General features: G+C 60.3%; 107 protein-coding genes and 3 pseudogenes. 70 read left to right on the forward strand and 40 right to left on the reverse strand.

The features are described from left to right. Positions 1-173: 173 nt before the first annotated feature. Complete coding sequence (locus AC07OG_RS21130) at positions 174-1667, reverse strand: CoA-acylating methylmalonate-semialdehyde dehydrogenase (RefSeq protein WP_218425815.1); 1494 nt, start codon at positions 1665-1667, stop codon at positions 174-176. Positions 1668-1809: 142 nt separating this feature from the next. After that, a complete protein-coding gene (aptA, locus tag AC07OG_RS21135) occupies positions 1810-3159 on the reverse strand; it encodes an omega-aminotransferase AptA (RefSeq protein ID WP_060540545.1) in 1350 nt (449 codons plus the stop codon). A gap of 137 nt (positions 3160-3296) precedes the next feature. Between aptA and AC07OG_RS21140 the strand changes: the two genes are divergently transcribed. From AC07OG_RS21140 to AC07OG_RS21175, 8 genes are all read left to right on the forward strand, one after another. After that, positions 3297-4217 carry a LysR family transcriptional regulator gene (locus tag AC07OG_RS21140; RefSeq protein ID WP_033059482.1) on the forward strand — a complete coding sequence of 307 codons (921 nt, stop codon included), beginning with the start codon at positions 3297-3299 and terminating at the stop codon, positions 4215-4217. Between the two features lie 195 nt (positions 4218-4412). Next, positions 4413-5063, forward strand: coding sequence for a TetR/AcrR family transcriptional regulator (locus tag AC07OG_RS21145; protein ID WP_060540544.1), 651 nt, complete (start codon positions 4413-4415; stop codon positions 5061-5063). Positions 5064-5069: 6 nt separating this feature from the next. Next, positions 5070-5651: an IMPACT family protein gene (locus tag AC07OG_RS21150; protein ID WP_060540543.1), complete on the forward strand. Its 582-nt coding sequence runs from the start codon at positions 5070-5072 to the stop codon at positions 5649-5651. A gap of 570 nt (positions 5652-6221) precedes the next feature. Further along, on the forward strand, positions 6222-7784 hold the full coding sequence (locus AC07OG_RS21155; protein ID WP_495067998.1) for an ABC transporter ATP-binding protein: 1563 nt from the start codon (positions 6222-6224) through the stop codon (positions 7782-7784). A gap of 11 nt (positions 7785-7795) precedes the next feature. Next, positions 7796-8902, forward strand: coding sequence for an ABC transporter permease (locus AC07OG_RS21160; protein ID WP_495067999.1), 1107 nt, complete (start codon positions 7796-7798; stop codon positions 8900-8902). Beyond that, positions 8902-9828: an ABC transporter permease gene (locus AC07OG_RS21165; RefSeq protein ID WP_495068000.1), complete on the forward strand. Its 927-nt coding sequence runs from the start codon at positions 8902-8904 to the stop codon at positions 9826-9828. Before AC07OG_RS21160 ends, AC07OG_RS21165 begins: the two co-directional genes overlap by 1 nt. Positions 9829-9881: 53 nt before the next feature. Next, the gene (locus AC07OG_RS21170) at positions 9882-10571 is read left to right on the forward strand and encodes an SDR family oxidoreductase (RefSeq protein ID WP_495068001.1); all 690 of its coding nucleotides are present in this window, start codon (positions 9882-9884) and stop codon (positions 10569-10571) included. Between the two features lie 280 nt (positions 10572-10851). Beyond that, entirely contained in the window at positions 10852-12210 is a 1359-nt protein-coding gene (locus AC07OG_RS21175; protein ID WP_060540538.1) for an 8-oxoguanine deaminase, read from the forward strand. Between the two features lie 34 nt (positions 12211-12244). On the opposite strand, the gene AC07OG_RS21180 is transcribed toward AC07OG_RS21175, so the two are convergent. Further along, positions 12245-13333 (reverse strand): calcium:cation antiporter, encoded by a 1089-nt coding sequence (locus AC07OG_RS21180; RefSeq protein ID WP_495068002.1) that lies wholly within the window; start codon positions 13331-13333, stop codon positions 12245-12247. A gap of 317 nt (positions 13334-13650) precedes the next feature. Between AC07OG_RS21180 and AC07OG_RS21185 the strand changes: the two genes are divergently transcribed. The 3 genes from AC07OG_RS21185 to AC07OG_RS21195 all read left to right on the forward strand — a co-directional run bounded on the left by AC07OG_RS21185 (position 13651) and on the right by AC07OG_RS21195 (position 16891). Beyond that, the gene (locus AC07OG_RS21185; protein WP_060540536.1) at positions 13651-14733 is read left to right on the forward strand and encodes a BMP family ABC transporter substrate-binding protein; all 1083 of its coding nucleotides are present in this window, start codon (positions 13651-13653) and stop codon (positions 14731-14733) included. Positions 14734-14889: 156 nt separating this feature from the next. Next, positions 14890-15855, forward strand: a complete 966-nt coding sequence (locus AC07OG_RS21190) for a 2-oxoglutarate and iron-dependent oxygenase domain-containing protein (RefSeq protein WP_495068003.1) — start codon at positions 14890-14892, stop codon at positions 15853-15855. 82 nt (positions 15856-15937) lie between these two features. Further along, the gene (locus AC07OG_RS21195; protein ID WP_060540534.1) at positions 15938-16891 is read left to right on the forward strand and encodes an adenosine deaminase; all 954 of its coding nucleotides are present in this window, start codon (positions 15938-15940) and stop codon (positions 16889-16891) included. Positions 16892-16946: 55 nt separating this feature from the next. Here AC07OG_RS21195 and AC07OG_RS21200 read toward each other — a convergent pair whose 3' ends face one another. Beyond that, a complete protein-coding gene (locus AC07OG_RS21200) occupies positions 16947-17681 on the reverse strand; it encodes an ArsR/SmtB family transcription factor (protein WP_495068004.1) in 735 nt (244 codons plus the stop codon). 223 nt (positions 17682-17904) lie between these two features. Continuing rightward, positions 17905-18834, reverse strand: a complete 930-nt coding sequence (gene vimR / locus AC07OG_RS21205; protein WP_060540532.1) for a transcription regulator VimR — start codon at positions 18832-18834, stop codon at positions 17905-17907. A gap of 126 nt (positions 18835-18960) precedes the next feature. On the opposite strand from vimR, the gene AC07OG_RS21210 reads away from it, so the two are divergent. Beyond that, positions 18961-19974: a zinc-binding alcohol dehydrogenase family protein gene (locus tag AC07OG_RS21210; protein WP_495068005.1), complete on the forward strand. Its 1014-nt coding sequence runs from the start codon at positions 18961-18963 to the stop codon at positions 19972-19974. Between the two features lie 213 nt (positions 19975-20187). Next, entirely contained in the window at positions 20188-20361 is a 174-nt protein-coding gene (locus AC07OG_RS21215) for a hypothetical protein (protein ID WP_177336950.1), read from the forward strand. Between the two features lie 8 nt (positions 20362-20369). Here the strand turns inward: AC07OG_RS21215 and AC07OG_RS21220 are convergent, their stop codons facing one another. Both AC07OG_RS21220 and AC07OG_RS21225 read right to left on the reverse strand, forming a co-directional pair. Continuing rightward, the gene (locus tag AC07OG_RS21220) at positions 20370-21566 is read right to left on the reverse strand and encodes a multidrug effflux MFS transporter (protein WP_495068006.1); all 1197 of its coding nucleotides are present in this window, start codon (positions 21564-21566) and stop codon (positions 20370-20372) included. A gap of 91 nt (positions 21567-21657) precedes the next feature. Next, on the reverse strand, positions 21658-21855 hold the full coding sequence (locus AC07OG_RS21225) for a heavy-metal-associated domain-containing protein (protein ID WP_060540529.1): 198 nt from the start codon (positions 21853-21855) through the stop codon (positions 21658-21660). A gap of 148 nt (positions 21856-22003) precedes the next feature. Here AC07OG_RS21225 and AC07OG_RS21230 point away from each other — a divergent pair, with 148 nt between their 5' ends. The 3 genes from AC07OG_RS21230 (at position 22004) to cueR (ending at position 25319) form a co-directional block, all read left to right on the forward strand. Then, positions 22004-22387, forward strand: coding sequence for a hypothetical protein (locus tag AC07OG_RS21230; protein ID WP_060540528.1), 384 nt, complete (start codon positions 22004-22006; stop codon positions 22385-22387). A gap of 128 nt (positions 22388-22515) precedes the next feature. Further along, positions 22516-24909 (forward strand): heavy metal translocating P-type ATPase, encoded by a 2394-nt coding sequence (locus AC07OG_RS21235; protein WP_495068007.1) that lies wholly within the window; start codon positions 22516-22518, stop codon positions 24907-24909. Beyond that, complete coding sequence (cueR, locus tag AC07OG_RS21240; protein WP_060540526.1) at positions 24906-25319, forward strand: Cu(I)-responsive transcriptional regulator; 414 nt, start codon at positions 24906-24908, stop codon at positions 25317-25319. The genes AC07OG_RS21235 and cueR overlap by 4 nt, the downstream gene beginning before the upstream one ends. Positions 25320-25547: 228 nt before the next feature. Here cueR and AC07OG_RS21245 read toward each other — a convergent pair whose 3' ends face one another. Next, the gene (locus AC07OG_RS21245; protein ID WP_060540525.1) at positions 25548-26441 is read right to left on the reverse strand and encodes a PA4780 family RIO1-like protein kinase; all 894 of its coding nucleotides are present in this window, start codon (positions 26439-26441) and stop codon (positions 25548-25550) included. Between the two features lie 266 nt (positions 26442-26707). On the opposite strand from AC07OG_RS21245, the pseudogene AC07OG_RS21250 reads away from it, so the two are divergent. Continuing rightward, positions 26708-26954: pseudogene (locus AC07OG_RS21250) on the forward strand (methyl-accepting chemotaxis protein); the annotation flags it as partial. A 306-nt stretch (positions 26955-27260) separates the two neighbouring features. Here the strand turns inward: AC07OG_RS21250 and AC07OG_RS21255 are convergent. Beyond that, complete coding sequence (locus tag AC07OG_RS21255) at positions 27261-28538, reverse strand: acetyl-CoA C-acetyltransferase (protein ID WP_495068008.1); 1278 nt, start codon at positions 28536-28538, stop codon at positions 27261-27263. Positions 28539-28803: 265 nt separating this feature from the next. Between AC07OG_RS21255 and AC07OG_RS21260 the strand changes: the two genes are divergently transcribed. After that, on the forward strand, positions 28804-30156 hold the full coding sequence (locus AC07OG_RS21260; RefSeq protein WP_495068009.1) for a 3-oxoacyl-ACP reductase: 1353 nt from the start codon (positions 28804-28806) through the stop codon (positions 30154-30156). 2 nt (positions 30157-30158) lie between these two features. After that, the gene (locus AC07OG_RS21265; protein WP_495068010.1) at positions 30159-31013 is read left to right on the forward strand and encodes a MaoC family dehydratase; all 855 of its coding nucleotides are present in this window, start codon (positions 30159-30161) and stop codon (positions 31011-31013) included. Between the two features lie 22 nt (positions 31014-31035). On the opposite strand, the pseudogene AC07OG_RS21270 reads toward AC07OG_RS21265, so the two are convergent. From AC07OG_RS21270 to AC07OG_RS21290, 5 genes and pseudogenes are all read right to left on the reverse strand, one after another. Further along, a pseudogene (locus AC07OG_RS21270) lies at positions 31036-31137 on the reverse strand (response regulator); the annotation flags it as partial. Positions 31138-31595: 458 nt separating this feature from the next. Further along, a complete protein-coding gene (locus AC07OG_RS21275; RefSeq protein ID WP_218425800.1) occupies positions 31596-32153 on the reverse strand; it encodes a DUF4136 domain-containing protein in 558 nt (185 codons plus the stop codon). A gap of 53 nt (positions 32154-32206) precedes the next feature. After that, positions 32207-32827 carry a DUF4136 domain-containing protein gene (locus AC07OG_RS21280; RefSeq protein ID WP_060542835.1) on the reverse strand — a complete coding sequence of 207 codons (621 nt, stop codon included), beginning with the start codon at positions 32825-32827 and terminating at the stop codon, positions 32207-32209. Between the two features lie 12 nt (positions 32828-32839). Next, positions 32840-33589 (reverse strand): methyltransferase domain-containing protein, encoded by a 750-nt coding sequence (locus AC07OG_RS21285; protein WP_218425799.1) that lies wholly within the window; start codon positions 33587-33589, stop codon positions 32840-32842. Further along, the gene (locus tag AC07OG_RS21290; RefSeq protein ID WP_495068011.1) at positions 33589-33891 is read right to left on the reverse strand and encodes a MazG-like family protein; all 303 of its coding nucleotides are present in this window, start codon (positions 33889-33891) and stop codon (positions 33589-33591) included. Before AC07OG_RS21290 ends, AC07OG_RS21285 begins: the two co-directional genes overlap by 1 nt. Before the next feature lie 193 nt (positions 33892-34084). On the opposite strand from AC07OG_RS21290, the gene AC07OG_RS21295 reads away from it, so the two are divergent. Both AC07OG_RS21295 and AC07OG_RS21300 read left to right on the forward strand, forming a co-directional pair. Next, entirely contained in the window at positions 34085-34378 is a 294-nt protein-coding gene (locus AC07OG_RS21295) for a hypothetical protein (protein ID WP_218425798.1), read from the forward strand. A gap of 71 nt (positions 34379-34449) precedes the next feature. After that, positions 34450-35799, forward strand: a complete 1350-nt coding sequence (locus AC07OG_RS21300; RefSeq protein ID WP_495068012.1) for an MATE family efflux transporter — start codon at positions 34450-34452, stop codon at positions 35797-35799. Between the two features lie 29 nt (positions 35800-35828). On the opposite strand, the gene AC07OG_RS21305 is transcribed toward AC07OG_RS21300, so the two are convergent. The 6 genes from AC07OG_RS21305 to AC07OG_RS21330 form a co-directional block, all read right to left on the reverse strand. Next, positions 35829-36623 (reverse strand): DUF4123 domain-containing protein, encoded by a 795-nt coding sequence (locus tag AC07OG_RS21305; protein ID WP_060542830.1) that lies wholly within the window; start codon positions 36621-36623, stop codon positions 35829-35831. Further along, positions 36620-37939, reverse strand: coding sequence for a type VI secretion system Vgr family protein (locus AC07OG_RS21310; protein WP_495068013.1), 1320 nt, complete (start codon positions 37937-37939; stop codon positions 36620-36622). Before AC07OG_RS21310 ends, AC07OG_RS21305 begins: the two co-directional genes overlap by 4 nt. A 232-nt stretch (positions 37940-38171) precedes the next feature. Continuing rightward, the gene (gene speA, locus AC07OG_RS21315; RefSeq protein ID WP_060542828.1) at positions 38172-40085 is read right to left on the reverse strand and encodes an arginine decarboxylase; all 1914 of its coding nucleotides are present in this window, start codon (positions 40083-40085) and stop codon (positions 38172-38174) included. A 218-nt stretch (positions 40086-40303) separates the two neighbouring features. Then, on the reverse strand, positions 40304-40675 hold the full coding sequence (locus AC07OG_RS21320) for a translation initiation factor Sui1 (RefSeq protein WP_495068014.1): 372 nt from the start codon (positions 40673-40675) through the stop codon (positions 40304-40306). 210 nt (positions 40676-40885) lie between these two features. Further along, the gene (locus AC07OG_RS21325; protein WP_060542826.1) at positions 40886-41455 is read right to left on the reverse strand and encodes an NUDIX hydrolase; all 570 of its coding nucleotides are present in this window, start codon (positions 41453-41455) and stop codon (positions 40886-40888) included. Between the two features lie 3 nt (positions 41456-41458). After that, entirely contained in the window at positions 41459-42526 is a 1068-nt protein-coding gene (locus AC07OG_RS21330; protein WP_060542825.1) for a DUF2333 family protein, read from the reverse strand. Between the two features lie 459 nt (positions 42527-42985). Between AC07OG_RS21330 and AC07OG_RS21335 the strand changes: the two genes are divergently transcribed. From AC07OG_RS21335 to AC07OG_RS21400, 14 genes are all read left to right on the forward strand, one after another. After that, positions 42986-44656 (forward strand): response regulator, encoded by a 1671-nt coding sequence (locus AC07OG_RS21335; protein WP_218425794.1) that lies wholly within the window; start codon positions 42986-42988, stop codon positions 44654-44656. A 955-nt stretch (positions 44657-45611) separates the two neighbouring features. Further along, complete coding sequence (locus AC07OG_RS21340; protein WP_495068048.1) at positions 45612-46655, forward strand: methyl-accepting chemotaxis protein; 1044 nt, start codon at positions 45612-45614, stop codon at positions 46653-46655. 178 nt (positions 46656-46833) lie between these two features. Beyond that, positions 46834-48579 carry a protein-disulfide reductase DsbD gene (locus tag AC07OG_RS21345; RefSeq protein ID WP_495068015.1) on the forward strand — a complete coding sequence of 582 codons (1746 nt, stop codon included), beginning with the start codon at positions 46834-46836 and terminating at the stop codon, positions 48577-48579. A 132-nt stretch (positions 48580-48711) separates the two neighbouring features. Beyond that, positions 48712-49164: a type II 3-dehydroquinate dehydratase gene (gene aroQ / locus AC07OG_RS21350; protein ID WP_060542821.1), complete on the forward strand. Its 453-nt coding sequence runs from the start codon at positions 48712-48714 to the stop codon at positions 49162-49164. Positions 49165-49212: 48 nt separating this feature from the next. Next, entirely contained in the window at positions 49213-49674 is a 462-nt protein-coding gene (accB, locus tag AC07OG_RS21355; protein WP_495068016.1) for an acetyl-CoA carboxylase biotin carboxyl carrier protein, read from the forward strand. Positions 49675-49691: 17 nt separating this feature from the next. Further along, the gene (accC, locus tag AC07OG_RS21360; RefSeq protein ID WP_060542819.1) at positions 49692-51050 is read left to right on the forward strand and encodes an acetyl-CoA carboxylase biotin carboxylase subunit; all 1359 of its coding nucleotides are present in this window, start codon (positions 49692-49694) and stop codon (positions 51048-51050) included. 326 nt (positions 51051-51376) lie between these two features. Continuing rightward, positions 51377-52255, forward strand: coding sequence for a 50S ribosomal protein L11 methyltransferase (gene prmA, locus AC07OG_RS21365; RefSeq protein ID WP_060542818.1), 879 nt, complete (start codon positions 51377-51379; stop codon positions 52253-52255). A gap of 30 nt (positions 52256-52285) precedes the next feature. Continuing rightward, entirely contained in the window at positions 52286-53503 is a 1218-nt protein-coding gene (locus AC07OG_RS21370) for a DUF3426 domain-containing protein (protein ID WP_495068017.1), read from the forward strand. 184 nt (positions 53504-53687) lie between these two features. Then, complete coding sequence (gene dusB, locus AC07OG_RS21375) at positions 53688-54698, forward strand: tRNA dihydrouridine synthase DusB (RefSeq protein WP_060542816.1); 1011 nt, start codon at positions 53688-53690, stop codon at positions 54696-54698. Beyond that, entirely contained in the window at positions 54695-55015 is a 321-nt protein-coding gene (gene fis, locus AC07OG_RS21380) for a DNA-binding transcriptional regulator Fis (protein WP_007907419.1), read from the forward strand. Before dusB ends, fis begins: the two co-directional genes overlap by 4 nt. 82 nt (positions 55016-55097) lie before the next feature. Continuing rightward, the gene (gene purH, locus AC07OG_RS21385; protein WP_495068018.1) at positions 55098-56705 is read left to right on the forward strand and encodes a bifunctional phosphoribosylaminoimidazolecarboxamide formyltransferase/IMP cyclohydrolase; all 1608 of its coding nucleotides are present in this window, start codon (positions 55098-55100) and stop codon (positions 56703-56705) included. A 173-nt stretch (positions 56706-56878) separates the two neighbouring features. Then, the gene (gene purD, locus AC07OG_RS21390; RefSeq protein WP_495068019.1) at positions 56879-58174 is read left to right on the forward strand and encodes a phosphoribosylamine--glycine ligase; all 1296 of its coding nucleotides are present in this window, start codon (positions 56879-56881) and stop codon (positions 58172-58174) included. Between the two features lie 99 nt (positions 58175-58273). Further along, the gene (locus tag AC07OG_RS21395) at positions 58274-61051 is read left to right on the forward strand and encodes a hybrid sensor histidine kinase/response regulator (RefSeq protein ID WP_495068020.1); all 2778 of its coding nucleotides are present in this window, start codon (positions 58274-58276) and stop codon (positions 61049-61051) included. A 64-nt stretch (positions 61052-61115) separates the two neighbouring features. Next, positions 61116-61712, forward strand: a complete 597-nt coding sequence (locus tag AC07OG_RS21400) for a MarC family protein (RefSeq protein ID WP_060542812.1) — start codon at positions 61116-61118, stop codon at positions 61710-61712. Between the two features lie 90 nt (positions 61713-61802). On the opposite strand, the gene AC07OG_RS21405 is transcribed toward AC07OG_RS21400, so the two are convergent. The 6 genes from AC07OG_RS21405 to cobG all read right to left on the reverse strand — a co-directional run bounded on the left by AC07OG_RS21405 (position 61803) and on the right by cobG (position 67897). Next, positions 61803-62453 carry a hypothetical protein gene (locus AC07OG_RS21405; RefSeq protein ID WP_218425788.1) on the reverse strand — a complete coding sequence of 217 codons (651 nt, stop codon included), beginning with the start codon at positions 62451-62453 and terminating at the stop codon, positions 61803-61805. A 57-nt stretch (positions 62454-62510) separates the two neighbouring features. Then, positions 62511-63317: a hypothetical protein gene (locus AC07OG_RS21410; protein WP_495068021.1), complete on the reverse strand. Its 807-nt coding sequence runs from the start codon at positions 63315-63317 to the stop codon at positions 62511-62513. 204 nt (positions 63318-63521) lie between these two features. Further along, positions 63522-65225 carry a precorrin-3B C(17)-methyltransferase gene (gene cobJ, locus AC07OG_RS21415; protein ID WP_495068022.1) on the reverse strand — a complete coding sequence of 568 codons (1704 nt, stop codon included), beginning with the start codon at positions 65223-65225 and terminating at the stop codon, positions 63522-63524. Beyond that, positions 65225-65956: a precorrin-2 C(20)-methyltransferase gene (locus AC07OG_RS21420; RefSeq protein ID WP_495068023.1), complete on the reverse strand. Its 732-nt coding sequence runs from the start codon at positions 65954-65956 to the stop codon at positions 65225-65227. The genes cobJ and AC07OG_RS21420 overlap by 1 nt, the downstream gene beginning before the upstream one ends. Then, entirely contained in the window at positions 65956-66582 is a 627-nt protein-coding gene (locus AC07OG_RS21425; RefSeq protein ID WP_019650629.1) for a precorrin-8X methylmutase, read from the reverse strand. Before AC07OG_RS21425 ends, AC07OG_RS21420 begins: the two co-directional genes overlap by 1 nt. Then, positions 66575-67897, reverse strand: coding sequence for a precorrin-3B synthase (gene cobG / locus AC07OG_RS21430; RefSeq protein WP_495068024.1), 1323 nt, complete (start codon positions 67895-67897; stop codon positions 66575-66577). Before cobG ends, AC07OG_RS21425 begins: the two co-directional genes overlap by 8 nt. Before the next feature lie 168 nt (positions 67898-68065). On the opposite strand from cobG, the gene cbiE reads away from it, so the two are divergent. The 23 genes and pseudogenes from cbiE to AC07OG_RS21545 all read left to right on the forward strand — a co-directional run bounded on the left by cbiE (position 68066) and on the right by AC07OG_RS21545 (position 91196). After that, complete coding sequence (gene cbiE / locus AC07OG_RS21435) at positions 68066-69277, forward strand: precorrin-6y C5,15-methyltransferase (decarboxylating) subunit CbiE (protein WP_495068025.1); 1212 nt, start codon at positions 68066-68068, stop codon at positions 69275-69277. After that, positions 69270-70367, forward strand: a complete 1098-nt coding sequence (locus AC07OG_RS21440; RefSeq protein WP_495068026.1) for a cobalt-precorrin-5B (C(1))-methyltransferase — start codon at positions 69270-69272, stop codon at positions 70365-70367. Before cbiE ends, AC07OG_RS21440 begins: the two co-directional genes overlap by 8 nt. Beyond that, entirely contained in the window at positions 70364-71092 is a 729-nt protein-coding gene (locus AC07OG_RS21445; RefSeq protein WP_495068027.1) for a cobalt-precorrin-6A reductase, read from the forward strand. Before AC07OG_RS21440 ends, AC07OG_RS21445 begins: the two co-directional genes overlap by 4 nt. Positions 71093-71228: 136 nt before the next feature. Then, positions 71229-71333: pseudogene (locus tag AC07OG_RS21450) on the forward strand (helix-turn-helix domain-containing transcriptional regulator); the annotation flags it as partial. 97 nt (positions 71334-71430) lie between these two features. Next, a complete protein-coding gene (locus AC07OG_RS21455; RefSeq protein WP_060542804.1) occupies positions 71431-71829 on the forward strand; it encodes a DUF2946 domain-containing protein in 399 nt (132 codons plus the stop codon). 48 nt (positions 71830-71877) lie between these two features. After that, positions 71878-72357, forward strand: a complete 480-nt coding sequence (locus tag AC07OG_RS21460; protein WP_060542803.1) for a copper chaperone PCu(A)C — start codon at positions 71878-71880, stop codon at positions 72355-72357. Positions 72358-72378: 21 nt separating this feature from the next. Further along, a complete protein-coding gene (locus tag AC07OG_RS21465; protein WP_495068028.1) occupies positions 72379-72837 on the forward strand; it encodes a DUF2946 domain-containing protein in 459 nt (152 codons plus the stop codon). Between the two features lie 86 nt (positions 72838-72923). Next, on the forward strand, positions 72924-75041 hold the full coding sequence (locus AC07OG_RS21470; RefSeq protein ID WP_495068029.1) for a TonB-dependent copper receptor: 2118 nt from the start codon (positions 72924-72926) through the stop codon (positions 75039-75041). Positions 75042-75170: 129 nt separating this feature from the next. Then, complete coding sequence (locus AC07OG_RS21475) at positions 75171-76550, forward strand: PepSY-associated TM helix domain-containing protein (RefSeq protein WP_495068030.1); 1380 nt, start codon at positions 75171-75173, stop codon at positions 76548-76550. Positions 76551-76819: 269 nt separating this feature from the next. After that, positions 76820-78085 (forward strand): urea ABC transporter substrate-binding protein, encoded by a 1266-nt coding sequence (gene urtA / locus AC07OG_RS21480; RefSeq protein WP_060542799.1) that lies wholly within the window; start codon positions 76820-76822, stop codon positions 78083-78085. Between the two features lie 505 nt (positions 78086-78590). Next, entirely contained in the window at positions 78591-80093 is a 1503-nt protein-coding gene (gene urtB, locus AC07OG_RS21485; protein WP_495068031.1) for an urea ABC transporter permease subunit UrtB, read from the forward strand. Then, positions 80093-81172 carry an urea ABC transporter permease subunit UrtC gene (gene urtC / locus AC07OG_RS21490; RefSeq protein WP_060542797.1) on the forward strand — a complete coding sequence of 360 codons (1080 nt, stop codon included), beginning with the start codon at positions 80093-80095 and terminating at the stop codon, positions 81170-81172. The genes urtB and urtC overlap by 1 nt, the downstream gene beginning before the upstream one ends. Next, positions 81169-82038 carry an urea ABC transporter ATP-binding protein UrtD gene (gene urtD / locus AC07OG_RS21495; RefSeq protein ID WP_495068032.1) on the forward strand — a complete coding sequence of 290 codons (870 nt, stop codon included), beginning with the start codon at positions 81169-81171 and terminating at the stop codon, positions 82036-82038. Before urtC ends, urtD begins: the two co-directional genes overlap by 4 nt. A 130-nt stretch (positions 82039-82168) precedes the next feature. After that, complete coding sequence (gene urtE, locus AC07OG_RS21500; RefSeq protein WP_137807128.1) at positions 82169-82867, forward strand: urea ABC transporter ATP-binding subunit UrtE; 699 nt, start codon at positions 82169-82171, stop codon at positions 82865-82867. Between the two features lie 54 nt (positions 82868-82921). After that, positions 82922-83758 (forward strand): urease accessory protein UreD, encoded by an 837-nt coding sequence (locus AC07OG_RS21505; RefSeq protein WP_495068033.1) that lies wholly within the window; start codon positions 82922-82924, stop codon positions 83756-83758. A 210-nt stretch (positions 83759-83968) separates the two neighbouring features. Continuing rightward, the gene (ureA, locus tag AC07OG_RS21510) at positions 83969-84271 is read left to right on the forward strand and encodes an urease subunit gamma (RefSeq protein ID WP_007907366.1); all 303 of its coding nucleotides are present in this window, start codon (positions 83969-83971) and stop codon (positions 84269-84271) included. A gap of 9 nt (positions 84272-84280) precedes the next feature. Next, a complete protein-coding gene (locus AC07OG_RS21515; protein ID WP_218425775.1) occupies positions 84281-84814 on the forward strand; it encodes a GNAT family N-acetyltransferase in 534 nt (177 codons plus the stop codon). Positions 84815-84820: 6 nt separating this feature from the next. Continuing rightward, a complete protein-coding gene (locus AC07OG_RS21520) occupies positions 84821-85354 on the forward strand; it encodes a GNAT family N-acetyltransferase (protein WP_060542792.1) in 534 nt (177 codons plus the stop codon). Then, complete coding sequence (locus tag AC07OG_RS21525; protein ID WP_218425774.1) at positions 85354-85689, forward strand: urease subunit beta; 336 nt, start codon at positions 85354-85356, stop codon at positions 85687-85689. Before AC07OG_RS21520 ends, AC07OG_RS21525 begins: the two co-directional genes overlap by 1 nt. Further along, entirely contained in the window at positions 85686-87386 is a 1701-nt protein-coding gene (gene ureC / locus AC07OG_RS21530) for an urease subunit alpha (protein WP_495068034.1), read from the forward strand. Before AC07OG_RS21525 ends, ureC begins: the two co-directional genes overlap by 4 nt. A 232-nt stretch (positions 87387-87618) precedes the next feature. Further along, the gene (locus tag AC07OG_RS21535; protein WP_495068035.1) at positions 87619-88746 is read left to right on the forward strand and encodes a sensor histidine kinase; all 1128 of its coding nucleotides are present in this window, start codon (positions 87619-87621) and stop codon (positions 88744-88746) included. Between the two features lie 76 nt (positions 88747-88822). Beyond that, positions 88823-89926, forward strand: a complete 1104-nt coding sequence (locus AC07OG_RS21540) for an RHS repeat-associated core domain-containing protein (protein ID WP_495068036.1) — start codon at positions 88823-88825, stop codon at positions 89924-89926. Between the two features lie 232 nt (positions 89927-90158). Then, positions 90159-91196, forward strand: coding sequence for an RHS repeat-associated core domain-containing protein (locus AC07OG_RS21545; protein WP_495068037.1), 1038 nt, complete (start codon positions 90159-90161; stop codon positions 91194-91196). A gap of 80 nt (positions 91197-91276) precedes the next feature. Here AC07OG_RS21545 and AC07OG_RS21550 read toward each other — a convergent pair whose 3' ends face one another. Both AC07OG_RS21550 and AC07OG_RS21555 read right to left on the reverse strand, forming a co-directional pair. After that, entirely contained in the window at positions 91277-91582 is a 306-nt protein-coding gene (locus AC07OG_RS21550; RefSeq protein ID WP_060542788.1) for a chaperone modulator CbpM, read from the reverse strand. Positions 91583-91608: 26 nt separating this feature from the next. Then, entirely contained in the window at positions 91609-92556 is a 948-nt protein-coding gene (locus AC07OG_RS21555) for a DnaJ C-terminal domain-containing protein (RefSeq protein ID WP_060542787.1), read from the reverse strand. Between the two features lie 296 nt (positions 92557-92852). On the opposite strand from AC07OG_RS21555, the gene AC07OG_RS21560 reads away from it, so the two are divergent. Further along, the gene (locus AC07OG_RS21560; RefSeq protein WP_218425768.1) at positions 92853-94127 is read left to right on the forward strand and encodes an Hsp70 family protein; all 1275 of its coding nucleotides are present in this window, start codon (positions 92853-92855) and stop codon (positions 94125-94127) included. 158 nt (positions 94128-94285) lie between these two features. On the opposite strand, the gene AC07OG_RS21565 is transcribed toward AC07OG_RS21560, so the two are convergent. The 3 genes from AC07OG_RS21565 to AC07OG_RS21575 all read right to left on the reverse strand — a co-directional run bounded on the left by AC07OG_RS21565 (position 94286) and on the right by AC07OG_RS21575 (position 96609). Continuing rightward, positions 94286-95299 carry an AI-2E family transporter gene (locus tag AC07OG_RS21565; protein WP_060542785.1) on the reverse strand — a complete coding sequence of 338 codons (1014 nt, stop codon included), beginning with the start codon at positions 95297-95299 and terminating at the stop codon, positions 94286-94288. Between the two features lie 146 nt (positions 95300-95445). Further along, positions 95446-95751, reverse strand: a complete 306-nt coding sequence (locus AC07OG_RS21570; protein WP_060542784.1) for a PsiF family protein — start codon at positions 95749-95751, stop codon at positions 95446-95448. A gap of 63 nt (positions 95752-95814) precedes the next feature. Beyond that, complete coding sequence (locus AC07OG_RS21575; RefSeq protein ID WP_495068038.1) at positions 95815-96609, reverse strand: AraC family transcriptional regulator; 795 nt, start codon at positions 96607-96609, stop codon at positions 95815-95817. 96 nt (positions 96610-96705) lie between these two features. Between AC07OG_RS21575 and AC07OG_RS21580 the strand changes: the two genes are divergently transcribed. Beyond that, positions 96706-97599 (forward strand): DMT family transporter, encoded by an 894-nt coding sequence (locus AC07OG_RS21580; protein WP_495068039.1) that lies wholly within the window; start codon positions 96706-96708, stop codon positions 97597-97599. Between the two features lie 18 nt (positions 97600-97617). Here the strand turns inward: AC07OG_RS21580 and AC07OG_RS21585 are convergent, their stop codons facing one another. Continuing rightward, complete coding sequence (locus tag AC07OG_RS21585; RefSeq protein WP_495068040.1) at positions 97618-98508, reverse strand: esterase/lipase family protein; 891 nt, start codon at positions 98506-98508, stop codon at positions 97618-97620. Positions 98509-98810: 302 nt separating this feature from the next. Here AC07OG_RS21585 and AC07OG_RS21590 point away from each other — a divergent pair, with 302 nt between their 5' ends. The 3 genes from AC07OG_RS21590 (at position 98811) to AC07OG_RS21600 (ending at position 101064) form a co-directional block, all read left to right on the forward strand. Next, on the forward strand, positions 98811-99341 hold the full coding sequence (locus AC07OG_RS21590; RefSeq protein ID WP_495068041.1) for a ferritin-like domain-containing protein: 531 nt from the start codon (positions 98811-98813) through the stop codon (positions 99339-99341). A gap of 182 nt (positions 99342-99523) precedes the next feature. Beyond that, positions 99524-100288 (forward strand): hypothetical protein, encoded by a 765-nt coding sequence (locus AC07OG_RS21595; RefSeq protein ID WP_218425767.1) that lies wholly within the window; start codon positions 99524-99526, stop codon positions 100286-100288. Positions 100289-100368: 80 nt separating this feature from the next. Further along, positions 100369-101064, forward strand: a complete 696-nt coding sequence (locus AC07OG_RS21600) for a hypothetical protein (protein ID WP_495068042.1) — start codon at positions 100369-100371, stop codon at positions 101062-101064. A gap of 78 nt (positions 101065-101142) precedes the next feature. Here AC07OG_RS21600 and AC07OG_RS21605 read toward each other — a convergent pair whose 3' ends face one another. Continuing rightward, positions 101143-103212, reverse strand: coding sequence for an AsmA family protein (locus tag AC07OG_RS21605; protein ID WP_495068043.1), 2070 nt, complete (start codon positions 103210-103212; stop codon positions 101143-101145). Positions 103213-103590: 378 nt separating this feature from the next. Between AC07OG_RS21605 and AC07OG_RS21610 the strand changes: the two genes are divergently transcribed. From AC07OG_RS21610 to AC07OG_RS21640, 7 genes are all read left to right on the forward strand, one after another. Further along, on the forward strand, positions 103591-103935 hold the full coding sequence (locus tag AC07OG_RS21610; RefSeq protein WP_495068044.1) for a hypothetical protein: 345 nt from the start codon (positions 103591-103593) through the stop codon (positions 103933-103935). 153 nt (positions 103936-104088) lie between these two features. Then, the gene (locus AC07OG_RS21615) at positions 104089-104721 is read left to right on the forward strand and encodes a TetR family transcriptional regulator (RefSeq protein ID WP_060542775.1); all 633 of its coding nucleotides are present in this window, start codon (positions 104089-104091) and stop codon (positions 104719-104721) included. Positions 104722-104946: 225 nt separating this feature from the next. Beyond that, positions 104947-105447 (forward strand): urease accessory protein UreE, encoded by a 501-nt coding sequence (gene ureE, locus AC07OG_RS21620; RefSeq protein WP_060542774.1) that lies wholly within the window; start codon positions 104947-104949, stop codon positions 105445-105447. After that, entirely contained in the window at positions 105444-106118 is a 675-nt protein-coding gene (locus AC07OG_RS21625; protein WP_060542773.1) for an urease accessory protein UreF, read from the forward strand. The genes ureE and AC07OG_RS21625 overlap by 4 nt, the downstream gene beginning before the upstream one ends. 22 nt (positions 106119-106140) lie before the next feature. Continuing rightward, positions 106141-106755 carry an urease accessory protein UreG gene (ureG, locus tag AC07OG_RS21630; RefSeq protein WP_060542772.1) on the forward strand — a complete coding sequence of 205 codons (615 nt, stop codon included), beginning with the start codon at positions 106141-106143 and terminating at the stop codon, positions 106753-106755. Between the two features lie 29 nt (positions 106756-106784). Next, complete coding sequence (locus AC07OG_RS21635; RefSeq protein WP_495068045.1) at positions 106785-107357, forward strand: HupE/UreJ family protein; 573 nt, start codon at positions 106785-106787, stop codon at positions 107355-107357. Between the two features lie 198 nt (positions 107358-107555). Continuing rightward, positions 107556-108689, forward strand: a complete 1134-nt coding sequence (locus AC07OG_RS21640; RefSeq protein ID WP_060542770.1) for an AGE family epimerase/isomerase — start codon at positions 107556-107558, stop codon at positions 108687-108689. A 59-nt stretch (positions 108690-108748) separates the two neighbouring features. Here the strand turns inward: AC07OG_RS21640 and AC07OG_RS21645 are convergent, their stop codons facing one another. From AC07OG_RS21645 to AC07OG_RS21675, 7 genes are all read right to left on the reverse strand, one after another. Next, positions 108749-109654 carry a cation diffusion facilitator family transporter gene (locus AC07OG_RS21645; protein ID WP_060542769.1) on the reverse strand — a complete coding sequence of 302 codons (906 nt, stop codon included), beginning with the start codon at positions 109652-109654 and terminating at the stop codon, positions 108749-108751. A 128-nt stretch (positions 109655-109782) separates the two neighbouring features. Further along, positions 109783-110544: an SDR family oxidoreductase gene (locus AC07OG_RS21650; protein WP_060542768.1), complete on the reverse strand. Its 762-nt coding sequence runs from the start codon at positions 110542-110544 to the stop codon at positions 109783-109785. A gap of 72 nt (positions 110545-110616) precedes the next feature. Next, a complete protein-coding gene (locus tag AC07OG_RS21655) occupies positions 110617-111045 on the reverse strand; it encodes a hypothetical protein (protein ID WP_495068046.1) in 429 nt (142 codons plus the stop codon). A gap of 336 nt (positions 111046-111381) precedes the next feature. Continuing rightward, a complete protein-coding gene (locus AC07OG_RS21660; protein ID WP_060542767.1) occupies positions 111382-112098 on the reverse strand; it encodes an ABC transporter ATP-binding protein in 717 nt (238 codons plus the stop codon). Further along, positions 112095-112967, reverse strand: coding sequence for an ABC transporter ATP-binding protein (locus AC07OG_RS21665; RefSeq protein ID WP_060542766.1), 873 nt, complete (start codon positions 112965-112967; stop codon positions 112095-112097). Before AC07OG_RS21665 ends, AC07OG_RS21660 begins: the two co-directional genes overlap by 4 nt. Further along, positions 112964-114247, reverse strand: a complete 1284-nt coding sequence (livM, locus tag AC07OG_RS21670; protein WP_060542765.1) for a high-affinity branched-chain amino acid ABC transporter permease LivM — start codon at positions 114245-114247, stop codon at positions 112964-112966. The genes AC07OG_RS21665 and livM overlap by 4 nt, the downstream gene beginning before the upstream one ends. A gap of 3 nt (positions 114248-114250) precedes the next feature. Next, the gene (locus tag AC07OG_RS21675) at positions 114251-115165 is read right to left on the reverse strand and encodes an ABC transporter permease subunit (RefSeq protein ID WP_046819754.1); all 915 of its coding nucleotides are present in this window, start codon (positions 115163-115165) and stop codon (positions 114251-114253) included. Positions 115166-115343: the final 178 nt, after the last annotated feature.

Below are 115343 nucleotides of genomic sequence, written 5' to 3' on the forward strand. Positions count from 1 at the left end.
TGTTTACCAAGGAGTTTTCCGTTTCGACTGCGCCGGAAGTGGGGCGAATTATAGGCTTCCAGAATCTGCCGTCAACCGCTATTTTCATAAAACTGTCATATAAGTCAAAAAAACCCAGAAACACGAAGGCCGGCCCCCTTCATATAAGGAGGGCCGGCCTTCTTCCCTTCTACTTACAAGCTAGGGAATGCGAACTGCGACGCCTCATGGCTCGCACGCTGCGGCCAACGCTGGGTGATGGCCTTGCGACGGGTGTAGAAACGTACGCCGTCCGGACCGTAGGCATGCAGATCGCCAAACAGCGAGCGCTTCCAGCCACCGAAGCTGTGATAAGCCACTGGCACCGGCAAAGGTACGTTGACGCCAACCATACCGACTTCGATCTCGTCGCAGAAAAGGCGCGCAGCTTCACCGTCACGGGTGAAGATGCAGGTGCCGTTGCCATACTCGTGATCGTTGATCAGTTGCATGGCTTCTTCCAGGCTGTTGACCCGAACGACGCACAGCACCGGCCCGAAGATCTCTTCTTTATAGATGCGCATTTCAGGGGTGACGTTATCGAACAGGCAGCCACCCAGGAAGAAGCCTTCCTCGTGACCGGCCACGCTCAGGCCGCGACCGTCCACCACCAGCGTCGCGCCGGCAGCAACGCCGTCTTCCACATATCCGCTGACCTTGTCGCGAGCTTGACCGGTGACCAGCGGCCCCATGTCCAGGCCGCAGTTGGTACCGGCACCGATTTTCAACGCCTTGATCTGTGGTACCAGTTTGGCTACCAGCGCATCCGCCACCTGGTCGCCGACACACACCGCTACCGAGATCGCCATGCAACGCTCACCGCAGGAGCCGTAGGCGGCGCCCATCAATGCGCTGACAGCGTTATCCAGATCCGCGTCCGGCATCAGCACCGCATGGTTTTTCGCTCCGCCCAGCGCCTGGACGCGCTTGCCGCGCTTGGTGCCTTCGGCGTAAATGTATTCTGCAATCGGCGTCGAGCCTACAAAGCTCAGTGCCTTGACTTCCGGTGCTTCGATCAGGGCGTCCACCGCTGTCTTGTCGCCATGCACCACGCTCATCACGCCTTTCGGCAGACCGGCTTCCAACAGCAGCTGAGCGATCAGCAGAGTGGAGCTCGGATCACGCTCGGACGGTTTGAGGATGAAACAGTTGCCGCAGACGATCGCCAGCGGGTACATCCACAACGGCACCATCGCCGGGAAGTTGAACGGCGTAATGCCGGCCACCACGCCCAGTGGCTGGAAGTCCGACCAGGCATCAATGTTCGGGCCGACGTTACGGCTGTACTCGCCCTTGAGGATTTCCGGCGCCGCGCAAGCGAACTCGACGTTCTCGATGCCGCGTTTCAGTTCACCGGCGGCGTCTTCAAGGGTCTTGCCATGTTCTTCGCTGATCAACTGGGCGATACGCCCTTCGTTCTGCTCCAGCAATTGCTTGAAACGGAACATCACCTGGGCACGCTTGGCCGCAGGGGTGTTGCGCCAGGCCGGGAATGCAGCCTTGGCAGCATCGATAGCGCTCTGGATGGTTTCACGGGTGGCCAGCGGCAGTTTGTGAATGGCCTGGCCGGTGGACGGGTTGAACACATCAACCGCGCGACCGTTTTCGGTCACCAGTTCGCCATTGATCAAATGCGGAATAACGCTCATGGAAGCTCCTGAAAAGTTGTCCACAGGCGTCTTTCAAAGAACGCCTGCTATATAGATAGCTTTTGTGAGGGCCGGGTCTGAAACGATGGCGATCTTGAGGACGCTATCGCCAGCAAGCCGGCTCCTGCAGTGTGTCGGTGAATCAGTCGATCTTGCTTAGCACTTCGCCGACCGCATCGAACAGACGATCCAGGTCTTGCGGCTTGCTATTGAACGTTGGGCCGAACTGCAGGGTGTCGCCGCCGAAGCGTACGTAGAACCCTGCTTTCCACAGCGCCATGCCCGCTTCGAACGGACGCACGATGGCATCGCCATCACGCGGTGCGATCTGGATCGCACCGGCCAGGCCATAGTTACGAATGTCGATGATGTTCTTGGTGCCTTTGAGGCCGTGCAATGCATTTTCGAAATGCGGTGCGACTTCGGCCACGCTCTGCACCAGGTTTTCCTTTTGCAGCAGGTCGAGGGCTGCCAGGCCAGCGGCGCAAGCCACCGGGTGTGCCGAGTAGGTGTAGCCGTGGGGGAACTCCACCGCGTACTCAGGCGTGGCCTGGTTCATGAAGGTCTGATAGATCTCGGAGCTGGCAATTACCGCGCCCATCGGGATCGCGCCGTTGGTGACCTGTTTGGCGATGCACATCAGGTCCGGGGTCACGCCAAAGGTGTCGGCACCGAACATGTTGCCGGTGCGGCCGAAACCGGTGATTACTTCGTCGAATACCAACAGGATGTTGTGCTGATCGCAGATTTCGCGCAGACGCTTGAGGTAGCCCTTTGGCGGAACCAGCACACCGGCGGAACCGGCCAGAGGCTCGACGAATACCGCGGCGATGTTCGACGCGTCGTGAAGCTCGATCAGCTTCAGCAGTTCGTCAGCCAAGGCGATACCGCCCTGCTCCGGCATGCCACGGGAAAAAGCATTGCTCGCCAGCAGGGTGTGCGGAAGGTGGTCGACGTCCATCATGGCCTGGCCGAACAGTTTACGGTTGCCGTTGACGCCGCCCAGGCTGGTGCCGGCGATGTTCACGCCGTGGTAGCCACGGGCACGACCGATCATCTTGGTCTTGGTCGACTGGCCTTTGAGGCGCCAGTAGGCACGAACCATCTTCACCGCAGTGTCGGCACACTCGGAACCCGAGTCAGTGAAGAACACGTGGTTCAGGTTGCCCGGGGTCAGGTCGGTAATCTTTTCCGCCAACTGGAACGACAACGGGTGGCCGTATTGGAAGCCTGGCGAGTAATCGAGGGTGCCCAACTGTTTGGCCACCGCTTCCTGGATTTCCTTGCGGGTGTGCCCGGCGCCGCAGGTCCACAGACCGGACAGCGAGTCATAAACCTTGCGGCCTTTATCGTCGATCAGCCAGCTGCCTTCGGCACCAACGATCAGACGCGGGTCGCGCTGGAAGTTACGGTTGGCGGTGTAGGGCATCCAGTGAGCATCGAGCTTCAGCTGGCTGGCCAGGGAAGTCGGGGCGTTTTCAGGCAAGTTCATGAGCGAAACCTCGCAGGGCGATAAGCGGCGTGGAGTTGAAAGCGTTCTTGCAGCTAAATTGCCACGGCGATAAAGTCGGTGAAATGCAACACTTCTAACGTTCAGTCAGGCCCTCACTAAACTATCGAGTAACAAGCATGTCCAGCCGCCGTCCCGATCCGCTTGCACAAGTCAGCGACTTTGATATCCGCCTGTTGCGGATCTTTCGCAGTGTGGTCGAATGCGGCGGCTTCTCTGCGGCAGAAAGCGTGCTGGGCATCGGTCGCTCGGCCATCAGCCAGCAAATGAGCGACCTGGAGCAGCGGCTCGGCCTGCGCCTGTGCCAGCGTGGGCGTGCCGGTTTTTCCCTGACCGAAGAAGGCCGCGAGGTCTACCAGTCGGCCTTGCAATTGTTGAGCGCGCTGGAAAGTTTCCGCACCGAGGTCAATGGCCTGCACCAGCACTTGCGAGGCGAACTGACCATCGGCCTGACCGACAACCTGGTCACCCTGCCCCACATGCGCATCACCCACGCCCTCGCACAATTGAAGGAGCGCGGCCCGGACGTGCAGATCCAGATCCGCATGATCGCCCCCAATGAAGTCGAGCAAGGTGTGCTCGACGGTCGCCTGCATGTCGGCGTGGTGCCGCAGGCCAGTGCCCTCTCCGGGCTGGAATATCAACCGCTGTATAGCGAGCGTTCGCTGCTGTATTGCGCGGTTGGTCACCCCTTGTTTTATGTCGATGACAAACAACTGGACGACGAACGCCTCAACAGCCAGGACGCCATCGCGCCGACGTTCCGTTTGCCGGCGGAGATCCAGGCCCACTACCAGGCCCTCAATTGCACCGCCAGCGCCTCGGACCGTGAAGGCATGGCTTTCCTGATTCTGACCGGGCGCTACATCGGTTACCTGCCAGACCATTATGCGAGTCTGTGGGTGCAACAGGGCCGGCTGCGGGCGCTGAAACCCACGGTGCGTTTCTATGATTTGAGCCTGGCTTCGGTCACGCGCAAGGGTCGGCGCCCGCACCTGGTGCTGGAGAGTTTTCTCGAAAGCCTGGCCGCGACGCGCTGAACTTTGTAGGAGCAAGCCTGCTCGCGATGGGCGTCAACGATAACGCTGGGGGCCTGACACCCAGCGGTGCTCTGAGGTTCATCGCGAGCGGGCTCGCTCCTACAGGGGATTGTGGTGTTTTCGGATTTATTGCATGTTGCTAGAGGGTGCGTTATCAACGCATTGGCCGCCCCACCCACTTGCCCGGAAGTGCCCATGACCTTTGAAGTCCCAGCCCATGGCGGCAAACCTGCCAGCCGCATTCGTCAGAAAAACGAAGAGGCCATCATCAAAGCCGCCGAAGACGAGTTTGCCCGTCACGGGTTCAAAGGCACCAGCATGAACACCATCGCCCAGAATGCCGGCTTGCCCAAGGCGAACCTGCATTACTACTTCACCAACAAACTCGGTTTGTACGTGGCGGTGCTGAGCAACATCATCGAATTATGGGACAGCACCTTTAACACACTGACGGCCGAGGACGATCCTGCCGAGGCATTGACCCGCTACATCCGCGCGAAGATGGAATTTTCCCGACGCCAGCCACAAGCCTCGCGAATCTTCGCCATGGAAGTCATCAGCGGCGGCGAATGCCTGACCGAGTATTTCAACCAGGACTACCGCACCTGGTTCCAGGGTCGCGCCGGTGTGTTCCAGGCCTGGATCGATGCCGGTAAAATGGACCCGGTCGACCCGGTGCACCTGATCTTCCTGTTGTGGGGCAGCACCCAGCACTACGCCGACTTCGCCACGCAGATCTGCCGCGTCACCGGGCGCTCCAGGCTGACCAAACAAGACATGGAAGACGCCGGCAACAACCTGATCCACATCATTCTCAAGGGCTGCGGCCTGACACCTGCCATCTAAGTACCTATGCCCTTTACCCTCAGCGGTTTTTGCGAATACCGCGAAGAGATTCGCAAAAGCCGCTTCATCACCTTCGCGGCGCCCATCTCCAGCCCGGCCGAGGCCCAGGCGTTCATCGAGCAGCACAGCGACTTGAATGCCTCGCACAATTGCTGGGCGTGGAAGCTCGGCGATCAGTATCGCAGCACCGACGATGGCGAGCCTGGCGGTACGGCGGGCCGACCGATCCTGGCGGCGATCGACGCGCAGGATTGCGATCAGGTCGCGGTGCTGGTGATTCGCTGGTATGGCGGCATTCAACTGGGCACCGGCGGTCTGGCGCGGGCCTATGGAGGGGGCGCCAACAAATGCCTGCAAGCGGCGCCGAAGATCGAGCTGATCAGCCGGGTGGCGCTGCGCTGCGCCTGTGGATTTGCCGAGTTGGCACTGGTGAAGCTTCGGGTAGCAGAGGCTGACGGGCTGGTTGTAGAGGAAGCGTTTACCGCCAATGGTGTCGAGTTGCAGTTAGCGGTCGGCGAACAGCAGATAAAAAGGTTGCAGACGCATCTGGCGGATTTGAGCCGGGGGCGGATCGTTTTAGAGCGCTAGAAAATCAAACGATCGCAGCCGGCGGCCGCTCCAACAGGGTCGCGTTCTTTTGGGGCGCCGCGAATTTCCACATATTCCATATTTGCCCACATCTACTGTGCACCCGACTGTGGATAACCTGAGCACATTCCGCTGTAACCCTTCTGTCATGCGGCTTTGCGGGCTTTGTTCAATTTTCGTCCAACTGGCTGTCCGGCAACCAAAAGCCGCTTGAAAACAACTAGTTAGAGCGGTTTAGTTCCTTTAGAAGAAAGCCACTCAGTGCTTATGCCCGACATTTGAGCTTGCGCACAAATACTGTGGAGCAATCTGTGGATAACCCGTTCATGTCCCTCCCCGCGCCACAGCAGGCATGGGCTGCAATGATTTGTTCAATTTTTGATCATAAAACAATGGGCAAATCCGGAGCCTGATTAATGGCTCTGCCCTGATGTGGTGCCGACTTTGACCCGCCCCATGGCAAAGTTGTGGGCCCAAGGCCGTGGCTGGCCTACCTTGACCAATTTCCTGACCTAGTGGCCAGAAAATTGCTTTATCCACAGGCACAAGTCCAACCGCACCGAGCCTGTCATGCCCAATCCCGTTCCAACCGATCCGGTTCCGCGCCTGCAACTGCGCCGAATCAGCAAACGCTACCCCGGTTGCCTGGCCAACGATGCCATCGACCTGAGCATCGCTCCCGGCGAGATCCACGCCCTGCTCGGGGAAAACGGCGCCGGCAAAAGTACCCTGATGAAAATCATCTACGGCGTCACCCAGGCAGACTCGGGGGAAATGATCTGGCAAGGACAGCGGGTGTCCATGCGCAACCCGGCCCAGGCCCGGGGCATGGGAATCGGCATGGTGTTCCAGCATTTTTCGCTGTTCGAAACCCTGAGCGTGGCGCAGAACATCGCCCTGGCCATGGGCGCCGCCGCTGGTACGCCAGCGCAACTCGAGCCGAGGATCCGTGAAGTGTCCCGACGCTATGGCATGGCCGTTGAACCTGAACGACTTGTCCACAGCCTGTCCATCGGTGAACGACAACGGGTCGAGATCATTCGCTGCCTGATGCAGGACATTCGCCTGCTGATTCTCGATGAACCGACCTCGGTGCTGACCCCGCAAGAAGCCGACGAGTTATTCGTCACCTTGCGCCGGCTCGCTGCTGAGGGCTGCAGCATTTTGTTTATCAGTCACAAGCTCGGTGAGGTCCGCGCGTTGTGCCACGGTGCGACGGTGTTGCGCGGTGGTCGGGTGGCCGGGCATTGCGTGCCCGCCGAATGCTCGGATCAGCAATTGGCGCAGTTGATGGTCGGTGAAGCGGCGGCGTTGATCGCCGATTATCCGAAGGTCGCGGGCGCCAGCGCGTTTGTGCAGGTTCGCGGATTGTCTTGGAACAACCCGGACCCGTTCGGTTGCTCGCTCAAGGACGTCGACCTTGAAGTACGCAGCGGCGAAATCGTCGGTATCGCCGGGGTCGCGGGAAATGGCCAGGACGAATTGCTGGCCTTGCTCAGCGGCGAAGAACGCCTGCCCCGCGACAACGGCGCAACCATTAGCTTCGACGGCGAAGCGGTCGCCCATTTGCGTCCCGACGCACGCCGCAAGCTCGGGCTGGCCTTCGTTCCAGCTGACCGTCTTGGCCATGGCGCGGTACCGGAATTGAGCCTGGTGGATAACGCACTGCTCACGGCCTTTCAACAAGGTCTGGTCAGCTGCGGGCTGATCCGCAGGGCCAGAGTCGAGGCTCTTGCCGAGGACATTATCCGTCGCTTCGGCGTCAAGACGCCCGGCAGCCAAGCGCCGGCCCGCAGTCTGTCTGGCGGCAACTTGCAGAAGTTCATCCTTGGCCGGGAAATCCTCCAACAACCAAAACTGCTGGTCGCCGCGCACCCGACCTGGGGGGTGGATGTCGGTGCTGCCGCCACCATTCATCGAGCCTTGATCGCCTTGCGCGATGCTGGCGCGGCGATCCTGGTGATCTCCGAAGACCTCGACGAACTGTTCCAGATCAGTGATCGCCTCGGTGCGCTGTGCGGCGGGCGTCTGTCCGCGCTCCAGGCCACCGTCGATACCCGCCTGAGCGATGTCGGTGGCTGGATGGCCGGCCAGTTCGACGCATCCCAATCATCCGCATCCGCAATGCGCTAACGGAGTGTCACATGTTGCTTTCTCTTGAACCCCGTGGCCAACAATCGCGCCTGATGCTGTGGTGCTCGCCGTTGCTGGCGGCTGTCCTGACCCTGGCCTGTGGCTCGCTGCTGTTCATTGCCCTCGGGCATGATCCGCTGCTGACCTTGCATACCTTGCTGATCGCACCGGTCAGCGACCTGTATGGCGTCTCCGAATTGCTGGTCAAAGCCTTGCCGATCCTGCTCTGTGCCCTGGGCCTGGCCGTCGCTTACCAGGCGCGGATCTGGAACATCGGCGCCGAAGGCCAACTGCTGCTCGGCGCACTGGCCGGCAGCGCTTTGGCGGTGAATATCATCGGCCTGCAAAGCCGCTGGGCGCTGGTCATGATCCTGCTCACCGGCACCCTCGCCGGTGCCGCGTGGGGCGGGCTGACGGCCTGGTTGCGCACACGCTTCAATGCCAATGAAATCCTCACCAGCATCATGCTCAATTACATCGCGTTGAACCTGCTGCTGTACTGCGTGCATGGCCCGCTGAAAGACCCTGCCGGGTTCAACTTCCCCGAGTCGGCCATGTTCGGCGACGCCAGCCGCTTGCCCCTGTTGATGGAGGACGGTCGGGTGCACACGGGGGTGTATTTCGCCCTGCTCGCCCTGGTGGCGGTATGGGTACTGCTGCAGAAGAGTTTTGTCGGCTTCCAGATCAAAGTGCTCGGTCTGGACAAACGTGCCGCCGGCTTCGTCGGCTTTCGCGAGAAACGCCTGATCTGGCTGGCACTGTTGATCAGCGGCGGCCTGGCGGGCCTGGCCGGGGTCTGTGAAGTCACCGGCCCCATTGGCCAACTGGTGCCGCAGGTTTCGCCAGGCTATGGCTATGCGGCCATCACCGTGGCGTTTCTCGGGCGCCTCAATCCCATCGGTATTTTGTTTTCCAGCCTGTTGATGGCGCTGCTGTACATCGGCGGCGAGAGCTCGCAAATGACCCTGAACCTACCCCAGGCGATCACGCAATTGTTCCAGGGCATGATGCTGTTCTTCCTGCTCGCCAGTGACGTGCTGATTCTTTACCGACCACGTCTGAACCTGCGCTGGACCCGCCGCGCGCAAGCCACCGCCGTACATGCAGGAGCGCTGTGATGGATATCGATCTGCTAGGCAATATTTTCTTCGCCATGGTCCGTTGCGGTACGCCGTTGCTGCTGGTGGCGTTGGGCGAACTGATCTGCGAGAAAAGTGGCGTCCTCAACCTCGGCCAGGAGGGCATGATGCTGTTTGGCGCGGTAATTGGTTTTATCGTCGCCTTCAACAGCGGCAACCTGTGGCTCGGCGTGCTGCTGGCGATGCTGGCCGGAATGCTGTTGTCGGCATTGTTCGCCCTGGTGGCGTTGGTGTTCAACGCCAATCAGGTAGCCAGCGGATTGGCCCTGACGATTTTTGGCGTGGGTCTGTCGACCTTTGTCGGCGCGGCGTGGGTCGGTAAACCACTGGCCGGTTTCGAACCGCTGGCGATTCCGTATCTGAGCGGGATTCCGTTGCTGGGGCGAATGCTGTTTGCCCAGGACTTGCTGGTGTATCTGTCCTTCGCGTTGTTCGCGTTGGTGGCCTGGACGATTCTGAAGACTCGCGTCGGGCTGATCATCCAGGCCGTCGGCGAAAACCCGGATGCGGCCAGCGCCATGGGGCTTCCGGTTTTGACCGTGCGCACGCTGGCGGTACTGTTCGGTGGTGCGATGGCGGGCTTGGCCGGGGCCTATCTGTCCCTGGCCTATACACCGATGTGGGCCGAGAACATGAGCGCCGGACGTGGCTGGATCGCCCTGGCACTGGTGGTGTTTGCCAGCTGGCGGGTGTGGCGACTGCTGCTTGGGGCTTACCTGTTCGGGCTGGCCAGCATCCTGCATCTGGTAGCGCAGGGACTGGGGCTGGCAATCCCGTCGAGCCTGCTGGCGATGCTGCCGTATATCGCGACCATCGTGGTGCTGGTGCTGCTGTCCCGGGATGCGCTGCGAACGCGGCTGTACGCGCCGGTGTCGTTGGGGCAGCCGTGGCAGGCGGGGCATTAGTCGGCAACTATAATGGCCTCTTGCACGAGTCTCAACACTCAAGGAGGCCACTCATGTCCACAACAAAAACCGCCCTCATCATCGGCGCCTCCCGCGGGCTGGGCCTGGGTCTGGTGAAAACCTTGCTGGCCGACGGCTGGCAAGTCACCGCCACCGTGCGCAACCCGCAGAACGCCGAAGCCTTGAAGGACCTGGGCAAGGTACAGATCGAGAAGCTCGACATGGACGATCAGCGAGCAGTGCTGGAACTGAGCCAGCAGCTCAAGGGAGATGTATTTGACCTGTTGTTCGTCAACGCCGGGGTCAAAGGCCCGCAGGTTCAGACACCCAATGGCGGCGCGACCATCGCCGACGTCGGTCAGCTGTTTTTCACCAACGCGGTGGCCCCGATCAATCTGGCTGAACGTTTTATCGGGCAGATCCGGCCGGACACCGGCGTGCTGGCGTTCATGAGTTCGGTACTGGGCAGCGTGACCATGCCCGACTCACCCGATCTTGCCCTGTACAAGGCCAGTAAGGCGGCGCTGAACTCCATGACCAGCAGCTTCGTCGCGCAGTTGGGCGAAACCGGGCTCACCGTGCTGTCGCTGCACCCGGGCTGGGTGAAGACCGACATGGGGGGTGAAGGTGCCGATATCGATGTGCAAACCAGTACACGTGGTTTGGTCGATCAGGTGAATGCGTACGTCGGCAAGGGTGGGCATCACTTCATCAATTACAAAGGCGAAACCATTCCCTGGTAACACCACCGCCCCCCTTGTAGGAGCGAGCGTGCTCCGGGCGGCGTTCCGACGATGAACCCGAGAACACCGCGGGGTGTCAGGCTCCCAGCGTTATCGTTGACGTCCATCGCGAGCATGCTCGCTCCTACAGGGGGATTGCGCCACCCGGTCGGGCCGGGCTTGCCCGCCGGGGCGTTTTGATCGAAACTGCGCGCCTCGCCTCCCCGGCGAACCTGGATCAGCAGACAGGGCAACACTGAGCTGGCAACCCTGAACCCAACTTTCAGAGGAGCCGGCCAACATGCCTGCGACCCGTACCTGGTTAAAAAACCCCCTCGCCATTTTCACGGCCAACGGTCTCGATGCCCGTGGCGGTCTGGTGCTGCAAGACGGATTGATCGTCGAAGTGCTCAGCGCCGGACAGCAACCTTCTGCACCTTGCACTGAAGTCTTCGATGCCCGCGAGCATGTGATCCTGCCGGGGCTGATCAACACCCACCACCACTTCTATCAGACCCTGACCCGCGCCTGGGCGCCGGTGGTTAACCAACCATTGTTCCCTTGGCTGAAAACCCTGTACCCGGTCTGGGCACGCCTGACTCCGCAAAAGCTCGCCCTCGCTACCAAGGTCGCACTGGCCGAGTTGCTGCTGTCCGGTTGCACCACGGCGGCCGATCACCATTACCTGTTTCCTGAAGGCCTGGAAAATGCAATCGACGTGCAAGTCGAAAGCGTTCGCGAACTGGGCATGCGCGCCATGCTCACCCGCGGCTCCATGAGCCTGGGCGAGAAGGACGGTGGCCTGCCGCCGCAACAGACGGTGCAGGAAGGCGAAGTCATTCTCGCCGACAGCCAGCGCTTGATCGCCGAATACCACGAACGCGGTGACGGCGCGCAAATCCAGATCGCACTGGCGCCCTGCTCGCCGTTCTCGGTGACACCGGAAATCATGTCGGCCAGCGCCGAGCTGGCGAACAAACTCGATGTACGCCTGCATACCCATCTGGCGGAAACCCTCGACGAAGAAGACTTCTGCCTGCAACGCTTCGGCCTGCGTACCGTGGATTATCTGGACAGCGTCGGCTGGCTCGGCCCGCGCACCTGGCTAGCCCATGGTATTCACTTCAACCCGGATGAAATCGCCCGTCTCGGCGCAGCCGGCACCGGTATCTGCCATTGCCCGAGTTCGAACATGCGCCTGGCTTCCGGTATCTGCCCAAGCATCGATTTGACCGATGCCGGCGCCCTGCTTGGCCTGGGTGTGGACGGCTCGGCTTCCAACGATGCCTCGAACATGATGCTCGAAACCCGTCAGGCCCTGTACATCCAGCGCCTGCGTTATGGCGCCGAGAAAATCACCCCGGAACGCGTACTGGGTTGGGCCACCAAAGGTTCGGCCAGTCTGCTGGGGCGTACCGATATCGGTGAGATCGCGGTGGGCAAACAGGCTGACCTGGCCCTGTTCAAACTCGACGAACTGCGTTTCTCCGGCAGCCACGATCCAGTGTCGGCACTCTTGCTGTGCGGCGCCGACCGCGCGGATCGGGTGATGGTCGGTGGCAAGTGGCGGGTGATCGACGGTCAGGTCGAGGGGCTGGATCTGAAAGGGTTGATTGCCGATCACAGCCAGGCGGCTCGCCAGCTTATTGCCGGGGTCTGACCAACCACCGCTCCCACAAGCGTCTTGCGGATTTTTAGAGGCCCAGCAGCGACAACATGATAAATGTCGCAAACAGCACAAAATGGGTCATGCCTTCGATGGCGTTGGTTTCGCCATCGTTGAGGTTGATGGCGCTGACGATCAGGGTGATGAAGATCATCACGGTCTGCACCGGGGTCATGGCCATCTGGAATGGCTGGCCGGTGTAGAGCGCCATCGCTTCCATTACCGGCACCGTCAGGATCACCGTCGACAACGACGCGCCCATGGCGATGTTGACCACCGACTGCATGCGATTGGCCAGCGCCGCCCGCAGTGCCGTCAGAATTTCCGGTGCCGCCGAGATCGCCGCCACCAGGATCGCCGTGATCACCGGCGGCGCACCCGTACCTTCCAGGCCCAGATCGAGAGTCTTGGACATCACCTCGGCCAGCGCACCAATCACCACCACGCCGAACACCAGGGTCGCAATGCTCAGCGCCAGATTGATCGGCTGCGGCTCTTCTCCGGGCTCCTTCCTGCGGCGTTTTTCCGGGTAGCTGTAGCTGAAAAAATAGCTGTGCGGCCCGACCTGCATGCGCAGGAACAAGGCATAAAGCACCACCATCGCGCCGATGGTAAAGGCCGAATAGATCTTCCAGTTGGCTTCGGGAATGAACTCCGGCACCACCATCGACACGCCCATGGCGGTGAGGATCATCACGCTGTAGCTGCGGGCCGAATCGTCGTTGTAGGACTGCTCGCCGTGTTTGAGCCCGCCCATCAGCGCGGCGAGTCCGAGGATGCCATTGATGTCGAGCATCACCGCCGAGTAAATCGTGTCGCGCACCAGTGTCGCTGACGCTTCATTGCTCATCATGATCGCCAGGATCACCACCTCCACCAGCACTGCGGCCAGAGTCAGGATCATCGTGCCATAGGGGTCACCGACTTTTTCCGCCAGCAGTTCGGCTTGATGGGCTACGCGCATGGAGGCGGCAACGATGAACGCGATCAGCACCAGGCCGCTGATCAGCGCAACGAGCTGCCCGCTGTGCAGCATCCAGTGCTCCAGCGCGAAGGCAACGACGGCAGCGATCAGCGCCAGTAGCAGAAAGGTTTCTTGCTTGAGCACGGTAAGCATGGCGGGCCTTTTGCCGAGGGGGGCGGATGACTTAACTGACTGCACGATGGCGCTAATGGTTCGTTACACCTTAGTGCACCACGGGCAGGCAGGAAGATGCATCGGCGCACCGAAGTACGCCATCGCTGGCAAGCCAGCGCCTACAAGGTGAACGGCGATCCGGCTTTTGCAGGAGCCGGCTTGCCGGCGATAGGGCCATTCCAAACACCGGACCCCCTTGAATCTTCGGTTTTGTTGTCCTGTTGGTCAGCAATTTGCATTGCCCTGTGCAAGCCCAAGTGCCCAGCCAATCCAAACAACAACATGGAGTTTCATTCATGCATAAACGTCCATTGAAGAAGCTGCTTTGCGCCGTGACCGCGGCCATCGGCCTGAGCGTCGGCCTGACCGCCAGTGCCAACGACCCGCTGAAAGTCGGCTTCGTCTATATCGGTCCGATCGGTGACCATGGCTGGACGTATCAGCATGAACAGGGGCGCAAGGAACTGGCGGATAAATTCGGTGCGCAGATCACCACCAACTACGTGGAGAACGTCGCCGAGGGTGCCGACGCCGAGCGGGTGATCCGCAACATGGCCAAGGACAAATACGACCTGATCTTCACGACCTCCTTCGGCTACATGAACCCGACCCTGAAAGTCGCCAAACAGTTTCCCAAGGTGACCTTCGAACATGCCACCGGCTACAAGCAGGACAAGAACCTCGGCACTTACCTTGCGCGCACCTATGAAGGTCGCTACGTCGGCGGCTTCCTTGCGGCGAAGATGACCAAGACCAAGAAGGTCGGCTACGTCGCCTCGTTCCCGATCCCGGAAGTGATCCGCGACATCAACGCCATCCAGTTGGCCTTGAACAAGTACAACCCCGGCACCGAAATCAAGGTGGTGTGGGTCAACTCCTGGTTCGATCCGGGCAAGGAAGCCGACGCCGCCAATGCCCTGATTGATCAGGGCGTGGACGTGGTGTTCCAGCACACCGACAGCCCGGCACCGATCCAGGCAGCCGAACGTCGCGGCGTGTATGCCGTGGGCTACGCTTCGGACATGGCGCACTTCGGGCCGAAGGCGGTGCTCACCTCCATCGTCAACGATTGGGGCCCGCACTACATCCAGGCGACACAAAGCGTGCTCGACCATGACTGGAAACCGCAGGACTACTGGGGCGGGTTGAAGGAAGGCACCGTTGAACTGCCCATCAGCGACCTGGTGCCAGCAGCAGTGAAGAGCGAAGCCGAGCAGCTCATTGCCGACATCAAGAGCGGTACGCTGCAGCCGTTCACCGGGCCGATCAAGGATCAGGCCGGCACCGAGAAAATCCCGACGGGTGTGAGTGCAACCATGGCGGAACTGGCGTCGATGAACTACTACGTCGAAGGCATGAAGGCCGAGATGCCCAAGTAAACACCGCCACCTGTACCTGTACCTGATGTAGGAGCGAGCATGCTCGCGATGGACTCAAGAACACCGCGGGGAACCAGACTCCCCCGCGTTATCGTTAACGACCATCGCGAGCGCGCTCGCTCCTACAGGGATTTTCAGCGTTCTTAAGGGTTTTGTATGAACAGCCTTCCCGTCATCGACATCAGCCCGCTTTACAGCGACGATCAGAATGCCTGGTCCGCCGTGGCGAACCAGATCGACCAAGCCTGCCGCGAATGGGGCTTTTTCTATATCAAGGGTCACCCGATTTCCGTCGAGCGTATCGATGCCGTGCTCGACAGCGCCCAACGCTTCTTCGACCAGCCTGCCGCCGAGAAGCTGAAGATCGATATCACCCAGACCCGCCACCATCGCGGTTACGGCGCAATAGCTACTGAACAACTCGATCCGAGCAAACCCAGCGACCTGAAAGAAACCTTCGACATGGGCCTGCACCTGCCGGCCGACCACCCGCAAGTGCTGCTGGAAAAACCCTTGCGCGGCCCCAATCGCCATCCGTCGCTACCCGGCTGGGAGGCGCTGATGGAGCAACATTACGTCGACATGCAGGCGCTCGCGCAAACCCTGTTGCGCGCAATGACCCTGGCGTTGGGGATCGAGCAGGATTTCTTCGATACACGCTTCAGTGAGCCGGTCAGTGTGCTGCGCATGATTCACTACCCGCCACGCCACACCGCCAGCTCCGAAGAGCAGCAAGGCGCCGGCGCCCACACTGATTATGGCTGCATCACCCTGCTTTATCAGGATGCCGCCGGCGGCCTGCAAGTGCGCAACGTCAAAGGCGAATGGATCGACGCGCCACCGATCGACGGCACCTTCGTGGTCAACCTTGGCGACATGATGGCGCGCTGGAGCAACGACCGTTACCTGTCGACGCCGCACCGGGTGATCAGCCCGCAAGGTGTGGATCGCTATTCGATGCCGTTCTTCGCCGAGCCGCATCCGGACACCCGCATCGAATGCCTCCCCGGCTGCCAGGATGAACAGCACCCGGCCAAGTATCCGCCGACCACCTGCGCCGAATTCCTGCTCTCGCGTTTCGCCGATACCTACGCCTATCGAAGGGAGCTAGAAGCCGGTTGATCGACCTGCTGGTCAGGTTTAACCAAATGTTGCTGCGAGCATCTGTAGAATGGCGGGCATTGCACCTGATGAGAAAAGAATTATGTACGACTGGCTGAACGCCCTGCCCAAGGCAGAACTGCACCTGCACCTGGAGGGCTCGCTGGAGCCTGAGTTGCTGTTCGCCCTGGCCGAGCGCAACAAGATCGCCCTGCCGTGGAGCGATGTTGAAACCCTGCGCAAGGCCTACGCCTTCAACAACCTGCAAGAGTTTCTCGACCTGTACTACCAGGGCGCGGACGTGTTGCGCACCTCCCAGGATTTCTACGACCTGACCTGGGCCTACCTGTTGCGATGCAAAGAACAGAACGTGATTCACACCGAACCGTTCTTCGACCCGCAGACCCACACCGATCGCGGCATCCCGTTCGAGGTGGTACTCAACGGCATCGCTGCCGCACTCAAAGATGGCGAGCAACAACTGGGTATCACCAGTGGTTTGATCCTCAGCTTCCTGCGTCACCTGAGCGAAGAACAGGCCGAGAAAACCCTCGACCAGGCGCTGCCGTTCCGCGATGCCTTCGTCGCCGTCGGCCTGGACAGCTCCGAAATGGGCCACCCGCCGAGCAAATTCCAGCGCGTGTTCGATCGCGCCCGCCATGAAGGTTTTCTGACCGTCGCCCACGCCGGTGAAGAAGGCCCGCCCGAGTACATCTGGGAAGCCCTCGACCTGCTGAAAATCCAGCGCATCGACCATGGCGTACGCGCCATCGAAGACGAACGCCTGATGCAACGCATCATCGACGAACAGATCCCGCTGACCGTGTGCCCGCTGTCGAACACCAAGCTTTGCGTGTTCGATCACATGTCGCAGCACAACATCCTCGACATGCTGGAACGTGGTGTGAAGGTCACGGTGAACTCCGATGATCCGGCGTACTTCGGCGGCTATGTCACCGAAAACTTCCATGCGCTGCACACGCATCTGGGCATGACCCAGGACCAGGCCACTCGCCTGGCGCAGAACAGCCTGGATGCGCGGTTGATCAAACCGTAAGTGACCGAAGTGCAGATGCAGGAGCGACAATGAGTCGCCCTGCATCTTTGGCGTACTAGAGCGCAAGTTCCAGCTCGGCTTCCCTGACAAACCGTTGGATTTCACGCTGCCCGGCGACGCTCACCTGCAAGGCTCGCGAATCGCCGTGCAAACTCAGCCAGCCCGACTGCATGAACAATTGCAGCAAGGCCGCGCCAAGCGAGCCGCCCATGTGCGGTCGTCTTTCACTCCAGTCAGGACATGCGCAGCAAATACTGCCGTTACGATGGGCCAGTGCCTGGATGAACACACCCCGTGCCGCCAGCCCGGTCGCGCCCTTATGCGTCACACTCACTCGCTGATCGAACTGCTCGATCCAGCCCGCATCCAGCAGACGCTGGTACACCTCCGCCGCCAGGGTGCCTCCAAGGTGATCGTCGCACAGACGTGCGCGCAGCAATGACGAAGGTTTCGCCTGGGGCTTGTACAGGGGCGCAGTACGCTTGAAGACGGCCGGAATGTCCCGGGGCGCGCTGGCGATGCTTGCACTGGCCAGCGCTTCGATTGCCGCCCCCACTTCCGGCGCCGCCAGGCGGAAAAAGCGTTTGCGCCCGCGGCTTTCGACTTTCAACAGACCACCAGCGGACAAGCGTCCCAGGTGTGCACTGGCCGAAGATGGTGACAGGCCCGCCAGCAATGCCAGCTCTTCGGTTGCTCGAGCCGAGCCATCCATCAAGGCCCACATCATCGCACTGCGCTTTGGCTCAGCCAGCAATGTGGCTATCTGGCTGATGCAAGGTGCATGTTCCATGTATTCACTCCCTGTTGAATCGTTCCGTCTACTGCCCGCAGACATCCGCTGATGTACCGCCGGCCGTGGCGCTGATGACGTCTTGAGTCTGGCGACTCAATGACAAGCCGCCGATCTGTAGATGAGGCACACGATAGTGTATGCAGATTAGTCGTCTGCTCCCGCCCGACGCCAACCCCAGGTGCTGATAGGTTCTGAGAGAAATTTCTCTTTTTTCGTGCGACTAATGATCGATCTTCGATAAACCCGGAAATTGACTACTCAACCCGGCGCATCGGCTGGCGAGCATTTCACGCAAAAGGTTCACCGGCTTACTCAATTGCGCCCGATGGGCACACAGCAGATTCAGCGGTGCGCGTTCACACAGCAACTCCGGCATCAGTATTTTCAAACGACCGGCGAGCACATCGGCGGCGACATCAAGCCACGACTTGTAAGCGATCCCTGCACCCGCCACGGCCCACAACCGCACGACGTCGGCATCGTCGCTGAAGCGATCACCGTTGACGGTCAGGCCGACCTGGCGTTTGCCATCGTGGAAACTCCAGTGGTCGTGGACCCGGCTGCCGAGCATGTACAACAAGCAGTTGTGCTGCGCCAATTGCTCCAGTTGCCGTGGCTCGCCATGCCTGGCCAGATAATCCGGGGAAGCGCAGAGTACACGGCGGTTGTGCGTGGCGATGGGCAGCGCCACCAGGCTGGAATCCTCCGGTTCGCCGTAACGCAAGGCAATGTCCACCGGCTGGCGGAACAGGTCGGCAATGCGGTCACCCAGCAGCAAGCGCACGGTGAGTTTCGGATGCTCGCGCTGAAATGCGTCAAGCCACGGCAGGAGCAGATTGCGCCCGAAGTCCGAGGGTGCCGACAGCTGAAGAATCCCGCTGACCTGATCCTGGCCGCTGGCCAACAGCCGTCGACCTTCATCGAGATTGCTCAAGGCCGCGCGAGCGTACTCAAGAAAACCCTCGCCCTCGGCAGTCAGGCGCAGGCTGCGAGTGGAGCGGGCGAGCAAGCGCGCCCCGAGTTGCTGTTCGATACGTTTGAGCGCCGCACTGGCCACCGCCGCCGACATGTCCATGCCACGCGCGGCCGCCGACAGGCTACCCAGGTCCGCCGCCCGGACAAATAGCTGCAAGTCATCGAAACGCAACATCTCAAGCTCCGATTATCAAAAAAATATTGAAAGAGACTGCTCTTGTAGCCGGTTTTATCTTCGCAAGAAATAGCCAATCATCTGTCCCATCCCGTCTTACCTTTATTTGTGTTCCAGGAGCCCTACATGAAAGCCGTTGCCTACTACTCGTCTTTGCCAATCAGCGACGACAATGCCCTGCAGGACATTGAACTGCCCGAGCCGGTTGCCGGCCCCCGCGATCTCTTGGTGGAAGTCAAAGCCATTTCGGTCAACCCGGTGGATACCAAGGTGCGTCAGAATGTGCAGCCTGAAGGTGGCGCGGCGAAAGTGCTGGGCTGGGACGTGGCTGGCGTGGTCAAGGCCGTTGGCAGTGAAGTGTCGCTGTTCAAGGCTGGCGACAAGGTGTTCTACGCCGGCTCCATCGCCCGGGCAGGCGCCAACAGTGAGCTGCATGTGGTGGATGAACGCATTGTCGGGCACATGCCCCGCACGCTCGATTTCGCCGAAGCCGCTGCACTGCCCCTGACCGCAATCACTGCCTGGGAGCTACTGTTCGAACGCCTGCAAGTGCGCGAAGGCAACATCGACGAAGGCCAGAGCTTGCTGATCGTCGGTGCAGCCGGTGGCGTGGGTTCGATCCTGACGCAACTGGCCAGCCAGCTCACCGGTCTGAAAGTCATCGGCAGCGCTTCGCGTGCGCAGACCCAGAGCTGGGTGAAAGAGCTGGGCGCCGACCTGGTGATCGACCATAGCCAGCCATTGAGTGAAGAACTCAAGCGTGCAGGCCTGGATCAGGTGACCCATGTCGCCAGCCTGACCCAGACTGACCAGCACCTCGATCAACTGGTCGAAGCCTTGGCCCCTCAAGGCAAGCTGGCTCTGATCGATGATCCCAAGTCGCTGGACGTGGTAAAACTCAAGCGCAAGAGCCTGTCGCTGCACTGGGAATTCATGTACACCCGCTCGCTGTTTGAAACCGCCGACATGATCGAGCAGCACAACTTGCTCAATCGCGTCGCCGGACTGATTGACGCCGGCACCCTGAAAACCACGGTTGGCGAACACTTCGGCGCCATCAACGCAGCCAACCTGCGCCGTGCCCATGCACTGCTGGAAAGCGGCAAGGCCAAGGGCAAGATTGTTCTGGAAGGGTTCTGAGCTCAATCGCCCTGCAAGGAGATACCGCGCACAATCAGGAAACCGGGAGGTAGAGCCTCTCTCTCCCGGAGCCCCGAGGCTCTGATTATTTTTGTTACACACCGTCAGTCCGACAGTTGACCCTTGTCACAAAAGCGCTCGTATAGAGGACTACAATCGAATCTCCTGTGAGGCAACCTTTTGCATGACGTCTTTTACAAGAGGAGATCAGCTGTGAAGATCCTGATAAAAGAACTGGCAAAATCCCAGTGGCAAGTCAATCTTGACCAGCATGCCGTGACTTTCCGTAGCGAAGCGGAAGCCCGTGCTTTTACCCGCACCCTGGAAGCACGTATCCAGGCACCCCACCAGATTCCCCTCCTCTATCCGCAGCGTGCTGCTGGCTGAGCCTCACCTCAAGCCTGGGCCTTCTGCAATACCCGGGTATTCTGCAAACGCCGGGTGAGCATCGCGACGCTCACCACCAGAACGCCGCACAGGCTGATGACCATGGCCATCGGCATGGCGCTGCCGTCGTGCAACACGCCTACCAGCGCGGCAGCACCTGCCGCCACGCTGAATTGCAGGCAGCCAAGCATGGCCGAAGCGCTGCCGGCGCGTGCCCCCTGGCCGCTCATCGCACAGGCCGAGGCGTTGGGAAGAATGCAACCGAGACTGGCGATACAGACGAACAACGGAATCAGCAGTGGCCACAGTTTTTCGGTTTGCAGCGAGCTGACCGCGAACAACGTCAGGCCGGCCGCCAGATAAATCCACACCGCACGCGCCAGCAAAAAAGCCGGGCCACGTTTTGCCAGTAACCGCGCGTTGATCTGCGAGACCAGAATCAATCCTGCCGCGTTGATGCCGAACAGCCAGCCGAAGTGCTCGGCGGGAACGCCATAAAGCTTGATAAAGACAAACGGTGATCCAGCGATGTAGGCAAACATCCCGGCAATGGCAATGCCTCCGGTCATGGCGTGGCCGAGGAACACCGGGTCAGCCAATAGCCGACCGTACTGGCGCAACGCCCCCGAGAGTGGTTGACGCGGCACATGGGCTGGCAAACTCTCCGGCAATCCGAAGGCCACGGCCAAGCCCGCCAATGCACTGAACCCGCTCAGGGCGAGGAATATCGATTGCCAACCGGTGGTGTTGACCAACAGCCCGCCAAGCATCGGCGCGAGAATCGGTGCCAGCCCCATCACCAGTATCAGTTGCGAAAAGACTTTTGCCGCCCCCACTGCATCGCATTTGTCGCTGACCACCGCCCGGGAGATCACCATTCCCGCACACCCGCCCAGCGCCTGGACAAAACGTGCGCCGATCAGCCACTCCAGGTTCGGTGCATAAGCACACGCCAGAGAAGCAACGGTGAACAGGCCGACCCCCGTCAGAAGTGGAATGCGTCGGCCGAAACGATCCGCTACCGGGCCGTAGGCAAGCTGACCGATGGACAAGCCGAGGAAGTACGCCGCCAGCGTCAACTGAACGTGCTGTTCGTCCGTGGCGAACGCCAGCGCCATGGCCGGAAACGCCGGCAGATAGAAGTCGATCGCCAGTGGACCGAAAGCGCTCAAGGCGCCGAGAATCAGAATGGTGCGAAAGTTCATCAGGCATCCAGAGGGGCAAGAGTCGGCAGCCCGACAGTCTAGCCGCCCATGGACGCCTTGAACATTCCGATAGCTCGCTAACTATCAAAAATCAGACCAACTGGATGCCATAGCCTTCTTCGCGAATCGCCTCCATAACCTGTTGCGCCGTCAAGGCACTCTCGACACCCACCTCCCTGGCAGCCAGATCGACGCGCACGCTGGCCGCCGGATCTTTAGCCTGCACTGCCTGGGTGATGGCCTTGACGCAATGACCACAGGACATGCCTTCAACATTGAAAACCTGCATGGAATGACTCCTTTGATGAGGGTTGAGTAAAGTCTCGGGCTTGCCTCCATGGCAAGGTCAAGTTCTGCAGCTATCTGCCGGGCTGGCAATCGACGTCGCGCTCGGCCAAGCTGCGTCCATCAATGACTCGAACTCAGGAGATTCAGCCATGCGCTGGTCAGCTTTCAGCCTGTTTGGCTTCCTCAGCCTTTTCGCCGCCCTGCCCTCGGCACATGCCAACGGGGAGGATTACGGCGTGCTGGTGATTTCCCGCGAGCGCCTGGAAGTCGCAACTTCTTGCGAGATCGGCGTGTACATCCAGGATCAACTGGCGGCGCGTCTGTTTCAGGAACAGAGCACTTCGTTCAACCTGCCGCCGGGCAATGTGTCGCTGCGTCTCAAGCTGCTGCCGGGGCAAACGCCGGGCTGCAACCCGGGCATGCTCGCCCCGGGCTCACAGCAGATTTCGCTCAAGGCCGGGGATGTGCTCAAGTACCGGATCGCGATGACGCAGGAAGGGATGTATCTCAAGCGTGCTGACCTCGGATATTGAGCCCGATCCCCTGTATGAGCGAGCATGCTCGCTCATACAGGGGTTCTGCGGTGAATATTGATTGGTGCTTGACCTTGCCAGCATGGCAAGGTTGATCCTGTGGTTATCTACTACAGGGAGCGTGACCGATGTCCGAATCCACCACCTTCGACCTACCAATTGCCGGCATGACCTGCGCCAGTTGTGCCGGACGTGTCGAGCGAGCATTGAGCAAAGTCAGTGGCGCCAGTGCGGTCAGCGTCAATCTCGCCACTGAGAAGGCCCGGGTCCAGGCACCCGGCGACAGCCTGCCGGCCTTGATGGACGCCGTGGAAAAGGCCGGCTATAGCGTGCCGCAGCAGACCCTTGAATTGAACATCGCCGGCATGACCTGTGCCTCCTGTGTCGGTCGGGTGGAACGGGCACTGAGCAAAGTGCCGGGGGTAAAGCGCGTCAGCGTCAACCTGGCCAATGAACGCGCGCACCTTGAACTGCTCGGCCAGATCGACGCGCAAATCCTGATCGCGGCCGTCACCCGGGCAGGCTACAGCGCCAGCGTCCAGGAAGCCGGGCATCAACAATCCGACGATCAGCAACGACGCCTGCACCGCGAGCGTTGGGCGTTGATCATGGCTATCGGCCTCGCCTTGCCGCTGGTGTTGCCGATGTTGTTGCAGCCGTTTGGCGTGCACTGGATGCTTCCGGCCTGGGCGCAATTCGCCCTGGCCACGCCGGTGCAATTCATCTTCGGTGCCAGGTTTTACCTCGCCGCGTGGAAAGCCGTGCGTGCCGGTGCCGGTAACATGGATTTGCTGGTCGCGATCGGCACCAGCGCCGGATATGGCTTGAGCCTCTACGAATGGGCCACCGCTGCCGGGCGCATGCCGCACCTTTACTTCGAAGCGTCAGCGGTAGTGATCGCCCTGGTGTTGCTGGGCAAATACCTGGAAAGCCGCGCCAAGCGCCAGACCGCCAGCGCCATCCGTGCCCTCGAAGCACTGCGCCCGGAACGGGCCATTCAGGTGATCGATGGTCGCGAGCAAGACGTCGCCATCAGTGCCCTGCGCCTGCATGACCTGGTGCTGGTCAAACCCGGCGAACGCTTCCCTGTGGACGGTGAAGTGGTCGAAGGCCAGAGCCATGCCGACGAAGCGCTGATCAGCGGCGAAAGCCTGCCGGTGCCGAAACAACCGGGTGACAAGGTCACCGGTGGCGCGATCAACGGCGAAGGCCGCTTGCTCGTGCGCACTCAGGCCCTCGGTGCGGAAACGGTGTTGGCACGCATCATCCGCCTGGTGGAAGACGCCCAGGCGGCGAAAGCACCGATCCAGAAACTGGTGGATAAAGTCAGCCAGGTGTTCGTGCCGACAGTACTGGTGATCGCCCTGGCCACCCTGATCGGCTGGTGGCTGTACGGCGCCCCGCTGGAAACCGCGCTGATCAACGCCGTGACGGTGCTGGTGATCGCCTGCCCTTGCGCGCTGGGCCTGGCAACGCCGACGGCGATCATGGCCGGCACCGGGGTGGCGGCGCGGCACGGCATTCTGATCAAGGACGCCGAAGCCCTTGAGCGTGCCCATGAGGTCAGCGCGGTAGTGTTCGACAAGACCGGCACCCTGACCTCGGGGGCGCCACGCATTGCCCATTTGAGCGCCGTCGATGGCGACGAAGCACTCCTGTTGCAACAGGCCGGCGCCCTGCAACGCGGCAGTGAGCATCCGTTGGCGAGGGCCGTGCTGGATGCCTGTGCCGAACGTGGTTTGAACGTGGCCGATGTCAGCGACAGTCAGACCCTGACCGGGCGCGGCATAGCCGGCACTCTTGGGGGGCGGCGACTGGTGTTGGGCAATCGGCGCCTGCTCGAGGAAACGGGTTTGAGCGCAGGGCAATTGGCCGATTCGGCTGCTCCCTGGGAGACCGAAGGCCGCACCCTATCCTGGCTGATCGAGCAAAGCCCCGAGCCACGGGTATTGGGCCTGTTCGCCTTCGGTGACACCCTCAAGCCCGGCGCGCTGCAAGCCGTGCAACAACTCGCTGCACGCCACATCAGCAGCCACCTGCTGACCGGCGATAACCGTGGCAGCGCCAAGGTGGTGACCGATGCGCTGGGGATTGCCGATGTCTACGCCGAAGTGCTGCCGGCGGACAAAGCCGCGACTGTCACTGCACTGAAAAAAACCGCCGTGGTAGCGATGGTCGGCGACGGTATCAACGACGCTCCTGCGCTGGCTGCCGCGGATATCGGCATTGCCATGGGCGGCGGCACCGACGTGGCCATGCACGCCGCCGGCATTACCCTCATGCGTGGCGATCCACGGTTGGTGCCGGCGGCGCTGGAGATCAGCCGCAAGACCTACGCAAAAATCCGCCAGAATCTGTTCTGGGCATTTGTGTATAACCTGATCGGTATTCCCCTGGCGGTATTCGGTGTGCTTAACCCGGTGCTGGCCGGCGCCGCCATGGCGCTGTCGAGCGTCAGCGTGGTGAGCAATGCGTTACTGTTGAAAACCTGGAAACCCAAGGACCTGGAGGACAACCGATGAACATCGGCCAAGCGGCTCGCCAGAGCGGTCTCACTGCGAAGATGATTCGTTATTACGAGTCTATCGGCCTGCTCAAGGCGGCCCATCGCACCGACAGTGGTTATCGGCTGTACGGCGACGATGACCTGCATACCCTGGCCTTCATCAAGCGCTCACGGGATTTGGGGTTTTCCCTGGAAGAGGTCGGCAAGCTGCTGACCCTCTGGCAAGACCGTCAACGTGCCAGCGCCGATGTGAAAGCCCTGGCCCGGCAGCATATCGATGAACTGAACCGCAAGATCCGCGAGCTGGGGCAACTGCGCGATACCTTGCAGGACCTGGTTGAGCATTGCCAGGGAGATCATCGGCCGGATTGCCCGATTCTGAAAAATCTTGAGTCGGGGTGTTGTGCGCAACTGATACATGCCTGAACCCACCCCTCACCCCAGCCCTCTCCCGGAGGAAAAGGGCTGGAGTGAGGCGCTTCAAGTAATGAGTTCGACTCAAAGTTTAAGGTTGCAGTGATTCTTGCAAATAACTCGGTCGGCTCCCTCTCCCTCCGGGAGAGGGCTGGGGTGAGGGAAGAATCTGACTGACACCCCGCGAAATAACTGACACCCACAAAAAACCCGGCCGAAGCCGGGTTTTTCTTTAGCCCATCACTGCATCCATGGCGGAGGCGGTTCTTCAGTCTTGCCTGGCGGCGCGTCATCAGCCGCGCGCACCGCTTGCTTGCGCTCTTCATCCAGGCGCGCAGCCTCGATTTCACGCATGATCCCGCCGACATCCGCCAGCTCTTCCGGTTCGTCGAACTCCCCGGTCAGGACACTCGCCGGGTGCAAGGTGCCGGCCTCGTACAAGGCCCACATTTCCTTGGCGTACCGGGTCTTTTTCAGCTCCGGGGCAAACCGCCCGAAGTAGGACGCCATGTTGCCGACATCCCGCTCCAGCATGCTGAACGCGTGGTTGTTGCCCGCCGCATCGACCGCTTGGGGCAGGTCGATGATCACAGGCCCCGTAGGCGTCAGCAGCACGTTGAACTCGGACAGGTCGCCGTGCACCAGGCCGGTACACAACATCAGCACGATCTGCGAGATCAGGAACGCGTGATACTCGCGCGCTTGATCCGGTTCCAGTACCACATCGTTCAGGCGCGGCGCGGCATCACCGTATTCGTCGGCCACCAGCTCCATGAGCAGCACGCCTTCGAGGAAATCGAACGGCTTGGGTACCCGCACGCCGGCACTGGCCAGCCTGAACAGCGCCGCCACTTCGGCGTTCTGCCAGGCGTCTTCGGTTTCCTTGCGGCCAAACTTGGAGCCCTTGGCCATCGCCCGGGCCTGACGGCTGTTGCGCACCTTGCGGCCTTCCTGATACTCGGCCGCCTGACGGAAACTGCGTTTATTCGCCTCCTTGTAGACCTTCGCGCAACGTAACTCGTTACCGCAGCGCACCACATAAACAGCTGCTTCTTTACCACTCATGAGTGGGCGCAGCACCTCGTCGACCAGACCGTCCTCGATCAGGGGTTCAATGCGTTTTGGAGTCTTCATCAGCTTTTATTATGGGTCCTTTATTACCAAACACGCGAAAGTCATTCGTTATACGGCAATCCACTCGCCGGGGGGAGGGGTTGCCGACCTAAGACAAGCATTTCCGACACAAGCTGGCAACGCAACTCATCACATAGGCAGGATTTTTCCCGGTAATCCTCAATTTCCTCCGACAGCAGCCGAAGCTCTTGGTGACAAAGTGACTTGTCCAACAATCGCGCCAAAACCAGCGATGCCGCACTCAGGACCCGGGGTTGACCAAGAGTGAGGCGCGTAACAGCTTCGGGCAGATCCGCGAGTCGGTGGACGTGATCCGTGATCATGAACACCCCGATCGCCACGGCAGCCGAGCAACAGCATCAGGTGGCCGAAGACATCAATCGGCACATCAGCCAGATCCACAGCGATACACAGTGGGTGGCGGAACTGGCGAACTCGGCGTACCTGGACTCCCAGAGTCTGGCCGGGTTGTCGAATGAGCTCGACGGGTTGATGCGGCGGTTTCGTACCTGATAATCCGAGGGGGACTTAAAAGCCACCCCTCACCCCAGCCCTCTCCCCATGGGGGAGAGGGGGAAAGGGAGCAGATCTTCAAGCTGTTCAAAATCTGAGTTTGACTCAGGCTTTAAAGTCGCCGTGTATCCTCCAAAACACTCGATCAGCCCTTCTCCTTCCGGGAGAGGGGAAAAGGGAGCAGATCTTCAAACTGTTCAAAACCTGAGTTCAACTCAGGCTCTCAGGTCGCTGTATATCGTCCAGACAACCCGGTCAGTCCCCTCTCCCTTTGGGAGAGGGTTAGGGTGAGGGTGGCCCTTTCAGTCAACGCTCAAGTATCGCCGTCACCCCCTGCCCTCCTGCCGCGCAAATCGAAATCAACCCCCGCCCCCTGCCCGCCGCATCCAGCAACTTCGCCAGGTTGGCAACAATGCGCCCACCCGTGGCCGCAAACGGATGCCCTGCCGCCAGGGAACTGCCTTTGACGTTAAGCCGGCTCCGATCAATCGACCCCAATGGCGCATCAAGGCCGAGCCGGGTTTTGCAGTACTCGGGATCCTCCCAGGCCTTCAAGGTGCACAACACCTGCGCGGCGAAAGCTTCGTGGATTTCGTAATAGTCGAAGTCCTGTAGCGTCAGGCCATTGCGCGCCAGCAAGCGTGGTACCGCATAGACCGGCGCCATCAACAAGCCTTCAGCTCCGTTGACGAAATCCACCGCTGCCGCTTCACCGTCGCGCAGGTACGCCAGGATCGGCAAGCCGCGCTCCTTCGCCCATTCCTCACTGCCCAGCAACACCAGGGACGCGCCATCGGTCAGCGGCGTCGAGTTGCCGGCCGTCAGGCTGCCCTTCACGCTTTTTTCGTAGGCCGGTTTGAGTGCCGCGAGCTTTTCCAAAGTCGAGTCGGGCCGCAGGTTGTTATCGCGGGTAAGCCCCAGAAAGGGGGTCATCAGATCGTTGTGCCAGCCTTCGGCGTAAGACGCCGCCAGTTTCTGATGGCTCTCGAACGCGAGCCGGTCCTGGTCTTCGCGGGCAATGTTCCAGGTCTGGGCCATCAGTTCGCAGTGCTGGCCCATGGACAAACCGGTGCGTGGCTCACCGTTGCGCGGAAACTCGGGGACCAGATGACGGGGGCGCAATTGCAGGAACGTCTTCAGTTTGTCGCCCGTGGTTTTCGCCCGGTTGGCTTGCAGCAGAATCTTGCGCAGGCCTTCGTTGACACTGATCGGCGCGTCCGAGGTGGTATCGACACCGCCGGCAATGCCGCACTCGATCTGCCCCAGGGCAATTTTGTTCGCCACCAGCAATGCCGCTTCCAGCCCGGTGCCACAGGCCTGCTGAATGTCATAAGCCGGGGTCGCGGGTGACAGCCGCGAGCCGAGCACGCATTCGCGGGTCAGGTTCATGTCCCGGGACAACTTGAGCACCGCCCCCGCGACCACCTCACCGATGCGCTGGCCGTGCAAGTTGTAGCGCTCGATCAGACCTTCCAGCGCGGCGGTGAGCATCACCTGATTGCTGGCCGTGGCATACGGACCGTTGGAGCGAGCGAAGGGAATCCGGTTACCGCCGATGATCGCGACACGGCGCAGCTGGGTCATAGAAGCTCCTGACAAATTATCTGATTTCAACACCTTCCCCCTGTGGGAGCGGGCTTGCTCGCGAAAGCGGTGGATCAGTCAACCAAGATGTTGAATGTGCTGGCGCTTTCGCGAGCAAGCCCGCTCCCACAAAGGTTGAGGTGCTAGCCGAATCCCGTGGTCAAACTACTCTGCTGTTACCAAGCGTAGGCCTTAAATGGTGAATCGAACGACTGATCGCCGTTCATGGTCCACACTTTGAACCCCAGCTGCTGGAGTGCGTTCCATGTCTGACCGCTATATCGACTTCGCCAACTCATCCATCGGCCATCGCCTGGTCGGCGCCCTGGGGCTGCCTTCGCCAACCCGCCTGGAGCGCTGGCAAGCAGGCCGGCTGCGGCCTGTGGAAGGTGCGCTGCTGATCGGCGGCGGGCCCTTGGCGGAAAAAGTCAGCGCCTTCGCCAACCGCCTGACCGATGCCATCTACAGCTACGGCACCGAACCCTCGACGGCGACCGCCTGGATCCCCGGTCATGGTCCGAAACTCAAAGCGGTGGTGTTCGATGCCAGCGACCTGACGCACACCGATCAGCTCAAACAGCTACGCGAATTCTTCCAGCCGCTGATGAAAAATCTGGAGCACTGCGCACACCTGGTGATCCTCGGACGCGATCCACAAACCCTGACCGAACCGTTCGCCGCCAGCGCACAGCGTGCCCTGGAAGGCTTCAGTCGTTCGCTGGCCAAGGAACTGCGCAGCGGTGGCACCCTGCAGCTGATTTATGTCGGTGAAAGCGCCGAGGATCAACTGGAAGGCCCGTTGCGGTTTTTCCTTTCGCCAAAAAGCGCATTCGTCTCCGGACAGGTCATTCGCCTGGCTCCCTGCGAGACCCAGGTGAGCGACTGGACGCGCCCGCTCGCCGGACGCAAGGCACTGATCACCGGTGCCGCGCGGGGTATCGGTGCCTCCATCGCCGAGACCCTGGCCCGGGATGGCGCCGAGGTCATCCTGCTTGACGTGCCACCAGCCAAAACCGATCTCGACGCCCTCGCCGCCCGCCTCGGTGGCCGCAGCGTCACCCTGGACATCTGCGCCAAAGACGCCGCCACGCAACTGGTCGAACAGTTGCCGGACGGCATCGACATCGTGGTGCACAACGCCGGCATCACCCGGGACAAAACCCTGGCCAACATGACCCCGGAATTCTGGGACGCCGTGCTCGCGGTCAACCTCAACGCCCCGCAAGTGCTGACCAAAGCCCTGCTCGAGAGCGGCACCCTGCACGACAACGCCCGGGTGATTCTGCTGGCGTCCATCAGCGGCATCGCCGGCAATCGCGGGCAAACCAATTACGCCGCCAGCAAGGCCGGACTGATTGGCCTGGCACAGGCCTGGGCGCCCTTGCTCAATGAGCGTGGCATCAGCATCAACGCCGTGGCGCCGGGCTTTATCGAAACCCAAATGACCGCACACATTCCCTTCGCCCTGCGCGAAGCCGGGCGGCGCATGAGCTCCATGGGCCAGGGCGGCCTGCCGCAAGACGTCGCCGAAGCCGTGGCGTGGCTCGCGCAACCGGGTAGCGGCGCCTTCACCGGGCAAGCGCTGCGCGTGTGTGGACAAAGTGTTCTGGGGGCTTAGCCATGATCACTGACTGGCACACACTCAACCGCGAACCGAGTCTGCCGGGGCTGTATGCGCGGGCGGCGACGCGACGCAAAATCACCGGCACGACCCTGCCCGACTCAGGTTTGCGCTGTTGGGTGGACGTCGATCCGCAGCGTCTGGCGGCTTACCGCAAGGTTTGTGGTTTCGCTGATAACGGCCTGCTGCCACCGACCTATCCGCACATCCTTGGCTTTGCCCTGCAGATGCAATTGCTCACTGCCAGCAACTTCCCGTTTCCGCTACTGGGGTTGATTCACCTGAGCAATAGCATCCGCGTATTGCGCCCACTGGGTGGAGTGAGTCGCGCCCGGGTGAGCGTGCAGGTGCAGAACCTGCAACCCCACGCCAAAGGCGCAACCTTTGATCTGGTGACAACCCTTGACGATCAGTTGGGCACGCTGTGGGAGGCGCAAAGCCAGATGCTCTGCCGCGGAGTCAAACTCGATGGTGAACCGGTCGAGGAGGCGCTGGCATCGACCCTGATGTTAAGCGAAGTTGAAGACTGGAAAGCACCCTCGGACATTGGCCGGCAATACGCCAGAGTATCGGGCGATTACAACCCGATTCACCTGAGCGCCGCGAGCGCCAGGCTCTTCGGTTTCCCTACCGCCATCGCCCATGGTCTGTGGCTCAAGGCACGCACGCTGGCTGCGTTGGGCGAGCAACTGGCGGCAGCGCATGTCGAAATGGCCGTGCAGTTCAAAAAACCGGTGCGCTTGCCCAGCGAGGTGACCTTGTTGGCCAGCGCGGCAGGGTCGAGCGGGGACTTGCGCCTGGCGGGCGCCGGGGATCTGGAGCACATGGTCGGGCATTGGCGACCGCTCGCCTGAGGGCGCACGTTTCAGGGAAGACTCAGCTTTTGACCAGATAAACCTGCGGCTGCGGAAATAGATTGTTCAGGGTTTCCAGCAGTCGCACGTGGTAGATCGGCTTGCGGAAAAGATCGAGCAACCGTTATCGCTCCAACCGTCGCCACCGCACCAGCCCCCGCCATCGCGGTACCTGCGCCAGCGGAGGACCTCGTCCGCCAGCCCGTGGTCGTGCTCGTCAATGGTGTTGCGCCGTTCGCGCAAATCAGCGCCGCCGACGTGGCCCTGGAAAATCTGCGCACGGTTCCGCCCGGCAGTCTCACTTGTCTCGACCAGGCCATTGTTGTCGGGCCGGGCCGCGAAACTGCATGCGGGGAGACATGGCGCACTCCTTTGCCGACGCACTGCCGGGCTCGACCTCCGTTGGTGAGAAGCAGTGTAGACAAAGGTGGCCATGGCTGCTGGCAACTCGCCACTCAAGATCCAAAAATGAACCCTGTGGCAGCGGGCTTGCTCGCGAATACGGTTTCTCAGGCGACCCTGTCTTGAGTGAGAAACCGCTTTCGCGAGCAAGCCCGCTCCCACAGGGTCGATGGGAGGGGCTTATCGTGGTGGGTAGTTGGCCAGAATCCGGGTGACCGTTTCATGGATGGCGTTGCTGCGATCCGAGGGGTTCGGCGTGCGGCTGAGCATCTGCTCATCACTGCCGCGCCACACCAGTCTGCCGTCCTTGCCATCGAGCATGTCGATCTGGATGGTCGCTACCTTGTAGTTGACGTTGCGGGTTTCGTTATACATCGGCGCGCCCCAGTAACCGTTCCACGGGTTACCCCAACCGCCGCCATAACTGGTGGTCACCTGCTGTTGTCGGTCTTCGACAATCAGGTAGGTCTGCACATTCAAGTCACCCTTGGCGTCGGCGGTTGCCTGACGCAAGCCACGGGAATCGAGCTGGTCGGTAACAGCCTGGCGGATGCGTTGATCGGTCAGGTCACTCTGGATCCGTGGATCATCGGGGCGGTATTGCACGGCGGGCTCTTTCCAGCTCCAGCTGTGGTAAGCCGCAAAATCACGGCTGGCATCAAAGTCATGATTGACCTGGTTGGCAGCGCAGGCACTGAGCAACGCGGCCACTGCCAGTAAAGCGAGACGGCGAAACATGATGGTTCTCCGGTTGAAAAACAACGATGCGAAATGCTTCTTATCTACAGAAGTTAATGAGGAGGATACGCCGACATTGCCTTTTCCACAGCCTCACGAATGGCATCGACCCGCTTGCTTTCGCTGTCAGCATTGCCAGTCTCGGCGCTGGAACTCCAGATGGCCTGGCCGCTCTGGGCGTCATACAGGTCTACCTGGACCACCATGACCTGTTCCGAATAGGTGCGAACAATCGGCACGGCGGTGTACATGCCGTAGCCCGAGCCGTACCCGTGGTTGTAGCCACCATAACCGCCATAGACTCCGCCGTAGTAGTCATCCTGAACCTGACGCAAGCGGGTTTCCATGCGCAGGTCGGCGCTGACGAACAGGTCTGCCGGACGGTTACCGTGCAGCGGTCGCAACCCTCGCTGATCCAGCGCACTGCTAACCGCTTCGGCGACCTGGGCCGAGTCCGCCCAGACCGTGCCGGGTGGCGGATGCCCGTCGAGCCAGGCCCAGCTGCGGTACTGTCCATAGTTCCGGATCGGCGCAGGATAGGCGCTATGGTCGAAGGTATTGGCCGCCTGGGGTGGCGCCGGCGGCAAGGGCCTGGAGCTGGCCACATAAGGGTTGCTGCCCTGACAGGCCGCCAACCCCAGGCAGAACACCAGCACAGCTGAACGACTCATCATTTCGCGCTCCGATCAGATCGGCCGGCAAATCCAGTGCAAGTAACGCCCGAGCCCGGCAAAGCTTGGGTGACGGCGGTGAGCCAGTTCCATTTCCAGCAGATCCACCAGTTCGGCGCGGGCCTGGAACTCCACCGGCATGTAATCGTGAAAAACCCGCACCCCACTCTGGGTTTCGACCCGCCACAGACCTTCAAGTTGCGCCGCCAGTTCGCGCGGATCAAGGGGTTGCTGCGGGGTCAGGCTCTGCTTTTCGCCGGCCATGTCATTCTTGCGCATCTTGCGGAAGTGGCCCTTGAGCAAGTTGCGGTAAATCAGCGCATCGCGGTTGTAGAACGCCAGGGACAGCCAGCCGTCCGCCTTGGTCAATTGATGCAGGACCGGCAGGATCGCGTGAGGCTCAGCCAGCCATTCCAGCACCGCGTGGCACAGCACCAGATCGTAGGGTTCGGTGAGCTGGCCGAGCAACTCCTGCCATGGCGCCTGAATGAAGGTCGCGGTCTGGCCGGCCTCGGCGAAACGCTGGCGGGCACCTTCGAGCATCGGCTCGGCGGGTTCGGCCAGGGTCACCTGATGGCCGCGCTGGGCCAACCATAAAGACATGTGGCCAAGGCCGGCGCCAATGTCCAGCACTCGCAGCGGCCGGTCCGGCAGGGTTTCGGCCAGGTCCGCCTGCAACACCGCCAGGCGGATGGCACCTTTGGCGCCGCCGTAGATTTTTTCAGCGAAACGGGTCGCCAGTTGATCGAAATGACGGTCGCTCATCAGCTGAACCTCCGTTCACTGTCAGCCAGTTTGCTGCGCACCACTTCTTCCATATCCAGCCCCAACTCGCTGCACAGCAGCAATAAGTACAGCACGATGTCGCCAACTTCCTGACCGGCATGCGCCAGTTTTTCCGCCGGCAACTGGCGTGACTGGTCTTCGCTCAGCCACTGGAAAATCTCCACCAGCTCGGACACTTCCACACTCGCGGCCATGGCCAGGTTTTTCGGGCTGTGAAATTGCCGCCAGTCATTGCGATCACGGATGGCGTGCAGGCGTTCGGTCAGTTCAACAAGGTTCATCGGGTTCTCCTGAAGGCGTATAGCTTCGGGGGGATGGGCAGTGAAGGCAAGTGGCAGCGTCATCCCGAGGACTTTGCGTCATAATCGAAAAGATCGCAGCTTTGGGCAGCCTCTGCAGGGAACTCGGTGCCATGATCGACAGCCCAAGCTCAAATCCGGCAACCATGCCTCTCTTTGATCAGGACGTCACTCCATGCAGGTAGAAGGTTTTTCCGAATGGCTCGGTCAGTTACTGGGCTCGATTATCCGCTTCGTCGTTGATGGCCTCAGTGGGCTGTTCAATCTGCTGAGCCAGGCCAGCAGCAACTTTGTCGAAGGTTTGTCCAACGCCCTGGGCATGGACACCTCCATCGTCAGCATCATTACCCTGATCCTCGGCCTGGTGCTGCTGTGGTCGGCGATCCGCGCTTTTCTCAATGCGTCGATCATCATGGGGATCATCTGGTTGATGCTGGGGCTCTGGTTATTGAGCTGGATAATTCACTGACACCGCTTGCGTAATGGAATACGGAAGATTGCAAATGTGTCGATACAATGCCCGCTCCCCAAGGAGCCTGCATGTCCAACCTGACCGCCGACTGGCGCGACCGCCCCACCCATCGCCGGGTCTGGGCGCTTGCCGCACCGATGATTCTCTCCAACATATCCGTGCCGCTGGTGGCGCTGGTCGACAGCACCGTCATCGGCCACCTGCCCCATGCCCACCAACTCGGCGCCGTCGCGGTCGGCGCCAGCCTGTATACCTTTCTCGCCTGGGCAATGGGCTTTCTGCGCATGGGCTCGACCGGGTTCGCCGCCCAGGCCGCCGGGCGTGGGGATGGTGCGGCGCTGCGGCAGATTCTGTTGCAAGGCCTGCTGCTGGCCATGGGCCTGGCCGTCGTATTGGGAGCGCTCGGCGTACCCTTGAGTGGTATCGCGCTGCATTTCATGCAGCCGTCGGCCCAGCTTGATCAACTGACCCGCGAGTTCTTTCACACCCGGCTGTTTGGCCTGCCCGCCGCGCTGGCCAGCTATGCGCTGGTCGGCTGGTTCCTGGGCACCCAGAACGCCCGGGCACCGCTGGCGATTCTGCTGAGCACCAACCTGGTCAACATTGCCCTGAACCTGTGGTTCGTCCTCGGGCTGGACTGGGGCGTGGTCGGCTCGGCCAGGGCTTCGGTGATAGCCGAATGGACCGGTGCGCTGATCGGTCTGCTGATGACCCGCAAGGCCCTGCGCGCCTACCCCGGGCATATCGTCTGGGCGGCGTTGGCGGTATGGCAGAGCTGGCGCCCGCTGCTGGCAGTCAACCGCGATATCTTCATCCGCAGCCTGGCGCTGCAATCGGTGTTTTTCCTGATCACCGTGCAAGGCGCCCGGCTGGGCGACGCTACCGTCGCCGCCAACGCGCTGCTGCTCAACGGCCTGCTGCTGACCGCCCATGCGCTGGATGGCCTGGCCCATGCGGTGGAAGCCCTGTGCGGGCATGCCATCGGCGCCCGCGACCGCGATGCCCTGCGCCGTTCATTGGTGGTGGCCTGTGGCTGGTCGTTGCTGGCGAGTCTGGGCTTTGCCGTGCTGTTTCTATTCGCCGGGCATCTGTTCATCGAGATGCAGACCGACATTCAAAGCGTGCGCGACACCGCCTTCATCTACCTGCCCTACCTCGCCGCGCTGCCGTTGATTGCCGTCTGGAGTTACCTGCTCGACGGACTGTTCATCGGCGCCACCCGCGCCCGAGAGATGCGCAACGGCATGCTGCTGACGGTGGTGCTGGTATTACCGTTTGGCTGGGGATTGCAGGATTGGGGCAACCACGGCCTGTGGATAACCTTTCTGGTATTCATGGTGCTGCGCAGCCTGACCCTGGGTGTCATCGCCTGGCGCCTGCAGCGCGACGATGGCTGGTTTGCCCACGCAACGCACTGAACCGGCATGGGCTCGCCATCGATTTGCGTTCAGGGTTGGTTGTTCTGCCATAACTGACGCAGGCTATCGAGGCGCTCCTGTTGAGTCAGCCCCGACATCGGCTGCACAGGTATCGCCGCGGGGAACTGCATGCGCAGCCAGATCCAGCCATCAAGCACTGCACGCTCAGTGAAACCCAGTGTCAGCCCTTCCTGCAGCAGGGGCCACAGGCGGGTGAAATCGATCCCGCTGGATCGACTCCAGCGCCAGGCATGTTGTTCGAGCAGGCAGGTTTGCAGCTTCTCCCGTTGCCAGGCACTGAGGCTTTCCTCAACGGCCAAGGGGGTAACCGCCAGCGCCGGATTCAGCAGGCGCTGCCAGCCTTCGCAACCGATCGCACGGTCGGCCCAGGTGCCACCGAACCAGCGTAGCTGGCTGATCGGCCCTAGCCAGCGACTCAACTCCACCGCATCACAAGCATCAAAGAAGTAACTGGCGGTGTTCGGATTGTAATAACTCAACAGGGCCCGATGCACGCCGACAGTGACCGTGAGCATCCGTCGCAAGTGCGCCAGCAGCGTCAGCTCCGAGGTCTGGCTGACAATCAGCAAGCCGCGCCAGCGTTGCCCGTCGACCAGGCATAAATCAGCCAGCGCCGGGCAAGTGCGCAGATCAACGAGTACAGGTCCGTGCTCATGCAGCGCATGCCACTCGGTGCCCTCGAACAGCCAGAACCGCCGGGCTTGCACAAAGGTCTGCTGCAAGACCGTCACCACCCCTGGCGAACCCGGCACATCCAGCAACAGCCACTGGGGGCGTGGGGTGGGCATTTGCGTGGTGATCATGCCCGACCACCATGTTCGAGCCGCAGCGCTGCACGACAAGTGCAAAGCGCCTGTTCGCAATGGTTGAAGCTGCCACCACCGGGCAGCAGGCACAGCAACATGAGCGGCTCACCGGAGCCCAGCCATTGCTGCAGACCGGCCTGGACAGTTGCCGGGCACTGCGCCATGAGGGCGCTCGCTGCCTCGTCGGCTTGCGGGACGTGAAGCAGGCTGGTTATCAAAGGCTGGTCCGGATCTCCGTCGATGAAGCTCACCAGCACTTCGGTCCCTTCTCGCAGTGACTCCAGGGTGACCGCCTGCAAATCGGCCGCCAGGGGCAGCCAGCAGTGGCTGGGGGACGCTCCTTCGCCTTGATACAGCCAGTCGAATTGCACCGGTACCGGTCTGCCGGGAGCCGGGCGCAGTTCATCCACTTCCACCACCCATGCCCGCTGCAGACCGTGCATGCGTGGCTTGGTGACTGAGCGGGGTGGCTCGAAAGGAATACGCCCACTCAGGGCGCGAATCTGATTGTAATAAGGCGTCAGCGGATCCTGGCTGCCCCGATGCTCGATATGGGTCAGCAACCAGCGCTGATTGCACTCGGCAACCGGGTGATCGGCCAGCGGCATCAGTTGCCCGCTGCGCAAGGTCGCCAGGTCCGTACGGCAATCAGCAAACTGCACCGCAGAATCCGTGGAGCACTGAAGTTCGAACTCACGTACTGCCGGTTGCTCACCCTTGCTACGAAACAACGCACGCTCGCTCAGGGGAAGTTGCTGCCGATCATCACGGAACACCACGCGGTGGCGACGCGCCAGGTGTTCGAAGTGGTAATCGAGCTGTTCCTCGGCACACAGGCGCTGGAGAAACTGCAAATCCGACTCCTTGTACTGCGTACAAAAATCGCGCAATGGATAATCGCCCTCCAGCTCGAAGCGTCGGTCATCGCCGACGATGCCGTGTTCCTTGAGCACCTGATCGATGATTTGCGGCACCGAACGGCCACTGAAAATCCGCTGGCTGAAGCGCTGGCCCAGACACGCCAGCTTCGGCCCCAGACGGATCTGGCAAAGCCTGCTCCCCTGGCCCTGGTCACGCTGGACAAGTTCATGCAGTTGTCCGCAGATGCAGCTTCCTGGCGGCCCGAAGTACAAAGTGGCCGGCCGATACAACAAGCTGGCAAGGTCAGGCACCGAGTCATGGATCAGCAGTTCGACATCGAACACAAACGGCTCGTTGACAGCCTCTTTACCGGTAAAGGCAAGGACCTCGAAGGGATCGGGCAGACCGGCTACATCCAGACGAAATGAGGGCTCGCTGACTGGATTGGACATCGGCATTTCTCTACTGGGGGGGCGGCCGGGGATTCTCGCCGAGAGACATGGCCGAGTAGAGGGCAGAAGTACAACTTAGGAAACGGCCTACGCGAAAAGAGGACGTTTTTGCTTTGATCGCCGCAGCGTGGAAATTTCCTACGGGATAAAGAGAGATGCCGCACCAGATCATCTGAAATTTCCGCAGAAACCGGAAAAAAATTCAGACGATCTGGTCAGCGCGTCCCTGACCTCAGGAAGACAGGTAGGACGAACGAGTCAACCCCAGACGCAGGGCATCGAGGAACTGCGTGCGCTCGCTGGCACTGATGCGGGCACTGGCGCACTTGTCGCGGTAGTGGGTCATCAGTTCTTCCGGCGACAAGTGCACATAGCGCAGCATGTCTTCGATGGTGTCATGGGTCTCGATACCGGCGTGGTACACGCTGCCGTCGGCGTTCTGGTAGATGTTCACCGAGTCGGTGTCACCGAACAGGTTGTGCATGTCGCCGAGAATTTCCTGGTAAGCCCCCACCAGGAACACGCCCAGCAGGTAATCTTCACCTTCGTTCAGGCCATGCACCGGCAGGCTGGTTTCGATGCTCTGCTCGTCGACGTACTGGTTGATCTTGCCGTCGGAGTCACAGGTCAGGTCCTGCAGCACCGCACGACGCAGCGGCTCTTCATCGAGGCGATGCAGCGGGATGATCGGCAGTACCTGATCGATGGCCCAGGTGTCCGGCAGGCTCTGGAACACCGAGAAGTTGCAGATGTACTTGTCGGCCAGCTTGTCGTTGAGTTCGTCGAGCACCTGACGGTGCGAACGCTGACGCGCCTTCAACGAATTGTGCAGGCGACGGCACACGGCGAAGTAGCATTGCTCGGCCAGGGCTTTCTCGGCCAGGGTCAGCTTGCCGTCGGCGTACTGCGACGCGATATCGCTCATGTAGTGCGTGGCGCGCCAGTAGGTTTCGGTGACCATCTCGATGTCGGTCGGACCCAGCAGGTCAACCAGCCACTGCACGGTTTCCGGCAGGTTTTCCTTGTTTTCGATCAGCGGGATTTCGTCGTTGTGTTTCTCGACGTCGGTCACCTGAATCACCAGCATGGCATGGTGCGCGGTCAGGGAGCGGCCACTTTCGGAGAAGATGTTCGGATGCGGCAGGCTCTGCGCGTCGCAGAATTCCTTGAGCATGCCGACCACGACACCGGCGTAATCGTCCATGTCGTAGTTGATCGAGCTGGCGTTACGCGAGTGTGTGCCGTCGTAGTCCACGCCCAGGCCGCCACCGACGTCGATGTGATCGACCGGCAGGCCGAGGTTGCGCAGTTCGCCGTAGTAGCGGATGGCTTCCTTGAAGCCGTGCTGGTAGTCCGCCAGGTTGGCGATCTGCGAGCCCATGTGGAAGTGCAGCAGGCGAATGCCCTGGTCCAGACCGGCCGCGCGGAAGCGCTCGACGACCGACAGCAACTGCGCCGCCGACAGACCGAACTTGGATTTTTCGCCACCGGTGTCCGCCCACTTGGACGAGGCCAGGGACGACAGGCGTACGCGCAGGCCGACCTGCGGCTTGACCTTGAGCGACGCCGCTTCTTCGATCACCAGGCCGACTTCGGACTCTTTCTCGATCACGATGAACACGTTGTGGCCGAGCTTCTGGCCCATCAGCGCCAGACGGATGAACTCGCGGTCCTTATAGCCGTTGCAGACAATGGTGCCGCCCTTCGGCGCCAGTGCCAGCACCGCCAGCAACTCGGGCTTGGAGCCGGCTTCCAGACCGATGGAGACATTCTGGGTGGCGATGATGTTCTCGATCACCGCTTCTTGCTGGTTGACCTTGATCGGGTACAGCGCGGTGTACTTGCTCTGGTATTCCAGACGCTCGATGTTGGCGTCGAACGCGCCGGTCAGCTGACGCACGCGGTCTTGCAGAATATCCGGGAACCGTACCAGCAGCGGCAAGGACAAGCCGCTCTTGCGCAGCTGGTCGACTTGCTCGAACAGGTCGATAGGCGAGCTGCTCGGACCGTTCGGACGAACTTCGACGCGACCGGCGTCATTGATCGCGAAATACCCGGCCCCCCAATGGCGAATCCCGTAAACACTGCGGCTGTCCGCAACTGTCCATTGGCTGCCATCGTCTTTGCGTGTGCGTCGTACGGACATCGAAGTCCCCTATAAAGAAGTCATAGTGCGTCGCCTGGGTTCAGGCCGGCGCAGTCTAAAGAATGAAAATGACGGTTGGTCAACGAGGTCATAGACCCCGCCGACCGCTACGAGTTTAGATACCGGTCATGAACAGGCTCTGTGAAAACCATGTAGACGGCGCCGGGCCCGAATGCAATCGAGGCCGGTCAAGCCGGGGGTGGGTTTCACAGAGGCTGCTAGCCGCCGGACTTCTTCGCTTTGAAGCCGTGCTTGATCAGCTCCGCCAAGAGTAGCTCGACATGATCGCCCTGGATTTCGATGATCCCGTCTTTCAACGCTCCGCCTGTGCCACAACGCTTTTTCAACGTGGTCGCCAGTTCCCTGAGCGCGTCGTCAGCCAGCGGCACGCCGGTGATGGTGGTCACCGTCTTGCCGCCACGGCCCTTGCTTTCGCGACGCACGCGAGCAACGCCGTCGCCGGCCGGGATAACGGTCTGTTTGCAGATACAGGCGTCCACCGGTTTACTGCATTCCGGGCAATGACGACCTGCGTCGGTGGAAAATACCAGGCCACCGAGGGCGGCGAAGGATGCGGCTTTTTTGGCCACCGGCAATCCTCTTTGGAGGACAAAGACTGGTCGCAGCAACCCGGGCAGGTGCCATCGACCGCGAAGCCCCACTCAGGCAGGGGCAGCGCTACTGAAACGGTATAACCCTGCAGGCTCGCTCCTACAGTTACAGCCATACCGGTTCAGTTTGAAAAGGTCGCGCAGTGTAACGGCAAAAACGCCGATTGCTAAGAGCCAATCGGCGCCAATTTATAGCTCTTTTGCGACGCTGGTTTGTTTAGCCTTCAGATAACGCTTCAACGCTGCCAGGGAGTCCGGGCAATAGGGCTTCTGCTGGATTTCCAGCATCACCTGTTCGATGGGGATGAAACGCGCTTCCAGCACCTCTTCCGGTTGCAGGATCAACGGCCCGTCCCACACAGCGGAAAACGCCGAACACCACAGGCGATTGCCGGTGTCTTCAAAGAAAAAATGGTCATGGGCGGTCAGTTCCACACCACTGACACCCAACTCCTCCTCCAGCTCACGGGCCGCGGACTCGGCATAGGTTTCACTGGCGAGCACCATGCCGCCTGCTGCCACGTCCCAGTAACCGGGGTAGATCGCCTTGCTCAGGGTGCGCCGGTGCACGCACAACTCCCCGGCGGAGTTGAACAACATGATGTAGGTGCCGCGCCCGATCAGCCCGCGCTCGCGCAGGTCCGAACGGGCCAGGGACCCGAGCGGATTGTCCTGCTCGTCGACCCAGGCGATTTGCTCGGCATCAGAGGCCGCCCGGTGCGCGGCCTCGCGTAAGTTATCGGCGCAGCTATCAACCATGACTCAGCCCTGATTGAGCAATTGACGCAAATCGATTACTGCGGCGTTGGCCCGGGAGATGTAGTTGGCCATGACCAGCGAGTGGTTGGCCAGCACGCCGAAACCGCTGCCATTGAGGATCATCGGGCTCCATACAGCCTCCTGCGACGCCTCCAGTTCACGAATGATCTGGCGCACACTGACCGTGGCGTTCTTTTTCGCCAGCACATCGGCGAAGTCGACTTCGATGGCGCGCAGTAAATGGGACAAGGCCCAGGCCTGACCGCGGGCTTCGTAGAACACGTTGTCGATCTGCATCCATGGTGTTTCGACGATTTCCTCGTCGACCTGCGGCACTTCACCCGGGGCTACAACCTCGGTTTTCAAGGCGGTATTGAGCTTGACCCGGCCGACACTGGCCGACAATCGTTGCGACAACGAACCCAGGCGCGTCCCGACATCACCCAGCCAGTTGTTCAGGTTGTCGGCGCGGGCATAAAACAGCGCACCTTTCTGGTTCGGATCAGACAGGCGCGCCTGATAGCGGCTCAGGGAATTGATGCCTTCCTGGTATTCGGACTCACTGGATGGCAGCACCCAGCTTTTATTGTCGAAGTTGAAACGCGGTTCGGCCTTGGCCAGATCGGCGTCTTCGGCGGACTGTGACTGCGAACGGGCGAAGTCCTTGCGCAGGGCGCGGCTCAGGTCGCGAACCTGCACCAGCACGCCGTACTCCCAGCTCGGCATGTTGTCCATCCACAGTCCCGGGGGGAAACGGTCATTGGATATATAGCCGCCCGGCTTGGCCAACAAAGTACCGGCAACGGTCTTGAGGGTTTCCACCGTGGTGTAGCCGATGACCATCTGCTTGCCTTCTCTCTCGGCAGCCATCTGTGCGGTTTGCTGGACCGGGAACAACGCGGGTTCCTGGCTCCAGTACCAGCCCAGCGCAATCGTCACCAGCAGGTAAAGAACGACCAGCGTAGCCAGCGCCCGGCTGAACAACAGGCCGCCCAGATAACTGCGGGTGGCCGACTTGGGTTCAGCGGCACGTTCAGGCGCACTGCCTTCGCGGTTTTTCCAGTCCAGCATGGCGATATCCTTTCAATCACTTGAGTTCACGGTTCGACCACAACCATACAACAACGTGCCTTTGCCCGGCACCCGCCAATGCGCTGTTGGCGGAAATTACCGGGCGGGCGGACGAAAAACTCGTAACCGGGACACCCATCGCCAACCTTGAAGCAGACTTGTTGGTCATGATCAGGTCCCATCAGGGAATCCCTTAGGTACCAGCGCCCAAAAAAGCGCGCAGATTTGCCCCTGTGCAAGACCAGAAGCACTCAAAGTCCTCTTTGCGCGGATCGCTCTGAAAGAGGCATTTGATCGGCCAAAGGCCTGATTTTACGAGCCAGAACCGGACCGGCCAGTCACAAACTGAATGAGGTCGGTTTACAGATAATTGCCCTACACCTCTCATGTCATTGAAAAGAGGTGCTAGCATAGAGCCACCAGTCGATCTCAGCGTACCCCCTAACTAGTAGTCAGGATATGACCGAGCCAGAAGATCCCAGCCGCGAGCGTCTCAAGCACCACTTTGCCCAGCGGGTAATTCATCAGGCTCGTCAGATTCTTGAGATATGGCAGCGCCTGCAACACGCTGAATGGTCCTGCGCTGACCTGGCACAATTGAGTGAAGCCAACTTGCGCCTGTTGCGCTTCGCCGAACGTTTCGAGCAGCAGGAACACATTGAACTGGCCCGTCAGATCGGTCATTCGCTCAAGGCTGTCGAGGCCAATCGCGCACGCCTGAGCAGCGATCTGATTACAGACCTCAATCGCTTGATGCAGCGTTTGTCACGCACCGGTCTGCGCCATGCAGACCATCTCGACAACACCTTCCTGCCCCCTGTGCGCAAGCCGATCTATGTGATGTTGCAGGACAATGACCGCGCCGAGCGCCTGGCCAAGCAACTGGAATTCTTCGGGCTCAGCGCCCAGTACCTGGACAGCGTAGACGCATTTCGCTCCTCGATGGCCGAGCGTTTGCCGGCCGCCATCGTCATGGACGTCGACTTCAGCGGACCCGGGGTCGGTCTCAAGCTGGCCGCCGAAGCCCAGGAAGGCCTTGATCATCTTCTGCCGCTGTTGTTCTTCAGCCTGCACGAAACCGATACCCCGACCCGCCTCGCTGCTGTGCGCGCCGGTGGCCGGGAATTCCTCACCGGCACCCTCGAAGCGTCGAGCCTGCTGGAGAAGATCGAAGTCCTGACCTGCGTCGCCCCCTACGAACCCTATAAAGTGCTGATCATCGATGACTCCCGCGCCCAGGCCTTGCACACCGAACGTCTGCTCAACAGCGCGGGGATCATTACCCGGACCCTGATCGAACCGATCCAGGCCATGGCCGAACTGGCGGATTTCCAGCCAGACCTGATCATCCTCGACATGTACATGCCGGCCTGCACCGGTACGGAACTGGCCAAGGTGATTCGCCACAACGACCGCTATGTCAGCGTGCCGATCATTTACTTGTCGGCCGAAGACGACCTGGACAAGCAACTCGATGCCATGAGCGAAGGTGGCGACGACTTCCTGACCAAGCCGATCAAGCCCCGTCACCTGATCACCACTGTGCGCAACCGCGCGGCACGGGCGCGCAACCTCAAGGCACGGATGGTTCGCGACAGCCTCACCGGCTTGTACAACCACACGCACATACTGCAATTGCTCGAAGACTGCTCGTTCCGCGCCCGCCGCGAAAACAAGCCGCTGAGTTTTGCGATGCTCGACATCGACCACTTCAAACGGGTCAATGACAGCCACGGCCACCCCATGGGCGACCGGGTGATCAAGAGCCTGGCACTGTTCCTCAAGCAACGTCTGCGCAAGACCGACTTCATCGGCCGCTATGGCGGTGAGGAATTCGCCATCGTCATGCCGGATACTGATATCGAAGCGGCCTACAACGTGCTCGATGAAATCCGTCAGCGCTTTGCCGAGATTCATTACCCGGCTCAGCCTCAGGACCTGTGGTGCACCTTCAGTGCCGGGCTAATTGAACTCGGTGATGACTCAGACAGCCTGTTGATGGCCAGTCAGGCGGATGAGGCGCTATATCGTGCCAAGAACGCCGGTCGCAACCGCATTCAGGCGGAACAGGCGATAAAGCAAAGTGCCACCTTTTCATCGAATCCGACCGATACGGTCATAACTCTGTAACAGGAACGCAATAACTTCTGGCGCTCACCATTTCTGCCGTTGGTAGTCCTTAATGCGCCTGAAGCTGCTGACCAATCTCAATACCCTCCTTTTGGTGGCCGTCTGCGTGGCCCTCGGCGCTACGTTATGGTGGTCGCAAAAAGCCCTTGAGCGCCCGTATCTGCTGATGGAACGCTACCTGGAGCTGTCGCAGACCTTTCAGAATGAAGTCGCGCGCAACGTTGAGGAGTATCTGGGCAGTGGCGATGCCTTGCGCCTGAGCAGCGCCAGCCAGGCCATCGACAGCCTGCAACAGGAACTTGGCGAACTGCCACCAGACCTGGCCGACTCATTGCGCCCGAGCCTGTCGAACCTTGCGCAATTCAGCAGAACCGACCTGCTGGCCGCCGGCAAACTTGCCGGTGATCCGCAAGCGCTGCTGCTGCAGGCTGAACGGGAAATCGGCGCCAGCCTGGCTCAATTGAGCCAGTACGCCAGCGGCAACGCAGCGTACTTGACACCCTTGCTCGTCGCCTCGCAGCACTTGGGCAGACTGTCGCTGGCGCGGGACAAACTGGTCAGCAGCGGACGAAGTGAACTGGCCGCCGACGTCGAGCGCGAAGTCGCCAGCATCAGGGCCCAGGCAGAGATACTGGACAGCCTCCCGCTGCTAGGCGTCACCGCCAGCAGTGAATCGAACACCGATGACTTCGCCTCGATGATGGGCCTGCAGATCACGGAAAAAGCTGTGACCGAAGACGCCGGTGTCAGCCTCAAGCGCGAACTCCACAGCCTGCTCACCCGCTACCCGGCCGAACTTTCGCGCACCCGTGACCAGATTCAGAAACGTACCGACCTCAGCAGCGCAACTCATCTGAAAATCGCCGGCGTAAAACAAGCCATCGCCGGGCTGGAACCGGTGGTGCGCGCCCAGCACGGGCAGATCCAGAGCGAAGTGCGGCTGATGCAAGGATTGATGATCGGTCTGATCCTGTTGATCGCCCTGCTGATTGACACGCTGCAACGGAAATTGGCCCGCACCCTGACCCAGCTCGCCCCGGCCCTCTCGACCTGGGCCGAAGGCGACTTCAGCCGCGACATTCAACTGGGCAACACCAACCGCGAACTGCATGACATTCAAGCATCGCTCAACCGCTTGCGTGCCTATCTGGTGGATCTTGTGGGCACCATTCGCCTCAACGCCGAACAGGTCGCCGGCAGTAGCCGAACCCTGGCTGACCTGAGCAATGACCTGCACGACGGGGCGCAGCATCAGGCCGGGGACACGGCAATCATCCGCGATTCCCTGAGCGAACTTGAAGCGACCATTCAACAGGTCGCCGGCGATGCCAGCCAGGCTGCCGACGCCAGCCGCCACGCCGGCCAGGCAGTGGCGCACGGGCAGAAGGTCATCGGCCTGAGCCTCACCGGCCTGCACGCGCTGGTGGGTGAAGTACAAGGCAATGCACAGATGATCGAACACCTGGCCGAGGAATCGGCCACCATCGGTGGTGTGTTGACGGTGATCCGCTCGATTGCCGAGCAGACCAACCTTCTGGCCCTGAACGCGGCCATCGAAGCGGCACGGGCCGGGGAAATGGGTCGGGGCTTCGCGGTGGTAGCAGAAGAGGTTCGCTCGCTGGCCCAACGCACCGCCGGGGCCACCGGCGAGATACAAAGCCTGATCGCCGGCCTGCAGACCGCCGCGCGACAGTCAGTGGAAGGCATGCGCACCCAGCTGGAACACGCAGAAGCAACCGCCAGCCAGGCCCAGGCCGCCGACGGCGCGCTCGACAAGATCGTTGGGGCTATCCAGACCATTTCCGACACCGCCGTACGCATCGCCGATGCCACGGCCCAGCAGAGTGGCGCGGTGAGTGAGATCCGAGACCACAGTGAAAGGATTCATCAGTTGGGCGGGGATAATTTACTGCGTATCGGTGAGGGGCGTGAGCAGGGGGAAAAACTGTTGGTGTTGGGTGGGCGGCTGCATACAGCCGTTCAGGCTTTCCGCGTCTGACAGATAGTCTTCGCGAGCAAGCCCCCTCCCACAGGTGACCGCATTCCCATGAAAGAACGCGGTCACCTGTGGGAGCGGGCTTGCTCGCGAAGGCGCCAGAAAAACCTCCGCAAAACTCCCCCTGCACACCGGCCCACCGTCCGCTATCATCCCCCCAATTCCGATACGCGAGATCGTCATGCGCCGCTTGCTCTGCCTGCTGCTTTTAGTCTTTGCCCTGCCGGCCAGTGCCACCGGTCTACTGGAGAGCCGGCCCAGTTCGACCCTCGGTTCGATCAACAACAGCGCCGACTTCCTGCCCGTGCGAGAAGCCTTCCAGCTGAGCCTGGTTGAAAGCACGCCGCAATCGATCAAGCTGCGTTTTGTCGCGACCGAGGGTTACTACCTCTACCGCCACCGTTTCCAGTTTCGCGCCGATCCAGCCGACGTCACCCTCGGGGCGGCAAAGTTGCCCGACGGTCAGAAGAAACACGATGAGTATTTCGGCGATGTCGAGGTCTATCACGGCATTCTCGATGTAGAACTGCCACGCACCGATCAACGTGCCTTCACCCTCGCCGTGACCTATCAGGGCTGCGCCGACAAGGGCCTGTGCTATCCGCCGGAAACCGAGCGTTTAAGCATCGACGGCAGTGGTGGCCCGGCACAGGCTTATGCCTGGACCTGGCGTGAACTGGCGCTGTTTTTCCTTGCGGGCATCGGCCTGACCTTTACCCCCTGCGTACTGCCGATGCTGCCGATTCTTTCCGGCGTAGTGCTGCGCGGCCAGGTCGGAGGCTGGCGCGGTTTCAATCTGTCACTGGCTTATGTCCTGCCGATGGCCGCCTGCTTTGCCCTGCTCGGCGCACTCATGGGCCTGTTCGGCGCACAACTCAATCTGCAGGCGCGACTGCAATCGGTCTGGGTGCTGGTGCCCTTCGCGATGTTTTTTGCGCTGTTCGCCCTGGCGATGTTCGGCGTATTCGAACTCAAGTTGCCGAACGCCATCAGCAGCCGCCTGGATCGCATCGCCGGTCGCACCGAAGGCGGCTCATTGTGGGGCGCCGCGGTTCTGGGGGTAGTGTCCAGCCTGCTGGTTTCACCCTGTGTCTCGGCGCCTTTGGCCGGCGCGCTGCTGTACATCAGCGCCAGCGGCGATGCCCTGGGCGGCGGTCTGAAATTGTTCATGCTCGGTCTGGGCATGGGTGCACCCCTGTTGCTGGTGGCCACGGGCGGTGCCGCGTGGCTGCCAAAAAGCGGGCCATGGCTGATCTACGTAAAAAACGCGATTGGCGTATTGTTGCTGGGGCTGGCCATTGCCCTGCTCAGTCGCGTCCTGCCCGGCCAGGTGACTTTGCTGTTGATCGGCCTGCTGGCCGGTGGCGTCGGATTGTTCATGGGCGCGCTGGAGTTCGTCTACAAGCCGCCGCGAAAACGCCTGGGCCAACTGCTCGGGATGTTCCTGGTGTTTTACGCCCTGAGCTGCTGGTACGGCGCGTTCAGCGGACAGACCGATCCGTTCAATCCGATTGGTCAGCCACGGCTCGTCGAAAATGCTGCGCAGCCGTCAAGCATCAACGCCTGGCAAACTGTCAGCACCCCGGCGGACCTCGACCGGGCGCTGGCTGAAGCCCGATCCTCCGCAACCCCGGTATTGCTCGACTGGTACGCCGACTGGTGCATCAGCTGCAAAGTCATTGAACGTGAAGTCCTCAACGACGCCACCGTGATCGAGCGTCTCAAGGGCTATCGGCTGATTCGTTTCGACATCACCGCCAGCAATGCCGAGCAGCGCGCCCTGCTCGACCGCTATCAACTGTTTGGCCCTCCAGCCCTGATGTTTTTCGGCAAGGACGGGGTCGAGCGCAGCGATGTGCGGGTAATCGGCGAGATCAACGCAACGGACTTCGCCGAACGTGTCGCCAGGGCGAATGACCGGATTTAATCAAGCGGTCACATATTTCGCGCAAACATCGGTCATCGTGCTGGCTATTGCAGAGAACTGGACAGTCATAAACGCTTTGCGGCATAGTCGCCGGGTTCTGACAACTGCACACAGATAACCAAGGAACAGCCGATGGCGACGCTACTCGTTCTGCACGGACCCAACCTGAACCTGCTCGGCACCCGTGAACCGGGCACCTATGGCGCCACGACGCTGGCGCAGATCAACCAGGACCTGGAACGTCGCGCCCGTGAAGCCGGCCACCATCTGCTGTACCTGCAAAGCAACGCCGAGTACGAATTGATCGACCGCATTCATGCCGCTCGCGGCGAAGGCGTGGACTTCATTCTGATCAATCCAGCAGCTTTTACACATACAAGTGTCGCATTACGTGACGCGCTGCTGGCGGTGAGCATCCCATTCATCGAAGTGCATTTGTCTAACGTGCACAAACGCGAACCTTTCCGCCATCACTCTTACTTCTCCGACGTAGCGGTGGGAGTGATCTGCGGCCTTGGCGCCAGCGGTTATCGACTGGCCCTGGAGGCCGCACTAGAGCAGCTTGAAAGACAGGCAACGGCTTGAACAACAAGCGTTGAACGCCCCTGACCGACCCTTGGGAGTTGATGATTCATGGATATCCGTAAAGTTAAGAAACTGATCGAATTGCTGGAAGAGTCCGGCATCGACGAGCTCGAGATCAAGGAAGGCGAAGAGTCCGTACGCATCAGTCGTCACAGCAAGACCCCGGCTCAGCAGTACTACGCACCGGCTCCAATGCCTGCTCCGGCTGCCGCGCCAGCCGCCGCCGCTCCGGTTGCCGCTGCCGCACCTGCGGCGCCTGCCGCACCGGTACTGAACGGCACCGTTGCCCGTTCGCCGATGGTCGGTACGTTCTATCGCAAATCTTCGCCAACCTCGCCGTCCTTCGTGGAAGTCGGCCAGACCGTGAAGAAAGGCGACACCCTGTGCATCGTTGAAGCCATGAAGATGATGAACCACATCGAAGCTGAAACCAGCGGTGTGATCGAATCCATCCTCGTTGAAGACGGCCAGCCGGTTGAGTACGACCAACCGCTGTTCACCATCGTTTGAACCGCGGAGAGCCTTTGATGACTGCGAAGTTGGAAAAAGTTCTGATCGCCAACCGCGGTGAGATCGCCCTGCGGATCCTGCGCGCCTGCAAAGAGATGGGCATCAAGACCGTCGCCGTTTACTCCAAGGCTGACAAGGAACTGATGCACTTGGGCCTGGCAGACGAATCGGTTTGCATCGGTCCGGCATCGGCCGCCCACTCCTACCTGCACATTCCGGCAATTATCGCCGCAGCCGAAGTGACTGGCGCCACCGCCATTCACCCAGGCTACGGTTTCCTTGCGGAAAACGCCGACTTTGCCGAGCAGGTCGAGAACTCCGGCTTCGCGTTCATTGGCCCGAAAGCCGAAACCATTCGCCTGATGGGCGACAAGGTATCGGCCAAGCACGCCATGATCGCCGCTGGCGTACCGACGGTTCCGGGCTCTGACGGCCCGCTGCCGGAAGACGAAGAAACCGCTCTGCGCATTGGTCGTGAAGTGGGTTACCCGGTGATCATCAAGGCCGCTGGCGGCGGTGGTGGTCGCGGCATGCGCGTTGTGCATAAAGAAGAAGACCTGATTTCCTCGGCTAAACTGACCCGCTCCGAAGCAGGCGCGGCGTTCGGCAACCCGATGGTCTATCTGGAAAAATTCCTGACCAACCCACGCCACGTGGAAGTCCAGGTGCTTTCCGACGGCCAGGGCAGCGCCATCCATCTGGGCGACCGCGATTGCTCGCTGCAACGTCGTCACCAGAAAGTTCTCGAAGAAGCGCCGGCACCGGGCATCGACGAGAAGGCTCGCCAGGAAGTTTTCGCTCGCTGCGTCAAGGCGTGCATCGACATCGGTTACCGTGGCGCGGGCACTTTCGAGTTCCTGTACGAAAACGGCCGCTTCTACTTCATCGAGATGAACACCCGTGTTCAGGTGGAGCACCCGGTTTCGGAAATGGTCACCGGTATCGACATCGTCAAGGAGATGCTCAGCATCGCCGCCGGCAACAAGCTGTCGTTCACCCAGGATGATGTGGTTATCCGCGGTCACTCGCTGGAATGCCGGATCAACGCTGAAGACCCGAAAACCTTCATGCCGAGCCCGGGTACGGTCAAGCATTTCCACGCTCCAGGCGGCAACGGCGTTCGCGTCGACTCGCACCTGTACAGCGGTTATGCGGTTCCACCGAACTACGACTCGCTGATCGGCAAGCTGATCACTTACGGCGCCACCCGCGACGAAGCCATGGCGCGCATGCGCAATGCCCTGGACGAAATCGTGGTTGACGGGATCAAGACCAACATCCCGCTGCACCGTGATCTGGTTCGTGACGAAGGCTTCTGCAAAGGGGGCGTGAACATTCACTACCTCGAGCACAAGCTGGCTGGCGAGAAGCACTAAGCTTCGACCCTGCACCTGACAAAGCCGCCTTCGGGCGGCTTTGTTGTTTCTAAACATCACCGCCACGCTCCCTGTGGCGAGGGGGCTTGCCCCCGCTCGGGTGCGCAGCAGCCGCAAAACTATCCAATCCAATTACACCAGACAAACCCGACCAGCCGTTTTTGGGACCGCTTCGCAGTCCAACGGGGGCAAGCCCCCTCGCCACAGGTAGCTGTGCGGCCCTGATTGCGTGCCAACCCGGTCGTCTTCTTCCCCGCTCTCGCGTAAACTTGCGCGCTTCTCGCAGCCCGCTAGGCTGCAATCAATATTTTTCAAAGGTGCCCGCCATGCCTTGGCTGCAAGTCCGTCTCGCCATCAGCCCAGAACAAGCCGAAACCTACGAAGACGCCTTCCTTGAAGTGGGCGCCGTGTCGGTGACCTTCATGGACGCCGAAGATCAGCCGATCTTCGAGCCGGAGCTCAATACCACTCCTTTGTGGTCGCACACGCACCTGCTGGCCTTGTTCGAAGGCGGTACCGAGCCCGGCCCGGTACTGGCTCACCTCGAACTGTTGACCGGCAGTCCGCTGCCCGAGCATCACAGCGAAGTGATCGAAGACCAGGACTGGGAACGCAGCTGGATGGACGGTTTCCAGCCGATGCGCTTCGGCCAGCGCCTGTGGATCGTGCCGAGCTGGCATGCCGCGCCGGAGCCTGACGCGGTAAACCTGCTGCTCGACCCGGGCCTGGCGTTCGGTACCGGCACTCACCCCACCACCGCACTGTGTCTGGAATGGCTCGACGGCCAGGACCTCAAAGACTGCAACGTGCTGGACTTTGGCTGCGGCTCGGGGATTCTGGCCATTGCCGCCCTGCTGCTGGGCGCCAGGGAAGCCGTCGGCACCGACATCGACGTGCAGGCGCTGGAAGCCTCCCGCGACAACGCCGGGCGCAATAACATCGCCGATGAATTGTTCCCACTGTACCTGCCGGAAGATTTGCCGCAGGTTCAGGCTGATGTACTGGTGGCCAATATTCTTGCAGGCCCGCTGGTTTCCCTGGCGCCGCAATTGTCTGGTCTGGTCAAGTCGGGCGGTCGCCTGGCGCTGTCGGGCATCCTCGCCGAGCAAGGTGAGGACGTCGCTGCTGCCTACGCCAAAGACTTCGATCTGGACCCGATCGCCAATCGCGATGGCTGGGTGCGCATCACTGGCCGTCGGCGCTAGAATGGGCGCCTGCATAATCCGGATCGCCGCATGACCGACAGCTTCGTCACCCAGTGCCCGCATTGCCAAACCAGCTTCCGCGTCAGCCATGCTCAGTTGAGCGTGGCGCGGGGCGTGGTTCGTTGCGGCTCATGCCTGCAGGTTTTCAATGCTGCCAAGCAGCTGCTTGAGCAAGCAGGCAAGGAAGCGCCTGTATCGGCGTCTGTGGCCGCCGAACCGACCGAGCCTGCGCAGCCGCGTGCCATCAGCCAAAAGCAATGGAACGCCACCGAACTGGATCTGGACAGCCTGGACCTCGACGAAGAACTCGCCCGGCTGGAACAACGTGAAATCCAGCCGACCACCGAATTCAGCCGGCATCGTGATGATTCGCTGAGCGCCCGTCGCGATACCGTCGAGCACGATGAAGAGCCATGGTCCGACAGCCTGTTCAGCGAATCGGCCGCCGAACGTGCTCAAGCCGTCGACAACGATTCCCCGGACTCCGAGCCGGAGCCGGCCTCGCGCACCGAGCCCTCGCTGACCCTGGAGCCCGTCGATCTGGACGACGAGCCGCAACCACCACAATTGCGCCTGCACGATCCACTCGACGCGCCACTCAACCATGAACGCCTGTCGGCTACCGACGAGCAGGAGCTCGACGACCACCTGCCTTCGATTGAACCACTGCGCAAACGACGTGAGCGCGAACCAGGCGTGCGCGCCGAAGTACTGCAGGACCTGACCGACGACCCGCTGCAACTGGACTGGCAACAGCGCCGCACGCCCTGGGGCCGTCGGCTGCTCTGGCTGCTGCTGACCCTGCTCGCCGCTGGCGCACTCGCCGGCCAGTACATCGCTTACCACTTCGATGAACTGGCACGCCAGGATCAATACCGCCCCTGGTTCCAGCAATTGTGCCCGCACATCGGTTGCACCGTGCCCTCGAAAGTCGACATCGCGAAAATCAAGAGCAGCAACCTGGTAGTACGCAGTCACCCGGAGTTCAACGGCGCCCTGGTAGTCGATGCAATCATCTATAACCGCGCGCCCTTCTCCCAGCCGTTCCCGCTGCTGGAGTTGCGCTTTGCCGATCTCAACGGCCATCTGATAGCCAGCCGTCGATTCAAGCCCGGCGAGTACCTGAGCGGCGATCTCGAAGGCCTGGCCGAAATGCCACCGCAAACACCGATCCACATCGCCCTGGACATTCTCGACCCTGGCGCAAAAGCCGTGAATTACAGCCTCAGCTTCCATTCTCCAGAGTGAAACCCTTCACCGGCTGGCAATTGACACCGGCTTTCTGAGCGCCCCGGGCAAACCAAACCACAGGCAATAACAGAATAGCTGTTCAGATTTTGTTCAATTCAGCCTTTAACCAGTCATCGAGAGCGGGTATCATGCCAACCCTTTTTCGAACTCTCATGATCCGGCCCCACAACAGGGAAGTCCTATGTCGGCGGTACGCATCGGTCCATACGCATTAAATAACGGCTTGATTCTTGCCCCGATGGCGGGCGTCACCGACCAGCCCTTTCGTCAGCTGTGCAAGCGTTTGGGTGCGGGACTCGTGGTTTCGGAAATGGTCACCAGTGACATGAGTTTGTGGAACACCCGCAAATCACGCATGCGCATGATCCACGAAGGTGATCCCGAGCCACGCTCGGTACAGATCGCCGGTGGTGATGCCCGGATGCTGGCGGATGCAGCCCGGGCCAATGTCGAGCTGGGCGCACAGATTATTGATATCAACATGGGCTGTCCGGCGAAGAAGGTCTGCAACAAGGCCGCCGGTTCCGCACTGTTGAAGGATGAAGCATTGGTCACCGAGATCCTGCAGGCCGTAGTGGCTGCGGTTGATGTGCCGGTCACCCTGAAAATCCGTACCGGCTGGGACCGGGACAACAAGAACGGCCTGACGGTGGCGAAGATCGCCGAACAGGCAGGCATTACGGCGCTGGCGGTGCATGGCCGCACCCGTGCCGATCTTTATACAGGTGAAGCCGAATACGACACCATTGCCGCGATCAAGCAGGCCGTGTCGATTCCGGTCTTCGCCAACGGCGATATCGATTCGCCGGAAAAGGCCCGGTACGTGCTCGACGCGACCGGTGCCGACGGCCTGTTGATTGGCCGGGCCGCCCAGGGGCGGCCGTGGATTTTTCGCGAGATCGACCATTTCCTGCGTACCGGCGAGAAGCTCCCGGCGCTGGAACTGATCGAGGTGGAACGCATACTGCTAGAGCATTTGGCTGCCCTGCACGCCTTTTATGGTGATGTCATGGGTGTGCGCATTGCTCGCAAGCATGTGGGCTGGTATCTCGCAACCTTGCCGGGCGCCAGGGAATTTCGCGCCCACTTCAATCGTTTGGATGGTACGGAAACACAATGCGCCAACGTCCGGGAGTTCTTCGCCGAACGTTACAAGAGCCTGACAGGGGACGGAGAAGGGGTGGCCGCATGACGATGATGACCGAGACTTTAGTGAGTGGAACAACACCCGTGAGCGACAACGTGAATTTGAAACAGCACCTCAATACGCCGAGCGAAGAAGGCCAGACCCTTCGCGGGAGTGTCGAGAAGGCGCTGCACAATTATTTCGCCCACCTTGAGGGCGCTGCCGTCACGGATGTGTACAACCTGGTGCTCTCCGAAGTCGAGGCTCCCCTGCTCGAGTGCGTGATGAACTACGTCAAGGGCAACCAGACCAAGGCCAGCGAGCTGCTCGGACTGAACCGGGGCACGCTGCGCAAGAAACTCAAGCAGTACGATTTGCTGTAAGCATTCAATCAAACCAGAAAGGCGCCCGCGTAAAACCGGTCGCCTTTTTTGCTGACTTCCTTTGCTTTTGATGGAAATTGAGATGACCGACCAGACTACCCGCCTGCCGATCCGCCGCGCCTTGATCAGCGTTTCCGACAAGACCGGGATCCTCGAATTCGCCAAGGAGCTTGAAGCCCTGGGCGTCGAGATCCTCTCCACCGGCGGAACGTTCAAGCTGCTGCAGGACAACGGCATTGCCGCAGTGGAAGTCGCGGATTACACCGGTTTTGCAGAAATGATGGACGGTCGGGTAAAGACCCTGCACCCGAAAATCCACGGCGGCATCCTTGGTCGTCGCGGTATCGATGACGCCATCATGAACGAGCACGGCATCAAGCCGATCGACCTGGTAGCGGTCAACCTGTACCCGTTCGAAGCCACCATCAACAAGCCAGGATGCGACCTGCCGACAGCGATCGAGAACATCGACATCGGCGGCCCGACCATGGTTCGTTCGGCAGCGAAGAACCACAAAGACGTGGCCATCGTGGTCAACGCCAGCGACTACGCCAGTGTCCTGGAAGGCCTCAAGGCCGGCGGCCTGACCTACGCTCAGCGTTTCGACCTGATGCTCAAGGCCTTCGAACACACCGCAGCCTACGACGGCATGATCGCCAACTACATGGGCACCGTTAACCAGGCTGCCGAAGTACTGAGCACCGAAGGTCGCAGCGAATTCCCGCGCACTTTCAACAGCCAGTTCATCAAGGCCCAGGAAATGCGCTACGGCGAGAACCCGCACCAGAGCGCGGCGTTCTATGTTGAAGCCAAGCCTGCCGAAGTCGGCATCGCCACCGCGACCCAACTGCAGGGCAAGGAACTGTCGTACAACAACGTGGCCGACACCGACGCCGCGCTGGAATGCGTGAAGAGCTTCGTCAAACCGGCTTGCGTGATCGTCAAGCACGCCAACCCGTGCGGCGTGGCCGTGAGCCCGGACGCCGAAGGCGGCATCCGCAAGGCCTACGACCTGGCTTACGCTACCGACACCGAATCCGCTTTCGGCGGCATCATCGCCTTCAACCGCGAACTGGATGCTGAAACCGCCAAAGCCATCGTCGAGCGTCAGTTCGTCGAAGTGATCATCGCCCCTAGCGTCAGCGAAGAAGCCCGCGCCATCGTAGCCGCCAAAGCCAACGTACGCCTGCTGGCCTGCGGCGAGTGGTCGGCTGATCGCGCCGCTGCCTGGGACTACAAGCGCGTCAACGGTGGCCTGCTGGTACAGAGCCGCGACATCGGCATGATCAGCGCCGACGACCTGAAGGTCGTGACCAAGCGCGCGCCGACCGAGCAGGAAATCCACGACCTGATCTTCGCCTGGAAAGTCGCCAAGTACGTCAAGTCCAATGCCATCGTCTACGCCAAGAACCGCCAGACCATCGGTGTCGGCGCCGGCCAGATGAGCCGCGTGAACTCCGCGCGTATTGCTGCAATCAAGGCCGAACATGCTGGCCTGCAAGTGGCAGGCTCGGTAATGGCCTCCGACGCATTCTTCCCGTTCCGCGACGGCCTGGATAACGCGGCCAAGGTCGGCATCACCGCAGTGATCCAGCCAGGCGGCTCGATGCGTGACAATGAAGTGATTGCAGCAGCTGATGAAGCCGGCATCGCCATGGTCTTCACCGGCATGCGCCACTTCCGTCACTGATTCAACTCGATCCAAATGTGGGAGCGGGCTTGCTCGCGAATGCAATCTGTCAGCGACAACTGTTTCGACTGACACTCCGCTTTCGCGATCAAGTCGAATCGTCGCACCGCCGCTCCCACAGAAAAGCACCCCAGCGGTGCTCAACAGAATTAGCGTCATCCGAGGTTTTTGAAATGAATGTTTTGATCATTGGCAGCGGTGGCCGCGAACACGCCTTGGCCTGGAAAGTGGCTCAGGATCCGCGCGTGCAGAAAGTTTTCGTGGCCCCGGGCAACGCCGGTACCGCCATCGAAGCCAAGTGCGAGAACGTCGCCATCGACGTACTGGCGCTTGAGCAACTGGCAGACTTTGCCGAGAAAAACGTTTCCCTGACCATCGTCGGTCCTGAAGTGCCACTGGTTGCCGGTGTTGTGGATCTGTTCCGCAGCCGTGGCCTGGATTGCTTCGGCCCCACTGCTGGCGCCGCTCAGCTGGAAGGTTCGAAAGCTTTCACCAAGGACTTCCTGGCTCGCCACAAGATCCCGACCGCCGATTACCAGAACTTCACCGAGATCGAGCCAGCCCTGGCTTACCTGCGTGAAAAAGGCGCACCGATCGTGATCAAGGCCGACGGCCTGGCTGCCGGTAAAGGCGTGATCGTCGCCATGACCCTGGCCGAAGCCGAAGACGCCGTGCGCGATATGCTGGCTGGCAATGCTTTCGGTGACGCCGGTTCGCGAGTGGTGATCGAAGAGTTCCTCGACGGCGAAGAAGCCAGCTTCATCGTCATGGTCGACGGCAAGAATGTACTGCCAATGGCCACCAGCCAGGACCACAAACGCGTCGGCGACGGCGACACCGGCCCGAACACCGGCGGCATGGGTGCCTATTCCCCGGCTCCAGTGGTCACCGCCGAGGTGCACAAGCGTGTCATGGACCTGGTGATCTGGCCGACCGTTCGCGGCATGGCCGAGGAAGGTAACGTCTACACTGGTTTCCTGTACGCCGGTCTGATGATCGACAAGGCGGGCAATCCGAAAGTCATCGAGTTCAACTGCCGTTTCGGTGACCCGGAGACCCAGCCGGTCATGCTGCGTTTGCAGTCGAGCCTGGTGCTGCTGGTCGAAGCAGCCCTGGCACAGGCGCTGGACAAGGTTGAAGCCCAATGGGACCCGCGCCCGAGCGTCGGCATCGTCCTGGCCGCTGGCGGCTATCCTGGTGACTACGCCAAGGGTACAGCCATCAATGGGCTGGATAGCGCTGCGACCCTGGAAGGCAAAGTATTCCACGCGGGCACTGCGCTCAAGGATGGTCAGGTCGTGACAGCCGGTGGTCGGGTGCTGTGCGCCACTGCCATGGGTGCCAGCGTGGATGCTGCTCAACAGCAGGCCTACGAGCTGGCGGCAAAGATTGACTGGGAAGGCTGTTTCTATCGCAAGGACATTGGCTATCGCGCCATTGCCCGCGAGCGTGGCGAGAACCAGGAATAAGGTAAGCACCACGCCAGGCAAGGACCACGGGCCCTTGCCTGGCTATTGCCGCGCCGCGCATCGTTATATTATGGCATCAACCTAAGAAGGGATTTCGCCGTGCGCTGGCTCAGGAATGCCATAAGTTTAACCGTCACGCTGGTGACCTTGCTCTGCATGCTGCCGGCCTTGGCCGCGCAAGGCAGTGGCTGGGCGATATTGCTCGACGAACAGGGCGATCTGCAACTGAGCGACATCCGCTCCGCACGTTACACCAATCAATTCAGCCCCATCGAACTCGACCACATCACCGCGGCCGAACCCGGTGGCGCGCTATGGTTACGCTTCAGGCTTACCCCGGGCAAGCATGAACAACTGTTGCGAGTCTTCGCACCCGACCTGCGCCAGTTGAATCTGTATGTGCTCGATGGCGACACTCTGATCGAACACTCCAGCACGGGCAACGAACAGCCCCTGGCTGAGCGGCCACTGCCCAGTACCGACTTCATGTTGCCGTTGCCACAAAGCGAGAAACCCCTCGACGTTTATCTGCAACTGGCCTCCGACCACCAGTTGCGACCTTACATCACCCTGCAATCGGCGGTCGTGACCGCGGCCAGACAAACCCAGATGCTGATTTATGGCCTGCTGTTCGGGTGCATCGGCATGCTCGTCCTGCACAACCTCATCCGCTATGCCTACACCCGGTCACGCAGCAGTTTGTGGCTGGCGTCATGCGAAGCGATGTTAATGCTCAGCCTGATGCTGTTGTTGAACCTGGCCGGGCCATGGCTGCCGGACTGGCGCGCACTGCAAACGCCGGGCGCTTACCTGGCGTTATTGCTGACGGCACCTTGCGGCCTTATGCTCGCTTACCAGTTCTTCTCGCCACTCGGTCCGCATCCGCTGAACAGGATACTGCTGGGTGAGGTCGTCATCATCACGGCCTGTAGCCTGATGCTGCTGTTCGTCAACACCCTGCCACTGAACCTGATCACCTACGCCCTGGTTGCCCTGGCCGGTCTGACCATGCTGTTCGTGAGCGCTTATCACTGGCAAAAAGGCTATCGCCCGGCACGCTATTTCGTGGCCGCCATGGTGGTATTCAACCTCGGGACCCTGGTGATCCTGCCTGCCCTGCTGGGGCTGACGTTGATCGAACCCCAAGGTTTGATCACCACCCTGCTCGCCTTCGTCTGCATCAGTGGTTTGCTGATGAGCATCGCCTTGAGCGAGCGCCAGCGCAGTATCACCGAAGACCGTTTCAGCATCAGCCGCGACCTGGCTGCCAGCAACGCCGAGATCAACGCCAAGGCCGAGTTCCTGGCGAAGATCAGTCATGAGATCCGCACCCCGATGAATGGCGTACTGGGCATGACCGAGCTGCTGCTGGGCACGCCACTCTCGGTCAAGCAGCGCGACTATGTACAAACCATCCACAGCGCCGGTAATGAACTGCTGACGCTGATCAACGAAATTCTCGACATTTCCAAGCTCGAATCCGGGCAGATAGAACTCGATGATGTGCAGTTCGACCTCAATGCGTTGATCGAGGACTGCCTGAGCATCTTCCGCGCCAAGGCCGAGCAGCAGAACGTCGAACTGATCAGCTTCATTCAACCGCAGGTGCCGCGGGTGATCAGCGGCGACCCTACCCGTTTGCGTCAGACCCTGCTGAGCCTGCTGGAAAATGCCCTGAAGAAAACCGACGAAGGTGAAATCCTGATCGTCGTGGCACTGGATGAACGGACGACCAAACCGCGCCTGCGCATCGCCGTGCAGGACAGCGGCGAGCCGATGGACGCCCAGGAGCGCGACGCGCTCATGCATGCCGAACTGCACAGCCGGCACTTCCTCTCGGCCACCCATCTGGGCGGAAATCTGGGGCTGGTGATCGCTCGCCAGTTGATTCGCCTGATGCAAGGCGAGTTCGGTATCAAGAGTGGCAACAACCAGGGCAGCACCTTGTGGCTGACCCTACCCCTCGACCCGGACCGCCTCGAACACCCGACCTCCGACCTCGATGGCCCGTTGCAAGGTGCCCGCGTGCTGGTGGTGGACGACAACGACACTTGTCGCAAAGTGTTGGTTCAGCAGTGCACTGCCTGGGGCCTGAACGTGAGTGCGGCCTCATCCGGCAAGGAGGCCCTGGCATTGCTGCGTACCAAGGCGCACCTGCGCGATTATTTCGACGCGGTCCTGCTCGACCAGAACATGCCCGGCATGACCGGCATGCAACTGGCAGCCAAGATCAAGGAAGACCCGAGCCTGAACCACGACATCCTGCTGATCATGCTCACCGGCATCAGCAACGCGCCCAGCAAGATCATTGCGCGCAATTCAGGCATCAAGCGCATCCTCGCCAAACCGGTGGCCGGTTATACCCTCAAGACGACCCTGGCCGACGAACTGACCCAACGCAACAAAGGCCTGATTGTCACCCAGCAACCACAAATCGGCCCGAGCCCGGCGGTCATGGTTCCGAGTGATTTCCGCATTCTGGTGGCCGAGGACAACAGCATCTCGACCAAGGTCATCCGCGGCATGCTCGGCAAGCTCAACCTTCACCCGGACACCGCCTGCAATGGCGAAGAAGCCTTGCAAGCGATGAAGGCCCAGCGTTACGACCTGGTCCTGATGGACTGCGAAATGCCGATCCTCGACGGCTTCTCGGCGACCCAGCAACTGCGCGCCTGGGAAGTCGGCAACCAGCGGGTCCGCACCCCGGTGGTGGCATTGACCGCCCATATCCTTGCCGAACATAAAGAGCGTGCACGCCAGGCCGGCATGGACGGACACATGGCCAAACCGGTTGAACTGTCGCAGTTGCGCGACCTGATCGAACACTGGGTCGCCCAGCGCGACCAGCAGAATCGCGCAGCGACCCATACCTCTTGAGCCGACAGACTTCAAAACGCCTGATAGACTCCCCTCGACCTTCCTCACCGACGAGCTACGCACCATGCTCCACGAGTTGTTCAGCGTTTACCTGAAGATGCTGGTGCTCTACAGCCCGTTCTTCGTCTTGTCCTGCTTCATCAGCCTGACACGCGGTTATTCACGCAAGGAACAGAAGCGGCTGGCCTGGAAAGTGGCGTTCGCCACCCTGGTCTCGAGCGTGCTCCTGTATCTGTTCGGCCGGATGATTTTCGGTGTCTTCGGCATCACGGTGGACGCCTTCCGCATCGGTGCCGGCAGTGTGCTGTTCATCTCGGCACTGGGCATGGCCCAGGGCAAATCGGCGGTACAGACCGACAACGTGCAGCAGGATGTCACCATCGTCCCGCTGACCATCCCGCTGACGGTCGGCCCCGGCACGATCGGTGCCTTGCTGGTAATGGGCATAGGCCAGCCGCATTGGGACGACAAGCTCACAGCCATTCTCAGTATCGCCCTGGCCAGTTTCACCGTGGGGGTGGTGCTGTACCTGTCGAGCCGCATCGAGCGCATTCTGGGTGACCAGGGCTTGCAGATTGTCAGCCGGTTGATGGGGTTGTTTGTGTGTGCGTTGGCGGCGCAGATTATTTTTACCGGGGTGAAAGGGTATCTGGTGCCCTGATACTCGCAGTTGTCCGCGCATTTGCCCGTACTGGAAAAGCAGGGCCTTGTGCAGTACAAGGCCCTTGCCGCACTACAAGTAAACAATCACTCAGCGTTTGAGTGTACACACGAACGCCTTCGCCGAATAAGCATCGATCTTCGCCTGAACTCGGCTACGGTAGCTTTCAAACATCTCCCGATCAAAGACAAACACAGCACCGTCCGGGATGATGACCACCTCTTTTTCGAACTCACTCCAGAAGAAGAACTCGCTCTCGATCAACGTCGCGCTGTAGCGCAAGCCAAGCAAGCAGACGATCACCTCACCTGAAGGCGTGCGTTCGCAAGGAGCGCACTTGAGTATCCCCGAGCCAGCACCTGCGACATTGCCACGAAAGAAATTCCAGGCAAATTCGTCCAGCTTCAAAGCCTTGTAAGTGTCCTCGAAGAGCTGCCCCAAACGTTCCATTCCCAACCGGCCAATCATCGTATGGCTGACCGACAGCAATTGGTTGACACTCGACACCCGCAATGGCTCGGATGGAACAACGGTCTTTAGCCTGTAACCCGCTTTGAGCAAGCGCCCCTGAAAATAGTCGAACCAGATTTTTTTCGAAACCTTGCCTGGATATTTTTCATTCGCAGCCAACTCCGCGTACAGCAGACTGTCTTGTATATCCTGCTGATCCTGCAAACTTACACCTTGGGTGAAGGATAACAAGCAGCCACCTACTATGGCGGCATTAATGGGCACTGTCATGTCCGCTCCAGATCATCAGCTCTGCACAGTTAAAACAGCGAAAATTTCTGCCCTTTCTTATTCCCCCGTCACTTTCTTAAAGAGACCGTCGGCATTTTTATCATTGTATGCATACACCATATTTCTCTTACGATCGAACGCGCGACGGTTAAATTTACGCACACCTGCCGCCTGAAAAATCTTTAACCCTTGGGTTTTGTAGGTAACAAACAAAAAGTTTCCATTGTATTCTTTATCAACCAGGTCTAGCCCTCCCGTCAGCATTGCCATACCGCCGCCTTTCACCGCGATGCATGGAACTGCCTTGAAGCTGACAACATCGTTTTTCTTGCTGCCTGAATCCACTATTTTCAGCGCGTCCTTATCCCCCTTCAACTTGCTGAAACCCGACGCCACCATGTTGAGCACGTTGCCGGAAGCGCCGGAGATAACGGTCTCAAGCACCTGCAACACCGCCTCATTCATCGTAAGGGTAAATTGCTCGCTGACGTATCTCTTATAAGTAAAGCTTTCCGTCACCCAGCCAACTGCCAACAAGGCTTCGTTGTACTTCAAATAACGCTCTTCATTACTGGTTCCTTTTGGCAGAAGACTCACTACAGCTTCTGCAAACTGCTGACTGTCCAGAGCGTCTTGTTTGTCGTCATCCGAAAGCATTTCATCAAATACGACAAGCGAGGGACCTACCACTGCTGTATCAATACTCTCTGCAACAACACCTGATGAACCACCGAGCATAGTCCTGGGACGCTTTGAGCGCTGCGCAACACACTCCAGCTCAGGACAAAGACTCATAAAATATTCATCCTGCATTTCGTCATCAAAAGCATTCAGAACAAGCGGCTTTTCTATTCCATTAGTCATATCAAGTTTCCTTTTAATAATAAGTCGCGCCATGCGACATATCAGAAACTAAAACAGCAAACTTGGCGCGTCAAATCCAAAGCAAGAAAAAACCATTACAACTGTTGAACGTAGCAGAACGCACGTCGCACAATTATTATTCAGGACACTAACCATTCATGGACTTGAACTTAGGCCAGCGGCCCCGGGCGGGGCCGCATGACTTCAGGAAACCGGCCGGGTTTCATACCAGCGCGGTGTGTAAACCCATTCGCCGCCGCCGGCGCGAGGGAATACACAGGTAGTGGACGAACCGATCAGCACCATGGTGCGCATATCCACTTGATCCGGGGTCAAGGCTCCCAGCGTGGTGACACGCAAGGTCTGGCCCGGCCGACCGATATCCCTGCCCAGCACCACCGGCGTTGCAGCGATGCGATGCCGTGCGACGATCTCCAGCGCACGCCCCAGTTGCCAAGGCCGGGAGCGGGAGATCGGGTTGTAGAACGCCAGCGCCAGATCTGCTTCGGCAGCCAGATCCAGTCGCTTCTCGATGATCGACCAGGGTTTGAGGTTGTCCGACAGGGACATTACGCAGAAGTCATGCCCCAGCGGCGCACCGGCCTGAGCAGCGGTGGCGAGCGACGCGGATACCCCCGGCAGAATTTCCAGATCGACGTTATGCCAGGCCGGATCACTCGACTCATGCAACGCCTCAAGTACTGCCGCCGCCATGGCGAACACACCCGGGTCACCAGAGGACACGACGATCACCGAACGACCCTGTGCCGCCAGTTCGAAAGCGTGGCGGGCACGCTGCATTTCTTCGCGGTTGTCGGTGCAGTGCAGCACTTGATCGGCGCGAAACGGCCCGGCCATGCGCACGTAGGTTTCGTAACCCAGTACATCGGTGGCCCGCGCCAGTTCGGCCTTGACCGCCGGCACCATCAGCTCGGCTGCGCCCGGGCCGAGGCCGATTACTGCCAGTCGCCCGCGCGCCTTGCCGATTTGCGCGACTTGCAGCGGCTGATCGGCTATGGCAATCGCAATATTGTCGAGGGGCACTTCGACGGTCGCTCCAGGCACCGCACTACGGGCCAAGGCGCCGATATCGACCGCCGGCGCCACGAAGCGCAGCGGCACGCCCAACTCCAGCGCCGCTTCACGCAGCATGGGGTTGGCCATTTCATTGTCAGCCGCCACAAGGCAAGCCACCGATTGCACCGCGACGTTGGCCTGCTGCAACGCCGCGTTAATCGCCTGCGGCACATCCACCACACCAGTGCTGACCGCCACGGCGACACTCCGTGGATAGATCAGTAATTCATCAGCCCTGGCCTCACGCGCGGCGCTGCCGACATGAATCGAACGAAGCGCCGCCGGATCCTCGGGCAACTGCGCCTGATCCAGCCAGGGCGCGTTACCTTCGACACGCACGCTGTGCCCGGCCAGCAGATCGGAAACGAAACGCTTGCCCAGCTCCAGATCGCCAAGGGTGTAGCCGCTGGGCGGATTGAGCAGGCAGGTACCGAAGCGCAATTCGCCACTGGTGGTGATCGCCGCTGCAACCTGCAGCCCGGCCGCAATTTCCCGTGCCATGACATTCACCCCGCCAAGGCCACCGAGCAGCGGCACCACGGCGCTGCCATCTTCGGCCACCGCGAGCACCGGCGGCTCGGCGCCCTTCTCCAGCAACAACGGCGCCAGCGTGCGGATCACGATACCGGCGGCGCACAGGGCAATGATCGGCGAGTCTTGCTGATACAGCTCGCGCAAGGTCGCGCCGAATTCATGATAGTCACGGTCCGCGCCCTCGACCCGCCCGACCAGGCCGTGGATCAAGGCGCCGGGGTACACCTGTTGAATCTTGCGCGCGGTGGCGAGGCTGCCATTGCCGAGAATGACAATTGCCGGAGCTGGACGAGTCATCAGCCTTGCCACCTTTCACCCGGAACGATGATCAACGAGAAGTAAGGCGAGGACATCGGTTCGACCTGATCCAGTGGCACGATCTTCTGATTGGCCATGGTCGCGCGCTCGACATACAACGCGCGTTCGGCCAAACCGAGTTCTTCCAGCACCTGACGCACCTTGGGAAAGTTACGCCCCAGCTTCATGATTACCGCCGCATCGGCATCAGCCAGACGGCGTTTGAGATCATCGTGAGGCAGCACGCCGGACAACACCGACAGGCTCTGATTGCGATACACCAGCGGCGCCCCCAGCACCGAAGCACCGCCGAGCATCGAGCACACGCCTGGTACGACTTCGGCCTGATAGCGCTCGGCGAGCCGGTCGTGCAGGTACATGTAGGAGCCATAGAAGAACGGATCGCCTTCGCAGATCACTGCCACATCACGACCCGCGTCCAGATGCGCAGCGAGCTCCTGTGCAGCGTCATCATAAAAGTCGCTGATCACCTGCTCATAGGACAGCGGCGCCGGCAAAGCTTCGGTGGTCACCGGATACACCAGCGGCAGCAAGGTTTGAGCGTCCTGCAAATGCGCTTCAATTATGCCGAAGGCATTGCCCTTCTTGCCCTTGGCGACGAAGTACGCCACCACCGGAGACTCGCGCAGCAAGCGCAACGCTTTGACAGTAATCAGTTCCGGATCACCGGGGCCCACGCCAAGGCCGATCAATCGTCCAGGTTGCTGCATTATTCGATCTCCGTGGCGAGGGCATTGACGGCGGCGGCGGCCATGGCGCTACCGCCCAGGCGACCTTGCATGATGACAAACGGCACGCCACGGCTATCCGCCGCGAGCATCGCCTTGGACTCGGCGGCACCGACGAAGCCCACCGGGAAACCGAGGATCAGTGCCGGTTTCGGTGCGCCGGCATCGAGCATTTCCAGCAAGTAGAACAGTGCGGTCGGCGCGTTGCCAATCACCACCACGCTGCCTTCCAGATGCGGGCGCCACAGTTCCAGCGCGGCAGCGGAACGGGTGTTGCCCAGTTCACGTGCCAGCTCCGGCACGCTGTCATCGCGCAGCGTGCAGATCACCGGATTGTTCGCCGGCAAACGGGCACGGGTCACACCTTCGCTGACCATCCGCGCATCGCACAGGATAGGCGCGCCGGCGGCCAGCGCGTCGCGCCCGGCCTTGCCCGCCCCTTCGGAAAACTGCAAACCGTCGATGGCCTCGACCATGCCGCAGGCATGGATCACACGGACGGCGAGTTTCTCCAGATCGGCCGGGATACGGTCGAGGTTGGCCTCGGCGCGAATGATCGCGAAGGAGTTGCGATAGATCTCCTGACCGTCGCGGATGTAATCAAGCATCAAGGGGGCTCCGAGAGTGGGCGTCGAGCAAGGTCGCGGCCGCTTCAATAGTAAGGTTGCGTGCGTGCAGCGTGCCGAAACCCGGCTGCGCTGGATCGCGAAAATAGAGGTCGTAGTAACCGGGGGCGATGGCCAGGAGTGTGACGGGTGCGGTGTGTGCGGCGGCACAGGAGCGCGGGCATCCGCTCAAATGCACATTCAGCGCAGCCCCCTGACGTTGCAGCAGCGCCGCCAATTGCAGCGCATCGCCCTTGGTGTCGGCCAGCCCCTTGGCGCACCCCTGTGAACCGGTACAGGCAATCAAACCGGTCAACGGATGACTGGCCTGACACTGCAGGCCCAGCCCTTGTAGACGCTGGATGACTTCAACGGCATCAGCCAATCGGACATTGGGCAACAACAGGCTTTGCCATGGTGTGAAACGCAGGCTGGCGTCGCCGAAGTCCTGGGCGAGTTGCGCCGCGCCCCGGAGCATCGCCGGCGCTAGGCGACCCAAAGGAGGCGCCGCCCCTACATAAACGAAAGCAGGATCAGCCTGGGGGTGGCTACCAATGTGCAGGACATCTGCGTGCGGGACACGCTGCCAATCGACAACGGCCTGAACGGCTACACGCGTGGCAAGCCGCGCCAGCAAATCCTCGCCCCTGTACTCGGCCAACAAATGGCGCATCCGCGTTTGCTCGGGTCGCGCAAGGTCGAGGAACAACTCAAGCACAGCGACCACCAGATCATGGCCATCGTCGAGGGCAACCGAACCAGCCGGCCTGTCCGTGGGACATCCCGCCAGACCGAATGCCAGCCGTCGTTCGCCGTTTTGCACAAATGCCGAGAGCCACAGGTCATGGGGATGTTCGAGCATCGCCAGGGCCTCGCCACCATCGAGTTGTACGGCAAACTTGGCGCTGAGATCGTGGAAAGGTTCATGACTCTGCAGCGTGGCGAGGATCTGTTGCGCCAACGGGCGTGTGTCGACCAGCAAGTGCCGATCAATCCCGGCGCCCGGGCTGAGCATCAGATTGCGCACATCATCGCCCGCCGCCGTGCGCGGCCCCAACCCGGTAGCCAGCAGGCTGTCGATTAATGCCGCGTGCGCACTGCCAATGCCGCGAATCTGCAGGTTGGCGCGGTTGGTTGCCTCGATCACACCACCGGCGAACTGTTCAGCCGCTGCTGCCACCGCTACGGCCTGTGCGCTGCTGATCGACCCACCCGCAAGCTTGATCCGGCAGATACCGCCATCCAGTGCCGGGACAATACGCAGCAACCCCGGACAGGCCGAGGGGCGCAAGCTGCAAGATGGCGGACGTTGGTTCAAGGATGACCCGTTCAGGTGGCAAGGCAATGGACGGCAAAAGTGCGCGGTATTATGCCTGCTTTACTTCACCGCATGAAAAGACTCCGGTCGGGAATACAAGGCAGTCAGTTCAGGGAACCCGCGCTATCATGCCGCCCAATAACGATGAACGCGCGATTGAGGGACGGCATGACACCCTGGCTGACGGTAGTAGGCATTGGTGAAGACGGTTTCAAAGGCCTGGGCAAGAATGCCCGCCATGCGTTGTTGCGTGCATCGAAGATCTTCGGCGGCCAGCGGCATCTGGATTTATTGCCAGCGTGCATAGGCGGCGAACAACTGACTTGGCCCAGCCCCTTCTCCCTCGATCCGTTGCTGGCGCTGCGGGGTGAACCCGTGTGCGTCCTGGCCAGCGGCGATCCGATGTTCTTCGGTGTCGGCGCCAGCCTCGCTCGACTACTGCCCTGCGATGACATGCTGATACTGCCGGCACCCTCATCCTGCTCACTGGCCGCCGCGCGAATGGGCTGGCCGTTGCAGGATGTGGTCACGCTGTCGGTTGTCGCCCGCCCGATCACGGCGCTCAACGCGCAGTTGTTCAGCGGCATTCGTTTGCTGGTACTCAGCAACGACGGCCAAAGCCCTGCCGCGATTGCCGCGCTGTTACGCGAACGCGGATTCGGGCCGAGTCGTCTGAGCGTGCTGGAACATCTGGGCGGCGAAGCCGAACGTCGTATCGATGGCATCGCCAGCGACTGGAGCGATCCGGCAATCGCCGACCTGAACCTGGTCGCCATCGAGTGCATCGCTGAACCCGGCACACCGCGCCTGTCGCGTCTGGCCGGCCTGCCCGACTCGGCATTCAGGCACGACGGCCAGCTGACCAAACGCGATGTACGCGCGATCACCCTCGCCCGCCTCGCCCCGGTCCCTGGCGAACTATTGTGGGATGTCGGTGCCGGCAGTGGCTCGATCGGCATCGAATGGATGCGCGCCCATCCTGGCTGCCGGGCGCTGGCCATCGAGGCGGATGACGGGCGGCAACAGTTGATCGAGCACAATCGTGATGCCCTCGGCGTGCCCGGCCTGCAATTGATTCGCGGCAGTGCGCCGCAAGCCCTGGCCGGGCTGGAAGCTCCGGATGCGATTTTCATCGGCGGCGGCGTCACTCGTGAAGGCGTGCTCGACACCTGCTGGGCCGCGCTCAAGCCCGGGGGTCGCCTGATCGCCAATGCCGTCACCCTGCAAAGCGAAATGGCCCTGATGGCGTGGCGCGAAATGCACGGCGGCGAGCTGACCCGCATTCATATCGCTCAGGCACAACCGCTGGGCGAGTTCGATACCTGGCGCCAGGCCTTGCCGATTACCCTGCTGGACGTGACAAAACCTTTCGATGCGTGACGAAACCGCCGAACAACCCGCCCCGCTGCGCAGTGGCCTGACCACTGGCAGTTGCGCCACCGCCACCTGCCTCTCTGCCGCACGCCTGTTGCTCGCCGGCAGCAGCGCTGACGCGGTGCAGATCGTGTTGCCCAAGGGTAAACAGGTGCAGATGCGCCTGGAGTTCTGCCGCCTGACCGATGACGGTGCGGAAGCGGGCACGATCAAGGATGCCGGCGACGATCCGGACGTGACCCACGGCGCCCTGCTCTACTCCCGGGTACGCCTGAGCAGCGAACCGGGGGTTCGTTTCCATGCCGGGCGTGGCGTCGGCACGGTGACCCGGCCCGGGCTGGTGCTGGCCGTCGGTGAGCCGGCGATCAATCCGGTGCCGCGCAAAATGATCACTGATCACTTGACTCAACTGGCCAGCGAACATGGCTACAGCGGTGGTTTCGAGGTCACGGTAAACGTGAAGGATGGCGAAGCCCTTGCGTTGAAAACCATGAACCCGCGCCTGGGCATTCTCGGCGGCTTGTCGATCCTCGGCACCAGTGGCATCGTCCGGCCATTTTCCTGCGCGGCCTACATTGCCTCGATTCACCAAGGCATAGACGTGGCCAAGACCAACGGTTACCTGCACATCGCCGCCTGCACCGGCAACGCCAGCGAAGACACCATGCGCCGGGTCTACGACCTGCCGGAAATTGCCCTGATCGAAATGGGCGACTTTGTTGGGGCCGTGCTCAAGCACCTGCGCAAAGTGCCTGTGGATAAACTCAGCCTGTGTGGCGGCTTTGGCAAGATCAGCAAGCTGGCGTCCGGGCACATGGATTTGCACAGCCGTCATTCGAGCATCGACCTGCCGCAGCTGGCGTTATGGGCGGCAGCCATCGGCGCCGATGCGCAACTACAGCAAGGCATCCGCGAAGCCAATACCAGTCAACAAGCCCTGGCGATGGCCAGTGCGGCGGGAATTGCCCTGGGCGATGAGGTGTGCAGGCATGCCCTGGAATTTGCCCGCAGCGTGGTACCGGCGCAGGTTCAGGTGGAAGTCTTTGCTATCGATCGCCAGGGTGGAATTGTCGGCCACGCGGGAGCTTTTCAATGAAGCGCATTTTGTTGCTCGGCGGTGTGACCGAAGCCCTGGCCATCGCCCGAACGCTGGGGCCGCAGCATATCTACAGCCTGGCCGGCGTCGGCCGGGTACCGACGGATCTGCAGTGCCAGGTTCGCGTAGGCGGCTATGGTGGTGCAGAAGGCCTGGCGCAGTTTGTTCGCGATGAAGGCATCGATCTGTTGCTCGATGCCACTCATCCCTACGCTGCGCAAATCAGCCACAACGCCGCAACCGCCGCTCGCTTGAGCGGCATTCCCTGCTGGGCATTGCGGCGTCCGGCGTGGCAGGCCCGGACGGGGGATGACTGGCGAGAAGTCAGGGATTGGGCCGAACTGACCGAAGCCCTGAAACCTTTCCGTCGACCACTGTTTACCCTGGGTCGCGAACCCCTGGAGCATCTGCACGAAATCCCCCCTGAGCAATTCTGGACCCTGCGCGCGCTGGAGGTTTATCCCGGCAACGCCCGCTGCGAAGTGATCGGCGCCCGCGGGCCTTTCCTGCTCGACGATGAACGCGCCTTGTTTGAACGCCGCAACATCGACGTGCTGATCAGCAAAAACAGCGGCAGCACCGCCACCGAACCGAAGCTGGACGTAGCGCGCGAGCGTGGGCTGCCGGTGATTGTCCTGCAGCGGCCGCCATTGCCGAGTGTTGAACGGGAGTTTGAGTCGGTGGCGCAAGCGCTGGCAGCGCTCTCGCTATCGAATCGCTTTTGATGCCTGCATGACTTTCGACTTCTCCTACAGATCCTTCAGAAATCGCCGGTATCGACACTACGGTTCCGGCCCTAAAGTCAGCCCCCCGCTGATCTCGTCAAGCGCATCGCTGCACAAGTCAAATCAAAAACGAGGCGAAAGCCTGTACAAAGCGCTGAGCAGCACTGGCAATCCGGAATTCGCGACTATTATGAAAGTGATGAAGGCGTTGGGTTTGCGATTGCATGCTGTTGCTCTCTGAACGCTGCGACACCACACCGCACGCGGTGTTTTTACTTATCGGCCTTGATCAGGCTAAATAGCCCGCGCCTGATCGCTCACCCAACCGGATTTGTCCCATGTCCCGACAACGGCTCGCAATTGCCTGGATAGCCTGCTTCGCAGTGCTGTTCAACCTGCTCGCCATGCCGATGTCCGGAGCAATGGCGCAGTCGGCCAAGGCGCCTGCCGAACAATTGTTGTGGGGCAGTTTCTGTTCGTCCGGCGGCACCAAGATGGTGGCGATTTCCCTGGGCGATATCGGGCAGAAAGCCCCGCAAGGCGACGAACACTCCAACATGCAGCATTGCTGGTGCTGCTCCGGATCCGCTGCGCTGGTGGCGCTACCCGGGCATGAACCGCAACTGTATTTCGCCCGTTTCGAATCCAATCGAAGCCTGCCCGCCGCTTCTCTCGATACACCGACACCGCGCCAGCAATGGCCGAGTCTCAACCCCCGCGCGTCTCCTCTGGTGTGATTCTTTCTCGCAATTGACCTGCGTCCTGAATCGCCCTGGAGAACTGCCATGTTGAACAAACTCATCGTCCTGGCCGCCTTGCTGCTGCCTGCCTGCTTTGCCAATGCCGACGAATACAAGGTCGGCGCACTGGAAATCGCCACCCCCTGGTCCCAGGAGTTGCCGCCTAACGCACCGACCGTGGCTGCCTATTTCGTCATCCACAACCAAGGCAACGCTGCCGACCGTCTGCTCAGCGTCGACTCGCCGGTTTCCGGCGAAGCTCAGCTGCACGAGCATGTGATGCACAACGACCTGATGAAAATGCAGCCGGTAACCAGCGTGCAAATCCCTGCGGGCGGCGAAGTCACTTTCGCGCCGATGGCTTACCACGTGATGTTGGTGAATCTCAAAGACCGCAGCCTGCTCAGTGACGGCAAGCACTTTCCATTGACCCTGCACTTCGAGAAGGCCGGTGACGTGACGGTCGAAGTTGTGGTGCGCAAGCAGGCACCGGATAGCGTGCAAGCGCACGTACACAACCCGTAATCGCCTGAGTCAAAGCCGCCCATGCGCCCGCTTAGCGCCAGCAGATCCTTGCCCGTCCGTCAGCCATTGAGCCTGACACGCGGCAGTTGGATCAGCCTGTTCGCCATGCTGATGATCTTTATCGGTCCGCTGATTTCTCAGTCGATGCCGATGGATTCGCGCACCCCCATGCCTATGAACATGCCCATGGATATGAGCATGGACATGAGCATGGATATGGCTGCGATGGATCACGCCGACCACGGCACTCAAGCTGCCGCCGAACACTGTCCACCTGCAGCCGGGCATCATGCGCTGTGGGAAAAATGTGGCTATTGCAGCCTGCTGTTCAACTGCCCGGCACTCACCGGTGGCGAGTCTTTCACGACGTTCGCCATCGCGCACGCCAACACCTTCACCCCACCCTCACCTCGCTTGGGCCATGCCCGGCAAACCTTCTTCCCCGGCGCCCGCAGCCGCGCCCCGCCCGTCGTCGCGTAAACAACCACTCCGGATTTCACACACGGTTGAGAAGACAGCCCGAGGCTGCCGACCGTGTCGTTTACGAATGTTCGATGGAAATTGTCATGTCCAGGTTTTCTGCTGCCCCGTGCTTGAGCATTGCCCAAGCCTCTTTAGCTCTGAACGAATCCAGTGTTCGTTTCAGGCACGCCACCGCGATCCTGTGCGGTGCCTTGCTGGCGCCATCTGCGCTGGCCGATGACCATTCAGCTCACAGTGAAGAACTGAGCCCGACGGTCATCACCGCCATTGCTCCGAGTTCACCCCTGACCATCGTCACCAACCCCAAGGACCCGCGCCAACCGGTACCGGCCAGCGATGGCGGTGATTATCTGAAAACCATTCCGGGCTTCGCCCTGGTGCGCAATGGCGGCACCAATGGCGATCCGGTGCTGCGCGGCATGTTCGGCTCACGCCTGAATATCCTCACCAACGGCAGCATGCTGCTGGGCGCCTGCCCAGGCCGCATGGACGCCCCGACCTCGTACATTTCGCCGGAAACCTACGACCAGCTCACCGTGATCAAAGGCCCGCAATCAGTTCTATGGGGACCAGGCGCCTCGGCCGGCACCGTCCTCTTCGACCGCGAACCGGAACACTTCGGCGAACTGGGCACGCGGGTAAACGCCAGCGTACTGGCCGGCTCCAATAGCCGCTTCGACAAAGTCGTTGATGCGGCCGCCGGCGGCCCGTCGGGCTACGTGCGAGTCATCGGCAACACCGCACACTCTGACGATTACCAGGACGGTAACAACGACACCGTGCCGTCGCGCTACGACAAATGGAACGGTGACGTTGCCGTTGGCTGGACCCCGAACGCCGATACCTTGCTGGAGCTGACTGCCGGCAAGGGCGATGGCGAAGCGCGTTACGCCGGGCGCGGCATGGATGGCTCACAGTTCCTGCGTGAGAGCCTTGGCCTGCGCTTCGAGCAATCGAACATCGGTGACGTGCTGGATAAGGTCGAGGCGCAGGTCTACTACAACTACGCCGATCACGTGATGGACAACTACACGCTGCGCACGCCGTCCGGTACCGGGATGATGGCCGGCCCCATGGCGTCAAACGTCGACCGTCGCACCCTGGGCGCCCGGATCAAGGCCACCTGGCGCTGGGCCGATGTGCAACTGATCAGCGGCCTCGACGCGCAGACCAACGAACACCGCCAGCGCAGTGCCATGGGCATCGACACCTACAAAAACCAGCCCTTCACCAAGGACGCCGACTTTCACAATTACGGCGTGTTCAGCGAGCTGACCTGGTACGCCGCCGACCGTGACCGCTTGATCAGCGGCGCACGCCTGGATCGCGCTTCGGCCAAGGATTACCGGCAAACACTCGGCTCGGGAATGTCGACCCGGCCCAATCCGACCCTCGACGACACCCGTGCCGACACCCTGCCGAGCGGTTTCGTCCGCTACGAGCACGACCTGGCCGACAGCCCGACCTCCCTGTACGCAGGCCTCGGCCACAGCCAGCGCTTTCCCGATTACTGGGAGCTGTTTTCGCCTAACTCCGGCCCCGCAGGTTCAGTGAACGCCTTCGATTCGATCAAGCCGGAAAAAACCACTCAGCTTGATTTCGGCCTGCAATACAAAACCGCAGACCTTGAAGCCTGGGCCTCGGGTTACATCGGCCAGGTGCGCGACTACATCCTGTTCGACTACACCCCCGGGATGATGGGTACGACCTCGCAAGCGCAGAACATCGACGCGCGAATCATGGGCGGCGAGCTGGGCGCGGCCTACAACCTGACCGCCAACTGGAAAGCCGATGCAACCCTGGCCTACGCCTGGGGCAAGAACAGCAGCGATGGCAACGCCTTGCCGCAGATGCCACCCCTGGATGCGCGTTTCGGTCTGACTTACAGCGAAGACAACTGGAGCGCCGGGGCACTGTGGAGAGTGGTCGCGGCGCAAAACCGTATCGACCAGAACAAGGGCAACGTAGTCGGCAAGGACTTCGACAAGACGCCGGGTTTCGGCGTGTTCTCCCTCAACGGTGCCTGGCGGATCAACAAAAACTGGAAGGTCAGCAGTGGCGTCGACAACCTGTTCGGCAAGGCTTACGCCGAGCATTTGAACCTGGCCGGCAACGCAGGTTTCGGCTATCCGGCCAGTGACCCGCAAGCCATCAAGGAACCGGGGCGCACGCTCTGGACCAAGGTCGATATGAGTTTCTGACAAGAAAAAAGATCGCAGCCTCAGGCTGCTCCTACATTGGACCGCCGTACACCCTGTAGGAGCTGTCGAGTGAAACGAGGCTGCGATTTTTTAAACAATAAATGATTTCGGCACAGCGGAGCACACGTGATGAAACAGCCCAAAGTGAATTTCTACAACATGGCCTGGCGCTGGCATTTCTATGCCGGGTTATTCGTCGCGCCTTTCATGGTGATGCTGGCCCTGACCGGCACCATCTACCTGTTCAAACCGCAGCTCGACTCGCTGATGTACAGCAGCCTGCTCAACGTGCCGGCCGGACATCACACCGTGCCGGCTGATGACCTGCTGACACGGGTCAAAGCTGCTTATCCACAGGGCCAGGTCAGCCAGTACCTGCCACCGGTAAATGCGCAGCGCAGCGCGCAGTTCGTCGTCCTCGACGCCGGCAAGGAGCTGAACGTTTTCGTCGACCCCTACCACGGTGACATTCTCGGCGAGCAAGACGCGAAGAAAAACCTGCAGGCCATTGCCCGGGCGATTCATGGCGAACTGATGATCGGCACCGTGGGTGATCGACTGATCGAACTGGCCGCCGGTTGGGGCATTGTGCTGGTGGTGTCCGGCGTGTTCCTGTGGTGGCCGCGCGGCCAGGCGGCGGGCATCCTGTGGCCACGCCTGAACAGCCGCGGTCGCGTGCTATGGCGTGACCTGCACGCTGTGACCGGGTTCTGGGGTGCATCCCTGCTGCTGGTGATGCTGCTCAGCGGCATGACCTGGACCGGGTTCTGGGGCAAGCAATATGCAGAAGTCTGGAACACCTTCCCGGCCGCCATGTGGGATGACGTGCCCAAGTCCGATGTCGAGGCGCGCAGCCTCAACACCGCCACGCGCCAGACCGTGCCATGGGCCATGGAAAACACACCGATGCCAATGTCCGGCGGCCATGCCGAACACATGGGTCACGACGCTGCATCTGCCGGCCCGGCCGCGCCGACCATCCGCCTGCAAGACGTGCAGAACATCGCCACCCAACGCAAGGTCGAAGCAGGCTACAGCATCACCTTGCCGACCTCCGCGACCGGTGTGTTCACCATCGCCGTATTCGCCGACGACCCGCGCAACGACGCCACCCTGCATGTTGATCAGTACACCGGCAACGTTCTTGCCGATGTGCGCTTCGAGCATTACGGGACCGTCGCACGCGCCACGGAGATTGGCGCGATGCTCCACGAAGGCAAAATGTTCGGCGTGTTAAACCAGATTATCGTGCTGCTGATTTGCCTGATGATTCTGCTCAGCGCCGTCAGCGGCGTGGTGATCTGGTGGAAGCGTCGCCCGCAAGGCAAGTTCGGGGTACCGCCGCTGCGCCACGACCTGCCGAAATGGAAAACCGCGATGGTGATCATGTTCGCCCTGGCGGTAGCGTTCCCGCTGGTGGGTGCTTCGCTGGTGGTGGTCTGGCTGCTCGATCGGGTGCTGTTGTCGCGCTTCACCCGACAAACTGAACCTACCTCTTCGTCCTCATGAGGCAGGCGATCGCCCGAACTCTCCTCTGACGTGCAGCAGCTGCCGCAGCCTGCGGCAGCTCCTGCAGGCACACCTTGCGCCCCAATGTGGCGCACCTCTTCGCACCACTGCCCCGACCTCGTCCCTTCATGGTGCGCCAGCGCCCCGCACAACTGCTCTGGCACGGTATTTCCCTGTCTTTTCCCGACCGGGCACAGCCCTTGCTAAAGACCCTTCAGTAGTCCGCATCTGCCAACCAAGAAAACTTCCAAGTTCATGGAGATCGCACAATGAAGCGTCGCAGCTTGATCAAGGCTTTCACACTATCTGCAAGCATTGCCGCCATGGGTATGACCTGGACCGTCCAGGCTGCTGAGACCATCAAGGTCGGCATCCTGCACTCCCTGTCCGGGACCATGGCGATCTCCGAGACGTCGCTCAAGGACATGGCCTTGATGACCATCGACGAAATCAACGCCAAGGGCGGTGTGAACGGCAAGATGCTCGAACCGGTAGTCGTGGACCCTGCATCGAACTGGCCCCTGTTCGCCGAGAAGGGCCGACAGTTGCTGACCCAGGACAAGGTCGCTGTGGTGTTCGGCTGCTGGACTTCGGTGTCGCGTAAGTCGGTGCTGCCGGTGTTTGAAGAACTCAACGGCCTGCTGTTCTACCCGGTGCAATACGAAGGTGAAGAGATGTCGCCGAACGTGTTCTACACCGGTGCCGCACCGAACCAGCAAGCGATCCCGGCGGTGGAATACCTGATGAGCGAAGAAGGTGGCAGCGCCAAACGCTATTTCCTGCTTGGCACCGACTACGTCTACCCGCGCACCACCAACAAGATTCTGCGTTCGTTCCTGCACTCCAAAGGCGTGGCCGACAAGGACATCGAAGAGGTTTACACGCCGTTCGGTCACAGCGATTACCAGACCATCGTTGCCAACATCAAGAAGTTCTCGGCGGGCGGCAAGACTGCAGTTATTTCCACGGTCAACGGCGACTCCAATGTGCCGTTCTATAAAGAGCTGGCCAACCAGGGCCTGAAAGCTACGGATGTACCGGTCGTGGCGTTCTCGGTCGGCGAAGAAGAGCTGCGCGGTATCGACACCAAACCATTGGTGGGCAACCTGGCAGCGTGGAACTACTTCGAGTCGGTGGAAAATCCGGCGAACAAGAAATTCGTCGCTGACTGGAAAGCCTACGCCAAGAAACACAACCTGCCGGGTGCCGATAAAGCGGTGACCAACGACCCGATGGAGGCCACCTACGTGGGTATCCATATGTGGGCCCAGGCTGCGGAAAAAGCCAAATCCACCGACGTCGACAAAGTCCGCGAAGCCCTCGCCGGCCAGACGTTCGCTGCGCCGTCCGGTTACACCCTGACCATGGACAAGACCAACCACCACCTGCACAAGCCGGTGATGATCGGCGAGATCCAGGCCGACGGTCAGTTCAACGTGGTGTGGCAGACCGAAGGACCGATCCGTGCCCAGCCATGGAGCCCGTTCATTCCGGGTAACGACAAGAAGCCGGAATATGCGGTGAAGAGCAACTGAGGCGAATTCGGGTTTTGAGGCGGGCTTGAGAACCACCCCCTCACCCCAACCCTCTCCCCCAGGGGGGAGAGGGGGAAAGGGAGCCGATCTTCAAGCTTTTCAAAGGCTGAGTTCGACGCAATACGGAGCCGGTTTTCAAGCTTTTCAAAGCCTGAGTTCGACACAGGATTGTCAGGTCGATGCTGATGACCAAACAACCCGGTCAGCGTCCTCGCCCACAAGCGTGCGAGGGAAATGGAGCCGGTTTTCAAAGCCTGAGTTCGACACAGGATTGCCAGGTCGATGCTGGATGACCAAACAACCCGGTCAGCGTCCTCGCCCACAAGCGTGCGAGGGAAATGGAACCGGTTTTCAAAGCCTGAGTTCGACACAGGATTGCCAGGTCGATGCTGGATGACCAAACAACCCGGTCAGTCCCCTCTCCCTCTGGGAGAGGGTTAGGGTGAGGGGCGGATTCAACGCCGAACCCAGCTCCATCGGCCACCGCAGACAGGAACCACCACCAATGCCCACTGCCTTGCACCGCTTCATCCTCGCCATGGCACTGCTACTGCCGATGGCCTCCCATGCTGGTGACGCCGAAGACTTCGTCGCCGCAAACCCCATGCAGCAAGCAAAACTGCTTGAATCCTGGGCCGCCCAACCCGACCCGGCCCGCATCGAACTGGTCAACGCCCTTCAACAAGGCGAATTGACCGTCGACGGCCAGCCGAAAACCCTGCGCCTGAACAACCGCCTGCGGGGCCTGATCGACACCGCGCTGGCCAGCCATCAGCTCCTCGCCGCCGATGCCAAGATACGTCTGGGCGCCGCACAGCAACTGCAGAAAAGTGCAAAACCGGCGCAGCTGAAATTCCTCGACCAGCAACTGGCGGGCGAAAAAGACGAAACCGTTCACGCCGCCCTGAGCCTGGCCCTGGCCAACCTGCAACTGGTCGATGCGGAGCCCGCCGTGCGCCTCGCCGCCGTGCGTTTGCTGGGTGCAACCGGCGACCCGTTGGCCCGCACTCGCCTCGAAGGCTTGCTCGAACCGGGCGTCGAAACCGATGCCGGCGTACGTACCGCCGCCGAAACCAGCCTGGCGCAAGTCAAACGCAAACTGCTGGTGGGCGAACTGCTTGGCCAGGCCTTCAGCGGCATGTCGCTCGGCTCGATTCTGCTCCTGGCGGCCCTGGGTCTGGCCATCACCTTCGGCCTGCTCGGCGTGATCAACATGGCCCACGGCGAAATGCTGATGATCGGCGCCTACTCGACTTATGTCGTGCAGTTGCTGTTCCAGCGCTACGCCCCGCAGGCCATCGAGTTCTACCCGTTGATCGCCCTGCCGATGGCGTTTTTTGTCACCGCGGCGATCGGCATGGCGCTGGAACGCACGATCATTCGCCATCTCTATGGCCGGCCGCTGGAGACCCTGCTCGCCACCTGGGGCATCAGCCTGATGCTGATACAACTGGTGCGTCTGGTGTTCGGCGCACAGAACGTGGAAGTCGCCAACCCGGCATGGCTGTCAGGCGGCATTCAAGTGCTGCCGAATCTGGTGCTGCCATACAACCGCATCGTGATCATTGCCTTCGCCCTGTTTGTGGTGGTGCTGACCTGGCTGCTGTTGAACAGGACGCGCCTGGGTCTCAACGTCCGCGCAGTCACTCAGAACCGCAACATGGCCGCCTGCTGCGGCGTGCCTACCGGGCGTGTGGACATGCTCGCCTTCGGTCTCGGCTCGGGCATTGCAGGACTCGGCGGCGTGGCCCTGAGCCAGATCGGCAACGTCGGCCCCGACCTCGGCCAGAGCTACATCATCGATTCGTTCCTGGTGGTGGTGCTGGGCGGTGTCGGCCAACTGGCGGGCAGCGTACTGGCCGCCTTCGGCCTGGGCATTGCCAACAAGATTCTCGAACCGCAGATCGGTGCAGTACTCGGCAAGATCCTCATCCTCGCGCTGATCATTCTGTTCATCCAGAAGCGTCCGCAAGGCCTCTTCGCACTGAAAGGACGGGTGATCGACTGATGAACCAGCCCCTGATGCTCACGGCCACACAAAAGGCCGGCCCCAAGGTAACCCTCGCTGTCGGTGCAGTGACCCTCGTTGTGCTGCTGGCATTGCCGCTGCTCTCGCTGCTGTCGCCGGACAGCTCACTGCACATCTCTGCCTATACCCTGACCCTGGTGGGCAAGATTCTTTGCTACGCCATCGTCGCCCTGGCCCTGGATCTGGTCTGGGGTTACGCCGGATTGCTCTCGCTCGGTCACGGCCTGTTCTTCGCCCTCGGCGGCTACGCGATGGGCATGTACCTGATGCGCCAGGCCTCCGGCGATGGCTTGCCGGCCTTCATGACCTTCCTGTCGTGGACCGAATTGCCGTGGTACTGGACCGGCACCAGCAGCTTCCTCTGGGCCATGTGCCTGGTGGTCTTGGCGCCTGGATTGCTGGCGCTGGTGTTCGGCTTCTTTGCCTTCCGTTCGCGGATCAAGGGCGTGTATTTCTCGATCATGACCCAGGCCCTGACCTTCGCCGGCATGCTCCTGTTTTTCCGCAACGAAACCGGCTTTGGCGGCAACAACGGCTTCACCAATTTCCGCACCATCCTCGGTTTCGGCATCACTGAACCCGCGACCCGCGCGGTACTGTTTTTCGCCACGGTGCTGTTGCTGCTGGCGAGCCTGTTCATCGGCTGGCGGCTGGCGCAAAGCAAGTTTGGCCGGGTGCTGACCGCGCTTCGGGATGCCGAGAACAGGCTGATGTTCTGCGGTTACGACCCCCGTGGCTTCAAGCTGTTCGTCTGGGTGTTGAGCGCCGTGTTGTGCGGCCTGGCGGGTGCCTTGTACGTGCCGCAAGTCGGGATCATCAACCCGAGCGAAATGTCGCCGACCAACTCCATCGAAGCCGCCGTCTGGGTGGCACTCGGCGGTCGTGGCACCTTGATTGGCCCGCTGCTCGGCGCTGGCGTGGTCAATGGCATGAAGAGCTGGTTCACCGTGGCTTTCCCGGAGTACTGGCTGTTCTTCCTCGGTGCGCTGTTCATCGTCGTGACCCTGTACCTGCCCAAGGGCGTGATCGGTCTGCTGAAGAAAAGAGGTGAACAATGAGAGTGAATGCGACGGCTGAATTCATGCTCGAACCGGCCTTCTTTCCAGTGGAGCCGAACAAGGATGCCGGCAGCAGCCGCGACGCCATCGGCCTCGGTCAACGCGTCGGCCCAGGCCTGGACACTCGTCACGGCACCATCCTGACCCTGGAGGACATCAGCGTCAGCTTTGATGGATTCCGCGCCCTGAACAATCTGAACCTGTACATCGGCGTCGGCGAACTGCGCTGCATCATCGGCCCCAATGGTGCAGGCAAGACCACGCTGATGGACGTCATCACCGGCAAGACCCGGCCCAGCCACGGCAAGGCCTGGTTTGGCGAGACCCTGGACCTGACGCAGATGAGCGAAGTGCAGATCGCCCAGGCCGGCATCGGGCGCAAGTTCCAGAAGCCGACGGTGTTTGAAGCACTGAGCGTGTTCGAGAATCTGGAACTGGCGCAGAAAACCGACAAGTCGGTGTGGGCCAGTCTGCGGGCACGCTTGAGTGGCGAACAGAAAGACCGTATTGCCGAAGTACTGGACACCATACGCCTGACGACCTCGGTCAACCGCCCCGCCGGTCTGCTCTCCCATGGCCAGAAGCAGTTCCTGGAGATCGGCATGCTGCTGATGCAGGACCCGCAACTGTTGCTGCTCGACGAACCGGTGGCGGGCATGACTGACGCCGAAACCGAATTCACCGCCGAGCTGTTCAAAAGCCTGGCCGGCAAGCATTCGCTGATGGTGGTGGAGCACGACATGGGCTTTGTCGGCTCCATCGCCGACCACGTGACCGTGTTGCACCAGGGCAGCGTGCTGGCTGAAGGATCGCTGGAGCAGGTGCAGGATAACGAGCGGGTGATCGAGGTGTACCTCGGTCGCTAGACCTGTAAACACAGCCCCCTGTGGGAGCCGGCTTGCTGGCGATGGCGGCGTGTCAGCCAACATCATGGTCGCCTGCCCCACCGCGATCGCCAGCAAGCCGGCTTCTACAGGGGTTGAGAGGAATTTGAAGATGCTGCAAGTCGACAAGCTGCACCAGTACTACGGCGGAAGCCACATCCTGCGCGGCCTGACGTTCGACGTGAAGGTCGGTGAGGTCACCTGTCTGCTTGGGCGCAACGGCGTCGGCAAGACCACCCTGCTCAAATGCCTGATGGGGCTGTTGCCTGCCAAAGAAGGCGCGGTGAACTGGGAAGGCAAGCCGATCACCGCTTTCAAGCCACACCAGCGGGTGCATGCCGGCATCGCCTACGTACCCCAGGGCCGGGAGATATTTGGCCGGCTGACCGTGGAAGAAAATCTGCTGATGGGCCTGTCGCGCTTTCCCGGTTCCGAAGCCAGGGAGGTCCCGGCGTTCATCTATGAGCTGTTCCCGGTATTGCTGCAAATGAAACAACGCCGTGGCGGCGATCTGTCCGGCGGTCAGCAACAGCAACTGGCTATCGGCCGGGCACTGGCCAGCCGGCCACGCCTGCTGATCCTCGACGAACCTACCGAAGGCATCCAGCCGTCGGTGATCAAGGAGATCGGAGCGGTGATCAAGAAACTGGCGGCCCGTGGTGACATGGCGATCCTGCTGGTAGAGCAGTTCTACGACTTCGCCGCCGAACTGGCCGATCAATACCTGGTGATGTCCCGGGGCGAGATCGTGCAGCAGGGTCGCGGCGAAAACATGGAAGCCGAGGGCGTGCGCGGCCTGGTCACTATTTAAAGCTACGCTGCAGGGTTACGATAATCTGTAGCGTCCTAACGATAATTACAAAACATGAATTTACCTGCCTCGCTCCTGTTCACGCCCAGCTGGCACGCCGAGCTGGAACTGGCTTATGCCCGCTTCGGCGAGAGCACGCGCCCTGTCATGCGCCGCCACCAAGGCCCGTTGCGGGTGCAGAAACATCTGTATGCCGAGGGGCCGCAAGTCTGCCAGCACATCATCGTCCACCCTCCGGGCGGTATCGCCGGTGGTGATCGTCTGGACATCACGTCCAAGGTCGAGCGCGATGCCTGGGCGCAAATCACAAGTCCGGGCGCGGCGAAATGGTATCGCGCCGCCGGCCCCGCTTATCAACAGCTGAAACTGCACGTAGCAGCGGGGGCGACCCTGGAATGGCTGCCGCAGGAAACGATCATTTTCAGCGCCGCCCAGGCCGAACTCAGCACCTGCATCAACCTTGAAGGTGATGCCCGGCTGTTCTACTGGGACGTGGTGGCGTTGGGGCGACCGGCCAGTGGTGAGCGTTTCGACCTCGGGCATTTCCAGGCGCACCTGGATATCCGCCGTGACGGCCAGTTGCTCTGGCACGAACGTCAGCGCATTGTCGGGGCTGATGGCTTGCTCGATTCGCCGATAGGGCTGGATGGGCAGCCGGTGTTTGCGACATTACTGGTGACCGGGGAGATTGATAGCGAACTGCTTGAGCGCTGCCGCTCGCTGGCCAATGACGTGCGCGGGGATCTGACGCAATTGCCCGGGTTGCTGGTTGCGCGCTGTCTGGCCAGTGAAGCGTTGCTGGCGCGCGGCTGGCTGATTGATTTGTGGCGATTGCTCAGGCCGGCGCTGCTTGGCCGTGAGGCTGTGTTGCCGAGAATCTGGAGTACATGAAGGCCTACCCTCACCCCCCTCCCGCAGGGAGAGGGAGCCTGACCGATGTGATTGTTAAAGACACAAGAATGCAACTGACTGATCCGGACCTTACAAGCAACCGAGACCAGTCCCCTCTCCCTCCGGGAGAGGGCTAGGGTGAGGGGCCGTCGCATCTGACACACCCCACACCGCAAGAACCTCAAAAAACTGCCCTTATGGATTCAAACGATGGACCTGACCCCACGCGAAAAAGACAAGCTGCTGATCTTCACCGCCGGCCTCGTCGCCGAGCGGCGTTTGGCGCGCGGCGTGAAACTCAATTACCCGGAGGCCATGGCCTATATCTCCGCCGCCCTGCTCGAAGGCGCCCGTGACGGTCAGACCGTGGCCGAGCTGATGCACTTCGGCACCACCCTGCTGAGCCGCGAACAAGTGATGGAAGGCATCCCGGAAATGATCCCGGAGATCCAGGTCGAGGCCACCTTCCCCGACGGCACCAAACTGGTCACCGTCCATCAACCCATCGCCTGAGGCCGCGTCATGACTTACCACATTCGCGATGCCCTGCATGCCGACCTGCCGGCCATCCGTGACATCTACAACGACGCCGTGCTCAACACCACGGCAATCTGGAACGAGCAGGCGGTCGACCTCGGCAACCGCCAGGCCTGGTTCAGCGCCCGGCAATCCCAGAACTATCCGATCCTGGTGATTGTCGACGCCGATAACGCCGTGCTGGGCTACGCCTCATTCGGCGACTGGCGCCCGTTCGACGGCTTTCGCCACACGGTCGAGCACTCGGTGTATGTGCGCAGCGATCAGCGTGGCAACGGCCTCGGGCCGAAACTGATGGATGCGCTGGTCGAACGCGCCAAAGGCTGCGGCAAGCACGTGATGGTCGCTGCCATCGAAAGCGGCAACGCGGCGTCCATTCGCTTGCATGAGCGGATCGGCTTCGTGACTACCGGACAGATGCCTCAAGTAGGCACCAAGTTCGGCCGCTGGCTGGACCTGACTTTCATGCAATTGACCCTCAATCCCGGCGCGCAGCCACCCGGCGCCAAGCAGGAGTAATGCCCGATGAACGCCGCCCAGTTGCGACGCGTCAACGCTGAGAGCTTTGCCCATTATCGTCAGGGCCTGATCGACCTGCTGCTTGACGCTGTGGGTTATGGCGCCAGCGTCGGCTTCATGGCGGATCTGGACGCGGCGCAGGCCCGCGCATATTTCGACGAAGTGCAGGAGAACCTGAACAACGGCAATGTGTTGCTGTGGGTGGTGGTCAACGACGAACAGGTGCAAGCCAGTGTGCAACTGAGCCTGTGTCGCAAAGCCAATGGCTTGAACCGCGCCGAGGTGCAGAAACTGCTGGTGCGCGAGCATGCGCGGCGTCGCGGCCTCGGCCAGCAGTTGATGAGTGCCCTCGAACAGGCGGCCCTGCAACACCAGCGGGGCATGCTTTACCTCGACACCGAAGCCGGCTCCCCTGCCGAAGACTTCTACAAGGCCCTGGGTTACACCCGCGCCGGTGAAATCCCCGACTACGCCTGCGACCCCAGCGGCCGTTACATGCCGACTGCCCTTTACTACAAGATTCTCCAAGGAGCCCATTGATGATTCCCGGTGAGTACCAGATCCAGCCCGGCGACATTGAACTCAACGCCGACCGGCGCACGACCACTCTGAAAGTGGCCAACAGCGGCGACCGGCCGATCCAGGTCGGCTCGCACTACCACTTTTTCGAAACCAACGACGCCCTGACCTTCGACCGCGCCGCCAGCCGTGGCATGCGCCTGAACATCCCTGCCGGGACTGCCGTGCGTTTTGAGCCGGGGCAGAGCCGGGAGGTTGAGCTGGTTGACCTGGCGGGGCATCGCCGGGTATTCGGGTTTGCCGGCAGGATCATGGGCGATCTCGCCACAATGAATTTTTGCAAGGAGCTGCAATGAAGATTTCCCGTCAAGCCTACGCCGACATGTTCGGCCCAACCCTCGGTGACAAGGTCCGCCTGGCCGACACCGAGCTGTGGATCGAAGTGGAACAAGACTTCACCACCTACGGTGAAGAGGTGAAGTTCGGCGGCGGCAAAGTGATCCGCGATGGCCAGGGGCAAAGCCAGTTGCTTGCCGCCGAAGTGGTCGACACGGTGATCACCAATGCGCTGATCATCGACCACTGGGGCATCGTCAAGGCCGACGTCGGTCTCAAGGACGGACGCATCGCCGGCATCGGCAAGGCCGGCAACCCGGACGTGCAACCGAACGTCACCATCGCCATTGGCGCCAGCACAGAAGTGATCGCCGGTGAAGGCATGATCCTCACCGCCGGCGGCGTCGACACGCACATCCATTTCATCTGCCCGCAACAGATCGAAGAAGCGCTGATGAGCGGCGTCACCACCATGATCGGCGGCGGTACCGGGCCGGCCACGGGCACCAACGCCACCACCTGCACGTCCGGGCCCTGGCACCTGGCGCGCATGCTCCAGGCCGCCGATGCGTTCCCGATGAACATCGGCCTCACCGGCAAGGGCAACGCCAGCCTGCCGGAGCCCCTGATCGAACAGGTCAAGGCGGGCGCCATCGGCCTGAAGCTGCACGAAGACTGGGGCACCACCCCGGCGAGTATCGACAACTGCCTGACGGTGGCCGACCAGTATGACGTGCAGGTGGCGATCCACACCGACACCCTCAACGAGTCGGGCTTTGTCGAAACCACCCTCGCCGCCTTCAAGGGCCGCACCATCCACACCTATCACACCGAAGGCGCGGGCGGCGGTCATGCCCCGGACATCATCAAGGCCTGCGGCTTTGCCAACGTGCTGCCGAGCTCGACCAACCCGACCCGGCCGTTCACCCGCAACACCATCGACGAACACCTGGACATGCTGATGGTCTGTCACCACCTGGACCCGAGCATTGCCGAAGACGTCGCCTTCGCCGAAAGCCGCATCCGCCGCGAGACGATTGCCGCCGAAGACATCCTCCACGACCTCGGCGCGTTCTCGATGATCAGCTCCGACAGCCAGGCCATGGGCCGTGTCGGTGAAGTCATCACGCGCACCTGGCAAACCGCCGACAAGATGAAAAAACAGCGCGGCCAACTGCCCGGCGATGGCGAGGGCAACGACAACTTCCGCGTAAGGCGCTACATCGCCAAGTACACCATCAACCCGGCGATCACCCACGGTATCAGCCATGAAGTGGGTTCGATCGAAGTGGGCAAATGGGCCGACCTGGTGCTGTGGCGCCCAGCGTTTTTCGGCGTGAAACCGACGTTGATCCTCAAAGGCGGCGCCATCGCCGCCAGCCTGATGGGCGACGCCAATGCTTCGATCCCGACCCCGCAACCGGTGCATTACCGCCCGATGTTCGCCAGCTACGGTGGCTCGCTGCACGCCACCAGCCTGACCTTCATCAGCCAGGCGGCGCAGGAGGCGGGTTTGCCCGAAGCTCTGGGATTGAAAAAGAAAATCGCCGTGGTCAAGGGCTGTCGCGAGGTCAAGAAAACCGACCTGATCCACAACGACTATTTGCCGGACATCGACGTCGATCCGCAGACCTATCAGGTCAAGGCCGATGGTGTGTTGCTGTGGTGCGAGCCGGCAGATGTATTGCCGATGGCCCAGCGATATTTCCTGTTCTGAACCTTCGAAAATGATCAGGTCCGAGTGCGAGATTTCTGACGCCCGCACTCGGGGCGCTTGAGCCAAGTCAGTTCGATCATTATCCGGCGCATGGCAAAGGGTTTGGTCCAGCAAGAAAGCGGCACAAGGCCACCATTCGGCGCCTCTTCATCGGCCCCTGCTTCTGGGCAACGACAAAGCCCCGCGGATACGCCACACTCAGTGCCTACCAATACCACGCAGACACCCAGCCATGCGTTTATCTGACTTCATCGTGCAGCACGTGGATCGCATCGTTGATGAATGGGAGAAATTCGCCGACGCCATCAACGCCGACGATTCGCTGGACCGCGCAACACTGCGCGATCACGCGAAATCGATCCTGCTCGCCGCGGCAACCGATATGCGCAAGGCGCAAACCGCCAGCGAGCAGGAGGCCAAGGCCAAGGGAGAAGGCCCGGAAAAAACGCCGAGCCTGGACATTGCCGCCGCCAGCCACGGCGAATTGCGCCACACCGTCGGCTTCGATCTCGTGCAGATGACCTCGGAGTTTCGTCATCTGCGCGCCTGTGTGATCCGCCTGTGGGTCAACAGTCTGCAATCCCCCGACCTTGCCTACTTCCAGGACATGATCCGCTTCAATGAAGCCATCGACGAAGCCCTGGCCGAATCCACCGCAGCCTATGCCGAACAGGTCAATCGCTCGCGGGATATCTTTCTGGCGATCCTCGGGCACGACCTGCGTGCGCCGCTGCAAGCGGTAACCATGTCCACCGAAATGCTGTTGCGCAAAGCGCCCCTCGAAGGCGATGCACTGACTTGCGCAATCAACATCAAGCGCAGCGCGCGACACATGGCGGTGATGGTCAGCGATGTGCTGGAACTGGTGCGCAGTCGGCTGGGCAAGAGCCTGCCGCTCGAGCCTGCCCCCATGGACCTGGCTGATGCGGCGCACGCGGCGATTGCCGAGGCCTGCGCGGGCAACCCTGAAAGCGATCCGCGAGTGGAAGTGACGGGGGACACCCGAGGGCTCTGGGATGCCGGGCGCCTTGCCCAGATGCTGCAGAACCTGATTGGCAATGCGCTGCAGCACGGTTCAAACAAGCGTGATGTGACGATCAGCCTCAATGGCGAGCCGGACTGTGTTCGCCTGAAGGTGCATAACTATGGCGTGCCGATTCCGCAGGAGGCGATCAGCACCCTCTTCGACCCACTGGTGCGCAGCGCCAGCGAAGAACTCGGCCAACCCACCACCAGCCTCGGCCTGGGCCTGTTTATCGTCAAGGAAGTGGTCACCGCGCACGCAGGGACGATCGAGGTCAGTTCCAATGAGACGGAGGGGACGATGTTTACCGTGGTGTTGCCCCGCAGGAGCCAGTAGGAGCTCCCACACAGCTCCTGGAGATTCGCTGCACTATCAGTTCTGCTAGTACAACAAGCTCAATGACAACGTCAGAATGAGTGCATTGCAACGCCGATCTCTTGAAGAAGGCTTCGCCATGCCCCGCACAATCACTGATGATCAACGCCAATCCCGCACCATCCTGCTTGCCACCGACGCCAGTAATTCCGTGATCGCCGAAATCGCCGGAGGCAGGCCAAACCCTATTGCCTATTCCGCCTACGGCGAGCGGTCCGCGGGACAGGAGGTTGCCACACGCCTGGGCTTCAACGGCGAGCTGCGCGAATCGAATATTGGCTGGTATTTACTGGGCAATGGCTACCGCGCGTACAACCCGAAACTGATGCGGTTTCATAGCCCGGATAGCTGGAGTCCGTTTGGGGGCGGAGGGTTGAATGCTTACATGTATTGCGTGGGTGACCCGGTGAACTTTACCGATCCGACGGGGCATGGCTTCTGGAAAACCATATTTCGCGGGTGGGATTTCTTCTTCGGTGGCCCTGGTTTTATAGCGGCATCGGGTCCAAGGGATCCGAATAAAATCGGGGCACTTGATGCGTTCGGAGCAATAGGTGCGGCGATTGCCTCACCAGCACCGTCAGGAATGAAATACAACGATCCCCACATCACTCTCCCCAACGCAACACGCCCGACCGGCAATGGCAGTAGGTATGAATCGCCAATTGAGAGTTGGCTCACGCTTGGCGCTGCACGTACACCCCGACCTCAAGGCGGACGTTATTTGCCAGTGCAATCCAGCAACAGACCTGCCGCTCCAGATAATAGCGACACGTATACAACCAATACACCACAAGGCGTGCAAACGAACTCCAAAGGCCGGGGTGGCGGTGGTTCCAGTTCGAAACAAAAAGGATATAGAACGCTGGAAAGCCCCCGACCCAACAATCGGGCCAACGTCTATGTCACGCCTCCCCACCGCCAACCAGTAATGCCTATTCCAGTACAGGCCGAAGTACACCCTCCTCCTCGCCCAGCTCCTCGTCTTCCCCCTCGTACCAGTAGTACCAACCGTCCTGCTCATCCTCTCCCCCCTCGTATTCCTCCTACTCCGCCACAATCGGAAGGTATCAATACTGTATTCAATTATGAGATACGAAACGGGGTTCTAAGGAATGACGGTGGTGTTGATCGGGGGTGAACGAATGATTTAGATCAAACAATACGAAAGAGTTGGTTGAATGGTAGGGAACTGTTGAGATCAATGTTGGGCCATTAGCGTGTTATGAGTGACGCTGGCTTGGGAACCCTACTCTTAGCTGTCCGCTGCCGCGCGTGTCAGGACTATCAGATCTGCTAGTACACAAGTGGGTGGTAGCTGAGTAGATCTGCAGGTTCGAACCAGTCGAGAAACCGACAAGGAGGACGCCGTCATGCCCCCATCAAATGCTGATAACAGCAACACCTCTCCCCAGCCACGTACCCTGCTGCTGGCCACCGATGCCAGTAATTCCGTGATCGCCGAAATCGCCGGAGGCATGCCAAACCCTATTGCCTATTCCGCCTACGGCGAGCAGTCCGCGGGACGGGAGGTTGCCACACGCCTGGGCTTCAACGGCGAACTGCGCGAATCGAACATTGGCTGGTATTTACTGGGCAATGGCTACCGCGCGTACAACCCGAAACTGATGCGTTTTCATAGCCCGGATAGCTGGAGTCCGTTTGGGGGCGGAGGGTTGAATGCTTACATGTATTGCGTGGGTGACCCGGTGAACTTTACCGATCCGACGGGGCATGGCTTCTGGAAAACCATATTTCGCGGGTTGGATTTTTTCTTCGGTGGCCCTGGTTTTATAGCGGCATCGGGTCCAAGGGATCCGAATAAAATCGGGGCACTTGATGCGTTCGGAGCAATAGGTGCGGCGATTGCCTCACCAGCACCGTCAGGAATGAAATACAACGATCCCCACATCACTCTCCCCAACGCAACACGCCCGACCGGCAATGGCAGGGGGTATGAATCGCCAATTGAGAGTTGGCTCACGCTTGGCGCTGCACGTACACCCCGACCTCAAGGCGGACGTTATTTGCCAGTACAATCCAGCAACAGACCTGCCCCTCCAGGTAATAGCGACACGTATGCTACCAATACACCACGAGGCGTGGAAATGAACTCCAAAGGCCGGGGTGGCGGTGGTAACAGTTCGAAAAGTGGTTCAAAAGAGCAACTAATGAACAACCCCGCCGTGGACTATAAACCGCCCAGAAAAAAAGATGTTGCTTCGAATGGCCCGCAACTAGTTAAAACTGAAGCTGTTGTGCACGAACCTCCTTTTACTGTCGTTAAGGATTGGCAAGGGCACGACCGAATCGTTGTAAAACAACCAGTAACGTTTGCTGCCACACAACGAGTGACGGTGTCGGGCCTCAAGGCGCTCCAAGACCAGATCAGACGAAATGAAAAAAAATAACCCTAGATGATCAATCAAACACCGTAGCCATATGACGTGGGCGAACACCTATGCGGCGAGAGACAAAAGCGCTCCCCGCCTTACTCCACCACCAACCGCCCCAACCGCTGCCTCAACATCCGGTTCTCCGCCCGCAACTGCTGGACCTCCTCAAGCAGATCCAGCGCCAGCGCAACCCCTTCCCATTCCAGTTCCAGATCGCGCCGCAGCTTGGCGGCGCGTTTGGCCAGGGTCAGTTCGTAATCGGTGAAGCGCCAGTCCTTGGGCAGGGTGCCCTGAGGTTCGAGGATGCCGTGCTCGACGATTTCGATCACGTAGACGTCCGACAGCTCGGTCGCCTCGCAGAATTCGGCCAGGTCCAGTTGAACGATCAGGGGGCTGCTCATGGTCAGTGACTCCTTGTTCTATAGGGTCAAAAGTTCTCTCTCGGATCGAATGCGGCTTTTTTCGCCAGTTCCTGCCACAGGGCCTTGATGTCGTCGTCCGATTTCTTCGGCATAACCGCCTTCAACTGCACAAACAGATAACCGCGCTCGCCAGCCTTGTTCATCAGGCCATGGCCCTTGGCGCGCATGCGCTGGCCATTCTGGCTGCCGGCCGGGACCTTGAGGTTGATCTTGCCAGTCAGGGTCGGCACCGCGACTTCAGCGCCCAGGGCCAACTCCCAGGGTGCCAGCGGCAGGGTGATGATCAGGTTTTCGCCTTCGACATCGTATTTCGGATGCGGCGCAAAACGGATCGTCAGGTACAGGTCGCCATTGGCGCCGCCACCGACACCCGGGGCGCCCTGCCCTTTGAGGCGGATGCGTTCGCCATCGGTCACGCCGGCCGGAATCTTCACGTTCAGGCTTTTGCTGGTGTTGCTCACATGCTGGCCGGCCGCGTTGTACTGCGGCACCTGGAAGGTGACTTTCTTCGATTCGGTCGACAGTGTTTCTTCGAGAAAAACCCCAAGTTCCATTTCCACGTCTTGCCCTCGACGTCCAGTGCTGCGACGTGACTGTTCACCACCACCAAAACCAGGGCCACGGTTACCGAAGATCGAACTGAAAAAGTCCGAGAAATCGCCCGTATCCTGACCACCGCCACCGAAACCGCCACGGCTCTGCCAGCCCGGTGGTCCCTGGAACGGCTGACCGTGCTGGCCATAGCGGCGCAAGTCATCGTATTCGGCGCGTTTGTCGGCACTTTTCAGTGCTTCATAGGCTTCCGAGGCATCCTTGAACTTGGCTTCGGCGTCCTTTTCCTTGCTGACATCCGGGTGGTATTTGCGCGCCAGCTTGCGATAGGCGGCTTTGATCGCCTTGTCGTCCGCTGTCGGTTCCACACCGAGAATCTTGTAATAGTCTTTGAAATCCATCGCGGGAATCACCATCCGTTAAAAATCGCGCCACAGGCCACAGCATGCGCTTGTTTGCAGCCTTTGGTCTGCCCGATCTCAATGTTGTGACCGGCCGGCGCAGAAGAAGTTTATCGGCAGCAGGCGGTGCTTCTTGCGAGCAGTCGCGCGGCTGTCCGGTTGATGCAGGGTAGTTTGGGGGTGTCGACGCGTCTTTCAAGACATAGCGCTGCGAGATTTAGCAGATAGTCGGCCTTCGAATCTGTCGCACTCTGACATACACTGCGCGGCCGTTTTTTAACCGGAACCTGAAAGACATGAACAACGCATCTCCAGCCCGTGCCGTGGGTATCGACTTTGGCACGTCCAACTCCACCGTCGGCTGGCTGCGCCCCGGCATGGAAACGCTGATCGCGCTGGAGGACGACAAGATCACCCTGCCTTCGGTGGTCTTCTTCAACATTGAGGAACGCCGCCCGGTGTACGGCCGGCTGGCGCTGCACGAGTACCTGGAGGGCTACGAAGGCCGCCTGATGCGCTCGCTCAAGAGCCTGCTGGGCTCGAAGCTGATCAAGCACGACACCAGCGTCCTGGGTACGGCCATGCCATTCAAGGACCTGCTCGGCCTGTTCATCGGCCAGCTCAAGAACCGCGCCGAAGCCGCCGCCGGTCGGGAATTCGAAGAAGTGGTGCTGGGCCGTCCGGTGTTTTTCGTTGACGATGACCCGATGGCCGACAAGGAAGCCGAAGACACCCTGGTGGATGTGGCCCGCAAGATCGGCTTCAAGGAAGTGTCTTTCCAGTTCGAACCGATTGCCGCCGCGTTCGACTACGAGTCGACCATCGAAAAAGAAGAGCTTGTCCTGATTGTGGACATCGGCGGTGGTACTTCCGACTTCTCGCTGGTACGCCTGTCGCCGGAGCGCCGGGCTGTGGATAACCGCCACGAGGACATCCTCGCCACCGGCGGCGTGCACATCGGCGGAACCGACTTCGACAAACAGCTCTCGCTGGCCGGCCTGATGCCGCTGTTCGGCTACGGCAGCCGGATGAAAAGTGGTGCCTACATGCCGACCAGCCACCACATGAACCTGGCGACCTGGCACACCATCAACTCGGTGTACTCGCAGAAATCCCAGCTGGCCCTGGGCAGCATGCGCTATGACATCGAAGACACCGGCGGCATCGATCGCCTGTTCAAGCTGATCGAGCAGCGCGCCGGGCACTGGCTGGCGATGGAAGTGGAAGAAACCAAGATCCAGTTGACCCACGCTGAGCACCGCCATGTGCCGCTGGATCGCATCGAGGCGGGTCTGAGCGTGGAGCTGAGCCGCGCCCTGTTCGAATCGGCCATCGACAACCTGCTGGAGCGGGTGCGCAACAGCGTGACGCAATTGCTCAATGACGCCAACGTGCGGGTCGATCAAGTGGACACGGTGTTCTTCACCGGTGGTTCGAGCGGGATTCCGGCCTTGCGCAACAGTGTCTCGGCGATGCTGCCGAATGCGCGGCATGTGGAAGGGAACATCTTTGGCAGTATCGGCAGTGGTCTGGCGATCGAGGCTGCAAAACGCTACGGCTCCATGGACTGATCTGCAACCCTGTGGCGAGGGGGCTTGCCCCCGTCGGGCTGCGCAGCAGCCCCGAAACCAGACACCGCATACCGTCAGATGTGTTGATTCAACTGACTGCGGTTGCTGCGCAACCGAACGGGGGCAAGCCCCCTCGCCACAATCAGATCAACAGCAGATCAAACCATTCCCACCTGCTTCAACTCACTCTTCAGATAAGCGTAGTAAATCGGCCCCGCCACCACCCCCGGCAGGCCGAACGCGGCCTCGAACACCAGCATTGCCAACAGCAACTCCCACGACTTGGCACTGATCTGCCCGCCGACAATGCGTGCATTGAGGAAGTATTCAAGCTTGTGGATAAAAATCAGGTAACCCAGCGCGGCCATGGCGACCCAGATCGACAGGGACATCCCGACGATAGTGATCAGGGTATTCGACATCAGGTTGCCAATCACCGGCAACAGGCCGAGCAGGAAGGTCAGCACGATCAGGGTCTTGGTCAACGGCAGCTTGATGCCGAACATCGGCAGCACGACCGCCAGGAAGATACCGGTGAAGAAGGTGTTGAGCAGGGAGATCTTGATCTGGGCAAACACGATGTTGCGAAACGCCTGAACCAGCAGGTGCAGCCGATCGAACAGTGCAGCGGCCAACGGCTTGCGTTTGGTCAGGTCAGGCACTCGCTGCAAGGCAATGATCGCACCCAGCACCATGCCGATCAGCAACGTCACGAACATGTGCGCTGCATCCTTGCCGACCAATTGCAGATCGCTGAGGTGCTTGCTCACCCACTCGCCAATCGCCACGCGGAATTCGGCGGCGCTGGCCGGCAGATAAGCGTCGATGAACGGCGGTAACTGTCCGCGCGCGCGATCAACCACCCCCATGAACTTGTCGAGCGAAGCACCCGGGTTTTCCGCCTCGTGCAGCAGAAAGCTGAAGGCGCCGGCAAAGATCAGCGTCAGCACACTGACAATCAAGGTTCCCAGTAACGCCACCGCGAGCCAGCGCGCACGCCGACCCTCGATCAGCCGCTGCAATTGCGGGGTGAGCATGTTGACCAGTTCGAAAACCAGCAACCCGGCCAGCAAGCTGGGCAGCAACCGCAGGGGCAGGACCAGTAGAAGCCCGCCAAAAATGATGACCCAGCTGATGACCAGCAAGATTTGTCGCTGAGAAAACGTTGGCATACAGCCTCAAAACAAACGGCGTAAAAAGGATTGGCAGTCTGCCAGCGATCCCTTGTGAGCACTAGGGATTGTGTGGGTCGACCTTTGTCGGGGTTCAAGTAAATGCACTCGCCCCCTGACCGTCCCCCGCATCTTCGCGCCTGGCTTTATTTCTTGAGGCAACTACTCATGAACGCCTTGCGCTCATCGCCCTTGAGGACTTTTCTGGTGGCGTCGGCATTGCAGGACTTCATCTTCTCTTGCTGAGGGGTCAGGGCAGTACCGGCTTCCTCAACCGCTGGTGCCACCTTCAGGCAAGTGCTCATGAAGGCTTTGCGTTCATCGCCTTTAAGGCTTTTTGCAGAAGCTTCGGCGTTGCAGGTGGTCATTTTCTCCTGCTGGGGCGTGGTGGCGAAAACCTGGGAGCACAGTAGCAAACCAATCATCAACAACGGGACACGCAAGATCTTCATGGAGTTTTCTCCTGGTCGTAGCAGCAAGGGGGGCAGCATGGTTAGGAGTGTAGACAACCCCGGTTACGCCTTCCTGTTCTCCAGCTGGCTGCGCCGATATTGCTCCGGCGTGCAGCCGGCCTGGCGCTGAAACATCGCAATAAACGCCGAGCCACTGCTGTAGCCCATGTCGAAAGCCACTTCCTGAATGCTGCGATGACTATCAAGTGCTTCGATGGCCGCCAGAAAGCGCAAGCGCTGGCGCCACTCACCAAAACTCATGCCCAACTCACGGACAAACTGGCGCGCCAACGTACGTTCGCTGACATGAATGCTTGCGGCCCACTCCGCCAGGGGGCGGTTATCGCCCGGTTCGGCCTGCAAGGCTTGCAGAACCCCGAGCAATCCGGAGCTGCTGGCGTAAGGTAAATAACACTCGTGCACCGGCGCTTGTTGCAGTTGATCCACCAGTACCTGAGCCAGGCGCTGGTCCGCATCGCAGTCGGGGATTTTCACGTCGCGGGCCGCGAAGTCCTTGAGGATTGCCTTGAGGATGTCACTGATGGCCAGGGTGCAGGCCTGTTTTGGCAGATCGCGACAAAGGGTCGGCGCCAGACACACGGCGCGATAGTTGATTGGCTGGTTACTGTAGAAACTGTGCTCGGTCTCGGGTGGTACCCACACTGCATATTGCGGTGGCGACATGAACCGGCTGCTGCCGATTTCCATGTGCAACACGCCGTTGGCCGAATACTCCAGGGTCCCCCAGGGGTGGCGGTGTGCCAAGGCGTATTCGTGGGTTTCGAAATCGGCATAGCGGAAATATACCGGGGTCGGCAATTCGCTAAAATCCAGCAGGTCGATGTGCTTACTGTTCATGCTGTCCGAAATCAGGGGCGGGTTGTCTGGATAGAAGTATAGGCTTGTATCCAGACAAGCGGATAATTGCCCCTCATTAACGTTCTGGTTTTTCCCATGCAATACTCTTATCCCCTGCTGGCCATTTTCATTTGGGCCGGCAACACCGTGATCACCAAGATGTCAGCCGGGGCGATCTTCCCCGCCGAGATCGGCTTCTACCGCTGGCTGCTCGCCGGCCTGCTGTTCACCCCCTTCATGCTCAAGCCAGTGCTGAACCATTGGCCGGCGATCCGCCCGAACCTGGGCAAGGTCTTTGTCCTCGGCGTTCTCGGCATGGCCGTCTACCAGAGCCTGGCCTACTTCGCCGCAAGCCTCACTTCGGCCACGAACATGGGCATTATCCTGTCGCTGATGCCACTTATGTCATTGGCCATGGCAATCATCAGCCTCGGTCAGCGCCTGACCATCGGCGCGCTGGCGGGTGCCGTGTTGTCGTTCGCCGGTGTGCTGGTGGTGGTGTCCTCGGGCAGCCTCGACACGCTACTGGAGCACGGGGTAAACCTCGGCGACGCAATGATGCTGATCGCCACCCTGGCCTACGCGGTCTACAGCACGTTGCTGAAGAAGTGGCAGCTGAAACTGCCGCCGCTGGTACTCCTGTATTTGCAGGTGCTGGTAGCGGTGGTGGTGCTGTTTCCGCTGTTCCTTTTCTCAGAGAAGGCCGGCTTGACCCTGCAGAACACTCCGCTGGTGCTGTACGCCTGCCTGCTGGCTTCGATGGTTGCCCCGCTGGCCTGGATGCAGGCCGTGATACGCCTGGGGCCGAGCCGGACCACCTTGTTTTTCAATTTGCTGCCGTTGATTACCGCGCTGATTGCGGCGGTGGTGCTGCATGAGCAGCTGGCGATGTATCACTTGGTGGGGGGGATGTTGACCCTGGGCGGGGTGATTCTTTCTGAGCGCTGGACCACTGTATTAGGCCGCAAGGTCAGCGTTAGCCTGACCTGACGCATCGCCGTCTTCCTGTTAAACACCGGCTGCCTGCAATCGTGCCGCATGCTCGACAAACAACCTGATCGGGTCCGCCCCCTTGCCCACCAGTCCCAACGATTGATTGACGATATCGAAGTGATCCAGCGGATACTCGTCGCCAATCACCGTCCCAAGGTGCGAGCTGTAGCGCCCGACCATGCCATCACAATGCCCGGCTTCACGGACAAAGGTTTTGGCGAACAACCGGCAACTGCGGTTGGTGCCGTCAAACAGGTTGCGCCCCTTGTCGGTCTTGCCCGGCTGCAAGGTGCCGGACCACGAGTAATAGCGTACGCCATTGACCTCCTCCGGCCCTTGCCCGCCCCAGGTATCAGGCAATCCCTGTGGATAACGCTGGTTGAACAGCGCCACGCCTTCGGTGGTGAGGGAGTGATGGGAGGCATGTATGTCCACCGGCAGCTTCGGCCCGCGATAGCCGGTTTCCAGCAGGCCCATCAACGAGGCGATCAGCCGTAGCAGGAAACTCATCAGCCGGCCTTTGACGCTGTCATGGGGGTAGTGTTTGTGCAGATAGTCCGCCAGCTCCGAGCCATGATTCGGCCCCGCCACCGAAGTGACCGATGCGACCAGGTCCGGGCGCTTGGCCGCGGCATAGCGGGCAGTCAGTGAGCCTTGGCTGTGGCCGATCAGATTGACCCTGGCGGCTCCGGTTTCCCGGAGGATTTCGTCGATGCGTGTTAGCAATTGCTCGCCACGCACCTCGGTGGAATTGAGCGGTGAGATCTGCACCGCAAACACCACCGCACCATTACGGCGCAGCGCCTCGACGATCCCGTACCAGTACGGATAGAGCAGCAGACGGACAAACCCGAGCATTCCCGGGACCAGCACCAGCGGATAGCGCGCAGCAGAACCTTGCGACATGGGCGAACATCCTTGTGATCGGTGGGTGACGCAAGGCGCGATGCAAGACATCAGCCAAGCATCGCCAGCGAAGATGACAAGTCTATGTCAAATGCCTTGCTGCAACTGCACGACGCCCTCCACGACATCCGCAATGTCGATGAATTTCGGGCCGTTTTGCAAGGCTGCAGGCTGAACCCGGGGGGGCGATCTGTTGCCAAAAATCTCATAAAACTTTTCGCCGGACTCATTACTCACACCTTAAGTAGCGCTCACGTCCTCAGAGGCGTGACGCAAACCGGGTTAGCCTCCAGGAGAACGAGATGAGTGACATGCATTTGTCTGACGTAACCACCCTTCGCGAACGTGCGCGCAAGAACGTCGAAAACGGCGCCGTGACCGAGGACTACAGTGCCAACCTTGAGGAAGTACTACGCCTGCTCAATGAGTCGCTGGCCACCGAACTGGTCTGCGTGCTGCGTTACAAACGCCACTACTTCATGGCCGGTGGCCTAAAAGCTCACGTCGCTGCTGAAGAATTCCTCGAACATGCCAAACAGGAAGGTGAACACGCCGACCGACTTGCCGAGCGAATCGTGCAACTTGGAGGTGAACCGGAGTTCAACCCCGACACACTAACGAAAAACTCCCATGCTCAGTACGTGGCGGGTAACTCGCTCAAGGAAATGGTCTACGAGGATCTGGTGACCGAGCGAATTGCCATCGACAGTTATCGCGAGATTATTCAGTACATTGGCGAGAAGGACCCAACGACCCGACGCATCTTTGAGGATATTCTGGCTCAGGAAGAAGAGCATGCGGATGACATGGCGGACATACTCAAAGATCTCTGATAGCAACCAGGCCTTATCGCAATTAATTTGCTATCAGGCCTTTTTTATTGACCAGCAGATCATCTTGCACCCCCCACACACACGAGCATCAAGTTACAATCGCACAGTAGATTTAAAATACGAAATCCTTATATTTAAAACACAGACAAGACGTCTGCATAATTCCATAAAGGACTATACCCATGTATCTTGAAGACCAGCTTGAATTCATCGATTCGTTACCAGCACTACCAAAAACAGTAAAACCTCGAGCATTTTCCTCAGCACCTGACAGTCTGCCGATTGATCCATCCAAGGAAAGCGGCACTGTCGGCCCGGACATGATGAATATTTACGTGGCAGGAGTATCTGCTCAAAACCGCGATGACGTCGACAACTGTAAACTGCTGATGCAAAACGCCGCCTCACAGAAGTATGACATCAAAAAAGAACTGGAGCAGTGGTACGACTATTATGTACAGGGCCTGCGTACCCTCGGCTGGACATACAGCAAAATCAACAATCAGAACAAGGTAATACAAAGAACAGGCCTGACAATGGACGGTGTAGCCTTTGACATCCTTCAAAACCTGGTTGGCGCAAATGCACCACGCTTGGCGCAACTGGCCGGCAAAGCCGTGGAAGGCGTTAAAGGGGACGACGGGCTGATCAAAATCTATGAGCGAAATGCGCAAACAGGCTATGACGCCAACTTTGACATTTCTCCGGTCTGGCAAACCCGGGAAGGCTCTCCCATGATGATTCTCAGCTACATAAGTGTAGATGTAAAGGAAAGCTCCCGGGGTATTCTCTGGTGGAAATCGACCACTAAATCCACCGCCGTAAAATCAATGGCCACCCCCGTTTATCTCAACACTCAACTGTACGGCAGGGTCCGAAACAAGGTTCTTGAAAAGTTGGGGAACGCCGCTGACGAATTCCTTGACGGCATCCCAGGCTTCCAATAAAGCCCAGTTAAAAATGGCGCCGAGGTTTTTTATTACGACCTCAGCGCCAACCAAATCCAACTTCATTAGCGCAGAATCACATGAAACCATTATCACCCGACATCTATATAGTCGACGGGCACATAACCCTATTCCTCGGTCTACACCCAGAGCAATTCAAAGAAAATATTCTGCACGCATCCTTACTGGCAAGTTTAATAGCTAACGGGACCGCCGAGCGCTGGCTCTCTTCTTATACGACCTCGTTAGGAAGGCTGTTCTGGGAATCTGGGAAATTCAAAAATAGCCGCCGACCAAAATCGCCATCCAGCGTGCTAAAAATTGCGACCAACGCTCTATCCGAAGAACTAAGCGAAAAACAGCTACAGCAACTTAAAACTGCATTATCGATCGTCACGCAACTCCCCAGCGAGTCGCCCGCCAGCAATGCGTTCCTGAGCAGGATTCAAACAGAAAAACCACCTGCACTCGAAGAGTTCCCTTCGTTCAACGTGAGTACTCTATTGACGATTGTCTGCGAAAACAAAAAAATCGTTTCGCTTCAATTATCACTCGAAACCTCTAAAAAGGTAGACATAACCTTCCTTGAGCAACCGATCCGTGAAACGCTCATCCTCGGAGATATCGAAACTTCCTTGTGGAGCACTCGTTTGATTGAGGACAAGTACGCCTCAATTAGAAACCAGGTGTTCGCTAAACTCGGTAGCAAGGCGCGGACCCATTTGTTCCACGCCATTACTTCTGAAACTGAAACTGAAACTGACTCCAGCGACTGACTCTGCATTGAAGAACCTGCGGCCCATTACTGCGCATCGTGCCCCTTAAACACCCCTTGTGCGGACAGCCGCAGGCCTTCAACCCTTCACTGTTTTCGGTGCCTTTCCTTCCTTCATCTGCTCCAGCAACGGCGCACACTGATTCTGCTCTCCGCCGCTTGGCGCCACCAACGCCAGCAAGCCCGCTGCCGGTGCGGCAATCACACCCAGCGCAACCATTCCCGCGCCACGCAAAATCAACGGCACTGCTTTGACTCCTGCATCGGGCTTGATGAACTTGCCCCGCACGTACAGCGGTGAACGCAACGAAATCAAACGCCAACCCTTGGATTCCGGAGTGACGGTCAAGTCCAACTGCTCGGTCGCCATATTCGCCGTGCCATCGATATAGATGATTGCGTTCTCGGTATCGAAGACAAACAGCTGCGTGGTCGCCAGACCGCTCTTGATGTCGAAATCGGCAGCCGCACAGTTGATCTTCACTTCCTTGTCGCCAAAGATCTTGCCAACCACGTAATTGCCAACATTCAGCCCCGCCAACTCCATCAGCTCGCGACTGATGGCGCCGTCGTTGATCAGCATTTTCAGCTTGCCGTTGGCGCTGCCCAGCAATTTCGCCACCGAGTTGCCGCGCCCGCTGATATCGGCATCGCCATTGAGCTCGCCGAAACTGGTTTTCATCGGCTCGAAGGTCGGGAACAACTGCTTGAGCTTGAACCCCCTGGCAGTGAGTTTTGCCTGGCCTTCCAGCGGATCGGTATGGCCGTTGAGACGAATCTGCGCATCCAGCTTGCCGCCGGCCACACCGAAGCGCAGCGGCTCCAGGCTGAGCACACCATCGGTGAGCACCAGGTGGGTGTAGAGGTCATTGAACGGCAGCTTTTCACTGTGGACGATACGCTTGCCGGTGAATTCGACATCCGCGTCCATATCACGCCAGCGCTCGGTCTTGAACTCTTCGACTGGCAGCACCTTGTCCGCCGGTTGCTTGCTGTCACCGCCACGGGCTTGTTGCTTGGCATTGGAATCGGCCCCGATCAGCGGCGCCAGATCGGCAAACAACAATTGATTGGACAGTAGCGAGCCGCTGAGTTTCGGCCGTGGCTGACTGGCGACGTATTTCAGGCTGCCGTGGATGTCACTCCCGCCGATTTTGCCGTTGAACTCCTCATAGCGAAATACCGCGCCGCCGGCCTCATGCATCCTGGCGATCAGGTGACCGTCGGTGGTGTAGGGGGACGTATCCGGCAGGATCACGCCGGTCAGCGGGTAAAGATTGCCCAGGCTGGTGCCCGCCAGTTTCAGGCGCAGGTCCAGGGCGCCGAGATTCAGCGGGTCCGTCAGGGTACCGACCAGCTCGACGCTGGTATCGGCGATCTTCACCTGCGCCTGCAGCGGAAACGGTCTGTTCGAGTCTTGCAAGGCCAGCAAACCGCCGATCTTGCCCTGGCCCGTCAGCTTCTGGCCGTGATACTGGCCGTTGACCTTGAGGGCGAACGCATAATCCTGCGGCGCTGCCCCCTTCTCCAGGACCTTTTTTGCCGTTTTGTCGCCAACGATATCGCTGAACGGGATCGGCTTGCCCAAAGGATCGATGAGCACATCGAGTTGGCTTTTCAGCTGCCGGTCATCAAGGGTGACATGGCCTTTGTCGAAGCCGATTGCACCTATATCGACTACCCAGTTCGACGGTTCGGCATTCGGGTCCTTGGGATCGAATTTGAACGTCCAGTTGGCACGCCCGTCGGCCAGGCGCTGCAGCTCGGCATTGGGTTCGGTGAGGTCGATACGCGGAATGACCACGCGTTGCGCGAGCAACGCCAAGGGCGAGATGCGCAGTTCGACACGCTTGAGGGTGACCATCTGCGGCGCCTTCGACCATTCCGGGTTACCCAGGCTCAAATCCTGCGCTACCACATGCGGCCAAGGCACCCAGGCGCGCCAGCCTCCTTCATCAGGTTCGCGCTGCCAGACCACCGCGAGGTTGCCGTTGATGGCAAACGCACGGTGCAGCTCCTCGGAGACTTTGGCATTGATATTCGGTTTGATCCGGTTCCAATCGAAGAACACGATGACCAGTACCAGAATTGCCAGCAGTGCAAAAAGGCTGGCGAAGGTCCAGGAAAGTACTTTACGGGTGCGCGTCATTGCACAGGACTCCTGATACGACTGGGCGCCATGACCGCGGCGCACCTATGAAACGGTGAGCCAGAAACGGCCCGCCATGCAATCTACGACTGGTAAAAGCTCCGCAGGTTTAACCGATATCGCGTAAATCTGCGAGTCAAATGCTGACCAATGAGTTCTTGCAGCGTCACCGAGCCCTTATTTTTGTGAGACACAGCCAGGTCGAAAACAGCCATTTCATGGCAAAGCCCGCGACCGGAACGCCTGACCTAGAGGCCCGCGGGCAAACAATCAATTCCGTTGATTATTACCATTGCGTTTATGAACTTTTATATCGAGTTATCGAGAGTAGCATTGCCCTCGTAGCCACTTTCAAGCCCTTACGAGGAGCACCCGATCATGAAACGCCAACTACTACTTAGCCTTACCCTCTCGATGCTGGCCAGCAGCGCTTTTGCCCTGCCCGCCGCCGACCAGGCCACCCCCCAGGTCAAAGACAGCCACTCGGTTTTCAGCCAAACGGTCGCCGCTGATGGTTCCGATCGCACCCCACAGGGCCAGACCCTTGCCGAAGGCGGTAATGATCGCCTGAAAGAAAAAGGCCTGATCACTCAGGACGGTTCCGACCGTACCCCACAAGGCCAGACCCTCGCCGCCGATGGTTCGGACCGCACTCCACAAGGCCAGACCCTTGCTGAAGGTGGTGGTGATCGCGTAATCGAACGCAACAGCACTCTGAGCTAAGCCCATGGTCGCTCAGAAAAAAAGCCCAATCACCGCATTGGGCTTTTGATTTTTCAACACCGCCCTTCCCCGCGTGATCCCCCATAGTCGTTCGACGCCGGCAAAGCCGATTTGCTAGAGTGCGCCGCTCTCCCTTTGCAGAAAAACCTTGCGATGCTGCCCCGCGCCGAACAGAAACAACAGACCCGTAACGCCCTGATGGACGCCGCCCGGCGCTTGATGGACGGCGGCCGAGGATTCGGCAGCCTGAGCTTGCGCGAAGTGGCGAAAACCGCCGGCATAGTGCCCACCGGTTTCTATCGTCATTTCGCCGATATGGATGAGCTGGGCCTGGTGCTGGTAAGCGAAGTCGGCCAGACCTTTCGCGAAACCATCCGCCTGGTGCGGCACAATGAGTTCGTCATGGGCGGCATCATCGATGCTTCCGTGCGGATCTTCCTCGACGTGGTCAGCGCCAACCGTTCACAGTTCCTGTTTCTCGCTCGCGAGCAATATGGCGGCTCGGTGCCGGTGCGTCTGGCGATCGGCCGACTGCGCGAAGACATCAGTTCGGACCTGGCCGCTGATCTGTCGTTGATGCCGAAACTGCAACATCTGGGCATCGCTGACCTGAGCGTCATGGCCGATCTGATCGTAAAAAGCGTATTCGCCACCCTGCCGGACATCATCGACCCGCCTGCCGAAGCGTTGCCCGAACATCTGACGCCGCAAGCGAAGATCACCCAGCAGTTGCGCTTTATTTTTATTGGGCTCAAGCACTGGCAGGGACTCGGAAGCACCGAGTAATCCATTGGAAGATCGCAGCACGCCCCCTGCAAGAGCTGCCGAACGCTGCGCTCTCTTAATGACGCCCCAAAGAAGGGCATCAGAAAAATCAACGCACCAACTTCAATCAAAAAAAATATCTCAACCGCACACGTCCTACATTTCCCACAGCCTTTTCCTACACTTCCCGCTATTGGCAAGCCCCTTGCTCTAGCCTGAGCATTGTCCATTGCTGGAAGTCATCCCATGCTGGTGATTCATCGCAGAATCGACCCTCAACCTGAGTGGGCCGCCGAGCTTCACTTGACGTTCGAGGCCCGAAGCAAAAGCCGTTTGCGCTGTTTCAGTGCCGAGGGCGAGGACGTCGGGTTGTTTCTGGAGCGCGGCCAGCCTCCCCTGTATGACGGCGAATACCTGCACGCCGAAGACGGTCGCATTGTCCGCGTCTGCGCACGTCCGGAGCAGCTGCTGCACGTCACCTGCGCCAACGCCTTTGAACTGACTCGCGCCGCCTATCATCTGGGTAACCGTCACGTAGCCCTGCAAGTCGGCGACGGCTGGTTGCGCCTGCTCGACGATTACGTCCTCAAGGCCATGCTCGAACAGCTGGGCGCACAGGTCGAACCGATCGAAGCACCGTTCCAGCCTGAACACGGCGCATACGGCGGCGGCCACCACCATTCGCGCCACGGCGACGAAGACTTCAACTACGCGCCGAAACTGCACCAGTTCGGTGTGCGACTGTGAACCCGGCCTGGGCGCTCTTGCGCCTGGCCAGCCCGCAACTGCCGATTGGCGGCTACAGCTATTCTCAAGGCCTGGAAATGGCGGTGGATAACGGCCGCGTCAACGACCCCGACAGTGCCCGACGCTGGATCAGCGATCAGTTGCTGTTGAATCTGGCGCGCTTTGAAGCGCCATTGCTGCTCGCCCATTGCGTGGCCGCCGTGGAGGAGAACTGGGGCGAGTTGCTGCACCGCTGCGAAGAGCATCGCGCCAGCCGGGAAACCCGTGAGCTGCATCAGGAAAGCCGGCAGATGGGCTATTCCCTTCAGCAACTGCTCAATGGCCTGCCGGAACTCGATGAGGCGGCCCGCAGGTTTCTCCAGCAGCGTCCCGAGCCACATCTGGCGCTTGGTTGGGCCCTGGCCGCTCGCGCCTGGCAGATCAGCCCGCAGGATGCGCTGGCCGCGTGGCTGTGGAGCTGGCTGGAAAACCAACTGGCGGTACTGATGAAAACCTTGCCCCTGGGCCAGCAAGCCGCACAGCGCCTGACCAGCGAACTGGTGCCGCTCCTTCAACAAGCTCAACACCACGCCACTCAAATCGATCCCGAGCATTACGGCAGCGCCCCTTTCGGCCTGTCCCTGGCGTGTATGGCCCATGAGCGCCAATACAGCCGTCTATTCCGTTCCTAGGGCCCTTACTTTGGAGAATCACATGAACGCACAACCCCTGCGCGTCGGTATCGGCGGTCCGGTCGGCTCCGGTAAAACCGCGTTGACCCTGGCCCTGTGCCTGGCCCTGCGCGAGCGCTACAACCTGGCCGTCGTCACCAACGACATCTACACCCGCGAAGACGCCGATTTCCTGGTGCGCAACGAGGCCCTGGCGCCGGAACGCATCATCGGTGTCGAAACCGGTGGCTGCCCGCACACGGCGATCCGTGAAGACGCCTCGATCAATCTTGAAGCGGTGGATCAACTGAACCGGCGTTTTCCGGGGCTGGACCTGATTCTGGTGGAGTCCGGTGGCGACAACCTCTCCGCCACATTCAGCCCGGAACTGTCCGACCTGACCATCTACGTTATCGACGTGTCCGCCGGCGACAAACTGCCACGCAAGGGCGGGCCGGGAATCTGTAAATCCGATCTGCTGGTGATCAACAAGATCGACCTCGCGCCGCTGGTGGGTGCTTCGCTGTCGTTGATGGACAGCGACACAACACGCATGCGCAACGGCAAGCCCTTCGTGTTCAGCAACCAGAAAACCGGCCAGGGCCTGGAAGAGATCATCGCCTTCATCGAACGCCAGGGCCTGCTGACGGCTGCCTGATAACGACTTTTCAACAAGGAAGCTTATCCATGACACTCAAACGCATCCTCGCCGCGACGGCCCTGCTGTTGACCCCGGCCCTCGCCTTCGCCCACCCGGGGCACGGCGACAACGGCTTGATCGCCGGCATCAGCCACCCGCTCGGCGGCCTCGACCACTTGTTGGCAATGCTGGCGGTCGGCCTGTGGGCGGCGCAGCAGCAAGGCATCGCGCGTTGGGCCCTGCCGTGTACCTTTGTTGGCACCCTGTTGATCGGCGGGCTGCTGGGCTTTGCCGGGATCAACCTGCCGGCGCTGGAAAACGGGATTGCCGCTTCAGTGCTGGCCCTGGGCCTTGCAGTGGCATTGGCGGTGCGTCCGCCATTGGCCATGGCGGTTGGCGCGACAGCGTTGTTTGCGCTGTTCCATGGCGTGGCGCATGGCCTGGAGTTGCCGGAAATGACCAGTCCCTGGACCTATGCCGCAGGATTTGTAGCCGCGACGGCGGTGTTGCACGCCGGCGGATATGCGCTGGTGCGGGTACTGCCGCAGGCCGCCGCACCACTGGTGAGACTGGCCGGTGCTGCTTCGGCGGCGACCGGGGCATGGCTGCTGGCAGGCTGAGTCTCTGTTGCCTGAACCGGCCTCTTCGCGGGCAAGGCCGCTCCCACAATTTACAGGGTGTCCACACTATTAAGATTCGGCGCAAATCCTGTGGGAGCGGGCTTGCCCGCGATGACGGCCTGACAGACACCGCATCTCTGCGGTCAGCCTCTCTGCTACCATGTCGCGCAATTAACCCTGCCGTGACGACGCCAGCCAATGCCGCATGTTTCCCGCTCCGCCTCCCAGCCTGAACTGACCGCCCTGTTCGCTTCAGTGCAACAGCATTTCCTGGACGTCATTGTGCCGCTCTGGCAAGGCCCGGGCTGGAATGCCGACATGGCGCTGCCTTACGAGGCACTGGACGCCGAGCAGCATGCGCTGCCCCCACAGCGTTACCGGGCCATGGCCTGTGCGCGGCAGCTGTTTGTGTTTGCCAGCCTGATCGGCCAGGTGCCGGCCGCCGAAGAGCGCGCCGCAGCGCTGTTCCGTTCCCTGCAGCGGCATTTCCACGATGCCGAGCACGGCGGCTGGTTCTACAGCGTCGACGCACAGGGCGCGCCGCTGGACCAGCGCAAAGACCTGTACACCCACGCCTTCATCCTGTTCGCCTGCGCCCATTACTGGGACAAGGTCCGCGAGCCGTTAGTGGAGTCGGTGCTCAACGCCGCCCTGGAAGTGGTGTCGCAACGTTTCGCCACGGGCGACGGCCTGTACGAAGCCACGCTCGAGCGCGATTGGTCTTGCCTTGATAGCGGCCCCCTGCAAAACCCGCTGATGCACCTGGCGGAAGCCTTCCTCGCCACGCTATCGGTTCGCGAAGACCTCGCCGTACAACAGGCGCTTGTCGAGTTATGCACAGCCATGCAAAAGCGTTTTATTGATCCACAACACGGTGTGCTGATGGAAAAGCCGCTCGATGCTGTGGATAACTGGTTCGAGCCGGGCCACCAGTTCGAGTGGTATTTCCTGTTGGAGTCCAGCGAGCTGCTGCGTGGCTCGAAGTTGCATGACTCGCTGGAACGCGCGTTCACCTTTACCGAGCAACTGGGCGTCGAGCAACAGACCGGAGCCGTGCGGGCCATGCTGGACCTCGGGCCGGATGGCGGCTCCCGGGACGCTACGCAACGCATCTGGGCACAGGCCGAGTACCTGCGCGCCTTGACGCTACGCCCGCACAGCGAAGCCGTGGTGTTGCGTCAATTGCAGGCATTAAAGCAGCACTCGCTGCACGCGCACGGTTGGTATGAATGCCGGGATGAACATGGTGAAGTGAGCCGTCGCGACATGCCATCGACCACGCCTTATCACCTGGCGACTTGTTACCGCGGGTTGGCCGATTACCTTGCCTGACCTGCGAAAGATCGCAGCCTCCGGCAGAGCTGGCGCAGGCTGCGATCTGGCTATACGTGCTACTCAATCCACTTGCGGTCGCCAGTGAAGCTGATGGTCAACCATCTCGCCGCATCCGCCTTGCCGAGTTTCGCGGAAATGTCCTCCCGTAACCGGTCCAGGTCCCCAACGCCATCGATCGGGTAATCCCCCGGCAGCACCACGTGAATCTCGATAAAACACGCCCGTCCGTGTTTCTGCACGTAGGAAATGTAATCATCGAACCCGTGCTCGAGCTTGGCCGCTTCCATCACCTGACGCACCTTGTCGTCCAGTTGATCCGGGACGATACCCAGCACTTCGCGCAAAGCCGGACCAAGGATTTTGAAAGCCGGGGGAAGCATGCCCAAGGCCAGCAGAATCAGAATCAGCGGGTCGACATACACCGCCCATTCGTCGTACCCCTGAACTTTGAGCAGCAACGCGATGAGGAAACTCACCAGCAGGCCCGCCGACAGCATCGCATCCACCAGCCAACTGATGTTGTCGAACTGAATCAGTGATGATTTGAGTGTGCGATTGCGATGGCGGACGTAGAAGAAATAAATGAGTTCAACGACCGTAAACACCGCCGCATAAAAGATCACCAGCCCGAGCTCGACCTCGCGGCCGCCGCTGATGATGCCGAACACACCGTTGAGAAAGGCGTAAACGGCCACCAGGAATATGAAACTGCCTTCGATCACCAGCACCATGGGCTCCAGGTGCCAGGAGCCGAACTGGAAGCGCTGATTGCTTTCCTTGGCGATCAGCCGGGCGGTGATCAGCATCAGCACCTTGATGAAGGCTGCGATTAACGAAAAGAAGCCATCGAACAGGATGGATTGAGCGCCCGAAACAAAACCGGTGATGATCCCGGCGACTGTCACGGCGAGCATCAGAAAGGTTGATTGTTTGAGCAGCGACTGCTCGCCTCGATTACTCACTTGAGCTCCTCTAATACCTCTAGACCGCCGTGTACGGCGGGTTACTTGAGGGAGGAGTCTAGCTGATGTCTTGTACTGCCTGTTCCGGCCCCTTCGCGGGCAAGCCCGCGAATGGCCGTTACTCGGTCTTAAGCCTTGCGCTCAATCGCGAAGCCAGCCCAGGTCTGGCTGACCGGCATCAGCTCCAGGCTGTTGATGTTGATGTGTGCCGGAGCATTGAGGACCCAGAAGACGGTCTCGGCAATGTCTTGCGGCTGGATGGGTTCGGCGCCGGCATAGGTCGCGTTGTAGCGTTCCTGGTCGCCGGCAAACCGCACCAGCGAGAACTCGCTCTCGCACAGGCCCGGTTCGATGTTGCTGACGCGCACACCGGTGCCTTGCAGGTCGCAACGCAGATTCAGGGAGAACTGTTTGACGAATGCCTTGGTCGCACCGTAGACGTGGCTGCCCGGGTACGGATAGTTACCGGCGATGGAGCCAAGGTTGATGATGCCGGCACCGCGGCCGTGGGCGATCAGGCGAGGCAGCAGCAAACGGGTGCTGTACATCAGGCCTTTGACGTTGGTATCGACCATGGTGTCCCAATCGTCCAGGTCGCACTTGGGCGCTGGATCAACACCCAGGGCCAACCCTGCGTTGTTGATCAGCCCACGCAATTTGGCGAAGGACGGCGGCAGGTTGGCGATCGCCTCTTCCATGGCCTTGCGGTCGCGCACATCGAGCACCAGGCCATGAACCTCGGTCTGCTTCGACAACTCGGCGCACAGCGCATTCAGGCGCTCTTCACGACGACCTGTCAGCACCAGCTTCCAGCCGGCCTCGGCAAAACGACGGGCACAGGCTTCACCAAAACCGGAAGTCGCGCCGGTAATAAACAGGGTGTTGGACATCGTGTTCTCCTTGCGTCGGCTGATCGCCAGCCATTGGAATAGAAAATCAGCAGGCAGCATGCCGCGCCGCGCTCATACCGGCAACACGTTCCCGGCGGGCCGACACTGTACAAAAAACAGCCAATCCATTGCGCGCCTTACGGTACGGGGCTTTGCGCCATGTGCACGCACGTTATCCACAGGCCGGTCCACAGTCTTTGGGGGCAAGTGGAAAAGCTGCAAGCCGCTATCCACAAGGCTTTGCGCGGTGATTTGAAACTTTTTTGCTTGACCCTCGATAGTCTGCGGTGTAGTCCATGGCATTTTGCACGATCGACCGGGCAAACGGGCGATGGCGCCAAGCCAGTAACCACGGCCTTCAGCGAAGTCTTTCCAGAGTTTAATCACAGACTTATCCACAGGCTTATCCACGCCATTTTGACGCAGTTTCATCATCAACAAAAAGGTTGACAAAGCAGGCTTTAGGCTACGTAAAAACGCCTGATCAAAAAACAACCACACCCACGCAAGCCACGGATTCAGAGGCTTTCAGCCAGCTACTCCCACGTTATTCACAGCCAGTTCCACAGCAAACGGGGACAAGTCCAAACCGTGTCAAAACAACTATTTACAGCGGCTTTATGTCGCGCTTTCGGAGCTTGGAAAATTTGTTTTCCACAATTTCCTGAATGCCTGCAAAAAACCTGTGCTAGCGATTGCGCAGTGTCAGTCACCTCGATGCTGACTGTACCGCCGCAATCGCGAGCAGGCTCGCTCCCACAAGGGATGAGCACCGTTTCGGGGATGTAAAAAAGCCCCGGCGATTGCTCGTCGGGGCTTGGTTACTTCAGCGTGGAATCAGTGCCCACCAAGATACGCGTTACGCACATCCTCGTTGACCAGCAGCTCCTTGCCGGTACCCGTCATGCGGATTTCTCCGTTGACCATCACATACGCACGATCCGACAGTCTGAGCGCGTGGTTGGCGTTCTGCTCCACCAGGAAGATGGTCATGCCGGTCTTGGCCAGTTCGCGCAGGGTCGCAAAAATCTGCTTCACCACGATTGGCGCCAGCCCCAGGCTCGGCTCGTCCAGCAGCAACAACTTGGGTCGGCTCATCAGCGCACGGGCGATGGCGAGCATTTGCTGCTCGCCACCGGACATGGTCATCGCTCGCTGGGTTCGCCGCTCCTCGAGCCGTGGGAACAGCTCGAACATGCGTTGCATGTCTTCCTTGGCGTACTTGTCGCCAATCGGAATGGTGCCCATCAGCAGGTTTTCCTCGACGGTCATGTCGGGGAACACCCGCCGCCCTTCCGGCGACTGCGCGATGCCGTTGGAGGCGATGTAGTGCGACGACTTGTGGGTAATGTCCACGCCCTGATAGAGAATCTTCCCGTTCGCCGCGCGCGGCTGACCGAAGATCGACATCAGCAGGGTCGACTTGCCGGCGCCGTTGGAACCGATGAGGCTGACGGTTTCTCCTTCGTTGATGTGCAGCGAAACTTTCTTCAGGGCCTGGATCGGCCCGTAAAACACGTCCAGTTCCTGGAGTTCGAGGATGGGTTGGGTCATACCACCTCCTCTTCATCGGCGCCCAGGTAGGCTGCAATCACTTTCGGGTCGTTGCGGATATCGTCGGGGCCGCCCTCGGCGATGACGATGCCGTGGTCCAGCACCACGATGTGGTCGGAAATACTCATTACCATGCCCATGTCGTGTTCGATCAGCACCACGGTCAGATCGTGCTCGTCGCGCAGCAGCCGGATCATCGCGCTCAGCGCTTCGGTTTCCTGAGGGTTGAGGCCGGCGGCCGGTTCGTCGAGGCAGATGATCTGCGGACGGGTGCACATGGCCCGGGCGATTTCCAGGCGGCGCTGTTGGCCGTAGGACAATTCACCCGCCAGGCGGTTGGCGCAGTCCACCAGGTCCACCACTTCCAGCCAGTAGAAGGCGTGGTCCAGCGCATCGCTTTCGGCCTTGCGGTAGCCCTTGGTGTTGAGGATGCCCGCCAGCATGTTGCGGTTGACCCACATATGCTGGGCCACCAGCAGGTTTTCCAGTACCGACATTTCCTTGAACAGGCGAATGTTCTGGAAGGTCCGCGCCAGCCCGGCCCGGTTCACCAGGTGGGTGCCGCCGAACATCTTGTAGCGCAGCCGGGTGATGAAGTTTTTTGGCGAGACGAAATCGGTCGGCTTGAACGATTCGCCCAGCAACTGGATGACGTTGGTCTGCTGCCCGCGCACGTTCAGTTCGATCTTGCCGCCGGAGGCCTTGTAGAACCCGGTCAGGCAGTTGAACACGGTGGTCTTGCCGGCGCCGTTGGGGCCGATCAGGGCGAAGATAGAGTTGCGCTTGACCTGCAGGCTCACATCATTCAACGCCTTGATGCCGCCGAAGTGCATCATCAGCTTCTCGACAGAGAGTACGACTTCGCTCATGGCGCTACTCCTTTACGCGGGGTCACACCGGTGCGGCTGATCCGAATCAGGCCGCGTGGTCGCCAGATCATCATCAACACCATCAGGATGCCGAACAGCAGGACGCGGTATTCGGCGAAGCCTCGCAGCAACTCCGGGGCGACGGTCAACACAAAGGCTGCAATCACTACGCCGATGGTCGAGCCCATGCCGCCGAGTACCACGATGGCGAGGATCAGGGCCGATTCAAAGAAGGTGAACGAGGTCGGGTTGACGAAGCCCTGGTAGGTGGCGAAGAACACACCCGCCAGACCGGCCGTCGATGCACCGATGGTGAACGCCGAGAGCTTGACCAGCACGTGGTTCAGCCCCATGGAGCGGCAAGCGATCTCGTCTTCACGCAGCGCTTCCCAGGCACGACCGACCGGCATCTTCACCAGACGATGCTTGATGTACAAAACAGCCAACACGACCAGGAACAACACCGCGTAGATGAAGTAGTACTTCACGTCCGGGTTGTAGGCGATACCGAAGAACTCATGGAACGGTACGCCACCATCCTTCGCCCGCTTGCCGAACTCCAGGCCGAAGAAAGTCGGCAGTGGTGCAGGCATGCCGTTTGGGCCGCCGGTCAGGGACAGCCAGTTGTTAAGGATCAGGCGAATGATTTCACCGAAGCCCAGGGTCACGATCGCCAGGTAGTCACCGTGCAAGCGCAGCACCGGGAAACCCAGGATGCAACCGGCCAGCCCGGCTGTGATTGCCGCCAGTGGCAACACCGTCCAGAAACCCAGGCCCAGATACTGATAACCGAGTGCCAGGCCATAGGCGCCGATGGCGTAGAACGCCACGTAACCCAGGTCAAGCAGGCCGGCCAGGCCGACCACAATGTTGAGCCCCAGGCCCAGCAGCACGTAGATCAACCCGAGAATGACCACGCCCAGCAGGTAGGAGTTGGAGAAAAATGGAAACACCACGGCGATGACGATCACCAGCGGGATGATCCAGCGCAACCGCGACTTGTAGTCTGGCGCCAGAACATGGACCCCGGAACCGGTAGACTCAAAACCTTCGAGAATTTTCAGACCCTTCGGGGTTTGCAGGAACATGCTCAGGGCGAATCGACCCGCCATGACTATGGCGACAATCCAGGCCACCCGGGTGGTTTCCAGGTTAAAGCCGTAGCCATCGAGTACGACGCCGACAATCGGCCCGAACACAATCAGGGCAATGAGGCCGGCAAGAATCGCGTCAACCAGACTTTTTTTGATATCAATGGTTTTTTTAGTGGTTGAAGACATCGTTTACACCTTCGACACAAGAGGACGGCCGAGCAGGCCTTGGGGCCGAAAGACCAGAACGAGAACCAGCAGCGAGAAGCTGAAAACGTCTTTGTAGTCCGAGTTCACAAGACCGGAAAACAGCGACTCGGAAATCCCGAGGATAATCCCGCCGAGCATGGCGCCAGGCAGCGAACCAATCCCGCCGAGTACCGCGGCGGTGAACGCCTTGATCCCGATGATGAAGCCGGCGTAGAAGTCGAATGTGCCGTAGTTCATGGTGATCAGTACGCCGGCCAGGGCCGCCATCGCTGCACCGATGATAAACACGTAGGAAATCACCCTGTCGGTGTTGATCCCCAGGATCGAAGCCATCTTGCGGTCTTGCTGGGTTGCACGGCACATGCGGCCGAGCTTGGTGTACTTGATGATGTAGGTCAGCGCGGCCATGCCGACAAACGCGGCGACCAGAATGAAAACCTTGGTGTAGGTCAACTGCACAAAACCTGTACCGACCTCGACACGCCAGGCTCCCGTGAGCAACGTTGGAACACCTTGTTGTTTGGCGCCCTGGGCGATTTGCGCATAGTTTTGCAAGATCAGCGAGATACCGATGGCGCTGATCAGCGGTGCCAGTCGAGTGGAGTTACGCAGGGGTTTGTAGGCGACACGCTCGATGACCCAGCCATACACCGCCGTGACGACGATGGTGAAGATCAGGGTGCCGAGCATCAGCAGCGGGAAGGATTCAATACCGAAGTATGCCAGCAGAGCCAGACTGATTGCCGCGAGGTAAGCGGAAATCATGTAAACCTCGCCGTGGGCGAAGTTGATCATGCCGATGATGCCGTAGACCATTGTGTAGCCGATGGCTATCAGGCCATAGACCGACCCGAGGGTCAGGCCGTTGACCAGTTGCTGCAGGAAAATACCATCCATAACGCAATCTCACGCAATGAGAACCTGCACACCTGTGGGTGTGCGGCTCTTCTAAGAAAAATACAGATGTACGTCGGAGCGATGTTAGACACGATCAGGCAAGCCACCACCGCCCCCCTGTAGGAGCGAGCATGCTCGCGAAGAACCTGAGGACAACGCGTTTAACCAGCAAGCACGC

This window comes from Pseudomonas sp. GW821-FHT09H03, from assembly GCF_059415945.1.

Coding starts and splice junctions, on each gene's coding strand:
- AC07OG_RS21515 (WP_218425775.1), top strand. CDS start 84,281: ATGACTTACCACATTCGCGATGCCCTGCATGCCGACCTGCCGGCCATC.
- AC07OG_RS21455 (WP_060542804.1), top strand. CDS start 71,431: ATGTCCCGACAACGGCTCGCAATTGCCTGGATAGCCTGCTTCGCAGTG.
- AC07OG_RS21140 (WP_033059482.1), top strand. CDS start 3,297: ATGTCCAGCCGCCGTCCCGATCCGCTTGCACAAGTCAGCGACTTTGAT.
- AC07OG_RS21225 (WP_060540529.1), bottom strand. CDS start 21,855: ATGCAGGTTTTCAATGTTGAAGGCATGTCCTGTGGTCATTGCGTCAAG.
- AC07OG_RS21295 (WP_218425798.1), top strand. CDS start 34,085: ATGCAGGTAGAAGGTTTTTCCGAATGGCTCGGTCAGTTACTGGGCTCG.
- purH (WP_495068018.1), top strand. CDS start 55,098: ATGACCGACCAGACTACCCGCCTGCCGATCCGCCGCGCCTTGATCAGC.
- AC07OG_RS21465 (WP_495068028.1), top strand. CDS start 72,379: ATGCGCCCGCTTAGCGCCAGCAGATCCTTGCCCGTCCGTCAGCCATTG.
- AC07OG_RS21265 (WP_495068010.1), top strand. CDS start 30,159: ATGATCACTGACTGGCACACACTCAACCGCGAACCGAGTCTGCCGGGG.
- AC07OG_RS21505 (WP_495068033.1), top strand. CDS start 82,922: ATGAATTTACCTGCCTCGCTCCTGTTCACGCCCAGCTGGCACGCCGAG.
- urtE (WP_137807128.1), top strand. CDS start 82,169: ATGCTGCAAGTCGACAAGCTGCACCAGTACTACGGCGGAAGCCACATC.
- vimR (WP_060540532.1), bottom strand. CDS start 18,834: ATGTTGCGTTTCGATGACTTGCAGCTATTTGTCCGGGCGGCGGACCTG.
- AC07OG_RS21340 (WP_495068048.1), top strand. CDS start 45,612: ATGATCGGTCTGATCCTGTTGATCGCCCTGCTGATTGACACGCTGCAA.
- AC07OG_RS21165 (WP_495068000.1), top strand. CDS start 8,902: ATGGATATCGATCTGCTAGGCAATATTTTCTTCGCCATGGTCCGTTGC.
- AC07OG_RS21635 (WP_495068045.1), top strand. CDS start 106,785: ATGACACTCAAACGCATCCTCGCCGCGACGGCCCTGCTGTTGACCCCG.
- AC07OG_RS21130 (WP_218425815.1), bottom strand. CDS start 1,667: ATGAGCGTTATTCCGCATTTGATCAATGGCGAACTGGTGACCGAAAAC.
- AC07OG_RS21400 (WP_060542812.1), top strand. CDS start 61,116: ATGCTCCACGAGTTGTTCAGCGTTTACCTGAAGATGCTGGTGCTCTAC.
- AC07OG_RS21405 (WP_218425788.1), bottom strand. CDS start 62,453: ATGACAGTGCCCATTAATGCCGCCATAGTAGGTGGCTGCTTGTTATCC.
- AC07OG_RS21260 (WP_495068009.1), top strand. CDS start 28,804: ATGTCTGACCGCTATATCGACTTCGCCAACTCATCCATCGGCCATCGC.
- AC07OG_RS21300 (WP_495068012.1), top strand. CDS start 34,450: ATGTCCAACCTGACCGCCGACTGGCGCGACCGCCCCACCCATCGCCGG.
- AC07OG_RS21420 (WP_495068023.1), bottom strand. CDS start 65,956: ATGCAGCAACCTGGACGATTGATCGGCCTTGGCGTGGGCCCCGGTGAT.
- AC07OG_RS21535 (WP_495068035.1), top strand. CDS start 87,619: ATGCGTTTATCTGACTTCATCGTGCAGCACGTGGATCGCATCGTTGAT.
- AC07OG_RS21445 (WP_495068027.1), top strand. CDS start 70,364: ATGAAGCGCATTTTGTTGCTCGGCGGTGTGACCGAAGCCCTGGCCATC.
- AC07OG_RS21555 (WP_060542787.1), bottom strand. CDS start 92,556: ATGGATTTCAAAGACTATTACAAGATTCTCGGTGTGGAACCGACAGCG.
- AC07OG_RS21665 (WP_060542766.1), bottom strand. CDS start 112,967: ATGAGCGAAGTCGTACTCTCTGTCGAGAAGCTGATGATGCACTTCGGC.
- ureC (WP_495068034.1), top strand. CDS start 85,686: ATGAAGATTTCCCGTCAAGCCTACGCCGACATGTTCGGCCCAACCCTC.
- AC07OG_RS21310 (WP_495068013.1), bottom strand. CDS start 37,939: ATGTCCAATCCAGTCAGCGAGCCCTCATTTCGTCTGGATGTAGCCGGT.
- AC07OG_RS21565 (WP_060542785.1), bottom strand. CDS start 95,299: ATGCCAACGTTTTCTCAGCGACAAATCTTGCTGGTCATCAGCTGGGTC.
- purD (WP_495068019.1), top strand. CDS start 56,879: ATGAATGTTTTGATCATTGGCAGCGGTGGCCGCGAACACGCCTTGGCC.
- AC07OG_RS21200 (WP_495068004.1), bottom strand. CDS start 17,681: ATGGAACATGCACCTTGCATCAGCCAGATAGCCACATTGCTGGCTGAG.
- urtC (WP_060542797.1), top strand. CDS start 80,093: ATGAACCAGCCCCTGATGCTCACGGCCACACAAAAGGCCGGCCCCAAG.
- AC07OG_RS21560 (WP_218425768.1), top strand. CDS start 92,853: ATGAACAACGCATCTCCAGCCCGTGCCGTGGGTATCGACTTTGGCACG.
- AC07OG_RS21460 (WP_060542803.1), top strand. CDS start 71,878: ATGTTGAACAAACTCATCGTCCTGGCCGCCTTGCTGCTGCCTGCCTGC.
- AC07OG_RS21425 (WP_019650629.1), bottom strand. CDS start 66,582: ATGCTTGATTACATCCGCGACGGTCAGGAGATCTATCGCAACTCCTTC.
- ureE (WP_060542774.1), top strand. CDS start 104,947: ATGCTGGTGATTCATCGCAGAATCGACCCTCAACCTGAGTGGGCCGCC.
- AC07OG_RS21255 (WP_495068008.1), bottom strand. CDS start 28,538: ATGACCCAGCTGCGCCGTGTCGCGATCATCGGCGGTAACCGGATTCCC.
- accB (WP_495068016.1), top strand. CDS start 49,213: ATGGATATCCGTAAAGTTAAGAAACTGATCGAATTGCTGGAAGAGTCC.
- AC07OG_RS21280 (WP_060542835.1), bottom strand. CDS start 32,827: ATGATGAGTCGTTCAGCTGTGCTGGTGTTCTGCCTGGGGTTGGCGGCC.
- urtD (WP_495068032.1), top strand. CDS start 81,169: ATGAGAGTGAATGCGACGGCTGAATTCATGCTCGAACCGGCCTTCTTT.
- AC07OG_RS21675 (WP_046819754.1), bottom strand. CDS start 115,165: ATGGATGGTATTTTCCTGCAGCAACTGGTCAACGGCCTGACCCTCGGG.
- AC07OG_RS21580 (WP_495068039.1), top strand. CDS start 96,706: ATGCAATACTCTTATCCCCTGCTGGCCATTTTCATTTGGGCCGGCAAC.
- AC07OG_RS21650 (WP_060542768.1), bottom strand. CDS start 110,544: ATGTCCAACACCCTGTTTATTACCGGCGCGACTTCCGGTTTTGGTGAA.
- AC07OG_RS21190 (WP_495068003.1), top strand. CDS start 14,890: ATGAACAGCCTTCCCGTCATCGACATCAGCCCGCTTTACAGCGACGAT.
- AC07OG_RS21145 (WP_060540544.1), top strand. CDS start 4,413: ATGACCTTTGAAGTCCCAGCCCATGGCGGCAAACCTGCCAGCCGCATT.
- AC07OG_RS21325 (WP_060542826.1), bottom strand. CDS start 41,455: ATGGTTGATAGCTGCGCCGATAACTTACGCGAGGCCGCGCACCGGGCG.
- aptA (WP_060540545.1), bottom strand. CDS start 3,159: ATGAACTTGCCTGAAAACGCCCCGACTTCCCTGGCCAGCCAGCTGAAG.
- urtB (WP_495068031.1), top strand. CDS start 78,591: ATGCCCACTGCCTTGCACCGCTTCATCCTCGCCATGGCACTGCTACTG.
- AC07OG_RS21610 (WP_495068044.1), top strand. CDS start 103,591: ATGAAACGCCAACTACTACTTAGCCTTACCCTCTCGATGCTGGCCAGC.
- AC07OG_RS21570 (WP_060542784.1), bottom strand. CDS start 95,751: ATGAAGATCTTGCGTGTCCCGTTGTTGATGATTGGTTTGCTACTGTGC.
- AC07OG_RS21175 (WP_060540538.1), top strand. CDS start 10,852: ATGCCTGCGACCCGTACCTGGTTAAAAAACCCCCTCGCCATTTTCACG.
- AC07OG_RS21660 (WP_060542767.1), bottom strand. CDS start 112,098: ATGACCCAACCCATCCTCGAACTCCAGGAACTGGACGTGTTTTACGGG.
- cueR (WP_060540526.1), top strand. CDS start 24,906: ATGAACATCGGCCAAGCGGCTCGCCAGAGCGGTCTCACTGCGAAGATG.
- aroQ (WP_060542821.1), top strand. CDS start 48,712: ATGGCGACGCTACTCGTTCTGCACGGACCCAACCTGAACCTGCTCGGC.
- ureA (WP_007907366.1), top strand. CDS start 83,969: ATGGACCTGACCCCACGCGAAAAAGACAAGCTGCTGATCTTCACCGCC.
- AC07OG_RS21600 (WP_495068042.1), top strand. CDS start 100,369: ATGAAACCATTATCACCCGACATCTATATAGTCGACGGGCACATAACC.
- AC07OG_RS21210 (WP_495068005.1), top strand. CDS start 18,961: ATGAAAGCCGTTGCCTACTACTCGTCTTTGCCAATCAGCGACGACAAT.
- AC07OG_RS21410 (WP_495068021.1), bottom strand. CDS start 63,317: ATGACTAATGGAATAGAAAAGCCGCTTGTTCTGAATGCTTTTGATGAC.
- AC07OG_RS21230 (WP_060540528.1), top strand. CDS start 22,004: ATGCGCTGGTCAGCTTTCAGCCTGTTTGGCTTCCTCAGCCTTTTCGCC.
- AC07OG_RS21345 (WP_495068015.1), top strand. CDS start 46,834: ATGCGCCGCTTGCTCTGCCTGCTGCTTTTAGTCTTTGCCCTGCCGGCC.
- AC07OG_RS21520 (WP_060542792.1), top strand. CDS start 84,821: ATGAACGCCGCCCAGTTGCGACGCGTCAACGCTGAGAGCTTTGCCCAT.
- accC (WP_060542819.1), top strand. CDS start 49,692: ATGACTGCGAAGTTGGAAAAAGTTCTGATCGCCAACCGCGGTGAGATC.
- prmA (WP_060542818.1), top strand. CDS start 51,377: ATGCCTTGGCTGCAAGTCCGTCTCGCCATCAGCCCAGAACAAGCCGAA.
- AC07OG_RS21595 (WP_218425767.1), top strand. CDS start 99,524: ATGTATCTTGAAGACCAGCTTGAATTCATCGATTCGTTACCAGCACTA.
- speA (WP_060542828.1), bottom strand. CDS start 40,085: ATGTCCGTACGACGCACACGCAAAGACGATGGCAGCCAATGGACAGTT.
- AC07OG_RS21550 (WP_060542788.1), bottom strand. CDS start 91,582: ATGAGCAGCCCCCTGATCGTTCAACTGGACCTGGCCGAATTCTGCGAG.
- cobJ (WP_495068022.1), bottom strand. CDS start 65,225: ATGACTCGTCCAGCTCCGGCAATTGTCATTCTCGGCAATGGCAGCCTC.
- ureG (WP_060542772.1), top strand. CDS start 106,141: ATGAACGCACAACCCCTGCGCGTCGGTATCGGCGGTCCGGTCGGCTCC.
- AC07OG_RS21195 (WP_060540534.1), top strand. CDS start 15,938: ATGTACGACTGGCTGAACGCCCTGCCCAAGGCAGAACTGCACCTGCAC.
- AC07OG_RS21335 (WP_218425794.1), top strand. CDS start 42,986: ATGACCGAGCCAGAAGATCCCAGCCGCGAGCGTCTCAAGCACCACTTT.
- AC07OG_RS21545 (WP_495068037.1), top strand. CDS start 90,159: ATGCCCCCATCAAATGCTGATAACAGCAACACCTCTCCCCAGCCACGT.
- AC07OG_RS21220 (WP_495068006.1), bottom strand. CDS start 21,566: ATGAACTTTCGCACCATTCTGATTCTCGGCGCCTTGAGCGCTTTCGGT.
- cbiE (WP_495068025.1), top strand. CDS start 68,066: ATGACACCCTGGCTGACGGTAGTAGGCATTGGTGAAGACGGTTTCAAA.
- AC07OG_RS21640 (WP_060542770.1), top strand. CDS start 107,556: ATGCCGCATGTTTCCCGCTCCGCCTCCCAGCCTGAACTGACCGCCCTG.
- AC07OG_RS21470 (WP_495068029.1), top strand. CDS start 72,924: ATGTCCAGGTTTTCTGCTGCCCCGTGCTTGAGCATTGCCCAAGCCTCT.
- AC07OG_RS21475 (WP_495068030.1), top strand. CDS start 75,171: ATGAAACAGCCCAAAGTGAATTTCTACAACATGGCCTGGCGCTGGCAT.
- AC07OG_RS21235 (WP_495068007.1), top strand. CDS start 22,516: ATGTCCGAATCCACCACCTTCGACCTACCAATTGCCGGCATGACCTGC.
- AC07OG_RS21185 (WP_060540536.1), top strand. CDS start 13,651: ATGCATAAACGTCCATTGAAGAAGCTGCTTTGCGCCGTGACCGCGGCC.
- AC07OG_RS21245 (WP_060540525.1), bottom strand. CDS start 26,441: ATGAAGACTCCAAAACGCATTGAACCCCTGATCGAGGACGGTCTGGTC.
- AC07OG_RS21525 (WP_218425774.1), top strand. CDS start 85,354: ATGATTCCCGGTGAGTACCAGATCCAGCCCGGCGACATTGAACTCAAC.
- fis (WP_007907419.1), top strand. CDS start 54,695: ATGACGATGATGACCGAGACTTTAGTGAGTGGAACAACACCCGTGAGC.
- urtA (WP_060542799.1), top strand. CDS start 76,820: ATGAAGCGTCGCAGCTTGATCAAGGCTTTCACACTATCTGCAAGCATT.
- AC07OG_RS21575 (WP_495068038.1), bottom strand. CDS start 96,609: ATGAACAGTAAGCACATCGACCTGCTGGATTTTAGCGAATTGCCGACC.
- AC07OG_RS21180 (WP_495068002.1), bottom strand. CDS start 13,333: ATGCTTACCGTGCTCAAGCAAGAAACCTTTCTGCTACTGGCGCTGATC.
- AC07OG_RS21160 (WP_495067999.1), top strand. CDS start 7,796: ATGTTGCTTTCTCTTGAACCCCGTGGCCAACAATCGCGCCTGATGCTG.
- AC07OG_RS21615 (WP_060542775.1), top strand. CDS start 104,089: ATGCTGCCCCGCGCCGAACAGAAACAACAGACCCGTAACGCCCTGATG.
- AC07OG_RS21150 (WP_060540543.1), top strand. CDS start 5,070: ATGCCCTTTACCCTCAGCGGTTTTTGCGAATACCGCGAAGAGATTCGC.
- AC07OG_RS21585 (WP_495068040.1), bottom strand. CDS start 98,508: ATGTCGCAAGGTTCTGCTGCGCGCTATCCGCTGGTGCTGGTCCCGGGA.
- AC07OG_RS21540 (WP_495068036.1), top strand. CDS start 88,823: ATGAGTGCATTGCAACGCCGATCTCTTGAAGAAGGCTTCGCCATGCCC.
- AC07OG_RS21285 (WP_218425799.1), bottom strand. CDS start 33,589: ATGAGCGACCGTCATTTCGATCAACTGGCGACCCGTTTCGCTGAAAAA.
- AC07OG_RS21590 (WP_495068041.1), top strand. CDS start 98,811: ATGAGTGACATGCATTTGTCTGACGTAACCACCCTTCGCGAACGTGCG.
- AC07OG_RS21290 (WP_495068011.1), bottom strand. CDS start 33,891: ATGAACCTTGTTGAACTGACCGAACGCCTGCACGCCATCCGTGATCGC.
- AC07OG_RS21605 (WP_495068043.1), bottom strand. CDS start 103,212: ATGACGCGCACCCGTAAAGTACTTTCCTGGACCTTCGCCAGCCTTTTT.
- livM (WP_060542765.1), bottom strand. CDS start 114,247: ATGTCTTCAACCACTAAAAAAACCATTGATATCAAAAAAAGTCTGGTT.
- AC07OG_RS21170 (WP_495068001.1), top strand. CDS start 9,882: ATGTCCACAACAAAAACCGCCCTCATCATCGGCGCCTCCCGCGGGCTG.
- AC07OG_RS21155 (WP_495067998.1), top strand. CDS start 6,222: ATGCCCAATCCCGTTCCAACCGATCCGGTTCCGCGCCTGCAACTGCGC.
- dusB (WP_060542816.1), top strand. CDS start 53,688: ATGTCGGCGGTACGCATCGGTCCATACGCATTAAATAACGGCTTGATT.
- AC07OG_RS21370 (WP_495068017.1), top strand. CDS start 52,286: ATGACCGACAGCTTCGTCACCCAGTGCCCGCATTGCCAAACCAGCTTC.
- AC07OG_RS21330 (WP_060542825.1), bottom strand. CDS start 42,526: ATGCTGGACTGGAAAAACCGCGAAGGCAGTGCGCCTGAACGTGCCGCT.
- AC07OG_RS21305 (WP_060542830.1), bottom strand. CDS start 36,623: ATGATCACCACGCAAATGCCCACCCCACGCCCCCAGTGGCTGTTGCTG.
- AC07OG_RS21275 (WP_218425800.1), bottom strand. CDS start 32,153: ATGTTTCGCCGTCTCGCTTTACTGGCAGTGGCCGCGTTGCTCAGTGCC.
- AC07OG_RS21440 (WP_495068026.1), top strand. CDS start 69,270: ATGCGTGACGAAACCGCCGAACAACCCGCCCCGCTGCGCAGTGGCCTG.